A 115,343-nucleotide genomic window follows, 5' to 3' on the forward strand; every position below is an offset into this window, starting at 1 on the left:
GAAGAGCGAGAACGCGAGCATGCCGGCGAGGCCATTGGCGCGCGCGACCCAGTGCGGCAGCCAGCGCGCGGGCTTGAGCACGCCGCTGGCGAACAGCGGCTCGAAGCGCTGCACGTCGGCCAGCGTCATCTTGCCGGCGAACAGCCAGCGGCACAGTTGCAGCTTGCGTTCGCGCAGCGCCCAGCGGAAGAACGTGTGCACGCCCAGCAGGCCGCGCAGGTAGACGACGTCCTTCGTGAACGCGGTGCCCCCGGTGGTCGGCACGCCGCGGAACACGCGCTGCGCCGAGGCGAAGCTGTCCTCCGGCTTCTGCCCCGAATCGAGGAAGAAGCGGAAGACCTCGATGAAATCGGCGCCATTGAGCGCCATCGCCACCGCCTCGATGCGCAGGCTGATGCGCTTCATGCGGCCGATGTCGATGCTGCCGGTGATCTGTTCGGCGAACGTCGCCAGCCCTTCCTGCGTGGCGGTGACCCGCGGCGAGGACAGCGCCAGGCTCGGAATCAGCGGCTGCTCGCGGCCGTTGAGCGCCGTGAGCGAATGCACGAACGCCTCGTGCTGCAGCAGCTGGTGCCGGTCGTAATCGCTGAAGGCGGCGCCAAAACGCAGGCGGATGCGGGTGGCGCCGGCGGCGGCCTTGGCGATCAGGTCCGGATCGAGCACCACGTCGATCACGCGGCCGTCGAAGTAGTCGTCCAGCTCGCGCTGCAGCTGCAACTGCAGCGCGGTGGCGGAGATGGTGACGTGCTCGGCCGGCGCCATCAGCTCGTGGTCGAGTTCGTCGGCGATGGAGATGAAATGCCGCGCCGCATCGCGCGTGGTCGGGCCGTCGCCGGGCAGGCACTGGTCGGGACGGCCGAACAGCTGGATCGAGAGATCGCCGACCGTCGTCGTGCCCACGTTCTCGCATAGCGAGGCGGCGATCGACCAGCTGCGCGCCGACTCCATCAGGTAGATGCCGAGCGGATGCGAGGGATCGGCGGCACTGGCGATCGCGTCCAGTTCGGCGCGCGCGTGGCTGAAGTCGAGCTTCGGGTATTCGGGCTGCGGCAGTCTGACGACGCCGCGGGCGTAATCGGCGAGGAAGTTCACTTCCTGCCCGGCGGGCCAGCTCACCAGGGCGAGCAGGCGGATGTCCCTCACGGCGTCGACCATGCGCGCGTCGAGCGCGGCGTGGTGGGCGATGTCGGGGGAGACGTTGTCCATTGCTTCCTACTCCTCCCCCTGCATGCAGGGGGAGGGAGCAAATCTGCAGCAGAGCGCGCGCTCAATGCCGCCCATACTTCTCGTCCAGCCGCTTGTTCAGCGCCTTGCCCTGCACTTTCTCGTCGGCCTTCTGCGCGCGGCGGTTCGCGAGCTTGTTCGCCGCGCCGGCCACTTCATCGCTGAGCTTGAGGTAGTTGGCGAAGCGCTGGGGATCGAGCTTTCCCGCTTCGATCGCCGCGCGCACCGCGCAACCGGGCTCCTTGGCATGCTTGCAGTCGCGGAAGCGGCACTGCTCGGCGAGCGCTTCGATGTCGCTGAAATTCTCGGCGACGTCTTCCTCGCCGGTCGGCTTGAGCTCGCGCATGCCGGGCGTGTCGATCAGGCAGGCGCCCGACGGCAACGGGATCAGCGCGCGGTGCGTGGTGGTGTGGCGACCGCGCGAATCGTGTTCGCGAACCTCGCCGGTCTTCATCTTCTCGATGCCCAGCAGCGTGTTGGTCAGCGTGGACTTGCCGGCGCCGGAGCTGCCGACCAGCACCGCCGTGCGGCCCGGGCCGAGCCATTCGTTGAGCGTCGCAACGCTGGCCGGATCCTTCGCGTTGACCGCGCGCACGGCGACGCCCTGCGCGGCCAGTTCGACGAGGGTGGACATCGCCTCGTCCGCGTCGGCCGCCTCCGCCTGGTCGGCCTTGGTCAGCACGACCACCGGCTCCACGCCGCCGCCGCGGACCAGCAGCAGGTAGCGCTCGATGCGGCGCGGGTTGAAGTCCGCGTCCAGCCCGCACACGACGAAAACGGTGTCGACGTTCGCCGCGATGAGCTGCTGCTGGTAGTGCTCGCCCGCCGCGCCGCGCTTGATCGTGGTCCGCCGCGGCAGCAATGCCACGGCCTTTTTGCCTTCGATCAGGAGCCAGTCGCCCACGCCCGGGCGCTGGTCGATGGTGACCGTGCCCTTGCGGTAGCCCGGCGGCCGCTGCCATTCGGGCAGCGATTCGACAGGGAAACCGGTGTCGGGGCCGTCGGCGACGATGTAACCGCTGCGGTGCTGCTCGACCACGCGCGCCGGTCGGGCCTGGGGATGGGCGGCCATCAGCTCGCGCCACTGGGCCTCGGGGCCTGATGCGCCCTCTGGCGCCGGCGCGTCCGCGGACAGCGGCCAGCCGATCGCCTGGAGGGCGTCGAAAGAGGACATCAAGCGCGTCGGAAGGTTGGGGCCATGGCCCGGGATTCTAGTGCGCCGCGCGCGACGGTGGGCGCGCGGACGCATGCTTGTGCGAATCGCGTTGGAAGTTTCGAAGGAGATCGCCTCCGAAATGGCGCGTTTCGCTGTTCTCGCGCCCGGTTTGGGCTAGTCTGGCCCTCCGAATCCCATTCCTGCCGCTGCAATGTCCCTGCCCCCCGTGAAGACCCGCGAACGCCTGTCCGAAGTCCGTTACGAGATCCGCGGTGAACTGGCACGGCGAGCCCGCGAGCTGGAGGGCCAGGGGCGCAAGCTGATCAAGCTCAACATCGGCAACCCGGGCGCGTTCGGTTTCCGCGCGCCGGAGCACCTGCAGCGCGCGATCGCCGACCGCATCAGCGATACCGACCCCTACACGCACCAGCAGGGCCTGCCACAGGCGCGCGAGGCCATCGCCGCGTTCCACAAGCAGCGCGGCACGCCGAACGCGAGCCCGGAGCGCGTGTTCGTCGGCAACGGCGTGAGCGAGCTGATCGACCTGTCGCTGCGCGCACTGCTCAATCCCGGCGACGAAGTGCTGCTGCCCTCGCCCGACTACCCGCTGTGGTCGGCCGCGACCATCCTCAACGACGGGCGCCCGGTCTATTACCGCTGCCTGCCGGAAAACGGCTTCCTGCCCGATCCGGACGAAATCGCGTCGCTGGTATCCAGCCGCACGCGCGCCATCGTGCTGATCAACCCGAACAATCCGACCGGTGCCGCGTATCCGCGCGAGCTGCTGGAGCAGATCGTCGCCATCGCGCAGCGCCACAAGTTGCTGCTGATGTGCGACGAGATCTACGACTCGATCCTTTACGGCGATGCGAAGTTCGAGCCGATCGCGCCGATCGCCGGCGACCTGCCGTGCCTGTCCTTCGGCGGCCTGAGCAAGGTGCATCGCGCCTGCGGCTGGCGAGTGGGCTGGGCAGTGCTGTCGGGCGACCCGGTCGCCAGCGGCAACCTGCATCACGCGATGGACCTGCTCGGTGCGCTGCGCCTGTGCGCCAACGTGCCGGGCCAGTTCGCCATCGAAGCGGCGCTGCACGGCGAAGACACCATCGCGCCGCTGTGCGCGCCGGGTGGTCGCCTGTTCGAGGCGCGCCGCGCGGTGATCGAGAGCATCGAGCAGAGCCGCCACCTCGAACTCGTCGCGCCGGCCGGCGCGCTGTATGCGTTCCCGGCGGTGACGGGCGCGGCGGCGCAGGGCTTCGACGATCACCGTTTCGCGCTGGAACTGCTGGAAACCGAAGACGTCCTCGTCGTGCCGGGTTCGAGCTTCAACGTGCCGTACCGCAACCATTTCCGCGTGACGTTGCTGCCGCAGCCCGACGACCTGCGCGAAGTGTTCCGCCGCGTCGAACGCCTGCTCGACCGCTACGCGCAGGCCGATGCCGACGCGCAGGTCGCGGTGGCCTGATGGCGAACGCGCCCGCCACCGCGCTGTCCTTCCTCGCCCTGGGCGACAGTTACACCATCGGCGAAGGCGTGCCCGAAAGCGGCCGCTGGCCGGTGCAGCTGGCCAAGGCGCTGCGCGAAGAGGGCATCGCGCTGGCCGATCCGCGCATCATCGCGACCACCGGCTGGACCACCGACGAGCTCGCGTGGGGCATCGATGGCGCCGAACCGCTGGGCGAATGGGATTTCGTCACGCTGCTGATCGGCGTGAACAACCAGTACCGCGGGCGCAGCGCGATCGACTTCCGCGGCGAGTTCGAAACGCTGCTGCAGCGCGCGATCCGCTACGCGCGCGGTCGCGCCGACCGCGTTCTCGTGCTGTCGATTCCCGACTGGGGCGTGACGCCGTTCGTGAAGACGACCCAGGCGACACCGGAACAGGTCGCCACCGAACTCGACGCCTACAACGCCGCCGCGCAGGTCGTGTGCGAGGCGCACGAGGTCGCGTACGTCGACATCACGCCGATCTCGCGCGAACGCGGCGCCGAGCCGGAGATGCTCGCCGACGACGGGCTGCATCCGTCTGCCGCGATGTACACGCTGTGGACCGCGCTGGCGCTGCCGGCCGCGCGTTCGCTGCTGCAACGCTGAAGGAGCCCACGTGAACGCAGACGGCCTGATGGTCCGCCCGCTTCCGCCGCAGCGCGCGGACGACATCGCGCGTGCATTCCTGCCGCGCTGGTACATCCGCTACGACTACTACTACGCGCGCACCAAGCTCGGCACCGATCCACTGTACCCCGGCGTGTGCGACGTGCTGCGCGGCACGCGCGCGCCGCTGCTGGACATCGGCTGCGGACTCGGCCTGCTCGCGCATGCGCTGCGTGCCGACGGTCAAACCATGTCGTATCGCGGGTTCGACAACGATGCGAGCAAGGTCGAACGCGGCCGTCGCGCCGCGGCGCGTTGCGGGCTCGACGGCGTGGAATTCGGCACGGCGGACCTCGGCGCGCAACTGCCCGCGCATCGCGGAAGCGTGGCGCTGCTCGACGTGATGCAGTTCGTGCCCGAAGACGCGCAGATGCGCGCCATCGACACCTGCATCGGCATGCTCGAACCCGGCGCGAAGCTCGTGATCCGCACGGGCTTGGCCGACGGGAGCCATCGCGCGCAGGTCACCCGCGCGGTGGACGTGTTCGCCAAGGTCGTCGGCTGGATGAACGCCGCGCCGATCCACTATCCCGACGCGGACATGCTGCGCGCGCGCTTCGATGCCGCCGGCCTGCGTTCGGAGTTCGTGTCGCTGCGCGGCAACACGCCGTTCAACAATTTCCGGATCGTGGCATCGCGCGATTAAGCGGTTCGCCGCCTCGGGTTGCAGGAGCCGGTTCGAGTTCCTCCGGCAACACCGTCCCGAAACCGAGCGCCTTCAATCGCACAAGCAGCGTCGCCAGCGTTTCGACGTTGCGGCCGTGCGCGGCGCCTTCGTGCAGCAGCACGATCGCACCGGGCGCAAGGTCGCGTTCGATGCGCGCCACCACGCCGGCCGGATCGCGCAGCACGGCGTCGTAACCCCGCGCCGACCACGCCACGCGCGCGAGGTCGTGGCGCTTCAGCGAGGCGGCGACGAACGGATTCGACATGCCCACCACCGCGCGGAACCAGCGCGGTCGCGCGCCCGTGAGGAAGGTGAGCGCCGCCTGCGCCTGGTCGATCTGTTGGCGCATTGCCCGCGGCGGCAGCGCCCAGAACCACGCCTGCGGATGCGTGTGGCTGTGCTGCCCGATGCCGTGGCCGCGACGGACGATCTCGGCGACCAGCTCCGGCCGCGCCTGCGCGCGCTCGCCGACCAGGAAGAATGTCGCCTTGGCGTCGTGCTGGTCGAGCAGGTCGAGCACCGCGCGCGTGTCGTCGGACGGTCCGTCGTCGATGGTCAGCCAGACGACGCGCTCGTTCGTCGGCAACCGGCTTAACACCGGGCTGAGCAGGCGGGATTGCGGGCGCAATGTGGCCCAGACGAGCGCGCCATGGGTGATCAGCAGCGCGGGCAGGCCGGCCTTCCAGCCCCAGAGCCACCAGATCGCCACGACGGCGACTTGCGAGAGTCCGAAGATCCAGGCCCAGGCGTGCGGGTGGCGGGGCGGCTGGTGGAGGGGCGTGGGCATGGGGGGATGGTACGCAACTCGCGGGGCGCACTTCGTTTTAGCCCCTCTCCCAGCGGGAGAGGGGTTGGGGTGAGGGGCGGGTAGAGCATCAACGTTGACGTTCGCGGCGCCCGCGGCCCGCTGATGCCCGAGTGCCCGAAGGCTGCGGGCCTGGATCCCGGCTTTCGCCGGGATGACGATCCTGGCGCCCTGATCTCGGCCGGTGCCATGTCGTCGCATCACAATGATCAACATGGATTCCAGCTCTCGCTGGAATGACGAGCATGGTGGTTCGCCGAGCCGGCAGTGCAGGGACGCTGCAGGCCCGGGTCCCGGCTTTCGCCGGGATGACGGTCAAAGGCGACGCCGGGTTGCCAAACCCCTTTCCCGCCCCCACATGCACCCCATTCCCACCCGGTAGTCCGCCCATGTCGCTCGACCCCGCGCTGCGTTCGCGCATCGAAACCCTGCTGCAGTCCAACCGCGTCGTCCTGTTCATGAAGGGCGCGCCCGAAGCGCCGCAGTGCGGGTTCTCGGCCAAAGCCGTCGGCGTGCTCAACGCGCTGCTGCCGGACGGCTACGCGCACGTGAACGTGCTGGCCGACGCCGACATCCGCGAAGGCATCAAGCAGTACGGCAACTGGCCGACGATCCCGCAGCTGTACATCGACGGCGAGCTCGTCGGCGGCAGCGACATCGTCGAGCAGATGGCCGGCAGCGGCGAGCTGCACACCGCGCTCGGCCTGCCGCCGCCGGACCGCCGTCCGCCGGAGTTCACCATCACGCCCGAAGCGCTCGACATGCTGCGCAGCGCGATCGACAACGCCGGCGGCGGTTACGCCGTGCAGATCGACATCGACGCGCGCCACAACGTGCGCCTGCAGCTGGCGCCGATCGACGCGAACGCGGTGGCGATCGAGATCGAAGGCGTGCGCCTGCAGACCGACGCGCTGCAGGTGCGTCGCGCCGACGGCATCAGCATCGACTGGGTCGACGACGAACGCGGCCGCGGCCTGGCCGTGACGCATCCGCTCGCCGCGCCGCCGGTGCGGACGCTGTCGCCGCACGAGGCCGACGCCCGTGTGCGTGCCGGCGCGCTGCGCCTGGTGGACGTGCGTCCGGCCGACGAGCGCTCGCTGGCCGCCGCGCCGGTCGCCTTCGACACGCTCGACGGCGGCATCGAGGCTCTGCAGGGGCTGCCGAAGGACACGCCGCTCGCGTTCCTCTGCCACCACGGCGGCCGCAGCCAGCAGGCGGCGGAACACTTCCGCGGCCTGGGTTTCCGCGAGGTCTACAACGTCGTCGGCGGCATCGACGCATGGGCGGACTTCGACGCGGCGATCCCGAAGTACTGATTCGGGATTCGGGATTCGGGATTCGGGATTCGCAGGAGCGTGTCCGAAGCCGTCATCCCGGCGAAAGCCGGGACCCAGGCCCGTAACCCGCGGGCACTCCCGCGCCGGTGAACACCATCACCGTCGTTCCCGCGAAAGCAGAACTCCAGTGTCGTCAACGCCTCGCAAGTCGCTGGATCCCCGCGTTCGCGGGGATGACGGAGGCGAACGCAGCAGGGGTCACTCCGCACGCCAACAGGCAGCGATCGCCTGCACGGAACCTCGCCTCACCGCATCCCCGCCACGCTTCACCGCGCGGAACCGCAACGTGCCGGCCGCAACGCTTAGCCTCAGGCGTGCGGCGCTTGCCGCGCACGTTTCCCGAACGCCGTAGCCGCTCCCCGGACCTCGCGTCCCCGGCTACGGCGTTTTTCTTTGCCTCAGAAGCCGCCACCGGCGTCGAGATAGGCCTGTTCCTCGGCGGTCGTTTCGCGACCCAGGATCGCGTTGCGATGCGGGAAGCGGCCGAAGCGCGCGATCACGTCGCGATGCTTGATCGCGTATTCCAGATAGCCCCTGCCGGCGTCGCCGCCGAGCGTCGAGGCCAGCGCGATCGAGCGCTCCTGGTCTTCCATCGACTCGGAATGTTCGAACGGCATGTAGAAGAACGGACGCAGCGCCGCATCGACCGCGAGGTCGTCGCCGTGATCGATCGCGCGTGCCGCGTAATGGCGCGCGAGCGGGTCGGTCGCGAACGCGTGGCCGCTGCCGCGGAAGGCGTTGCGCGGGATCTGGTCGAGCAGCAGGCACAGCGCTAGCGCACCGTCGGCGGTCTCCAACCAGTGTTCGAGCTCGCGTCGCGCCGCGGCGAAGTGCGCATCGAGGAAATCGCCGCAGCGCGCGTCGAAGGCGTCATCGCGCGCGAACCAGCGTTCGTAGCCGGCCTGGTGCCAGAAGGTGAGGAGGTCCTGGGGAGTGGTGTGCATGGGGCGCGGGATAAATGGCGAAAGCCAAAGGCTAATGCATGCGTCCTGCTGATCGGGTGTTCGCGCGTCGCGCCCTCACCCCATCCCTCCCGCATGCGGGAACTGGATCAGTCGATACCGCATTCACAACGACTCGTCGCCCAGCTGCGTCTCCAGTTCCTCCGTCCACAGCTGCGTGATGCTTTCCAGCGTCACGGCGTGGATCAGCGGGCGGATCGCGCCGCCGGCGTAGGACTGCGATACGAAGCGCGCGTAGCGCTCGCGGAACTGCAGCCAGCTGCGGTGCGCGTCGTCGAAGACGGCGAGCGTTTCCTCGTCGAGCTGGCGACGCAGGTGCGCGACCACGGTCGTCAGCCGCGCGTCGGCGCTGTGGAATTCCTCGAGGGCCTGCTGGTTCATGTCGCGCTGCGAGACGGCCGAATCGTCGCTCTGTCGCGCGACTTCCTCGGCCCGGGTGAAGTAGTTGTCGGCGATGCGCGCCGCCGTTTCGGCCTTGCCGATCAGCCGATGTTCGAGGCGACGCAGGTCGTCGAGATTGGTGTTGGATTCGTCGAGCCCCTGCTTGAGGTCGAGCAGTTTCTGGTTGCGTTCGATCGCCTCCACCGCGCTGCGTCGTTCGACGCGGCGCTGGAGGAAATAGAACCCCCAGGTCAGAACGGCGCCCAGCGCCAGATACAGCAACTTCTCCATTTTGGGCCTCCCCGGCACGCTCCTTTCCACGGAGGACAGTGTGCCTGCGGGAGGTCGCATGCACTGCGACCTGTGGCGAGCCTTGAAGCGGCGTGCGCGCGGCCCTCTTTGAGGCCTCCACGGCGCCTTGACACGATCTCCACAAAACTGAACGGACGGTCTTCGTGCCGAGCGAACGGGCCCTTGGTTACGCTCGGATGGACCGTCCCCCCTGGTCCGATTCCCGCAAGCACACCGCCCCGCTCCCGTTTCCCTGAGGGAAATCCCATGAAACAGATGCTCCTCGCCGCCATCCTGCTGGCGGGCCTGTTCGTTCCCGGTTTCGCCTTCGCACAGTACGACTGCTTCCTGATCTGCACGCCGGCGCGTGTCTACTGCCAGCCTTCGGGCGCACCCGCGCCGCCCATCGCGAAACTCTGCGGCGCCAATTCGCTGGCGACGCAATCGTTCGCCACGGCGCTGGACACGTCGGATGCGTCGCAGGCCCCACCGCCGGCGTGCACGGCGCAACAGGTGTTCGATGAAGACACGCAGACCTACGAGTGGCAGATGGTCTGCGACTGACGCGATCGTTCGCACATCCACGAAAACACGAAGGCCGGCAATTGCCGGCCTTCGTTCGTTGCGGTGCCCGTATCGGGTTCGTCACTCGTCGAAGCGGAGGTGGCGCACCGACTTTCCGTTGCGACGGATGAGCTTCAGCGCCTCGATGCCGACGTTGATGTGGTTGTCGACGTAGTCCGCCGATACGCGCGCATCCGACGCTTCGGTCTTCACGCCTTCGGGGATCATCGGCTGGTCTGATACCAGCAGCAGCGCGCCGCAGGGAATGCGGTTGGCGAAGCCGGCGGCGAAGATCGTCGCGGTTTCCATGTCGATGGCCATGCAGCGCATCGCACGCAGGCGTTCCTTGAAGGCTTCGTCGTGTTCCCAGACGCGGCGATTGGTCGTGTAGACGGTGCCGGTCCAGTAGTCGAGCGCGAGGTCGCGGATCATCGTCGACACCGCGCGCTGCAGCGCGAAGGCCGGCAGCGCGGGCACCTGCGGGGGCAGGTAGTCGTCGCTGGTGCCTTCGCCGCGGATCGCCGCGATCGGCAGGATGAGGTCGCCGAGCTGGTTCTTCCGCTTCAGGCCGCCGCACTTGCCCAGGAACAGCACGGCCTTGGGCGAGATGGCGCTGAGCAGATCCATGATCGTCGCCGCATTCGGGCTGCCCATGCCGAAGTTGAGCATGGTGATGCCGTCATGCGTGCAGCTGGGCATCGGGCGGTCCATGCCGACCACCGGCGCGCCGGTCATGCGCGAGAAGATGTTCACGTAACCGCCGAAGTTGGTCAGCAGCACGTGTTCGCCGAACTGATCCAGCGGCACGCCGGTGTAGCGCGGCAGCCAGTTGTCGACGATCTGTTCCTTGTCTTTCATGGGGGATGGCTCCTCTTGTAGTTGTGTGTGCCGCAGTACGCATCGAGTCCGATGCGCCTAATCGGGCATTGTGTCACGCCGTCCATGACCATCGTCAGGGTTGGCATCGCCGCGCCGGCGCGGCTACGGTGGGACGTTGTGAGCCGTACTCACCCGGGGACCTCCATGCATCGACCTCTCGCCGCCGCGTTGATCGCGGCGCTGGCGATCGGCGCCGCGCACGCCGCGCCGCCGGATTCGCCAGGCAACCCGCAGGCCGGCTCGTCGGCCAAATCCCGCTCCCGCTTCACCGAAGACCCCTATCCCAGCACCTACCAGCGCATCGCCGCCGCGCCGGTGCTGATCTCCGGCGCGACCGTGCTCACCGGCACCGGCCAGCGGCTGGACGGCGCCGATGTCCTGCTGCAGGACGGCAAAGTCGTCGCGGTGGGCAACGGCCTGCAGGCGCCGGCCGGCGCGACCCGCGTGGACGGCACCGGCAAGTGGGTGACGCCGGGCCTGATCGACGTGCACTCGCACCTGGGCGTCTACCCGAGCCCCGGCGTCAGCGCGCACAGCGACGGCAACGAGATGACCGCGCCGGTGACCCCGAACGTGTGGGCCGAGCATTCGGTGTGGCCGCAGGATCCGGGCTTCGCCACCGCGCTGGCCGGCGGCATCACGTCGCTGCAGGTGCTGCCCGGCAGCGCGAACCTGATCGGCGGCCGCGGCGTGACGCTCAAGAACGTCGCCGCCACGACCTACCAGGGCATGAAATTCCCGGGCGCGCCTTGGGGCCTGAAGATGGCCTGCGGCGAGAACCCCAAGCGCGTCTACGGCGGCAAGAGCGGCCCGGCCACGCGCATGGGCAACGTCGCCGGCTATCGCGCGGCGTTCATCGACGCCAGCGAATACCTCACCAAGAACGGCGGCAAGAAGAAGGACGAGCCGGAGAAGAAGCGTCGCTGGTGGCAGTCGGCCAACGACGCCGGCGAGAGCGACAAGGACACCGGCGGCAAGCGCGACCTGAAGCTCGACACGCTCGCCGGTGCGATCAACGGCGACATTCGCGTGCACATCCATTGCTACCGCGCCGACGAGATGGCGGTGATGCTCGACCTGGCGAAGGAATTCGGCTTCAAGGTTGCCGCGTTCCACCACGGCGTGGAGGCCTACAAGCTGGCCGACCGCCTCGCCGCCGAGAACGTCTGCGGCGCGCTGTGGGCCGACTGGTGGGGCTTCAAGATGGAAGCCTTCGACGGCATCCAGGAAAACATCGCGCTGGTCGATCGCCCGCCCAACAGCTGCGCGATCGTGCATTCGGATTCGGAGGAAGGCATCCAGCGCCTTAACCAGGAAGCGGCCAAGGTGATGGCGCACGCGCAGCTCGCCGGCATGGACATCCCGCCCGAGCGCGCGATCCGCTGGATGACGCAGAACGCCGCCAAGGCGCTGGGCATCGACGCGGAAACCGGCACGCTGGAGCCCGGCAAGATGGGCGATGTCGTGGTGTGGAACGGCAGCCCCTTCAGCGTCTACGCGCACGCCGAGCAGGTGTACATCGACGGTGCGCGCGTGTTCGATCGCAACGACCGCTCGCGCCAGCCGGTCTCGGATTTCATGCTCGGGCAGGGCGCGGCCGCCGGCACGAGCGCAGGAGGTGTGGAATGAGGCGCTTCATCGAGTTCCGTCGGTCGCGGCACAACCGCCCGGTCGACACCTTCGAACTGGCGTGCTGCGAACGCGACGCGGGCTGGTCGCGGTGGTATTCGCCCACGCGCAGTTTCCTCTTCATCGGCCTGCTGCTGGCCTCGATGGGCGCCGGCGCGCAGGAGCTGCTGATCCGCAACGCCACCGTGCACACGGCCGGCGCGCAGGGCACGCTGAAGAACGCCGACGTGCTCGTCTCCGGCGGCACGGTCCGCGCCGTCGGCACCGGGCTGTCCGCACCGGCGGGCGCGCAGGTGGTCGACGCACAGGGCCGCTCGGTGACGCCGACGCTGTTCGGCGGCATCACCGAGATCGGCCTGGAGGAAGTCTCCGGCGAGAAGGACACCGTCGACAACACGCTCGCGCTGGGCGCCGACACCAAGCAGATGACGGTGCGGCCGGAGTTCGACGTGACGCTGGCCTACAACCCGGATTCGATCCTGGTGCCGGTGACGCGCATCGAGGGCATCGGCTGGACGCTGCTCGGCGCCGGCACCGCGACGGGCGGTTCGATCGTTGCCGGCCAGGGCGGCATCGTTCGCCTGGACGGCAGCGCCGATCCGATCGGCCCGCGCGAGCTGTTCCTGCGCATCGGCGGCGACGCGGCCGGGCTGTCGGGCAACTCGCGCGCGGCGCAGTGGATGATCCTGGACCAGCTGATCGACGAAGTGCGCGGCCGCATTTCGCCCGACGCGAACGCGGCGCTGCTGACGCCGGCCGGCCGCGCCGCGCTGGCGAAGTACATCGGCGGCGGCGGTCGCGTGGTGGTCGAGGTCGATCGCGCCGCCGACATCCGCCAGCTGCTGCGCTGGTCGCAACGCCACAACGTGCGCGTGGCCATCGCCGGCGGCGCCGAAGCGTGGCGCGTGGCGCCGATGCTCGCGTCGGCGAAGGTGCCGGTGTTCGTCAATCCGCTGGGCAACCTGCCGTCGGATTTCGACAAGCTCGGCTCGACGATGGAAAACGCGGCGCGCCTGCGCGCGGCGGGCGTGCAGGTCGGTTTCACGCAGGCCGGCGATGCGTCGCACAACGCGCGCAAGATCCGCCAGCTCGCCGGCAACGCGGTGGCCAATGGCCTGGCGTGGGAGGACGGCCTCGCCGGCCTGACGCGCGTGCCCGCCGAAACCTTCGGCGTCGCCGACCGGCTCGGCACCATCGCGCCGGGCAAGCGCGCCGACCTGGTGCTGTGGAGCGGCGATCCGCTCGAAGTGAACGCCGCCGCCCTGCAGGTGTGGATGGACGGCCGCGCGATCCCGATGCGCAGCCGCCAGACCGAACTGCGCGACCGCTACCTGAAGACCGCCGCCCCGGCCGCCGACGGCGGACTGCCGCGGGCGTATCCGGCGTCGGGGCGGTGAGGTAGCGGCCCCTTACGCGCGGCGTCGTTTTTGGCCCCTCTCCTCCCGGGCGAGGGGTTGGGGTGAGGGCGACGCGCGCGATACATCCGGCGTCAGCCATCTGCTGTCATTCCCGCGAAGGCGGGAATCCATCTTTCCGTACATCACACGTGACGGAAGAGGTGACATAGCCGGACTTGGATCCCCGCCTTTGCGGGGATGACGGTGAGGTGGGTGCGCACTACGGGAGTGCCCACACGCACTCGGCCTGGATCCCGGCCTTCGCCGGGATGACGGAAATTCGAGGCTTCCGACTTCTCGGAAAGCGGCCGCCTTCGCCGCCATACCGACGCCGGCTTATCCTGACCGCCTCGCGCCACACACCCGCGCGCCACGCACAGGACGCCCGCCATGCCTCCGCTTCCGCACGTCGACTTCAACTGGGTCGCGGCGATCGCCGCCGCCGTGTCTTCCTTCGTCCTGGGCGGCCTCTGGTACGGGCCGCTGTTCAAGCGCGCCTGGTGCCGCGAGGCCGGCATCGATCCGGACACCGCGCCGCGTCATCCCGCGCGCATCTTCGCCACCGCGTTCGTGTGCAGCCTGCTGGCGGCGGTGATGTTCGCCAACTTCCTGCCGCCCACCGCGACGGCCGCCGACGGCTTCGGCGCGGGCTTCGTGGTCGGCCTGTTCTTCGTGGCGATGAGCTTCGGCATCAACTACGCCTTCGCCCAGCGCAGCCTGAAGCTGTGGATGATCGACGCCGGCTACCACATCGCCCAGTTCTGCCTGTACGGGCTGATCCTCGGCGCGTGGCATTGAGGACGCCTGCATGGACGCCTCGCTGACCTGGTACTTCGACTTCATCTCGCCATTTTCGTATCTGCAGTGGCAGCGCCTGAAACCGCTGCTGCGCGAGCGCGAGGCCGCCGGCACGCCGGTGCGGCTGGTGCCGATCGTGTTCGCCGCGGTGCTCGACGCCCGCGGGCAGAAGGGCCCGGCGGAAATCCCCGGCAAGCGCGAATTCACCTACCGCCACGTCCTGTGGCTGGCGCGGCAGGCAGGCGTGACGCTGCGCTTCCCGCCGGCGCATCCGTTCAATCCGCTGGCGTCGCTGCGGCTGAGCATCGCCGCCGGCGACACGCCCGAGGCGGTGGACTCGATCTTCGACTGGATATGGACCCACGGCCGCCCGGGCGACAGCGTCGAGGCACTGGTGCCGCTGATGGCCGCGCTGGACGTCCCCGCCGACGCGCTCGACGCCGACCAGACCAAGGCCGCCCTGCGCGCGAACACCGATGCGGCCATCGCCGCCGGCGTCTACGGCGTGCCCACGCTGTCGGTCGGCGACGAGCTGTTCTGGGGGTACGACGCCACCGACTTCGCCCTCGCCGCGATGCACGATGCGTCGCTGCTGCAGGAGGAGGAAATGCGCCGCGTGAGCGGGCTGCCGGTGGGTCTGCAGCGCCGACGCTGACGCGCAGCGTCATGCGGCGGCGCCGCACGGACATCCGTCTCGGACAAGGTATGCTGGCCGTCACACTTCGAAAGCCAGCGCTCTTTCCGGGAGGGGAACCATGCGCATCGGTCTCGTCGTCGATTCCGCCTGCGACCTGCCTTTGCAATACCTCGAGCAGCACGAGGTCTCCGTGCTGCCCATCACCGTCCGCATCGGCGAGGCGGTGCTCGCCGATCATCGCGACGAGCAAGCCACGCTCGAGTTCCTGCACGCGCACGTCGCCGAACGCGGCCACGAGGCGCAGACCATGCCGTACACGGTCCAGCAGATCCAGGACCTGTTCCTGCAGCGGCTGGTGATCGATTACGACTACGTCTTCTGCATGACGATCACGAAGACGCGCAGTCCGATCTTCGACAACGCGCAGCAGGCGAGCTTCGCGATCCTCAACGACTACAAGCCCGTGCGCGCCGCGGCGGGCAACGCGACGCCGTTCGCGCTGCGCGTGGTCGACACGCAGAACCTGTTCGCCGCGCAGGGCGTGACGGCGGTGGAAGCCATCCGCCTGCGCGCCGCGGGCGAAGGCGCGCCGAAGATCCGCGCACGCCTGGAGCACCTCGCGCTGCACACGCAGGGCTACATGGTGCCGCCGGATCTCTATTACCTGCGCAACCGCGCGCGCGCCAAGGGCGATCGCAGCGTCGGCTTCCTGAGCGCGGCGCTCGGCAGCGCGCTCGACATCAAGCCGATCCTGCACGCCAACCGCGGCGAAACCGGCCCGGTGGCGAAGATCAAGGGCTTCGAGCCGGCGGTGCAGAAACTGTTCGAGCACGTCTCCCAGCGCGTGGAACGCGGCGAACTGCTGACGCCGACGATGTGCCTGAGCTACGGCGGCGAACTAGAAGGCCTGCGCGCGCTGCCCGGCTACGAACGCCTGCGTGATGCCTGCGCGTCGAACAATGTCGAGCTGTTCGAAAGCGTCATGAGCCTGACCGGCATGGTCAACGTCGGCAAGGGCGCGGTGGTGGTGGGCTTCGCGGCGGAAGGGCAGAAGTTCACTGCCTGACGCGCGCGGCGGGCGGCTTCGGCGCCCGCCGTATCCATCACGGCGCGGGGATATTCACGTCCATAAACTGGACGCTCCTATCAGGAGACCCACGATGGCCACGCGCTATTACATCCGCCTTCCCGACGCGCAGCGCGCGCGCGGCGGCGATTCGTCGCTGTCTTTCACCGCGGTCAGCCCCGACGGTTTCGCCGAGCAGTTGCAGGCCGCGCTGCGCGAGCCGTCGCTCTTCGAACGCTGGAAGATGAAGCAGGACGATCCGGACGCGGTCGATCCCGCGCTGGGCGAAACCGATCCGGATGCCGTCGTGCAGGGTGCGCAGCACGACCTGCACATCGACCTGGTCGCGACCACGCGCATCGGCGGCGAGATCCTCCGCCAGCGCCTGCGCTGGCTGGCCGGCAGCGCATGGGAACTGAGGGACGTCACGGCGGCATGAGCCCGCGGTTGCTGTCGTGGAGCGGCGGCAAGGATGCGGCGTGGACGCTCCACGCCATGCGCCAGCGCGGCGATGAGGTCGTCGCGCTGCTCACCACGATTACCGACGAGTACGACCGCGTGTCGATGCAAGGCATTCGGCGCGACATCCTGCACGCGCAGGCCGACGCCGCCGGGCTCGTGCTGATCGAAGCGCGCATTCCGCGCGAGTGCGACAACGCGACCTACGAGGCCTCGTTCGCCGATGCGCTTGCGCGTGCACGCGAGCGCTGGCCCGACATGGACACCATCGCGTTCGGCGACCTGTTCCTCGCCGACGTGCGCGCGTGGCGCGAGTCGCTGTGCGCGCGGCTGGGCTGGCGCATCGACACGCCGCTGTTCGGGCGCGACACCGCGCAGCTCGCGCGCGACATGCACGACGGCGGCCTGCGCGCCCGGCTTTGCTGCGTCGATACGGAACAACTCGACGCGCGCTTCGCCGGCCTCGCGTTCGACGCTGCGTTGATCGCGCAATTTCCCGAGGGCTGCGATCCCTGCGGCGAGAACGGCGAGTTCCACACGCTGGTGCACGACGGCCCGATGTTCCGCGCACCGTTGCAGGTGCGCGAAGGCGAAACGGTGCTGCGCGACGGACGCTTCGCCTACACCGATTTCGCCCTGGCCTGAGCGCCGCTTACGCCTTCAGCGCGGCGGCGTGGTGCGCGATGTGGTCGCCGATGAAGCTGGCGATGAAGTAATAGCTGTGGTCGTAGCCCGGCTGCATGCGCAGTTCGAGTGGATGCCCGACCGCTTCGCAGGCTTCGCGCAGGCGCTGCGGCTGCAGCTGCGTCGCGAGGAACTCGTCGGCCTCGCCCTGGTCGACGAGCAGCGGCAGCCGCTCGGGCGCCGTCGCGATCAGCGCCGTTGCATCCCACGCCTTCCATGCCTCGCGATCCTCACCCAAGTACGCGGCGAATGCCTTCTGACCCCACGGCACCTGCGTCGGCGCCACGATCGGCGAGAACGCCGAGACGCTGCGATACCGCCCCGGATTCTTCAGCGCGACGACGAGCGCGCCGTGTCCGCCCATCGAATGGCCGCTGATCGCACGCGCCTTCGTCGCCGGGAACTGCGCTTCGATCAGGTCGGGCAACTCGCGCGAGACGTAGTCGAACATGCGGTAGTGCTTCGACCACGGCGCCTGCGTCGCATCGACGTAGAAGCCCGCGCCGATGCCGAGGTCGTAGCCTTCGGCATCCGCGACACCCGGGCCGCGCGGGCTGGTGTCGGGCGCGACCAGGATCACGCCGTGCTCGGCTGCATAGCGCTGCGCGCCGGCCTTGGTGATGAAGTTCTGCTCGGTGCAGGTCAGCCCGCTCAGCCAGTACAGCACCGGGCAGGAACGCTGCTCCGCCTGCGGCGGCAGGTAGACGCCAAACGTCGTCTCGCAATCGAGCGACTTCGCGTGATGCCGGTAAACGTGCTGCCAGCCGCCGAAGCAGGCGCGGTGTTCGATGCGTTCCATGGTCGTTCCGTGCTTACTGATGTGTGACCCCGCGTTTCGCTCCTATTGCGGTCATTCCCGCGAAGGCGGGAATCCATGCGTGCGGACGTCACTGCTGACGAAGAGCGGAATTGCGGCGGAGAAATGGATTCCCGCCTTCGCGGGAATGACAGCTTCCAGCGTGACGCCTCTCAGTAATGAATCACCGAGCGAATCGACTTGCCCTCATGCATCAGGTCGAAGGCGTCGTTGATGTCGTCCAGCGGCATGGTGTGCGTCACGAACGGCGCCAGCTCGATGTCGCCGCGCATGGCGTCCTCGACCATGCCCGGCAGCTGAGAGCGGCCCTTCACGCCGCCGAATGCCGTACCCATCCACTTGCGCCCGGTGACGAGCTGGAACGGACGCGTGCTGATCTCCTGGCCCGCGCCGGCGACGCCGATGATCACCGACTGGCCCCAGCCGCGATGCGCGCATTCCAGCGCCGCGCGCATCACGTTGACGTTGCCGATGCATTCGAAGGAATGGTCCACGCCCCAGCCGGTCATCTCGACGATCACCTGCTGGATGGGCTTGTCGTGATCCTTGGGATTCACGCAGTCGGTCGCGCCCATGCTGCGCGCGAGGTCGAACTTCGATGGATTGGTGTCGATGGCGATGATGCGGCCGGCCTTCGCCTGGCGCGCGCCCTGGATCACCGCAAGACCGATGCCGCCAAGGCCGAACACTGCGACCGAATCGCCTTCGGCGACCTTCGCCGTGTTGTGGACCGCACCGATGCCGGTGGTGACGCCGCAGCCGAGCAGGCAGACCTGCTCGTGGTTCGCCTCGGGGTTGATCTTCGCCAGCGAGACTTCGGCCACGACCGTGTATTCGCTGAAGGTCGAGCAGCCCATGTAGTGGTACAGCGGCTGGCCGTTGTACGAAAACCGCGTGGTGCCGTCGGGCATCACGCCCTTGCCCTGCGTCGCGCGCACGGCCACGCACAGGTTGGTCTTGCCGGACTTGCAGAACAGGCACTGCCCGCATTCGGCGGTGTACAGCGGAATCACGTGGTCGCCCGGCTTCACGCTGGTGACGCCCTCGCCCACTTCGACCACCACGCCCGCGCCTTCGTGGCCGAGCACGCACGGGAACAGGCCTTCCGGATCGTCGCCGCTGAGCGTGAACGCATCGGTGTGGCACACGCCGGTGTGGGTGATCTTCACCAGCACCTCGCCGGCCTTGGGTGGCGCGACGTCGATCTCGACGATCTGCAAGGGCTGCCCTGCGGCGAAGGCGACGGCGGCACGGGATTTCATGGCGACTCCTGGAAATGGGGAAGGACGATTACTTGAGGTACGAGCGGACGAGCCCGGCGAGTTCGGCGACGCGTTCGGCGCGCTCTTCCTGCGACGACGCGGCCTGGCCGAATTCCTCGCGGATGTGCGCTTCGAGCACTTCGGACATCAGCCCGTTCACCGCGCCGCGGATCGCCGCGATCTGCTGCAGCACGGCACCGCATTCGGCGCCGGCGTCCAGCGCGCGTTCGAGCGCGTCGGCCTGCCCCTTGATGCGGCGGATGCGGGCCTGGACGCGCTTCTTTTCTTCGGGGGAATGGGGCACGACGGCCACCCGCTCGGGTACTGGGGTGGAGTATACGTCAGTCAGCCGCCCGCGCCGCAAAAAACGAAACGGGAGCGCGAGGCTCCCGTTCGTGGATGCGAGGTTTGCGGCGTTGCGTCAGGGCATCTGCGCGGCGGCCGAGGTCGGCGGGAACTGCGCGAAGATGCGGTCCACGCTGGACTGCATGGCGTTGGTCTGGGCGATCGGCGAGTCCGGGACGGTGCCCATCGCGATACCGCGCCACAGCGGACGCTGCGTCTGCGCGTCGAACATGTCGAGCACGAGCGTGCCGTAGGTGTAATCGCGCACGGTGGTGGAGGTGTTCCAGCCGCCCCACGCGCCCCAGCCCGGGCCCCAGCAGCAACCGCCCCAGCCCCAGCCGCCCCACATCGGGCCGTTGTTCCAGGTATCCACGCGCACGCGGCGCTCGGTGACGATGCTGCCGGCGAGCGTGACCTGCGCGTTGGTCGACTGCGTCCAGCCGCGTTCGCGCAGCTTGGCGTCGATCGCGGCGACCAGGCGCTGCGTCTGCAACGGAGAGAAACCTTCAGGACGCTTTTCCCAGCGATACGTCTGGTACTGGCCGAAGTTCACGCCAGGGTCGTAATCGGTGAACACGGCGGGCGTGGTGGCGCAGCCGGCCAGCAGCGAGAAGGCGAGGAAGATGGCGAATCGTTTCATGGCCGGCTCCCACGGTGACGGCGTTTGCAGAATACGCCCGGCGCGGCGCGCCAGGCGTGAAGCGTTGCGGGTTTTGCTGAACCGTTCAGGAGGGCGTTCGGAACCTGATCGCGCATCGCGTCACGACCCGATCACCCGACCTCGTGCGGCAGGGTCACCGTGACGCGCAGGCCGCCTTCGTCGCGGTTGTCCAGCCGGATGTCGCCGCCGTGCGCGAGCACCACGCCGCGCGCGGTCGCCAGCCCCAGCCCGATGCCGCCGGTTTCGCGATTGCGTGAACTTTCGCCGCGCACGAAAGGCATGAACAGCTGTTCGCTGCGCGTCATGTCCACGCCCGGGCCGTCGTCGTCGATGCGCAGGCAGTAGCCGTCGGCATCGTCGTGCAGCGACACCCGCGCGCTGCGGCCGTACTTGATCGCGTTGTCGACCAGGTTGCCAACCATGCGCCGCAGCGCGAGCGGATCGCCGCGCAGCGGCGCCGGCGCGCCCGGCGCGAGCGCCACCGCGTGGCCGACGTCGGCTTCCTCGTCCACCACGCTTTCCACCAGCAGGCGCAGGTCCAGGCGCTCGCGCACGCGTTCGCGATGCTGTTCGCGGATGAATTCAAGCGCCGCTTCGATCATCTGCGACATCTCCGCGATGTCGGCCGTGGCCTTCTCGCGCGCGTCGGCAGGCAGCCCGTCCAGGCGGAACGACAATCGCGCCAGCGGCGTACGCAGGTCGTGCGCGATGGCCGCCACCATCTGCGTGCGCTCGCGCACGAGTCGGTTGATGCGTTCCTGCATCGCGTTGAACGACGCCGCCGCGCGCTGGATTTCCGCCGGCCCTTCCAGCGGCACCGCCGGCGCGTGCGCGTCCTGGCCCATGCGATCGGCCGACGCGGCGAAGCGGCGGATCGGCGTCGCGAGCGCGCTGGAGAACCACCACGCCAGCGGCAGCAGCGCGATCAGGCCCATCGCGAACATCAGCGCGAACGTTCGGCCGATGCCGACGCCGTGGTCCATGCGTTCGACGCGGCGCCAGCGCCCGTCCGGCTGGCGCAGCGCGGCGACGAAGGCGAACGGAAGGTGCGAATCGGCGCGCCAGTCGCGGTCGTGCGCGAAGGGCGGGCCGCCCACGCGCTGCGGCTCACCCACGCGTACGGCCTGCCGCTGGCGGGCCGGTTCGGTGCGCGCCGCGTCCGGCGGCGGTGGCGGCGACAGGGGCGGCGGGACGACGTACTCGCCCAGGCGGCCGGGATCGGCCCCGTCCATCCGCGCCATCGGCGTGCCCGGCATGACGACGATGCGCCGGAACGGCGGCAGCATGTTCGCGCCGGCCACAAAGAAGCGCACGCGGTCCTCGGGCACGTCCAGCCAGCGCGCCAGCAGCGTGCGCAGCGGCGGCGGGCTGATGAAACCGTGCTCCGGCTGCGGCGCTTCGTCGGATTCGCTCACCGCCAGCAGCGGATTGCCCGACGGCATGCGCGTGGACAACAGCGCGACCACTTCCGACAACCGCACCGCCGGCGGCGGCTCGCGCAGGGCGAGCAGCGCGATGCCGATGCCGTACGCCACCGCCAGCGCCGCCAGCAGCACCAGGAAGGTGCGGGCGAAGATCGGAAGGCCGCGGGTGTTCACCGATGCGTGCTCACAGGCGGGTGACGGTCGGCAACAGCATGTAGCCCTCGTTGCGGACGGTGCGGATCAGTTCGGTGTGGCCGCGCTCGTTGATCTTGCGACGAAGGCGGCTGATCTGGCTGTCGATCGCGCGATCGAACACCTCGCTGTCGCGGCCGCGCGCACAATCGAGCAGTTGGTCGCGGCTGAGCACACGCTGCGGATGTTCGACGAAGGTGCGCAGCAGCGAGAACTCGCCATCGGACAGGTTGATGTAGGTGCCGTGCGGATCGCGCAGCGCGCGACGGATCACGTCGAGGTGCCAGCCGGCGAATTCGTACAGGTGACCGCTCGCCGCATCGGCCGCGAGCTGCCGTCGCCGCAGCACCGCGCGAACGCGAGCGAGCAGTTCGCGCGGATTGCACGGCTTGGCGAGGTAATCGTCGGCGCCGATTTCCAGCCCGATGATGCGATCGGTATCGGTGCCTAGCGCACTGAGCATGATCAGCGCCGGCCCGCGTTCGGAGGTCAGCCGTCGCGCGGCGCTCAGGCCGTCCTCGCCGGGCATCATCACGTCCAGGATCACCAGGTCCGGGCGTTGTTCGTCGAGCACGCGCCGCATCTGCACGGCGTCTTCGGCCGTCTCCACGCGGTAGCCGTGTTCGGTCAGGAAGCCGGAGATGAGCCGGCGAAGGTCGGGGTCGTCGTCGACGACGAGCAGGAGCGACTGCAGATCCATGCCACCACGGACAGAAGGACGTAACGGAGTGTAGGCAGACCGCGAACCGGATGTCTTGGTTCTCGCCGGACCGCGAATCGGACAGAAAAATGCCGCCATCGGGGGATCTCCGATGGCGGCAACGGGACACATGGGTCCACGACTCGCCCTCGATCCTGCCGACGCGATGTTGTTCGCCGATGCCGCTTTATGTCAGCGCTGACACATCGAGCCCCGCAGCGCTGGATGAACGCGGGGCGGCACGGCGGATCCGGTGACTCATCGCATGCCGCAGCCGTGCGCGCGGCGAAACGACCGATGAACGCTTGCGCCGACATGGCGCCATCGACACGCCCCGGCAATCGCGGGCAACACCGCCATCGCACCGTGCGGCACCCGGTCGCTGGCCATGCATGCCCTCCATGCGCGGCGTCCGGGCCGAGGGTGGCGTCCGCCGGTTTCCACTTCCCGGCCGGCGGGCGCCCTCCTCCCCTCGCCGCCCTACGTTCGAAGGAGACCGTCCGATGCAACAGGATTTCCCCAGCCAACTGCGACTGCGTCTGGCACAGGCCGTCGCCTCGCTCGGCGTGGCCGCGCTGGCGCACGCGGGCGAACGCCCGCCCGCCGACCGCGACGCCTTCCGCGAGGCGATCACCGCCTGCGCCGCGGAGCAGGGCCTGCCCCCGCCGCCTCCGCCGGGCGTACGCCGCGAGCCGAAGGACGGCCAGCGTCCGGACCACGCGAAGCTCGACAAATGCATGAGCGCCAAGGGCTTCAAGCCGCCGGCAGGCGGCGGACGTCCGCGCCCGCACGAGGACGACATCGACGAGGAGGAGGAGTGGTGAGAACGGTCGCGCGCCTTTAGAACCGCGACGCCACCAGCTTCACGTCGGCCCACTGCCACGCGGCGGCCTGGCGGCGTTCGGTCTCTGCGGCGTCGTCCTTCTGCTTGAGCTTGCGCTGCGCCTGCGCCAGGCCGTACAGCGACCACCCGTTGTGCGGGAAGCGCTCGAGGTCTTCCTCGTACACCGCGACCGCTTCCTTCGCGCGGCCGGCGTCGAGCAGCGCCGCGCCGAGGAAGGGCCGCACCGGCAGCGGCCAGTCCGGCGGCTCGTTGTAGTTGAGCAGGTCCTCGGCCGCGACGGCCTTCTGCAGCGAGGCGATGCCCGCCTTCGTCTGCTTCGTCCCCAGCGCGATCTCGCCGGCGAGCATGTGCTGCGCGACGTCGAGCACGCGGTCGGCGCGGTTGATGTCGAACAGCAAGACCTTCTCCAGCGCCGGGTCCGAAGCAATGGCCTGCAGGGCCTTCAGTTCCTTCCTGGCGTCGCTGGGTTTGTCGGTGCGCACGAATGCCATGCCGCGCGCGAAATGCCAGATCGCCTTGGGGAACGGCACCTCCGACGGCGGCGCGTCGTCGGCGAGGATCTGCTGCCATTCGCCGAAGCGCACGCGCGCGAACAGCGGTGCGACGAGGAACTGCTGCATGAAAGGCATCGCCTCCAGCTGCTGCGCATCCACGCGCTGCGCGGTCTGGTCGGCCGCTTCGATCGCCAGCGTGCGCGAGCCGTGCAGCGCCGCGGTCATCGCCGCGAAGTGCCAGTTGTGCGGTACGTAACCCAGCGGATACGCGCCGTTGCTGCCGCGACACACGGCCAGGAAGGCCTTGTCGGCGGTGCTCGCGGCGAGGTTGCTCAGCGTGGCGTCGTGGTAGCGGCCGACGCGGATGTAGACGTGCGCCGGCATGTGCACCAGGTGCCCCGACCCCGGCGCGAGCGACGCAAGGCGATCGGCGTACGGCTCGGCGCGTTCGGGCTGGTGCGAGGCTTCCACCGCGTGGATGTAGTAATGCACCGCGCCGATGTGGCGCGGGTTGCGCTTGAGCACGCCTTCCAGCGTGGCCAGCAGCGTGTCGGTGTATTCGGTCGGCTCGCCCTGCGCGTTCCAGTACGCCCACGGCGTCAGGTCCATCAGCGACTCGGCGTAGAGCGCGGCGATGTCGTCGTCCTCCGGAAACTGTTTGTGCGCCTCGCCCATCGCCTGCGCATAGGCCTTGTCGAGCGGCGCGCGATCCGCCGGTGCGGGCGTTTCGTAGCGTTTGACCAGCGCGGCGATCAACGCCTGATCGGCGGGCGTGGCGTTCTTCGACAACTTCTGCGCGCGCAGCGCGAGCGTGGTCGCATCGGCGGCCAGATCCGGCGACATCGGCAGGTTGATGTTCGGCCCCAGCACCAGCGCCTGTCCCCATGCGCACATCGCGCAGGTGGGATCGAGCCGTTCGGCCTCGGCGAACGCGCGACCGGCGGCCTCGTGGTTGAAGCCGTACGCCAGCCGCAGGCCCTGGTCGAAATAGCGCTGCGCCTCGGGCACCTTCGATGCGATGTCGCGATGCTCCTCGCCGAACGTGTCGAACAGCGGCGGCGCGTTCGCCTGCGCGGCGTCTTCCTTCGGGGCCTTGGGGCAGCCGGCCAGGGCCAGGCAGGCGACGGCGAGGCCGAACAGGCGGATCCGCAGCGTCATGGCGCACTCCAGCGCGAGGGTCATCAGGAAAAGACAACGCGACCGGCGAAGCCGGGCGGTCACTGTCGGACCGTTGCAGCCGCAACCGTCGCGCCGCCTCATGTTGCAGTGCGGTAGGCTCGGCGGATGACCCGACAAAACCCACCCGCCGAGTCCGCCAACGACCCCCTCCGCGTCGTCGATTTCGCCCCGCACGACGCCCTGCTGCGCGAAGACGTCAAAACGGTCGGCGCCCTCGTCGGCGACATCCTCGCCGAGCAGCGCGGGCCGCAGTTCCTGGCCGAAGTGGAGAACCTGCGCCGTGCCGCGATCCGTCGCCGCGAGTCGAACGCGCCGGTGGCCGAATTGGCCGACGCGCTCGCCGGGGTCGAACTCGAACACGCGGGCGATCTGGTGCGCGCCTTCGCCACCTATTTCCAGGCGGTGAATGTCGCCGAGCGCGTGCACCGCATCCGCCGACGCCGCGATTACGAGCGACAGGGCGCGAGCCGGCAGCCCGGCGGATTGCGCGACGTGCTCGCGACGCTGGCCGCGCAGGGCGTGAGCCTGGAGGAAGTCGTCGCGCTGCTGCAGCGGCTGCGCATCGAACCGGTGTTCACCGCGCATCCGACCGAAGCCGTGCGCCGCGCGCTGCTGGAGAAGGAGCGCCAGATCGTCACCTGCCTGATCGACGATATCGACCGCACGCGCACGCCGTACGAACACCGCGCCGACCTGGAACGCATGCGGCTGGCGCTCACCGCGAGCTGGCAGACGGCCGAAACGCCGCCGGTGAAGCCCAGCGTCGCCGACGAGTTCGAGCACGTCGGCTTCTACCTGTCCGACGTGCTGTATCGCGTGCTGCCGGTGTTCTACGAACTGTTCGAGGACGCGCTGCGCGAGACCTACGGCGAGCATGTCGCGATGCCGACCGTCATCGGCTTCGGCACATGGGTGGGCGGCGACATGGACGGCAACCCGAACGTCGGTGCCGACACCATCGCCGCCACACTCGCCGGCCAGCGTTCGCTCGTGCTGCGCGCGTACCGGCAGGAAGTCGCCGCGCTCGGCGAAATGCTGAGCCAGTCACTGGAGCGCATCGGCGTGGCCGACGCGGTGCTCGCGCGCATCGAGGAATACCGCTACCTGCTGCCGAAGGCCGCCGCCGCGCTGAAGCCGCGCCACGCCGACATGCCGTATCGCAATCTGCTCGCGCTGATCGCCGCGCGACTGCGCGCGACGGCCGACGACCATGTGCACGGATACCAGGACGCCGCCGCGTTCCTCGCCGACATCCGCATGATCGAGGACAGCCTGCGCGCGCATCAGGGCGAACACGCCGGCGGCCACGCGGTGCGGCGCCTGCGCCGTCGCGTGCAGTGTTTCGGCTTCCACCTGGCGAGCCTGGATCTTCGCCAGGATTCGGCCACGCACGATGCGGCGCTCGCCGAAGTGCTGGGCGATTCGCAGTGGGAATCGCATTCGCGCGAGGAACGCGCCGAGCGCCTGCATGGCCTGCTCGACGGCAGCGAGCCGGTGCGCGGCGTCGGCAACGGCACCGCGCGTCCGACGCTCGACGTGTTCCGCGCCGTCGCGCGACTGCGCCCACGTTACGGCGCGCAGGCGTTCGGCCCGTACATCGTCAGCATGAGCCGCAGCGCGGCCGACGCGCTGGCGGTGCTCGCACTCGCGCGCGTGGCCGGCTGCGTCGATGGCGACGGCCGCGTGCCGCTCGACGTCGCGCCGCTGTTCGAAACCGTCGACGACCTCGACGCGGCGAGCGACACGTTGCGCGCGCTGTTCGCCGACCCGGTATATCGCGCGCACCTGGCCGCGCGTGGCGATCGTCAGGTCGTGATGCTTGGCTATTCGGACAGCGCGAAGGACGGCGGCATGCTCGCCTCGCGCTGGGCGCTGCAACGCACGCAGATCGCGCTCACCGAACTCGCGCGCGACAGCGGTGTGCGCATCGCCTTCTTCCACGGCCGCGGCGGTTCGATCAGCCGTGGCGGCGGCAAGACAGAGCGCGCGGTGATCGCCGCGCCACGCGGTTCGGTCGACGGCTATCTACGTCTGACCGAGCAGGGCGAGGTGATCCACCGCAAGTACGGCATCCGCGCCATCGCGCTGCGCAACCTCGAACAGGCGACCGGCGCCGTGCTGCGCGCGACGTTGCGCCCGCGCGCGCCGGAACCGCGCGAGGAGCAATGGCGTGCGATCGCGAGCGAACTCGCCCGCGACGCACGCGCGCACTACCGCGCGCTGGTGCACGAGAACCCGGACTTCCCCGCGTATTTCCGCGCGGCAACGCCCATCGACGTGATCGAACGCCTGCGCATCGGTTCGCGTCCCAGCAAGCGTGCGGGCACGGGGGATGTCGGTTCGCTGCGCGCGATCCCGTGGGTGTTCGCGTGGTCGCAGAATCGTGCCGGACTCACCGCGTGGTACGGCGTCGGCACGGCGTTGCAACGCGCGCTCGAAACGCACGGCCGCGACACGCTCGCCGAAATGGCGCAGGACTGGCCGTTCTTCGGCACGCTGATCGACGACCTGGAAATGATGCTGGCCAAGTCGGAGCCGGGCATCTTCGAGCGCTACTCGCTGCTCGCCGGCGAATTGCACGAGCGCTTCCATCCCGGCATCGCGGCGGAATTCGAGCGCACGCGCGCGGCCGTGCTGGCGATCAAGGGCAGCGATGAACTGCTGGCGGGCGACTACCGCCTGCGCCAGTCGATCCGCCTGCGCAATCCCTACGTCGATCCGATCAGCCTGCTGCAGGTGGACTTGCTCGCACGCTGGCGCGCGGCGGACCGCCCCGACGATGCGCTTTATGAGGCGCTTGTGGCGACGGTGAACGGGATTTCGGCGGGGATACAAAATACCGGGTGAGGCAGGCCGCATAGCGGCCCGACTCGCGCACTTATTCGCGTTAAAGGGGCAGCGGGCGCTGGAGCGGTGCGCCCGCCCGCTTTCTTGCTGTCATTCCCGCGTAGGCGGGAATCCATCGGGCCGTCCATCATTCCGGCCTTCGGAGGCGTTGAGGTCCGCGAGCATGGATTCCCGCCTTCGCGGGAATGACAGCCAAGGGCTTCAGTACGCGAACTCCCGGAACACCCGATCGATGTCGCCCTGCCACGGACCGTGGTACAGGTCGAGCTTGCGTTCGGCGGGCGTGATGCCGGCTTCGGCGAATTCCATCATCGGCTCCAGGAACACCGACTCGTCCGCACCGTTCCCGTTGCGACGTGCACGACGACGCAGGCCTTCGGCCGAGATCTCCAGCGCACGGCGCGCCAGGTCGAGCACCGTCCCGTTGCGGAACGGCAGCTTCAGCGCATGCTTCGGCACGCCGTCGCGCAAGGCGTGGCGTTCTTCGATCGAGAAATCCTTGACCAGATCCCAGGCGGCATCGAGCGCGGTGTCGTCGTACAGCAGGCCGACCCAGAACGCCGGCAGCGCGCAGATGCGGTTCCACGGACCCGAATCGGCGCCGCGCATTTCCAGGTACTTCTTCAGCCGGACCTCGGGGAACGCGGTGGTGCTGTGGTCGGCCCAGTCGCGCAGCACCGGGCGGTGGCCGGGATACGCCGGCAGCTTGCCATCGAGGTAATCGCGGAACGACTGCCCCGACGCGTCGATGTACTTCCCGTCCCGGTAGACGAAGTACATCGGCACGTCGAGCAGGTAATCGACGTAGCGCTCGTAGCCGAAACCGTCGTCGAAGACGAAGTCGAGCAGCCCGGTGCGGCCGGCGTCGGTATCGGTCCAGATGTGCGAGCGGTAGCTGAGGTAGCCGTTCGGCTTGCCTTCCTTGAACGGCGAATCGGCGAACATCGCCGTCGCGACCGGCTGCAGCGCGAGCGACACACGGAACTTCTTGACCATGTCGGCTTCCGAACCGACGTCGAGGTTCACCTGCACCGTGCAGGTGCGCGTCATCATGTCCAGGCCGAGCGAGCCGACCTTCGGCATGTACTCGCGCATGATCTTGTAGCGGCCCTTGGGCATCCACGGCATTTCGTCGCGACGCCACTTCGGCTGGAAACCGACACCCAGGAAGCCCAGCCCCATCGGCTCGGCGACGGTGCGCACTTCGCGCAGGTGGCTGTTGGTTTCCGAACAGGTCTGGTGCAGGTTCTCCAGCGGCGCGCCGGATAGTTCAAGCTGGCCCGCCGGTTCCAGCGAGACCGAGGCCTGGTCGCGGGTAAGCGCGATGACGCGGTCGTGCTCGGTGACCGGCGTCCAGCCGAAGCGGGTCAGGCCTTTCAGCAACGCCTCGATGCCGCGGTCACCGTCGAAGGTCGGCGGACGCAGGTCGTCGTCGCGGAACCCGAACTTCTCGTGCTCGGTGCCGATGCGCCAGTCCTCGCGGGCCCGGATGCCGGAGCTGAGGTATTCGACGAGCTGGGCCCGACCCTCGATTGGAACATCCTTGACCTGGCTGGGACCGGACACACACACCTCGTTTGAATGGAGACTGGCTGCAGCGGGACGACGTCCCAGACTGTGGCGGCGATCACGCCAGTGTAGCGAGGCGGCGTGAATGACCCCATCCACGGCCATGCAACGCAGTAATCCGGAATGGCCACCCCACGCGGCGTCGACACAGCCGGGTGTCTGCCGACCTCGCCCACCCAATCGCGCTTCGACTGCCGTTCGCTTGATGTGGCGCATGCCGATGCCGCACTGCGGCAAGCCTTTGCGTACAAGGGCTTACATACTGCCGGCATGTCGCAAGTGCATTACCTCGGCCGCAGCAAGAAGACCAAGATCACCTCGCTGGATATCGCCCATCGCGCGGGCGTGTCGCAGGCGACCGTGTCGCGCGTGCTGCGCGGCAGCCCGCTGGTCAACGCCGAAACGCGACGCCGCGTCGAGGACGCCGTCCGCGAGCTCAACTACAAGGTCGATCGCCACGCGTCGAGCCTGCGCACGCAGCGCTCGGGCACGCTGGCACTGCTGCTGTTCGAGGATCCGACGCCGGACGAGTCGCACATCAACCCGTTCTTCCTGTCGATGGTCGGTTCGATCACCCGCGCCTGCGCGCGCGAGGGGCAGGACCTGCTGATCTCGTTCCAGCAGCTCTCCGACGACTGGCATGCCGACTACGAGGACAGCATGAAGGCCGACGGCCTGATCCTGCTGGGCTACGGCGATTACCTCGCCTACACCGGCAAGCTGGAGAAGCTCGTCGCGCAGGGCACGCGCTTCGTGCGCTGGGGTGCGGTGCTGCACGACCAGCCGGGGCTGTCGATCGGCTGCGACAACTTCAACGGCGGCCGCATCGCGGGCGAACACCTCGTCGGCCTGGGCCGTCGCCGCATCGCGTTCCTTGGCGGCGCTTCGAGCCATTGCCCGGAATTCTTCGACCGCTTCCGCGGCTGCGATGCCGCGTTGCGCGAAGTCGGCGGCGCGATGGAGGCCATTCTCCAGGTCGACGCCGAAAGCTCCGAGGAAGACGGGTACGCCGCGGCGCGCGAACTGCTCGCGCGCGGCGGGGCATTCGATGCGGTGTTTGCCGCGAGCGACCTGATCGCCGTGGGCGCGATGCGCGCGCTCGCCGACGCCGGCCTGCGCGTGCCCGAAGACATCGCCGTGGTCGGCTTCGACGACCTGCCGATGGCCCGCTTCACCAGCCCGCCGCTGACCACCGTCTTCCAGGACACCAAACGCGCCGGCGAGTTGCTTGTGGAAACGCTGCTGCGCCAGATCGGCGGCGAGCAGACGCAGAGCATCACGCTGCCGGCCTCCCTGGTGGTGCGGAAGTCCAGCGGCGCGTAGGCCCGGCGTTACTCCGGCCGCTTCACCTTCATCAAGCGGTCCAGTTCGGCGCGCAGTTGCGGCTGCGTCACCGGGGCGTCGAGCAGGAACACTTCGACGCCATGCGCCGGCACCGTCGCCTTCAGCGAACCGCCGGCGCGCACCTTCCTGTCCTTGCCGGCGATCGCCGCGCGCCACGCGCCGGGTTGCACGTACTGCTTCACGTCGAACGCGGCTGGCGCATCGCCCTTGTTGAGCAGCACCAGCGCGATCTGCGACACGCCTTCGTGCTGGTACACGCGGTAGAACGCGGCGCGGTCGCCCTTCAGTTCGACGTTGGCCTGCAGGCCGCGTTGCAATGCCGGCGAGGCCGCACGCACGTGCGCGATGCGCGACAGGTTGCGATGGATCGGGTGCGATGCGGCCGACGCGATGCGCTCGGCGCCGAAGTAGTTGCGGTTGCCGTCGTGCTCCGGCTTGCCGCGCATGAAGCCGATTTCCGATCCGTAATAGACGACCGGAATGCCGCGCGCGGTGAACAGCCAGTTGTGCGCGTCGATGAAACCTTCGTCGGTCGCGTCCAGCCGCGCCATGTCGTGGTTGTCGTAGAACGTCGCCAGTTCGTACGGGTTCGCGTACGGGCCGCCGTCGAGATAGAGCCGGTCGGCCAGCACTTCGAAGCTGGCGCGCTCGTGCCCGAAGGCCTTCTCCAGGCCCTGCTTCAGCGGGAAATCCAGAACGCTCACGTTCGCGTTCTGCGCCCAGGTGTGCTCGGCGATCTTCTTCGCGTCGTACTCGAACGCCTCGCCGAACATGAACATGCCCGGCTTCTCGCGGCGCATGCGCGCGACGAACTCGTGCCAGAACGGATGCGGCAGCCAGCCGATGGTGTCGATGCGGAACGCGTCGGCGCCCTGCCCGATCCACTGCGCGTACGCGCCGGCGAGGTAATCCATCACCGCCGGTTCGTTCTCGTTGAAGTCCGACAGCTCCGCCAGCCCCGGGGTCGTGTTGTAGAAGCGATGCAGCGGTTTGTGCTTCGGATCGAGCTTGGCCGGCGGCAGGTTCTGGTGATCGGCGACGAGCTTTCCGTCGCGATCGAAGACCTGCCCGAACTGCGGCTGCGCCTTCGGCATCGAATACGCGGGCGAGCCATGGTTGCCGACGATGTCGAGCACCAGCTTCATGTCCTGCCCGTGCACCGCATCGGCCAGACCCTTGAAATCCAGGCCCTTGCTCGGCAGGTGTTCGTCGAGCTTGTAGAAGTTCACGCCCCAGTAGCCGTGGTAGCCGGTCTTGCCGCCGTCGGTGAGGAAGCCGCCCTTCTGCGCGGGCTTGCCGCCGGTGAAGGCTTCGTCCGGGTTGTCGACGATGGGCGTGATCCACAGCGCGCTGAAGCCCATGCCGCGGATGTAGTCCAGGTGATCGACGATGCCCTTGAAGTCGCCGCCGAGGTAACCGACGTTGTCGCCCGCATCGCTGCCCGCGGTGGGACGATCGAACGTGCGCGTCGCGGGATCCGGGCCGCCCTGGTCGCGATGATCGTTCGACGGATCGCCGTTGACGAAGCGGTCGGTCACGACGAAATACACCGCTTCCTTCGCGAACGGCTCCAGCGTGCCGTAGTAGTCCGGCGCGTCGGCGGCATGCGCGGCCGGGATGGAGGCGGCGAGCGCGAACGCCAGCGCGCGACGACGGAAGCGGACGCGGAACGGCACCTTCAAACGCATTCGAAAACTCCTCAATGACCGGTGGCGGCTACAGCCGCCACGCGTGGCTCCTGCACGCGCAGCACGCACAGGCCGGCGACGATCAGGCTGATGCCGCCGATGGTGAAGGCGTGGATGGGCGCGCCGCCGAAGAAATGCTTGAGCAGGAAGCCCAGCAGGCTCGCCGCCACCAGCTGCGGGATGACGATGAAGAAATTGAAGATGCCCATGAACACGCCCATCTTCGCGGCGGGCACGCTGTCGGACAGCAACGCGTACGGCAGCGAGAGGATCGACGCCCACGCAAAGCCGACGCCGACCATCGACAGCAGCAACCACTGCGGATCGCGGATCACCAGGAACGACAGCAGCCCGAGCCCGCCGAGCGTCACGTTGATGAGGTGGCTCACGCGCAGGCCGAGGCGCCGCACCATCAGCGGAATCGCGATCGCGGCGAGCGCGGCAAAGCCGTTGTACGCGGCGAACAGCACGCCGACCCAGTTCGCACCTTCGTTGTATGCGGCCGACGCGGTATCGGTGCTGCCGAAATGCACCTGCGTCACCGCGCCGGTGGTGTAGATCCACATCGCGAACAACGCGAACCACGAGAAGAACTGCACGACCGCAAGCTTGCGCATTTCGGCCGGCATGTCGTGCAGGTCGCCGACGATCTGCGCCAGTGCGCGATCGCGCCGCATGACGCTGGCGCCGATGAGCGCGAGACCGTAGCCGGCGAGCAGTCCGGCGAGGATGTACAGCTGCTTGTCGAGCGCGAACCGCCACACGGCCAACGCGCCGATCACGCCCGCGAGCAGCCACGCCACGCCACTGAGCCGCGCGCGTGCGCCGTCGAACTCGCTCGCGGGCATGCGCACGGTCGTGTCATGCGCGCGCAGTTCCTCCGGCGCGTACTCGCGCGTGCGAAGCACCGTCCAGCCGACCGACAGCAGCAGCACCGCGCCGCCGAAGTAGAACGCGTAGCGCACGGTATCCGGCACTTCGCCGGGGCCGGCGGTGTTGCCGACGCCGGCTTTCGCGAGGATCCACGGCAGCAGGCTCGCAATCACCGAACCCACGCCGATGAAGAAGCTCTGCATCGCATAGCCGCTTGCGCGCTGCGACGTCGGCAACTGGTCGCCCACGAACGCGCGGAACGGTTCCATCGAGATGTTGATCGAGGCGTCGAGCACCCACAGCAGGCCGGCGGCGATCCACAGCGTCGGCGAGTTCGGCATGAAGAACAGCGCCAGCGTCGCCAGCACGGCACCGACCAGGAAGTACGGCCGGCGACGACCCAGGGGCGTCCACGTGCGGTCGGACAGGTAGCCGACGATCGGCTGCACGATCAGCCCCGTCAACGGGGCGGCAATCCACAGCATGGGGATATCGTCCATGCTCGCGCCCAGCGTCTGGAAGATGCGGCTGACGTTGGCGTTCTGCAGGGCGAATCCGAACTGAATGCCGAGGAAGCCGAAGCACATGTTCCAGATCTGCCAGAACGACAGCTGCGGTTTCGTGCTCATCGCGCTGACTTCTCCTGTTGGGCGGCACGCAGCGGAACGGCGTGCAGCGCGCCGAGGGTGGCGTCGTTGAGCGGACCGTCGATGCCGCCGGCGCCGCCGGTGTAGCGGGCGTTGTGGGTGAGATAGGACATGTTGACGCCGTCGCGCAACGTGAAGCGGCACGTTGCGCCCGCGGGCACATCGATGACGACCGCGCTGGAGCGCTGACGCGCCGCGCCGTGCGGCATCACCAGCGTGCCGCGCTGTTCTTCGACGGCGTCGCACGCTACGACCAGCGTCTTCACCGCGGCAGTGATGCCGGTGTTGATCGGGCCGTGCGTGTTGGTGAAATCGACGCTGATGGCATAACGCCCGGCCTTCGGTGCGCGCCAGCTGCGCGGCCATGCGCCGTCTATGGCGATGTCCACACCGATGCAACGCGTGGGCGAGTGCAGCGATTCGATGCCGTGTTCGACGCGCGCGAGGCTCGCGCATTGCTGCGCGTCCTGCTGCGGCAGCTGCACCGTACGGACCTGCGACGATGCGTCGGAACGCAGCGCGCCATCGACGTAGAGGCGGTGGTTCACAGGCACGTTGATGTCCCAGCGGCTTCCGGACTGGACGATCGATGGCGCGTCAGGCGAAGCCGGCGCGAACGCGGCGGCGTCGAGCGGCGACGCCGCCGCCTTCGTGGCGCTGCGTTGCGCCACGAGCTGCACCGTTTCGCGCGAACCATCGCGTTCGCGCTTCCCCGCGACGAGCAGATCGCCATCGATCTTCGCCGGCCGGACCAGCACGATGTCGCGAACGGGCAACCGCAGCGAAATCCGGTCGCGCTGGCCGAACAGCATTGGCACCAAAGTCGCCGGGATCTTTGGGGTGATGCTGCCGTCCGGCTCCAGGCCGAACACGCCCTCCATCACCATCGCCAGATATCCCCCCACCGACCACAGCTGACGTGGCGAATTGACGACCGGCCCGCTCAGCGCGCCCTCATCCATGTGCACGGCCTGCGTGACGAGCTCGTAGTTCTCCATGTTCGAGCCGGCGAGCGCGGCTCCACGCAGGATCGAACGGACTTCATGCTCGATGCGCGCGATGTCGTTCACCTTGCGCGCCGCGCGCAGCGAATACGCGCTGACGAACGGCCAGATCGCGCGGTTGTGGTAGATCGCGACGCCCGGCTGCTGCGGCCAGATCACCGGGCTGCCGGAATCGAGCATCGGATAGGTCGCCAGTGCACGACGCGCACGCGCTTCGGGTGCGATGCCGCTGTCGATCAGCAGCGAGAGGCCGAGCAGGTCGTAGGCTTCGAACGGCACCGGATGCGCCGCCGTGCCGATGTAGCTCATGTAGAGGCCGCGATCCTCCCGCCAGAAGCGACGTTCGATCTGCGTGGCGAGCGCCTGCGCCTGCTTCGCATAGTCTTCCGCGCGCGCATCGCCGCGCTCGCGCGCCATGCGTTCGCCCAAGCGCAACGCTTCGTAATGCAGCACGTTGTTCGACAGTGCGAACGATTGCGCGATGAACGCGACGTCGTCGGCCGTCCAGCGCGGGTACGACTGCTCGCGCCAGTCCAGGAACGAGGTTTCGCCGCGATACAGGCCCGTTTCCCCGTCGAAGACGAACGCGCGATCCTGCGCGAGCGTGTCGGTCAACGCGTGCCAGACCTCATCGTTGAAACGCTTCGCATCGGCATCGGCCGACGGCGCATCGACCAGCCCGCGCGCGGCGAGGAACCACACCACGCGATCGCTGCTGATCGGCCAGCTGCCGCCGGAGCCGGTGTCCTGCACGACGTACGTGCCCTGCGGCGCACCGGCGCGCAGGTCGGACAACTTGAATCGCAGTGCGTTGCGCGTGCGTTCGGGGCGGAGATTCGCCAGCGACAGGTCCGCCGCGAACGACAGGTCGCGCGTCCACACGTAGCGCCATTTCTCGCCGGTCTCGAAACACGAACACGGGATCGGCCGGCCGTTGTCGTACGCGTTGTCGGAGATGGCCTCGACCTGCGCCTTCGACAGTTCCGCCTGCGCGAGTGCGAAAAGGCCGTCGAACATCGGACTCGCGGTGTCGGTCTTCATCGGCTGCGCGGCGATGTCGATGGCATCGCCGGCCTTCGGCTGCAATCGCCATCCATCGCCGTCGGCCTGCATGCGCGCCGTGGCGCCCTGCCACGCGATCGAATCGCGCCAGGCCGCATCGCCGGCTAACGCACTTCCGGCCGAGACCAGACCGGCGATCGCGAGCGCGATGGCGGGCGCAAGGCTTGGCGAGCGGCGCATCGACGGCGCCGGGCGGGCTTGTTTCATGCAGCGTCCCCAACTCGGTGGCCCATGGTAGTCGGCGGGGGCGATGGGGGTTCGGGCTGCATACGTATTCATGGCCAACGGCGGTCCGGGGCAATGCGCGGCGATGGCGCACCGTGGAATAGTGCACCCCATCGCGCGCCCGGGGCGCGCGTCCGGTTCGGCATGGACGACACGGCAGACACACGCAGGACGGCGTCGGGGACGGAAGGCAGATGGCGGCAGGCAGCAACGCAGGACAGACGAACTGGTGGCGCGGCGCGGTGATCTACCAGATCTACCCGCGCAGCTTCCTGGACACGAACGGCGACGGCGTGGGCGACCTGCCCGGCATCGAGGCGCGGCTGGATTACGTCGCCAGCCTCGGCGTGGACGCGATCTGGATCTCGCCCTTCTTCAAGTCGCCGATGGCCGATTTCGGCTACGACATCGCCGATTACCGCGACGTCGATCCGCTGTTCGGCACGCTGGACGACTTCGATCGCCTGCTCGCGAAGGCGCACTCGCTCGGCATCCGCGTGATGATCGACCAGGTGCTCAGCCACACCTCGATCGAGCACGCATGGTTCAAGGAAAGCCGCGAGAGCCGCGACAATCCGAAGGCCGACTGGTACGTGTGGGCCGACGCGAAGCCCGACGGCACGCCGCCCAACAACTGGATGTCGCTGTTCGGCGGCGTCGCGTGGCAGTGGGAACCGCGCCGGCAGCAGTACTTCCTGCACAACTTCCTGGCCTCGCAGCCGGACCTGAATTTCCATAATCCCGCGGTGCAGCAAGCGACGCTGGACAACGTGAAGTTCTGGCTCGACCGCGGCGTCGACGGCCTGCGTTTGGATGCGATCAACTTCTGCTTCCACGATGCGCAGCTGCGCGACAACCCGGCAAAACCCCTGGAACTGCGCACCGGTCGCGGCTTCAGCCCGGACAACCCGTATGCGTTCCAGTACCACTGGTACAACAACACGCAGCCGGAGAACATCCCGTTCCTCGAACAGCTGCGCGAGTTGCTCGACCGTTATCCGGGCGCCACGACACTCGGCGAGATCTCGTCGGAAGACTCGCTGGCGACGATGGCCGAGTACGTCAACGATCGTCGCCTGCACATGGGCTACAGCTTCGAACTGCTGACCGACGATTCCAGCGCGGCGTACATCCGCGGCACCGTCGAGAACCTCGAAGCGAAGATGCGCGACGGCTGGCCGTGCTGGGCCATTTCGAACCACGACGTGCAGCGCGCGGTGACGCGCTGGAATCCCGGCGCTGCGTACGATGCGGACCTCGCGCGGCAGCTCGTCGCGCTGGTGTGTTCGCTGCGCGGTTCGGTGTGCTTGTACCAGGGCGAGGAACTCGGCCTGACCGAAGCCGACGTACCGTTCGAGGCGCTGCAGGATCCCTACGGCATCACGTTCTGGCCGACCTTCAAGGGTCGCGACGGGTGCCGCACGCCGATGCCGTGGAACGACCAGCCGCACGGTGGATTCAGCATGACGCGCCCGTGGTTGCCGGTGCCGGCCGAACACGGCGAGTTGACGGTCGCCGCGCAGGATGCGAGCGAGGACTCCGTGCTCAACGGCGTTCGCCATCTGCTGCGCTGGCGCAAGTCGCATCCGGCGCTGGTAACGGGCGAGATCGCGTTCCTCGATGCGGACGAGCCGGTGCTCGCGTTCACGCGTCGCGGCGCGGAAGAATCGCTGCTGGTCGTGTTCAATCTTTCCGCGAGCGCGCAGACGTGGGCCGTACCCGCGTCGATCGGCACGCCGACCCCGCTGACCGATCACGGCCTGCGCGCCGGTGAACTGCAGGGCGGAACGCTGCACCTTCCGCCGCGCGGCGTGTTCTACGCGCGGGTGGACTGACAGACCATGCGCCTTCGCCTCGCCTGCGCCGCGTTCGCATTGCTGATCGCGCAAACGGCGACGGCGGTGGAACCGCTTTCGCCATTGCCCGTGCAGGGCGACGTCGTCGTCGAACCGTTTACGCTGGACGCCACGTCGTTCGCGCCGCAGGGCATGAAGACGACCGTCTACCTGCCGCCGGATTACGCGACGGGCACACGACGCTATCCCGTGCTGTACGTCAACGACGGGCAGGATCGCGAGGCGGTGGAGCTGCGCGAAACGCTGCAGCAACTCATCGTCTCGGGCGACATCCGCGCACCGATCGTCGTCGCCATCGACATGCCGCCCGACCGCATGGGCGCGTACGGATTGTCCGATCGCAAGGCCGGCGCGAACCTCGTCGCGAAGACGCGCTACGGCGGCATCGGCACGAACGCGCACGCGTATTCGGAATGGCTGGCGCATACGCTGGTTCCGGCGATCGACGCGCGCTACCGCACGCGCACCACGCCCGATGCGCGCGCGATCCTGGGCTGGTCGCTCGGCGGGCTGAACGCCTTCAACGTCGGCTGGCAGTATCCGGAAATCTTCGGCCGCGTCGGCGCGTTCTCGCCGTCGTTCTGGCCGGCGTCGGATACCACGGACAACGCCAGCATGCAGCGCACGCGCATGGCGCAGCACATGGTGGACGCGAGCGAGCCCCGCAACGGCGCGCGCTGGTTCTTCGCCGTGGGCACGGCCGAGGAAGCCGCCGATCGCGACGGCGACGGCATCGACGACGCCGTGGACGACACGCGCGACATGCTCGACGGCTGGAACGCCGATAGCGGCGGCATGAAGGGCCTGAAACAGCTCGGCTACAGCACCAACGACGACTACGCGGCCAGGCCGACGCGTGCGGACGCGTCGCTTTACCTGCTGCCCGGCGGCAAGCATGAACAGGCGGCGTGGGCGCGGATGCTGCCGGTGTTCCTGCGCTGGGCGTACGCGGTGAATGCGCCGGCGCTACAGGCCACCGGTCGCGTCGACAGCTACCAGGACGTGCCTTCGGCGCACGTTCCCTCGCGCAATGTCGACGTCTGGCTCCCGCCGTCGTACGCGACGCATCCCAGGCGCCGTTACCCCGTGCTGTACATGCACGACGGCCAGAACCTGTTCGACCCATCGCTGTCGTTCACCGGCATCGACTGGGACGTCGACGGCACGATGACGAAGCTCATCGACGCCCATCGCGTGCGCGAGGCCATCGTCGTGGCGATCTGGAACACGCCGCTTCGCTCGAACGAATACTGGCCCGCGAAAGCCATTCCCGCCGACGTGATTTCGCCTGAACAGCGCGCGCAGCTGCTGTCGGACGGCTACCTGCGTTTCATCGTCGACGAACTCAAGCCGGCGATCGACGCGACGTATCGCACGAAGCCCTCGCGCGAGGACACGCTGGTGATGGGCTCCAGCCTGGGCGGCCTGATTTCCGCCTATGCGATGAGCGAGTACCCGGATGTGTTCGGCGCGGCCGGCGGATTGTCGACGCACTGGCCGGCCAATGACGGCGCAGTGATCGATTACCTCGCCGCGCACCTGCCCGCGCGTCGCACGCACCGGTTCTATTTCGACCACGGCACGGCGACGCTCGACGCGAGCTACGCGCCCTACCAGCAGCGCATGGACGCCGTCCTGCGCGAGGCGGGATGGCGCGAAGGCCGCGACTTCATGAGCCGCGAATTCCCCGACGCAGAGCACAACGAGCGCGCCTGGCGCGACCGGCTCGACGTACCGCTGCAGTTCCTGCTCGGCCGCTGACGGACCAGCGCCCAACACCCGCTCCCGCCACGCAGGGCGGGCGGAGTTCCGTGCGCCGGGAAAACGCTTGCATGCGGTTTTCCCCGCGCATACAGCCGATGAATACGTATGCAAAGGAATTTGTGCAGCGATGGGCCGAACTACCATCGCCGCTACGTCCTGAGCGGTTTTTTCTTGCCGACTCTGGCGCGGGCTCCCGGCGAGCGCGGCATCCGTCGCGACGTACGCGGGCCGACACACAACGATTAGAAACCGGATTCGAGAGGGAGGGGAGATGCAACTCAAGCGCAATCTGCTGAGCGTGGCGCTCGCGTCGGCAACGATGCTGGTCGCCGCCGGCGCGCAGGCCCAGGTGGCCACGCAATCGCCGCAAGGCGAGCCGTCGCGTACGGATGAAACCAAGACGCTCGATTCGGTCGTCGTCACCGGCATCCGCGCCGGCATCGAGACCTCGATCGACACCAAGAAGGAATCGACCTCGATCGTCGAAGCCGTATCGGCCGAAGACATCGGCAAGCTGCCGGACGTGAGCATCGCCGAATCCATCGCCCGCCTGCCCGGCCTGTCCGCGCAGCGCGTGGGCGGTCGCGCCCAGGTGATCAGCGTGCGCGGCCTGTCGCCCGACTTCGCCACCACGCTGCTCAACGGCCGCGAGATGGTGTCCACCGGCGACAACCGCAGCGTCGAGTTCGACCAGTACCCCGCCGAACTGATGAGCGGCGTGACCGTGTACAAGACGCCCGATGCCGGCCTCGTCGGCCAGGGCCTGTCGGGCACGATCGACATGCGCACCGTGCGTCCGCTCGACTACGACAAGCCGGTCATCGCCGTGAGCGGCCGCTACCAGCGCAATTCGCTGGGCGATGCCGCCAACGCCGACGGCGACGGCAACCGCATCAACGCCAGCTACATCGGCCAGTTCATGGACCGTACGCTGGGCTTCTCGATCGGTTACTCGCATACCGAACTGCCGATCCAGGAAAACCAGGTCGGCCTGTACGAGCCGTGGAGCCAGACCAACACCACCGATCGCGTGCGTAATGGCGTGCCGTCGGGCGTGTACTTCTCCGACGGCATCAAGGCGCTGCGCCGCACCGGCGAGATCGAGCGCGACGCGGTGATGGCGACGGTGCAGTACCGTCCGTCCAACGACTGGACCAGCACGCTCGACCTGTTCCACACGAAGGCCGACCAGGAAGACACCGCGAACCAGTTCGAAGTGAACCTGGGCGGCTACAACGGCGGCTTCGATCCGGTGCCGGTGATGGTCAATCCGCAGGTCAACAGCGACGGCACGTTCACCGGCGGCACGATCCTGAACGTCTATCCGCTGGTGCGCGGTATGTACCGCAAGCGCGAGGACAAGATCGACGCGTTCGGCTGGGCGAACGACTTCAACGTCGGCCTGGCCCGCGTGAAGGCCGACATCGGCTGGTCGCGCGCCGAGCGCGAGGAACTGCTGCTGGAGAACAACACGCAGCAGATCCCGCGTCCGCAGCTGGACAACCTCGGCCTTGCGTACAACAGCGACGGTTTCTCGTGGCTGGTGCCGGGTCGCGATTACTCCAATCCGGAAACGCTGTTCCTCACCAACACGATCTACGGCTCCGGTTACGGCAAGGTGCCGCGCGTCGAAGACGAGTTGAAGACCTACACGCTCGCCGCCGCGATCCCGGCGCCGCAGTTCGCCAGCGGTTTCCTGTCGGACATCGACGTCGGCATCAACTACGCCGATCGCGAGAAGCAGAAGACCCAGCCGGAAGGCAACATCAACCTGGGCGCGCAGGGCGATACCGCCATCGCGCGCGACCTGCAGTACGGGCTGGTGAACCTGGGCTTCGCGGGCATGGGCTACATCCCGGCGTGGAACGTGCCGGCCGCGGTTTCGCGCTACATGAGCTTCGAGCCGGTGGACAACCTGTCCTACCTGATCCCGAAGGCATGGACGGTCGACGAGAAGCTCACCACCGGCTACATCAAGGGCAACATCGACACCGAGTGGGGTTCGGTCGGCGTGCGCGGCAACGTCGGCGTGCAGATCCAGCATGCGGACCAGTCCTCTCGCGCGAACTTCTGGGATTCCACGCAGCCCCCGGGCAGCGAGGTCCAGCCGTACGAGAACGGCAAGACCTACACCGACTACCTGCCGAGCATGAACCTCGCGTTCCTGTTCCCGCACGACCAGACGCTGCGCATGGCGCTCGCGCGCCAGGTGGCGCGTCCGCGCGTGGACCAGCTGCGTGCATCGCTGGAGTTCGGCGTCGACACCAGCACCGGTCGTCCGGGCGCGAGCGGCGGCAACCCGGAACTGGATCCGTGGCGCGCCAACGCGTTCGACATCTCGTACGAGAAGTACTTCGGTACCAAGGCCTACGTGGCCGCGGCGTACTTCTACAAGGACCTGCGCAGCTACATCTACACGCAGACCAACGACAGCTACGACTTCTCGGCGTTCGTTGCCGACTACGTGCCGGGCCCGAACGAGCCGCCGACGCAGACCATCGGCAACTTCACCGCGCCGTACAACGGCAAGGGCGGCAAGCTGCAGGGCATCGAGCTGAGCGCGTCGCTGCCGCTGGACATGCTGTGGGCGCCGCTGGAAGGCTTCGGCATCGTCGCCAGCGCGAGCTTCAACGACAGCGACATCGAGATCCTGGATCCGGAAAGCGCCAGCAGCGTGGGTAGCGATCCGATCAGCCTGCCGGGCCTGTCGGACGAGGTGTACAACTTCACCGCGTACTACGAGCGCGCCGGCTTCGAAGCCCGCGTGAGCCAGCGCAAGCGTTCGGACTTCATCGGCGAGATCGGCAACTTCGACGGCAATCGCACGCTGCGCTACGTCGTCGGCGAGAACCAGCTGGACGCGCAGATCAGCTACAGCTTCGGCGAGGCGAGCAGCCTGGCCGGCCTGACGCTGCTGTTCGAAGCCAGCAACCTCACTAACTCGCCGTACCAGACCTACGCCGGCACGAAGGATCGCCCGCTGGAGTACATCGAGTGGGGCCGCACCTACCTGATCGGCGCCAACTACAAGTTCTAAGCCGCCCTCCCGCGGTGCTTCGCAAACCCCGCCAGTGCATCGGCGGGGTTTTGTTTTTTGGGAGTTGGATTCGGGATTCGGGATTCGGGATTCGGGATTCGGGATTCGGGATTCGGGATTCGCAGGAGCGTTTCCGAGGTCGTCATCCCGGCGAAGGCCGGGATCCAGGCCCGCGGCGTTCGGGCACTCCCTTCTTGTCGAACCACGTCACCGTCATTCCAGCGAAAGCTGGAATCCATCTCGCTTCTGCGCCTGAAGCCCGTCACGCAACAACGCGCAGCACTGTGCGGGAAGGTTCGTTCACCGATACGACTCCGTTGCCCCTCACCCCAACCCCTCTCCCGGTGGGAGAGGGGCCAACAGCCGTCTTCCATCTGCTGTTGCTGTTGAACAGCCTGGCAAGTCGCTAGCCCCGAAGGGCGCCGCACAGGAAGTGCGGCGGTGAGCGCTGAGCCATGGATGGCGAATCGCGAACGCGCCTACTCGCTTTCCGGTCGTGGGATTGATTTGGGCAAATGGAAGGCCCTTTCTTTTGGTTACTTTTCTTTGGGCAAGCAAAGAAAAGTGACCCGAGCGCCGCAGGCGATCGGAAGCTTGGCTGGTGATTCTTCTTTGCTCTGTAAGACTTCCGACGAAGCGTGGAAAGTCCTTGGATGGTGCCGCCATTCGGCGGCCCAGAAGCGGCCCGCCTTCGCGGGAATGACGAGCAACAGCAGCAACAGCGACAGCAGCGGCTAGATCAAGATGGATTCCAGCTTTCGCTGGAATGACGGTGAGGTGGCCCACCGTGATCGAAGCGCCGAAAGTTACGGGCCTGGGTCCCGGCCTGCGCCGGGACGACGGAGTGAGCGCTTCTTGGCGAACGAGCGGACCACCCGCGCTCGCGCCAGATCGCTAGACCGACAGCCCCAGCCACCCCGCCACTACCGCCCGCGCCTCGTCCACGCCCTGCTTGGACTCGCCCGAGAACGCCTGCACGCTGACCGTATCGCCGAACGCGCTGAACAGCTCGCGCTTCACCGTATGCAGCGCCTGCGACTGCTGCCCGCGACCGAGCTTGTCGGCCTTGGTCAGCAGCGCGTGCGCCGGCAGGCCACGTTCGACCGCGTAGCCGAGCATCTGGCGGTCGTAGTCCTTGAGGGGATGGCGGATGTCCATTACCACCACCAGGCCCTTGAGCGCTTCGCGCGTGCGGAAATACTGATCGATGAAGGCCTGCCAATGCGCCTGCAGGTCCTGCGGGACCTTCGCGTAGCCGTAGCCGGGCAAATCGACGAGGTATCGCGGCGGCTCCACTTCCGGCGGCGTCATGTCGAAGAACACCAGCTGCTGGGTGCGGCCGGGCGTTTTCGAGACACGGGCCAGCGCGTTCTGCTGGCACAGCGCATTGAGCGCGCTCGACTTGCCGGCGTTGGAGCGGCCGGCGAACGCGACCTCGAAGGCGCCGTCGGGCGGAAGCTGCTTGTGGTTGTGCGCCGACAGCAGATAGCGGGCGCGGACGAAGGGATTGGCCATCGCATTAGGATCGCACGGCGCGCGCGAAACCCCGCCGCGGATGTGCGCAGGCACGGCGAATCCGTGCTGCGATCGCGCCAAACCGACGACTGCGGCCGCTTTCGGCACGCATCGCGCGTTGACCGCCCCTGAACGCCCGACGATAATTCCGCGGTTCCGGCGTCCGCCCGGCGGTCGCCTCATCTGTGTTCCGGAGCCCAGCTACATGAGCCAAGCCCGCATCCTCGGCATTGTCGGCGTCGTCGCACTCGCGGCCGCTGCCGTTGCCTATGCCCAGACCACCGTCACCCCGGTCCCGAACAACGCGCCCGTCCAGCAGGCGCCGCTGAATACCGCGCCGGAAAAGACCGTGTGGGGCGATGCGAAGGCCGGCGCGACGAAGGCGGGCACCTGCGCCGCGTGCCACGGCCTGGATGGCAATCCGACCGATCCGCAGTACCCGCGCCTGGCCGGCCAGAGCGAGCGCTACATCGCCAACCAGATCCACCTGTTCAAGACCGGCGAGCGCAACACCGGCATGGCGGCGGTGATGAAGCCGTTCGCCGACGCGCTGTCGGCCCAGGACGCGCGCGACATCGGCGCCTACTTCGCCACGCAGAAGGCCGGCGCCGGCGTCGCCGACGACACGGCCGTCGCCACCGGCCCGAATACCGGCAAGAAGTACTTCGAGATCGGCCAGCAGCTTTTCCGCTCGGGCGACGCGGCGCGCGGCATCCCGGCGTGCATGGCGTGCCACGGTCCGGACGGCGCCGGCAACCCCGGCCCGGCCTACCCGCACATCGCCGGTCAGCAGGCGCCGTACACGCAGCGCCGCCTGGAGGAATACCGCGCCGGCACGACCGTCCAGCGCGACGCGCACCTGTTCAACATCATGGTCGCCGTCGCCAAGCAGCTGACCGACGAGGAAATCGGTTCGCTGTCGAGCTACCTGCAGGGCCTGCACCCGAGCCGCGACGACGTCGCCGTCGCCAACGCTCCGGCCGCGCCGGCTCCGGCCGCTGCCCCGGCCGCCCCGGCGCCCGCCCCGGCACCGGCCGCACCGACGACGCCGGCCGAGCCGACCACCGGCTCCTGATCGGTGAACTTCCGCCGGTGACCGCGGTCCGAGGCGGAACCTTCCATATCCCTGCTGCGCCGGCCGTGCTCCCACGGCCGGCGCTTTAGTTTCCGGCCCACCCTTTCGAGAACGCCGATGACCCGCCGCCCGCTGCTCCGTTCGCTGTTCCCGTCGCTCCTGGTATTCGTCGCGCTGCTTCCCTTCGCCGCCGCCGCGGCCACGCCGCAGCCGGCGCTGGTGGAGGGCACGGATTACGAGGTGATCGAAGGCGGCACGCCGCTCGCGCCGGTGAAGGGGAAGGTCGAGGTCGTCGAGGTGTTCGGCTACACCTGCCCGCACTGCGCGCACTTCCAGCCCACGGTGTCGGCCTGGGCGAAGAAGAACGCGAAGGTCGTGAACTTCATCCCGATGGCGGCGCCGTTCGGCGGCTCGTGGCAGCCCTACGCGCAGGCCTATTACGCCGCGCAGGTCCTGGGCGTGGCCGAAAAGAGCCACGACGCGATGTTCCTGGCGCTGCACACGGACGGCTCGCTGCCGCTGCGCAACGCCACGCCGGGCGAGATCGCGCCCTTCTATGCACGTTACGGCGTCGACCAGGCGAAGTTCCTGGCGACCTACGACGGCGCGGACGTCGCCGCCCGCGTCGCCAAGGCCGAACAGTTCATCAAGCGCAGCGGCGTGGAAGGCACGCCGACGCTGGTGATCAACGGCCGCTATCGCGTGATCGGCCACGACTTCACCGACGTGCTGCGCATCGCCGACCAGCTCGTCGCGCGTGAACGCGACGGCAAAACGCGCTGAGTCGAGTGTCGCCGGCCGTGCGCGGCCGGTATTCTTGGCTGTGCCCCGCCGCCCGGCCCGACGCCGCGCGGCCCCCCGCTTCCCGACCTTTGCGGAGATCGTCTGCATGAATTCGCGTCTGCCCCGTCTCGCCGTAGTCCTGACCGGACTACTGGTCCTGTCCGCCTGCTCCAAGCAGGCTCCGGCCCCGGCCGAGACCGCCGCTCCGGCGGCCCCGACGGCACCCGCCGCCCCGGCTGAAACCGCGCCAGCCCCGGCTGCGCCCGCCACGCCGGCCGAGACCGCCGCCGCTCCGGCGCCGGCGCCCGCCGCCGAAGCCGCCCCGCCGCAGGGTCCGGCCCCCGTCGCCGGCACCGATTACGTTGAAATCGCCGGCGGCCAGCCCTCCGAGCCCACCGGCGGCAAGATCGAGGTGGTCGAGGTGTTCGGCTACACCTGCCCGCATTGCGCGCACTTCGAACCGCTGGTCGAAGCCTGGAAGGCCAAGCAGCCGGCCGACGTGAAGTTCGTCGCCCTGGCCGCTCCGTTCGGCGGCTACTGGGAGCCGTATGCCCGCGCGTTCTACACCGCGCAGACCATGGGCGTGCTCGACAAAACGCATGAGGCGGTCTTCAACGCGATCCACGTCGACAAGGTCCTGCCGGTCCAGCCGCTGCCGACCAACGAGCAGATCGGCGCGTTCTACGCCAAGTACGGCGTCGACGGAAAGCAGTTCGCCAGCACGATGTCGAGCTTCGCGATCGAAGGAAAGATGAAGCGCGCCGGCCAGTTCATCGCCCGCAGCGGCGTGGATTCGACCCCGACGATGGTGATCAACGGCAAGTACAAGGTCACCGGCAAGGGCTTCGAGGACACGCTGCGCATCGCCGATCACCTGATCGCGCAGGAGCGTGCCGCGAAGGGCGGTGCGACCAACGCCGGCGGCGCCCAGTAAGCCTCCGCACGATCGAATGGATACCCGCCGGCTCCGCCTGCTCAGCGCGAACATCCAGGCGGGGTCCAGCACGCGCGGCTACCACGATTACGTCGCGCGCAGCTGGTCCCACGTGCTGCCCGCGGGCAACAAGCGCGGCAGCCTGGACGCGATCGCGCAGCTGGCCGGCGAGCACGACATCGTCGGCCTCAACGAGAGCGATCCGGGCAGCCTGCGGTCGGGTTTCACCAACCAGACGCATTACCTCGCCCAGCGCGCCGGCTTCGATTACTGGAGCCACCAGCCGAACCGTCGCGTCGGCGGCGTCGCCTCCAGCGCGAACGGCCTGCTGAGCCGGCTGGAACCGAAGGAAGTCATCGACCACGCCCTGCCCGGCCGCATCGCCGGGCGCGGCGTGCTGCTCGCGCGCTATGGCGAGGGCGACAAGGGCCTGCTGATCGCGGTCGCGCACCTCTCGCTCGGCGCGAACTCGCGAGCCGCGCAGCTGGGTTTCATCGCCGAACTCCTGCACGACCATCCCAACGCCGTGCTGATGGGCGACTTCAACTGCTCCATCGACGTGCCCGAGATGCGCGCGCTGTTCCGCAACACGCGCCTGCAGCCACCGGACGGCGAAGTCCACACGTTCCCGAGCTGGCGACCGCAGCGGGCGATCGACCACATCCTGGTCGGCGATGGGCTCAAGACGTCGAACGCACGGGCGCGCCCGGCGGCGGCGTCGGACCATCTGGCGCTGTCGCTCGACCTGCACGTGCCGGACGCCGCGTTGCGCTGAAGGCTCGCGCTTCGATTCAAGACCAGCGACAGACCCTGGTACGGCTGTAGCGCTCGTCGGCACAAACGGTTGCCACGACACCACAAACAGAAACGGCCGATGGAGAACCATCGGCCGTTTCGTTTTTCGAACTGCGGAACGATCAGGCGATCAGAAGCGGTAGTCCGCGCTGACGTACCAGAACGCGCCCGGCAGGTCGTACGTACCGGCGTCGTAGCCGTTGAGCGAGCAGGTCAGGCACACCGGCGGCTCCTTGCCGAAGACGTTGTTCACGCCGACGGTGAGCTTGAGCTTGTCGACCATCGCGTTGTCCCAGTTGAACTGGAGGTCGTGATAGGTCGTGGAGCCGAGCTTGTTGGTTTCCACGCCGCCCATGCAGCCCGGGGCCTCGGACACCGGCACGTTCGAGCACAGCTCGTCGACCGACGAGATGTAGCGCACCGTCCAGCCGACATTGAACTGGCCCATCGTCCAGTTGGTCTGCAGGTTGGTCTGCCACTCGGGGATCGCGCTGTCGTTCACCTCGATGCCCACCTCGCGCTGCGACTTGTTGCCGTCGACGTCGACGGCCTCGTAGTCGTTGACGTAGGTGGACTGCAGCGACGCGCTCAGGCGGCCCCAGCTGAAGTCGGTGGACGACCAGTTGACCTTGAAGTCGACGCCGTCGGTTTCGATGCGGCCCAGGTTGTCGAGGAAGTTCTCCGGCGGATTGAGGTTGCCACCGGCGCCGCGGGTGAACGGCGTGCAGTTGACCGAGCCGACGCCGCCTTCGCGCAGGCAGGTTTCCAGCAGCGCCTGGATGTCGCGGGCCTGGATCGCGTCGTCGATCTTGTGGTGGTAGTAGCTCACCTCGAAGTCCAGGCGCTGCGACCAGTCCAGCCCGCTCGCCCAGCTCGGCGCGTACACCACGCCGAAGGTGTAGCTGTCGGACTCTTCCGGCTGCAGGTCCGGATTACCACCGGTGAAGGTGGTGATCTGCGTGTTGGCCTGCTCGAAGTTCGGCGGCGCGCCCTGCGCCGCGCAGCCCGCCGCGAAGGACGGATCCGCCGGGCCCGGGCTGCCGGTCGAACCGCAGGGGTCGACCAGCGTGGCGCCGAACTGCGTCAGGCCGTACAGCTCGCCCAGGTTCGGCGCGCGGAAGCCCTGCGAGTAGGTACCGCGGACCACGATGTCCTCGATCGGCTGCCAGCGGAAGCCGGCCTTGCCGGTCGTCGTGCTGCCGAAGGTGGAGTAGTCGGAGTAGCGGATCGCCGCCTGCAGGTCCAGGGTCGACAGCACCGGGAACTGGAATTCGGCGTACACCTCGTCCACGTCGTACGAGGCCGACACCGGCGCGGCGAAGGAGTCCTGCGACTCGCCGCTCTGGCGCAGCGGATCGGGATTGAAATCGCCGCGGTAACGGCGGTGTTCAACGCCCGTCGCGAAGCCGGCGGTGCGATCGCCGATGTTGAACATGTCGCCGGTGACGTTCGCCGAGTACAGGTCGAGCACCTGTTCGGAGGAGTCGATCTGGCGCGTGCGGATGTAGTCGATCATCGCCTGCGTCATCGGACGGCCCTGGCCGCCGAAGATGTCGAGCGGCACGCAACCCGCGACCTGTGCACACACCGCCGGATCACCCAGCGCCAGCTTCATCTTGGCGACGTTGTAGCCGTTGAGGAATTCCTGCGTCGCCTTGTTGTCGGCGTGCGCGTAGTTGAAATCCCATCCGAAGCTGCTCGTGCCCAGCGTGAAGGTGCCATCCAGGCCGACGTTGAAGTACAGCGTGTCGACGTCCTGGTTGAAGATGCGCGGACCGACTTCGACCGGACGACGCGTCGCGACGAGGAAGTTCGAGTTCGCATCGAGCGTGTAGCCGAACGGGTTGTACGGGTTGTCGGCGTGGATGCTGATGGTGTCGGCGATGCCGCCCGTACCCGCGCCCGGGCCGACGAAGATCGGTTCCGGCGCCGCCTGGTTGGTCGAGGTGCGGTTGTTGTACAGGCCCTTGACGTGCAGGCGGGTGTTCTCGGTGACGTCGTAATAGACGCTGGCGAAGATCGCCTTGCGCTTCTGCGGCGTCAGCAGCAGGTTGTACGGCGCAAAGTTGAAGCGGTCGCTGCCGTCGAACGAGTTGTACGTACCACCGTTCGGGTTGTTCGGATCGAACACCGGCGTGGTGGTGCCGTTGTTGAGGGTGATGTCGTACCAATTCTCGGTGTCGTCATCGCAGCCGCCCACGCCGGTGGTCGGGCGCGTCGGATCGCAGAAGAAGAAGCGACCCTGCGGGATGCCCGAGCTGCCGCCGCGCACGCCGGTGCCCGGCGTCGGATAACGCGACTGTTCCCACGAACCGGAGCTGATTTCCTGCTGCTCGAAGTAGCTGGCGGTGAACACCGCCGACCAGCGATCGCCGCTGCCGCCGAGCGTCAGGCTGGCTTCGGTGGTGTCGCCGCCGTCCTCGTACTCGCCGTAGTAGGCGTGCACTTCGGCGCCGTCGAAATTGCGGCGGGTGATGATGTTGATCACGCCCGCGATGGCGTCGGAGCCGTAGATCGCCGAGGCGCCGTCTTCCAGCACTTCGACGCGTTCGACGATGGCCAGCGGGATGGTGTTGAGGTCGGCGCTGCCGCTCACGCCCGAGGCGGAGGATTCATTGACCCAGCGGACGCCATCGACCAGCACGAGCGTGCGCTGCGAGCCGAGGTTGCGCAGGTCGACCTGCGCCGAACCCGCGCCGATGCCGCCGCCATCCGGCGGATAGCCGAAGTTGCCGGAGGAGTTGAACTTGGCGTTCAGCGCCTTGCCGCTGGAGGTCATCTGCTGGAGCAGATCGCCCACGGTCTGCAGGCCGGTCTGGTCAATCTTGGCCTTGTCGAGCACGAACACGGGCTGGGCCGTGACGGCGTTGGTCTGCTTGATGCGCGAACCCGTCACCGTGACGGTGTCGAGCGTGGTGGCCGAACCCTGCGGGGCCGGCGTGGCGTCCTGCGCGGCCGCGAGGCCCGGCAGGGTCAACAACAAGGACAGCTGGATCGCTCGCGTGAGCGATTGACGGCGCATGGCTCTCATTACTCTCTCCCTCGAATGAATGAACAGCAGCAACGGCCGCCTCCCCTGCCCGGGCGGCACCCCAGAGTTGTAAACAATTCGTGAATCGGCCACAAGCGGCAAAGCGTTGGCCAACGATCGGCACAGTCTGGCGGGAGTGTTGCCCCAGGCAGCGCTCCAGGCAGCCCGATTCCGGCCCGGCGCGGGCTCGGGAGGTCGCGAAAGGCGTCCTCGCGTGGCCAGTCGGCCGGCGGCGGGTGCCCCGATACGTCTGGGTCAGTAGTAGGAGGCGGTGATGGTGACCGCGCTGGAAACCGTCCCGCCGGTCAAGCCCCCGGTGCGGAAGTAGCGGGCCTGGAACGGGACGTCCAAGGTCGAACCGCTCCCCGAGCTGCCCGCTTCGAACGTGGTGTTGAGCTCCAGCGGATTGCCATGGAAGAGCAGCTGCACACCCACGCCCGCGGCGCTGCCCGTGTTGGCCAGGACGGTGGGTGTGGCCGGCGCCCCGTCCATGCGCATCCGGACCGCGGTGGCGATGGCGCAGTTTTCGAACGAAACCTTGAAGTCCGTGGGGCGCGCAGTGGACCCGATCGAAGGAAGCTCCGTCGCACGCGCCTCGTCCAGCGCCACGGTCTGGTTGGCGGTGCCGGTCGTGATTGCGCAGGTCGGGTCGATGAACTGGAAAGTCACCGGCGTGGTGGTCTGATTGCCGAACTGCCGCGTGCACTCCTTGCCTTCGGGACAGTCGTTGCCGGCGAACTGATAACCGAAACGCACGAGCGAATCGCTGAAAGTGCCGGCCTTCAGCGAGGTGTCGGTGCGCACCAGGTCAAGCTTGAAGGTGTAGGTGTTGGTGGAGTTCAACGGCGCCAGTCCGCCGGGGCCCCAACCTCCCGGATAGAAGTTGTCGCCGCCGTTGGTGCCGTACCACGTCGGTGCGATCAGCCCGCCCACATTCGTGTACATCCGGAAGCCGAGTCCGCCCATGCCGGTCGCAAACGTCTTCTGGTCCAGCGATGTGGCGACAAGCGGCGCCTGTGGGGTGTAGTTCATCTTCCAGCCGCTGGATGCCCCCGCATCCTTGGCGGTGCAGACCACGGTCAGCGTGACCGTCGCGGAGGCGACCACCTGTCCGATGGGAGTGTTCTTGTTGATCGACACCACGGCCGGGGAAAACGGCGTGGTCGACACCGTGCCGGTGCACCTCGCGGACGCCGTGCCGGGCAACAACAGGATGGCGCACGCCCACAACACGCTTCCCAGCAGATACCTGTACGTCTTCATCTTTCGTCCCGTGATGGATCCCGCCGATGGAGCCGCCGCAACATGGCCCGTGGCCTCGCCTTGCGTCGGCCGTTGGTCTTCGCAGTGGATTCGGTTCATCTGGTTTCCTCCCGCGAACCCATCAGTTGCGCGATGGGCGCGGGCATCGACGGATGGCATACCGCGTCGACGACCGACAGGCCCGCGGGTTCGTGCTGGGCGGCAGGGGGTGGTGAAACATCGAGGGTGCATTGGCTGTCGCGCGCCCAGCTGACAGTAAGCAGGCGCCCTTCCTCCCCGGAGAGCCGCACGAAGACCTGACCGCCCTGACCGACAATGCCGGCGTCCTTGCCAGCGCCGTCGACGACCTGTGCGCCGAACGGCAGCGTGCGACCGTCTTCCGTACGCGCCCGGATCAGGATCGACCGTCCGATCGTCGTTTCGAACTTCAGCGCCACCACCGCACCCGCGCGCGGGATCGCCTGCAGCCGGGACGTATCGAGCTGGACATCCGCCGACAGGCCGTTGGGATCGAGCGTGACGTCGTTGATGCGGTAGGGGATCAGGCTCGAGGCGATCGCGTAACCACGCCGGTCGACGCGGATCGCCGGATCGCTCTGCAGCCGCGCGCCTGCCGCATTTCGGGCTTCCACCACACCGATGGTGTCGCCCAGCTGCGGCGCCAGCGTGATGCCACCTGCGTGGACCACCACGCCGCCGCTCGCAGACAGCGAGGCCTGCCGGCTTTGTGCATTGCGCGAGTACGACATGCCCAATGTGGAGAGCGCGGCGTGCCAGCCGGCATTGATGCCGACCGAATCGGTGTCGCGATCGTTGAAGTTGCCGCTCACGCCGTAGTTGAACTGCCGACGACCACCTGCATTACCGGTCACGCCCGCCTGGACGGAGTTGCCGTCGTGGTCGTGGCCCGCGGCGAGCGTGACCTGCGACGGCGTGCTGCGGAAGCCGGAACTTCCGAGCGGCATCGACAGGCTCAGGTTGGCCTGGTTGTCGTACCCGCGGCCCGCCAGTCGGGTGCGGCTGGCATTCACGCCAAGCGACACGTTGCGGAACTGCCGGTTCCAGCCAACCTGAGAGCTCGAATCCACCGGCAGCGAGCCGCCCCAATAGTCGTTGCGCGAACCGCTCAGGAACAACGATCCGCCGCGCTCGCCCAGGCTCTGGCTCACCGTCAATTGAAAGCGGCTTCGCTGGTTTCCCGCACCGTCGCCCACGCCGCCGCGCAGCTCGCCATTGCGCACCTCGTCGTCAAGGCGGACCGCATCGTCCAGCGACAGGTAGCCACGACTGGAATACCGGTACGCGGCGAGCGCGAAGTCGGTGTTCGTCTGCGGGATGCTCTTGCTGTAGGTCAGGCGCGCGCTGTAGCCGGAGGCGTCCTCGTCGGGAAGGGCGAACTTCGTCTTCGCCCCGGTCACGTCGAGCGACACGGCGCCCACCGGCGTGTTGAACGCGGCACCGACGAGCAGGCTGCGATAGAGGTGGCCGTCGGTGGCCTGCACGCCGGCGTACGTCGTGAGCAGGTTGATCAGTCCGCGTTGGAACGTGCCCTCGATGAAGTTCGGTGCCGCGCCGTGGAGCGCGCCATTGCGGACCTGCCCAGCCGCGGCTGAATAGCGCCACACGCCAGGGCGCAGCAACTGCGGCACGGCGGCGTACGGCACCGAGAACGACCGCTCGCGGCCGTCGGCCTCGATCACGGTGACCTCCAGGTCGCCGCCGTAGCCGGTCGCGTACAGATCATCGATCTCGAATGCGCCGGGTGCGACGTTGGTTTCGAGGATCACGAAGCCCGCCTGGCGAATCACCACCCGGGCATTGGTCTCGGCGATGCCTCGTACGACAGGTGCGTAGCCACGCATCGAATCCGGCCGCATGCGATCGTCGGTGGCCAGCTTGATGCCGCGCAGGGCGGTCGAATCGAACAGCTCGCCCGAGGTGAACGTATCGCCGAGGGTGAACTGCGATTGCAGTGCGGTGACGTCGTGCTCCGCATAGCTGCGGATGTTCTGGAAATCGTCGCCTGCCCCGCTTTCCCGGCGCCATGACGACTGGTTGCGCAGGCGCCAGCCACCCAGGTTCAACCCCATCGTGAGCCCGGCATAGGCGCCCGTCGTGTGGCCTCCGCCGTCGTAGTCGAGCTGGTTGGCGCTGACGTTGTAGCCCAGCGTCAACGCATCGACGCCGCGTTCCCACAGCGCCGGGTCGACTTGGCCGCGCGCGCTGCGGCGGAGCGCGACTTGCGGAATCGACAGGTCCAGGCGCAACTGATTCATGTCGAAGCTTGCACGCGCGTCTGCGATCGCCCGCTCGACGTCGATGCACGTCTGCGAGACATCCACGCCCTCGGACTTGAGGCGGGCGGTGTCGACACCGAGCGCATCCAGCGCCTCGCCTGACAGGCATGGCCGCACAGCGCCATCCGCCAAAGCGCGCAGTTCGATCGTGCGGCGCGCGAGCCGATAGCCGTTGAGGTAGACGTCGACCGGATACTCACCGGGCGCCACCGCGTTGGCGTGTTCGAATCGCGTCAGGTCGGTCGACGTCGCGCTTTCGCCGAGGAACAGCGGACTGAACTCGACGGCATCCGGCGCGGGTTCGGGCGCGGGCGATGGCGAGGGACCCGGTGATGCACTTGCGGCGAACGGCACCTGCCCCAGCACGGCCAGCCCGACAACCACGATGCGCCTTCGCCTGTAGCCTCGCGCGGCTGGCGCGAGGAGGCATGAATCAAATGAATGCATGTTTCGATCTCGCGTTGCTGACAGCCCGCGGCCGGCGTGCGCTCGCGGCGGCACCCCGTGCGCGCGTCATGCGCCCGTTGCGGGTGGAAGGGTCGATTCGAACGCTGGCCTTAGCGGCCTCAGTCCGCGTAGGACGCGCGGCTTTCGACGAAGCCGCCGTAGTCGTTGATGGCGGTGAGCAGCACGGTTCCGCTGCCTTTCCCGGGCTCGCCGTCCACGGGGAACATCGCGCTGCCCAGCGCCGGACACATGCCACCTTTTGGCATCGCTTCCCTTGTTCCGCGCTCGACGCGGACCTCGGCGAAGGAAACGTTGTAGGCGGTGGGATTGGTGCACTCCAGCGACGGGGCGCCGCCCGAACGCACGAGCCGCCACTGCAATTGCGCGATCGAATCCAGCGGCGCACCGCGCAGGCCTTGCGGGCGGTAGAAGATCTTGATGCGCGTACGCACCGCAAACTGCAGGAAGTTGTCACCGCCGTCCTGTCCCTTCGGACGCGGCGGTATTTCCAGCACGTTGAGCCAATAGACCGACTCGCGATCCTCCGGTACATCCGCGCCGTTGAACATCAGGCGCAGCGCCTGACCCTTTCCGGGTTCCAGGCGCGACATCGGTGGCGTCACGAGGAATGGCGCCGTGCTGTTCGCGGCGGTTTCATTCGCATCGCCCGCATCCGTCCAGACCTGGAGCAGGCGCGGACTCCGCCCGTTGTTGTCAACCTGGACCGTGACCTGCGATTCGCCGGCCGGATAGATCACGCGGGTGCCGGCGATCTGGACGTCGGCATGCGCTGGCGTGAGGCCAGCGGCCATCCACGCGAACGCGCAGCCCACTCGTGCGAGCAGTTTCATGAGCAGTTCCTGGAGTTTCCCCGAAGCGGCGGGGTCGCGCGGACCCCGCCCAGATGCGTCACGCGCGACTCAGTTGTAGACGACCGAGTAGTTCACGTAGGTGTTGACGTCGCCGGCGCCCGCAGCGCCGATCGCGTAGTACTGCGCGGTGTACTTGAGCGTGGCGGTGTTGCTGGCGATCGTTTCGGCCGAGCCGTCGCCGCCTGCGTTGTTGGAAAGGTCGATCGTCGCGCCGGCCTTGTTCAGCAGGCCGACGAGCACGTTGGATGCACCGCCGGTGGCGGTGTTCTTCAAGCGGCCGCCGTGCGCGGCATCGACGGTCGGCGTGCTGGTCTCGAACCACATTTTCGCGATCTTGCCGTTGGTGCAGCCCGTCTGGCCGCTGCCACCGACGACCACGCTGAACGGCGTGTCGCCCGCGCTCTGGCCAGACGTCGCGAGCGCAGTGGTCGAGACGCTCGGAAGCGTGACGGTGAAGTTCGACGTGCCGCCGTCGGTGTTGTCGCCGCCCTTGATGGTGCAGGTGACGTCCGAGATCTTTCCGGTGAAGGTGATCTTGCCGTCCGCGGCGGCGGCCGACAGCGACGTGATGCCGACGGCCGCGAAGAGTGCGGCGGAAATCAGGGTCTTGCTCATGCGTCCATATGTCCTGTTGTTTGGAGGTATCGCCGTTCGGAGGGCAGTTGTTCGGTTGCTGCCCACTTCGCCACTCCCCAGCGACGGCACGCATGCTGGCCCGCAGGGGCGGAACTGGAAATCAGAGAAATCTGGCGAAACGCAACCGCGGCGAGCCGATACGCCCACCAGCAGTTGGATGTTCCCGTAGACGCTGGATCGGCTTCACTGCGCCACGCAGGTGTTTTTGGATGGCAGCTCCACTTGCCGGAGAGGTGCGTGCGCGCGGCTCGCCAGCGACTGTTTCTTACTGCGCTGGCAGCATTGCGAGGCAAAGCCCGATCTCGGTCGTCCGGCGTGCCCAACGGAAGCACTTCACGCAGCCTTGACATGCTGCGTCGTCATAGCAGGCAGATTCAGACCAGTCTGATGGTTGCCCTTCCGGGGGCCACCTAGTCTGCGGTGGAAGCACGACCTTTCACGACGAGACCCCCATGAGCCTGGGCACCTCCTGGCATCGCCACCGGCTCGCGTGGCCTTGTCTGCTCCTGATCAGCCTGTTCCTGTCCGCATGGGCGCATGCGCAGCCCGTGCCGGGACGCTCGCAGGCGACTGCCGCGCCGCGCATTTCGCTCACGCCGTCCGAGCAGGCGTGGCGACGCGCGCACCCGGTCGTACAGGTGGGCGTGTTCGCAGGCGATTTCGTGCCGTTCGAGGCGTGGCGCGGCGGCCGTCCGGAAGGCCTTGGCGTCGATTACATGCGCATGCTCGCCGCGCGCGCCGGCATGCAACTCGAATTCCATCCGTACACCGATTGGGAAGGCATCGCGGTCGGCCAGTCGAAGCAGGCGCCCCCGTACGACGTGCTGCTCGCGCAGCCGGTGATCGGCCAGCGCATGGAGCGCTTCCACATGCTGCGGCCGTTCGTGTCGTCGCAGCAGATCATGCTGGTGGCGCGAAAGGGAGACGTGCAGATCCGCAGTGCGCGCGACCTGGACTCGGCCCGCGTCACGATCGAACGCCGCTTCCTGCTGTCGGCCAAGGTATTCGCCGAGCGCCATCCGCGCGCGACGATCGTCTACGCCGCCGACGGCCACGAAGCGCTGGACATGCTCGCGCGCGGACAGGCCGACGCGTACCTCGGCGTCACCTTGCCGCGCACGACCGCACTGGTGCGACAGCGGCGCGCGGACGACGTGGCGATCCTCGGGCCGCTGGATCTTCCGACGTTCGAACTCGCGCCCGCGGTGCGTCGTGACCGTAGCGAGCTCGCCAGCATCCTGCGCAAGGCCGAAGCGGCGATTCCCGAGCGCGAAGTCGAACAGATGCGCCTGCGCTGGGGTGCGAGCGACGTGCCTTCGCTGGCAACGTCGCACGCCGTCGGCCTCACGCGCGCGGAGCGGGAATGGATCGCCTCGCTGCCAGTACTGCGCGTGGGCTACGAGGTCGATCGCTTCCCCTACAGCTTTCTCGCGCGCGAAGGCGGCTTCGACGGAATAGCGGCGAACTACCTGGAACTGATCCAGCGCAAGCTGGGCCTGCGCGTCGAACTGGTACCCGCGGCGGACTGGAACAGCCTGCAGCGCATGGCGCTGGCGAACGAGATCGACCTCATCGCCGCGGGCAGCACCGGCGACATCGACGGCGACGAAATGGTGTTCAGCCGCTCGTACGAAGACTTTCCGCAGGTCATCGTCGCGCGGCTGCATGGGCCGGCGATCGCGAGTCCGTCCGATCTGGCTGGCCTCACGGTCGCCGTCCGCGACGAACCCGGCGTGCTGGCGTCGCTGCACGCGCTGCTTCCGCAGACGAAGCTGCGCACCGTCGGCGGCAACGAAGCCGGCCTCGCGCTCGTCGCCAACGGCGGGGCCGACGCCTACATCGGCACGCTGCCGGCCATCGACGCGCTGATCCGCAACCGCTACGCCGGCGAGTTGCGCGTCGTCGGGCCGGCCGGTTTCGATACGGAGCTCTCGTTCGGTGTGCAGCGCCAGTATGAACCGCTGATCCCACTTATCGACCGCGTGCTGGACAGCACGGCGGAAGACCAGCGCCAGGCCATCCGCGCGCGCTGGCTCACGACCGACTACGTCTACGGCCTGCCGTGGCGCTGGGTGCTGCTGGCGACGGTCGCGGCGCTGCTCGTGCTCGGGGCGATCGGCCTGGCGTATGCGCGACTGCGGCGCGCATCGCGCCTGCAGGCGCGCGCGGAAGCCGCGCTCGCCGCGCAGCTGCACTTCCAGCAGGCGCTGCTGGAGAACATTCCCTACGCGGTGTTCGTAAAGGATCGCGAGGGCCGCTACATCACGGTGAACCGCGCGTACGAGGCGATGTTCGGCGTCGCGCGGGAACAGCTCGTCGGGCGTACCGCGCGGCAGAGCGCACACGCCAGCGGCATCGACGACGACGTCCTCACCGGCGAGGACATGCACGTACTGGCGACCGGACAGGGGACGCGGCGCGAACTCACCGTGCCCGCGCAGGCAGGCCGCGACGGCCTCCGCCACCTGATCGTGTGGCGCCACCCGCTCGCCGCGGCGGAGGACGGTCCGCTACGCCTGATCGGCACGATCGTGGAGGTCACCGACATCCGCGAGGCCGAAGCCCGCGCACGCGCGTCCGAACAGCAACTGCACGACATCACGCAGGCGATGCCGGGCACGGTGTTCCAGGCTCGCGTGTCGCCCGACGGACAGCGTCGTTTCACGTATGTCGCCGGCGACACGGCGGGCATGCTCGGGCTTCCGCCGGACGAGGTGCTGCATCGCGAGTCGCTCGTGTTCGCGCGCCTTCATCCCGGTGACCAGCCGCGCGTCGAGCAGGCGATCGACACCGCGGTGCGCACGCTCAGGCCCATCCCGGCCTTCGATGTCCGCATCCGCATCGGCGACGACTGGCGCTGGTTGCGAACCGAAGGCGGCACGCCGCGGCGCCTCGACGACGGCGCCGTTGAATGGAGCGGCTACTGGGTCGACACGACCGAACTTCACGCGCAGGCGCATGCGCTGGGCGAAGCCAAGGCGCAGGCGGAATCGGCCGTCGCCGCGAAGAGCATTTTCCTGGCCGCGATGAGCCACGAGATCCGCACGCCCATGACCGGCGTGCTCGGCCTGATGGAACTGCTCGCGCACACGCAACTGGACCACGAGCAGTCCGGCATGGCGATGATGGCGCGCGATTCGGCGCGCGCGTTGCTGCAGATCCTCGACGACATCCTCGACTACTCGCGCATCGAATCCGGGCGGCTGGCCATCAGCGACACCGACTTCGACCTGCGCGAACTCGTCGACAGCGTCGCCGGCCTGTTCGGCGTACGCGCGAAGGAAGGCGGCGTGCGTCTGTATTCCATCGTCGACTGGCGATTGGCGACGCGCTTCCGCGGTGATGCGATGCGCATTCGCCAGATCATCGCGAACCTGCTCAGCAACGCGCTCAAGTTCACCGCGCAGGGCCACGTCGCGTTGCAGGTCCGGCTGCTCGCCGAATCCGACCGCGGACAGCAGTTGCGCATCGAAGTCGTCGATACCGGCATCGGTATCGCGCGCGAGAACCTCGCGCGACTCTTCCAGCCGTTCACGCAGGCAGAGGAATCCACCACGCGCCGTTACGGCGGCACCGGGCTGGGGCTGTCGATCAGCCGCCGCCTCGCCGAAATGATGGGCGGCAGCCTGCACCTGGAAAGCGAGCCGGGCGACGGCACGCGTGCCGTGCTTGAACTGCCGCTGGCGGTCGTCCAGCCGCTGCAGGGGCGGCCAGAGTTCGAGGGCCGCACGGCGGTGGTGTGCATCGCCGACGAGTTGCGCTCGCAGGAAATCGGCAACGGCCTGAGCTCGTTCGGCTTCAGCCTGATCGAAGCCGAAGCGTCGGACCTGGTCGAATTCGAGGCGGGCGACATGGACCTGCTGTTCGCCGACGCCGCCATGGCCATCCCCGCCGCACTTGTGGACCGCCCGCTGGTTCTCGTCACGTCCGACGATACCCCGAACACGTCGGACGACGACCGCGTGCGAATGGCCGGCGATCCCCAGACCACGCGCGCACTCGCTCGCGCATGCCACGAAGCCTTGGGCCTGGCCGTGCCGGACGCAGGCGCCACGGACTCGACGCTGGCGAGCGTGACGCACACCGCGCACATCCTCGTCGCCGAAGACCACCCGATCAATCGCGCGGTGATCGGGCGGCAGCTCGACAGCCTGGGCTACGCCTTCGCGATGGCGACGAATGGCGAGGAGGCGCTCGCGGAGTTGCAGCGCGCGCACTACGACCTGCTGCTCACCGACTGCCACATGCCGGTGATGGACGGTTACGCGCTGACGCGCGCCGTACGCGCGTCGGAGACCGGCGGCACGCATCTGCCTATCGTCGGGCTGTCCGCGAGCGTCCTTCCGGAACAGATCCAGCGTTGCCGCGACGCCGGCATGGACGATTTCCTCGGCAAGCCCATCCAGATGGATGCGCTCGCGGCCAAGCTTTCCTCGCTGCTGCTGTCGCCGGGCGCGGCGCACGCGTTGTTCGTCGGGGGCGAACCCGAGGGGCTGGATCGCCTGCGGACGATGTACGAGGACGAATCGGACTACCGGCGCGTCCTCGGCGAACTGCTCGCGATCAGTCGCAGTGAGCTGGCCGAACTCGACGAGGCCATCGACGCGGGCGATCCCGCGCGGCAGCGCGAACTCCTGCACCGCATCGAAGGCGCGCTGGTGCTGGTCGGCGCGCACATGGCCCCGCCGGACGACTCACCGCGCGACGTGGCGCTGCGCCGCGCGGCGATCGTCGCGACACTCGACAGCATCGCCTCGTCGCTCCGTGATGCGCGCAGCGACGCGATCGGGTGATGCGGCCATCAGCCGCTGAACAGCAGACTGGTGCCCACGAGCACGAGGAATCCGGCGAACACGCGCTTGAGCGTATCGCCGCGCAGGTAATGCGCCAGACGCGTGCCATAAGGCGCGGCGAACACCGACGCGGCCGCCACGCCGATCGCCGCGGGCAGGTAGACGTAACCGACCGCATGCTGCGGCAGCGCGCCGGGCGGCGCGTGCATCGCGTAGCCGATGGCGGCCGCCAGTCCGATCGCGACGCCGCATGCGGACGAGGTGCCGACGGCCCGCACCGGTATCACGCCGCGCCATACCAGCAAGGGCACCGTCATGCTCCCGCCGCCGATGCCGACCACCGCCGACAGCGCGCCGATGCCCACGCCGGCCGCGGTCATCGGAACGCCGCGCGGTGCTGGCACTTCCGTGCCGCGCGCCTCGCGCGAACCACCGAAGATCAGCTGCGCCGCGGCGAGGAAGCAGTAACCCGCGACGATCCAGCGCAGCACGTCGTCGTCGATGTGCACGGCGATGCCGCTTCCAACCCAGCCGCCAACGAGCAGTCCCGGCACCATCCACGCCACCGTCGGCCACAGCACGCTGCCGCGCCGGGCGTGCGCGCGTGCCGAAGCGGCGGCCGTCAGCACGATGCTTGCCAGCGAACTGGCCAGCGCGGCGTGCATCGCGGCCTCCTTCGGCACGCCCATGCCGGGCAGCAGCCACGCAAGCGCCGCCACCAGTACCAGCCCACCGCCCACGCCCAGCAGTCCGGCGAGGATGCCGGCGATCGCGCCGAGCCCGAGGAACACGAAGAGTGACAACAACATGGAAGCTCCCGATTGAAACCCTGCGCTGCGGGACGCCGCGCATCGACACGGCACGCGATGCGACAGATGCAGACATCACGCGCGTCCGGCCAGAAGGTCCCGTCACACACGATGCGTCATACCCGAAACGACGCCTGACCGCAGTGCGGATCATGGAGACGGCCGCTTCACGATGCTGGGCTATAGTCCCGCCAATGGTCCCCCGCCCATTCATCATCGTACTCGCTGCGTGCAGCGTGGCCCTTGCGGCATCTGCCTGCGCGCAGACGCCCGCGGCCGCGCGCGCCGTGTCCATCCCACCGTTGCCGAAGCCGCTCGCCGATCCGAAGCTCGATCGCGTGCGCACCGCGTTGCAGGCCGCCGAAACCGGCCCGATCGACGCGGCGCAGTTCTCCGACCTCGCGCAGCATCCGCTGTACGGATGGATCGAGTACGCATCGCTGCGGCGCGATATCGACAACCTGTCGCCCGCCGTCGCGCAAGCCTTCCTGTCGCGCAACCAGGGAAAGGCGGTCGCCGACGCTTTCCGCGAGACGTGGATCACCGCCGCCGCACGACGCCAGGACTGGTCGTCCGTGCTCGCCGCGTGGAGTCCGTCGATCAAGAGCACCGCGCTGCGCTGCAACGAGCTCGACGCGCGGCAGGCGCTCGGCCGCGCCGACGCGCAATGGACACGCGATGCGCAGGCGATCTGGCGGACCGGCAAGTCGCTGCCCGATGCCTGCGACGCGCCGATGACGGCGCTCGCGGCGCAGGGCGGACTCACGCCGGAGCTGCGCTGGGAACGCATCGAACTCGCCGCCGCCGAATGGCAGCCCGGCGTGATGCGCGCCGCGGCGCGCGGTTTGCCCGCCGATCAGGCGACGCTCGCCAACGATTACGCCGCCTTCCTCGACACGCCTCACGAGCGCGCGCTCAACTGGCCGAAAACCGAGCGCAGCCGCGAGATCGCATCGCAGGGCCTGGCGAAGTACGGCAAGACCTCGCCGGCGGGCGCCGAGGCGATCCTGCCGAAGTACGCCGACGCGCTCGGCCTGAGCGAAGCGCAGCGCGGCCGCATGCTGTACCAGATCGCGCTGTGGACCGTGGCGTCGTACGAGCCGGAATCGGCGCGTCGCCTCAACGCCGTGCCCGCCTCGGCGTACGACGAACGCCTCCACGAGTGGCGCGTGCGCGAAGCGCTGTCGCGTTCGGACTGGCCGGCGGCGCTGGCGGGGATCCAGAAGATGGGTGCCAAGCAGCGCAGCGATTCGCGCTGGATGTATTTCGAAGCGCGCTTGAACGAGATCGCCGGCCGCAAGCCCGAGGCCGAGCGGTTGTTCCGCGACGCCGCGAACAAGCCCGACTTCCACGGTTTCCTGGCCGCCGACCGCCTCGATCTGCCCTACGCGCTGTGCCCGTGGCTGCCGGAAACCACCTCCGCCGCGCAGCAGGCGATCGCGCGCGATCCGGCGATGGTGCGGGCGATGGGCCTGTTCCAGCTCGACCGCATCGGCTGGGCCGTGCGCGAATGGGACGACGCGCTGTCGCGCTTCAACGACGAGCAGCGCCGCATCGCGGTGGAGGTCGCGCAGGGCAACGGCTGGTTCGATCGCGCGGTGTTCTCGCTCGGGAAGAATCCCGACGAGTCGCGCCTGTACGGCCTGCGCTTCCCGCTGCACCATGAGGCGACGATCCGGCGCGAGGCGGCGAAGAACAACCTCGATCCGGCATGGGTCGCGGCGGAGATCCGCGCGGAGAGCATCTTCTACCCGCGCGCGCGCTCGTCGGCCAACGCGATGGGGCTGATGCAGATCCTGCCCGGTACCGGCTCCGGCGTCGCCAGCCGCATCGGCCTGTCCTGGGGCGGCGCGGAGAGCCTGTACGACCCGGACACCAACATCATCCTGGGCACGGCCTACCTGGGTCAGCTGATGGACAAGTACGGCGGCCAGCCGTACCAGGTCATCGCCGGCTACAACGCGGGCCCGGCGCCGCTCGCGCGCTGGCAGTCGCAGCGGCCCGGCATGGAGCCGCCGTTCTGGATCGAGACCATCAGCTACAAGGAAACGCGCGAGTACGTCGCGCGCGTGCTGGCCTTCAGCGTGCTGTACGACTGGCGCCTCAACGGCGATGCGCTGCGGCTCAGCAATCGCCTGATCGGCCGCACCGATGGTGCGCGCACACGCTTCACGTGCCCGACGCCGGCCGCGGCACCGCCGGCCGCACCGGCGACACAATCCAGTTCCCGATCACAGCGTTGAAGTCCGGCCTCGCCTAGACTTTCGCCATGACACAACGTCACGTGGTGATCCTCGGCGGCACCGGCTTCGTCGGCCGGCATCTGGTCGCGCGCCTGTTGCAGGGCGGCGACCGCGTGACCGTGCTCAGTCGCGGCGTGGACGCCGCCAAGCGCCGCCTCAAACCGCAGGGCGCGAGCCTGATCGAAGGCGATGTCGCCGACGCGGACTTCCTCGCCGCCGTGCTCGACGATGCCGACGCGGTGGTGAACCTCATCGGCATCCTCAACGAGAAGGGCGATCGCGGCGACGGCTTCGAACGCGTGTTCGTCGGCATCACCGATGCGTTGATCGACGCGATGCAGCGCATGGGCGTGCGCCGGCTGCTGCAGATGAGCGCGCTCAATGCGGGGCGCGGGGAAAGCCACTACCTGCAGGCGCGCGGCCGTGCCGAACAACACGTTCGCGCATCCGGGCTCGACTGGACGCTGCTGCGTCCGTCGGTGATCGCCGGCCCCGGCGATGGCCTGTTCTGCCGTTTCGACGGGCTGCTGAAGTTCGCGCCGGTGCTGCCGATCGGTCGTGCCGATGCGCGCTTCCAGCCCGTCTGGGTGGGCGACGTCGTCCAGGCCTTTGCCAGGGCGCTCGAGGAGCCGCGCAGCATCGGCCAGTCCTACGACCTGGTCGGCCCCGACGTGATGACGCTGAAGCAGATCGTGAAGCTCGCCGCGCGCGGTCGCGGGCGGCATCGCGTGGTGCTCGGACTTCCGACGTCGCTCGGCAAGCTGCAGGCCGAAGTCGGCGAATGGCTGCCCGGCAAGCCGATCAGCCGCGACAACTGGCGTTCGCTGCAGCTGGACTCGGTGAGCATGGAAGACGGCCTGCGCCGCCTGAACCTCACGCCCACGCCGGTGGAACCGAAGCTGGCGGAGATCCTCGCCGGTTGCTGAAGCGCCCGAACACGGAGCGCATCGCGCCGGTGCGCTAGCATCGCGCCTGCACCGTTCCGGAGACACGCAGATGGGCCTGATCGACACCCTGCTCGGCCATGCGGGCGAGAAGCCCGTGGAGAAGATCGCCGAGGAATTCGCGCCGCTGCTCGCGCCCGGCGAAACGCTGGAGCGCGCGTTCGGGCTCATCCGCGACCTGATCGTGTTCACCGACCGCCGCATGATCCTGGTCGACAAGCAGGGCGTCACCGGCAGCAAGGTGCAGTACCTGAGCATCCCGTATCGCAGCGTGGTGATGTTCTCGGTCGAAACGGCCGGGCATTTCGACATGGATTCCGAACTGCGCATCTGGCTGTCCGGGCAATCGGCGCCGATCTCCCGCACGCTCGGCCGCGACAGCGGCGTGCGCGAGATCCTTGCCCTGCTCGCCCAGCACGCGCCGCGCTGACAGGCAGCGCTGGATGAAGCGATACCTCGTCGGCGGCGCCGTGCGCGACCGCCTGCTCGGCCTGCCGCACGGCGACAACGACTGGGTCGTCGTCGGCGAGACGCAGGCGTCGATGGAAGCGGCGGGATTCCGCGCCGTCGGGCGCGACTTCCCGGTGTTCCTCGATCCCGAGAGCGGCGAGGAACACGCACTCGCGCGCACCGAGCGCAAGAGCGGCCGCGGCTATCGCGGGTTCGTGGTGGATGCCGATCCCTCGGTCACGCTGGAAGACGACCTGCAGCGTCGCGATTTCACCATCAACGCCATCGCGCAGGACGAAGACGGCGCGCTGGTCGACCCCTACGGCGGCGCGCGCGACATCGAGGCGCGCGTGTTGCGTCATGTCGGCCCTGCCTTCGCCGAGGATCCGCTGCGCGTGCTGCGCGCGGCGCGGTTCATGGCGCGCTTCGCTTCGCTCGGTTTCACCGTCGCGCCGGAAACCATGGCGCTGATGCGCGAGATGGCCGCGTCCGGCGAACTGGCCGAACTCACCGCCGAGCGCGTGTGGCAGGAAACGCGGCGCGCGCTTGCGTGCCAGACGCCGTCGGCGTTCCTGCGGACGCTGCACGACGCAGGGGCGCTCGCCGTCGTGCTGCCGGAAGTGGATGCGCTGTACGGCGTGCCGCAGCGCGCGGAGTACCACCCTGAAGTCGATACCGGCGTGCACGTCGAACTGGTCTGCGACATGGCCGCGCGCTTGGCGCCCGGCGACGACCTGATCGGCTTCGCCGCGATGACGCACGACCTCGGCAAGGCGCTGACGCCTTCGCACGTGCTGCCCAAGCACCTCGGCCACGAGCACGCCGGCCTTGCTCCATTGCGCGGGCTCTGCGGCCGGTTGAAGGTGCCGACCGAACATCGCCAGCTGGCCGAAGCGGTGTGCCGCGAACACCTCAACGTGCACCGATTTGACGAACTGCGCGCGAGCACGGTGTACGAACTGTTCGCGCGCTGCGACGGGTTCCGCAAGCCGGCGCGCATCGCGCAGATGGCGATCGTGTGCGAAGCCGACAAGCGCGGCCGCGCCGGCCTCCAGGACGTGCCCTATCCGCAGGGCGAAGCGCTGAAGGCCGCGCTGGCGTCGGCGATGACGGTGCGCGCGGAGGACGTCGCGCGCGGCCTGAGCGGGCCGGAGGTCGGCGAGGCGATGAAGAAGGCGCGGATCCGGGCGATCGCGGAGGCTACGGGGAAGAAGCCTTAGATCGCCACGGTGGGCGCCAGCTTTCGCTGCAATGACGGCGGAGACTGGGTTCGCCGTGGTTGGAGTGCCCATGCGGTACGGGCCTGGGTCCCGGCTTTCCCGGGATGACGGTGGTCCTGATGCTGTTCGTTCCGGACTGAGAGTCCCGAGCCACCCAAAGAAAAACGCCGGCCGACTCCCCAGTCGCCCGGCGTTTCCTGATCCTCTGACCGCGGCTCCCTCGCCCCCTGGCACCGGGAGTCCGCGTTTCGCGTCGCCGTTTAGCGGCATCGCGACGCCACGATACGTGAAGCTTCCGTTAGGAACCGTGCGGCGATCACAGGATTCCACACGCCCCTGCGCCCCGCCGCCGCACCGCGCGGGCAACCGTGAACACGGTCGCACCGCGCGGCCGGTCGATCAGAACTGGTAGCTCGCCTTCACGTACCACTCGCCGCCGTTGAAGCCGAAGGGCGAGGACAGCGGGTACTTCGCGCCCAGGAACGTCAGCGTGGTGTTCGTCTCGCGGTCGGGGTAGTTGTCGAAGACGTTGTTGCCGCCGACGGTCACGTGCAGCTTGTCGTCCATGAAGGCGAAGGTCGCCGACAGGTCGAACAGCCATTCGGAGCCGAACTCGCCCTGCTCGCCGAAGGTGAAGTCCTCCCAGCTGTCGTAGTAGTTCGCGCGGGCGGTGAAGTTCACGTTCCACGGCGAGCGCCAGTCGAAGGTGATGACGCTGCGGTTGTTCGGAAGCTGGTTCTCCAGGTCCGCCACGCGTTCGGCGTCGATGACCGGCGTCGTCGTGCCCGGGATTACCGCCACCGAGTCCACTTCCTGCTTGTTGTAGCTGTGGCGGAAGTCGAACACGCCGGTGCCCCAGCCGCCGAAGTCGGCGCGATAGACCGCGACGAGGTCGACGCCCTGCACCGTGCTGTCGAAGCCGTTGACGAAGTACGACACCTGGCGCAGCAGTTCCGCGCCCGGCACGCCGGCGTCGATCAGCGCCTGCTGCTGCGGCGAGCCGTCGGCGACGTTGATCGTCTGCAATGCGATGCGGTCTTCGACCTCGATGTTGTAGTAGTCCAGCGTGAGGCTGAAGACGTCGTTGGGCGACCACACGAAGCCGGCCGAGTACGACAGCGATTCCTCCGCCGTCACCGGCGTGGCGCCGAGCGCGATTGCCGCCTCGCTCGCCACCGGGAACGTGCCCAGCGGCACGAGGTTGCCCGACGAGTCGGCCGTGGTGGTCACGTCCAGCGTGTTGAGCTGGCCGGGCGTCGGCGTGCGGAAACCGGTGTTGACGGTGGCACGGACGGCGAAGGCGTCGGTGAAGGCGAAGCGCGTGGAGACCTTCCAGTCGAAGGTGCTGTCGAAGTTCGACGTGTCCTCGTAGCGGCCCGCGACGCCGACGGTCCAGTCTTCGACCACGTCGGTTTCCAGGTCGAGGTACGCGGCGCGGCTGTACTGGCTGAAATCGCCCGCCGCTTCCGGCGAGTCGCCCTGGAAGCCGTCCGAGCCCACGCCGAACAACGCGCCGGTCGGGCCGTTCTCCCACGAGGCGGTGTCGCCCGCCCGGATCTTGTAGGTCTCCTCGCGCCACTCGGCGCCGAAGGCGACGTTGACGGGCGTGGCGAACACGTCGTTCTGCCACGGCCAGACGAAGTCGGCGTTGGCGCCGCGCTCGAGCTGGGTAAGATCGCCCGGCTCGAAGCTGGTCGGGCTCAGGCGGCCCAGGCTCGGATTGATCGAGCTGGTCATCTTGTAAATCATGTGGTTCTCGCCCTGGCGCAGGCTGACGTCCCAGCGCAGGCTCCCGGCGGTTCCGCCCTTCGCACCGAACACGCCTTCGTAGTCGGTGATTTCCGCGCCGAAGGTCGGCGTGTAGCCGCCCGGGAACAGCGGGTAGATCGGGTTGAGCGCGATCCAGCCCGACGGGCTCGACGCATCGGCGGTGAGGTAGTCGGCGGGATTGAGCCCGCGCGCGACGATGTCGTTCACCAGCGACTGCTCGACCGGATCGGCGACGCCGTTGCCGTCGCTGTCGACCATCAGCGTGCCGCGCGGCGTCACGCCGGGCACGCCGACAGGCGTGCGGTAGAAGAAGCTGGATTCGTACTCGGTGTCGGCGTAGCTGCCGAAGCCGTAGAGGCTGACGTTCTCGTTGATCGGGTATTCGGCGTTGAAGAACGAGCGCAGGCCTTCGCCGTCCGGATCGCCCCAGCGCTGGCCCAAACCTTCGAACGGCACCAGGTTCGTGCCGACGGCCGCGCCGACGTCCGCCGCGTCCGCACGCGGGACGCCGCGCGAGGTGTGGTCGGAATCGAAATACTCCACCGTCATGTTGAAGAAGCCGCCATCGCCGAGTTCGGCGCCGGCGTTGAACGAGGTGCGCCAGCGGTCGCCGTCGCCCTCGTAGGTCGAACCGTACTGGCCGTCGATGCGGACGCCGTCGGAGTAGTCGTTGAGCAGCACGTTGATCACGCCGGCGATGGCGTCGGAGCCGTACTGCGCGGACGAGCCGTCGCGCAGCACTTCCACGCGCTGGATCGCGGCGGAGGGAATCAGGCTGTAGTCGACGGCCTGCGAGCCCTGGTTCACGGTGCCGAACGGTTCGACCTGCAGGTTCACCAGCGCCGAGCGATGCCGGCGCTTGCCGTTGATCAGCACCAGCGTCTGGTCCGGCGGCAGGTTGCGCAGGTTGGCCGGGCGCACGAACGCGGTGCCGTCGGCGATCGGGAAGCGCTGCGTGTTGAAGGACGGCGCGATGTTGGCCAGCTGGTCGGTGAAGTCGGCCGAGGCCTGCTTCTCCAGGTCCGCCGGCCGGAAGACATCGACCGGGGACATCGATTCGGTGGGCGAGCGGCCCTGCACGCGCGTGCCGGTGACCACGAGCTTGTCGAGGTCCACGGCTTCCTGGCGGTCGGCGGGTGCCGCGGCGGGGGCCGGAGGCGTCTGCGCGGTGTCCTGTGCGAAGGCGGGCGATACGACGGTCGAGAACAGCGCGGCGAGGACGGCCGTGGTCAGGCGATGTCGGTTGGCAACGAGCATTGGCGGTTTCCTTACTCAGGGTGGGCGGACTCCCCCTGTCGAGCCCAGCCCCGAGCTTTAACCGGCCTTTAACCTTTGCGCAATACCTACCGTCGTTTTGCCTAATCTGCTTTTATGGCGATCTTTTGTACTGCGACCGCCATCTCACCTCAGGCGGACGCTGTTCACCGGGCGCACGTCCCGGTCGCGAACATCGCGCATCGGCTTCGAAGCACCTGCGAACGGGATCGAATGCCGCCAAACGCCACTAGCGACCTCGGATCTTCTCTTCGATCCGGACCAGCAACCCGCCGATCGCCGTCGGCCCGAGCATCAGCCCGGCGAGCACGCCGAGCGAATTGGCCAGCGCGTCGGCCGAATCGGCCATGCGGCTGACCGTCCACGCGCCCTGGGCGAATTCCAGCGCGACCCCGAGCGCGATCAGTCCCACCGCCGCGATCGCCTGCGCCCGCCGGTGCGCGAACAGCATCACCGCCCAGGCGCTGAGGATCAGGTAGCCGACGAAGTGCTCGACCTTGTCGAATCCGTCCGGCACCTCGGGCAGGTCGTGCGCCGGCAGCAGCGAGGACGTCACCACGGCGGCGATCATCGCGATCCAGATCGCCACCCACAGCGCGGGCCAGCGGAATTCGCGCAGCCAGGAGCGCCGGCTCGCCGTCGCGCTCACAGGCGGAAACTCAGGTCGCCAACGAGGAAGGCCGCGCCGAACTCGACACCCTTCTCGAAGCCCATCACCTGGAAGCGCTCGCCCATCTCGCTGGGGAGCGTGAGGCGCTTCACTTCCTGCGTGCGCTTCATGCGCTCGCCTTCGTCGGCGATCCGCTCGATGCGTTCGAGCACGCCGGCCAGCCCGTTGCCGAGCAGGAAGCTCGCCTGCGAACAGTAGCCGGCGAAGTCGAAGCCTGCCGCCACGCCGGCTTCGGCGAGCGCGGTGAAGTCGACCGACGCGGTCAGGTCCTGCAGGCCCGGCCACAGCAGGGGCTCGGCGTGCATGCGGTGGCGATAGAACGCGCGCAGCGTGCCGTCGCTGCGTTCGGGCAGGTAGAACTCGCCGCGCGAATAGCCGTAGTCGACGAACAGCATCGCGCCGTTGCGCATGCCGCCGGACACCGCCTGCACCCAGTACGGCAGCTGCGGCAACGCTTCGGAGCGGTAGCCGTGCTCGAACTCGCGGCCGAGCTGGCGTTCCAGATGACGCACTGCGTTGCCGAGGAACGCGTCGGCCGGACGCAGCACGCGCTTCAGCTCGCCGCCTTCGACGGCGACGTGTTCCTCGTACACCTCGCCCGCCTCGATGGCGAAGCGCGGCGTCGGCAGCGCGTCGATCACTTCGTTGGCGAACAGCACGCCATCCCACTCGTCGTCGAACGGCCCATCGAGCCACTCGACCAGCTCGAACAGCGGCGGCACGAGGCGCTCCTGCAGGCGCTCGCGCTGGCGATGCCGCAGCTGCGCGCTGGGTTCGAGGATGCAATAGCGATCGGGCAGCGCGTCCAGTTCCATCAACCGCTTCAGCGCGACTTCGGCGAACGCGCCGGTTCCGCCGCCGAGTTCGAAGAACCGCGCCTGCGGCCCGAGTTGCTGGAACACCGGCGCGACGCTCTCGGCCACGCACGCGGCGAAGATCGGGCCGAGTTCGGGCGCGGTGACGAAATCGCCGCTTTCGCCGAACTTGCTCGCGCCGGCGCTGTAATAGCCGAGGCCCGGCGCGTACAGCGCCAGCTCCATGAAGCGCGAGAACGGAATCGCGCCGCCGTTCCCGGCGATCTGCGCGCGGATCAGCTCGTCCACGCGCGCGCTGTGCGCGAGCGCATCGGCGTCGGGCGTCGGCAGGGCGTTGGCCTCGCGCTGGCGCTGTTGCGCGTCAGGACGATGCGAGGGGGAATCGGTGGACATGCGGCATCGCCGTGGGAACACTGGCCGCTCAGGATACGCCACGCCCCGGAGAGACCCGTCATGGACGCATCTTCATGAGCACGCCCCGCTCCGCCGCGCCCGTGGCGCTGGTGACCGGCGCCGCGAGACGGATCGGCGCCGCGATCGTGCGTCGCCTGCACGGCGCGGGCTACGACATCGCGCTGCATTACCGTGGCTCGTCGGACGAGGCGAACGCGCTGGCGGCGGAACTGGAACGCGCGCGCGCTGGCAGCACGTTGCTGCTTCAGGCCGACCTGGCCGAGTTCGACCGCCTCCCCGAGCTGATCGCGCAATGCGTGGGCCGCTTCGGCCGGCTGGATGCGCTGGTGAACAACGCGTCGACCTTCACGCCGACGCCGATCGGCTCCGCGACGCCGGCGCAATGGGACACGCTGTTCGCCAGCAACGCGCGCGCGCCGTTCTTCCTCGCGCAGGCCGCCGCGCCGCATCTGCGTGCCTCGCGTGGCGCGATCGTGAATCTCGCCGACCTCTACGCCGAGCGTCCGCTGCGCGAACACACGCTGTACTGCATGGCGAAGGCCGCCCTGCTGATGATGACGCGCTCGCTCGCGCTGGAACTCGGCCCCGACGTGCGCGTCAACGCGGTCTCGCCGGGCGCGATCCTCTGGCCGCAAGACCGCAACGACATCGCCGCGCAGCAGGCGATGCTTGCGCGCACGCCGCTGGCCCGAACCGGAACACCGGAGGAAGTCGCCGAGGCCGTGCGCTGGCTGCTGCAGGACGCGCACTACAGCACGGGACAGGTGCTGCATCTGGATGGCGGACGACTGCTGGCGGTGTGACGGTTTAGGAACCGCTGGCTCGAACAGCCCCTTCGTCACCAGCCGGAAAGAACTGACGGCGCCGGTCGTGACACCGGCGCCGCCCGGACATCACTTCGCCGCGAACGCCGTCTCCAGCTGCAGCGCGCGAAACGCCGGCGGCGCCTCGCCTTCCATCGCGTAGCGGTACAGCGCCGCCGCATAAATGCCGCTCAGCGCCGCCTGGTACACGCCGAGCAGCAGCAGGCCGATCACGAACAACACCACGATCGACACCGCCAGCGCCACCGACAGCTGCGCGGCCACGAACGCCAGCAGCGCGCCAATGACGATGATGGCGAACGAGATCAGGCCGAACGCCATGCCGATGCCGACATTGCCGATCGCGTTCTCGCCCCACGTGCGCTTGAGCAGGTTCGCGCTGCGCTTGAGCGCTTCGAACGGGCCGACTTCCTGGTGCACCAGCACCGGCACCACGAGGAACGTCGCCAGCGTCCATGCCGCGCCGAGGCCGCCGCCGACCAGCCGCATCAGCAGGTTGTCGTCGTCCTTCATGCGCTTGAGGAGCACGCCGACGGTCGCCGTGATAGCCGCGTAACCGAGGATCGACGGCAGGCGTGCCTTCGCCGCGTTGAAGCCGTCGGCCAGCGTCGGATCGCCGCCGTCCAGGCGGATCATCGCGGCGGCTACCAGCGCGCTGTTGCAGAACACGATCACCGTGTACTGGCAGAAATAGAACAGGAACACCCAGATCACGCTCGATGCCACGCCCTGGCTGAAAACGCGCCAGCCGATCATCGGCACCAGGAACGTCGCCAGCACCACGAGCGTGGCGACGGCGGAGACGACCGGGAACACCATCAGCTCCTTGTCCGAGCGCAGCACGGCCGCACTCGCCTTCACCAGCTCCCAACTGCGCGAGAACTTATCGAACATCGCAATTTCCCCAGTCCCCCATGGACCAGCGCGCATCCTCGGGCCGGTGCGGGCGCGGTGGCAAGGGGAAGACGCGCGAATTCGGACGGCCGGCGCGGTCCGCGTCGCTCAGAGCGGCGCCGTTTCCAGCGTCGCTCCGTGTTCGGGATGGGCGGCCCACAGCTGCGCGAGCGTGCGACCGGTGCCGGGCACGACGACGTCGGGCGCGATCTCCGCCAGCGGCCGCAGCACGAACGCGTGTTTCAGCTCCGGGCGCGGAATGCGCAGATTGCCCGCGCCTTCGAGCGTGAGTCCGTCGAACAGCACGATATCGATGTCGAGCGTGCGGTCGCCGTAACGCGGCCCGCTTCTGTCCCGGCCGTGCGCGTCTTCCAGCGCGTGCAGCCATGCGTTCAGTGCGTGCGGATCGAGGTCGGACTCGATGATCGCCGCGGCGTTGTGGAAATCGGGCCCGTCGAAACCCACAGCGCGCGTGCGATACACCGGCGACATGACGACCTCGCCGAAACGCTCGCGCAATGCGCGCACGGCCGCACGCAGGTGCGTCACGGCATCGACGTTGCTGCCCAGGCTCAGGTAGGCGCGGCTCATGCGGAACGCGGTGCCGATGTCAGGACGCGGAACGTTCGATCATCACGCCGACCGCGCGCGCGCCGCGCACTGCGCCGGGCTTGCTCAGCTTCAGTCGCACGCGCTGGACGCCGAACTCGGTGATCACGATCTGCGCGACGCGTTCGGCCAGCGTTTCGACGAGTTCGAAACTGGACTGCGACACGTACTCGACGATGCGGTTGCTCACCGCCTTGTAGTTGAGCGTGTCGGCGATCGCGTCGGTCGCCGCCGGAATGCGGTTGTCGAAGGCCATCTCGATGTCGAACACGAGCGGCTGACGGATGCGGCGCTCCCAGTCGTAGATGCCGATCAGCGCCTCGATTTCGAGGCCTTCGATGAAGACGTGGTCCATGGGAGCCGTGATTCGTGATTCGTGATTGGGGATTCGCAGAAGCGAAAGCTTACAGCGCGCACCGGCTGCGCCCGCGAATCACGCCTCACGATTCACGAATTCACCGCCTCCAGCGTCGCCATGTCCCAGCGCGGCGTGACGCGCACCGCGAGGTCGCCATGTTGCCCGGCGGCGAGCCGCAGCGCGCCGGCGTAGGCGATCATCGCGCCGTTGTCGGTGCAGAACTGCGGGCGCGGGAAGCTCACGCGGCCGCCGCGCTTGCGCGTCATCTCGTCGAGCTTCGCGCGCAGCCGCTTGTTCGCGCCGACGCCACCGGCGACGACGAGCGTGTCGCAACCGGCCGCTTCCAGCGCGCGTTCGCACTTGATCGACAGCGTGTCGACCACCGCGTCCTCGAAGCCACGCGCGATGTCGGCGCGGACCGCGTCGCCCTGGTCGCTGTCCTTCCACGCCAGCAGCACCTGCGTCTTCAGGCCGCTGAAGCTGAAATCGAGGCCGGGACGATCGGTCATCGGCCGGGCGAACCTGAACACGCCGGGGCGTCCCTGCTCGGCCAGCGCCGCGAGCTGCGGGCCGCCCGGGTACGGAAGGCCCATCAGCTTGGCGGTCTTGTCGAAGGCCTCACCGGCCGCGTCATCCAGCGTTTCGCCGAGCAGCCGGTAGCGGCCGATCGCCTCCACGTGCACCAGCTGCGTGTGGCCGCCGGAGACCAGCAGCGCCACGAACGGCGGCTCGGGACGGCCGCGCTCGGGGTCGTCCTCCAGCAGCGGCGCCAGCAGGTGGCCTTCCATGTGATGGACGCCGATGGCCGGGACGTCCAGCGCCCAGGCCATCGAGCGGGCCACGCCCGCGCCGACCAGCAGCGCCCCGACGAGCCCGGGGCCGGCCGTGTAGGCCACGCCGTCGAGGTCGGACGTGGTCAGGCCGGCTTCGCGCAGGGTCTCGCGGACCAGCGGCAGCAGCTTGCGGACGTGGTCGCGGCTGGCCAGTTCGGGCACCACGCCGCCGTATTCGGCGTGCAGGGCGATCTGGCTGTAGAGGGTGTGCGCGCGCAGACCGGATTCGGTGTCGTAGACGGCCACACCGGTCTCGTCGCAGCTGGTTTCGATGCCGAGGACTTTCAAGATGGACTTCCGCGAGGGGGCGCAGGGCGGCTTCCGGGCGGCCGGAAGCGTGTGGATTCAAGGACCTGCATCCAAAGTAGGGCCCTATGTTGCACCTTCAAGAAGGCCGCCGCTATAATGCGCGGCTCTTCCCCGGCCTGCCCGGGCCGGTTACCGAAACGAGATTACGTATGCCCAGCGTCAAAGTCCGCGAAAACGAGCCTTTTGAGTTTGCTCTGCGTCGCTTCAAGCGCACCTGCGAGAAGGCCGGTGTCCTGGCCGAGACCCGCAAGCGCGAGTTCTACGAGAAGCCGACCCAGGAACGCAAGCGCAAGGCCGCAGCCGCGGTGAAGCGCCAGGCGCGCCGCGCCTCGCGCGACGTGACCAAGCGTCAGCGCCTGTACTGATCGCCCTGGCGGGTCCGCGCACCGCGCGACCTGCTCCCGGACGCATCACACAAGCCGGCCGCGCCCTGCGCTGCCGGCTTTTTGTGTTTCCGGATTTCGGATTCCGGCGATGACCGCCCCGTACCCGGGCCGTCGCCGGATGCCCGGACTGGCCCCCATCACCCCGATTCCGCGCGCCCGCCGCGCGATCCCCAGCCAAGGAGCAGCCCGATGAGCCTCAAGCAGCGACTCACCGACGACATGAAGGCCGCGATGAAGGGCGGCGACAAGCACAGCCTCGCCGTGATCCGCCTGATCAACGCCGCCATCAAGCAGAAGGAAGTGGACGAGCGCATCGAACTGGACGACGCCGCGGTCATCGCCGTGCTTGACAAGATGGTCAAGCAGCGCCGCGACTCGGTCACCCAGTACGAAGCCGCCAGCCGCGAGGACTTGGCGCAGGTCGAGCGCGACGAGATCGTCGTGATCGAGCGCTACATCCCCGCGAAGATGGGCGAGGCCGAGATCCTGGCCGCGATCGACGCCGCCATCGCCGAAACCGGCGCCACCGGCCCGGCCGACATGGGCAAGCTCATGGGCCCGCTGAAGGCCAAGCTCGCCGGCCAGGCCGACATGGGCCAGGTGTCGGCGCTGGTGAAGAAGCGTCTGGCGAACTGATTCCGCTGTCCCGCTCCCGCGTGCGGGAGCCGGTTGGGGTGGGGGCAACCGCCGCCTTCATCCGCCCTTCGGGCACCTTCTCCCGCAAGCGGGAGAAGGGTGAGCGCATGGCATCCTTACCGTCCAATGGCCCGCATCCCCGACGCTTTCATCGATGACCTGCTCGCGCGCACCGACCTCGTCGAGGTGATCGGCTCGCGCGTGCAGCTCAAGCGCCAGGGCAAGGAATACTCGGCGCGCTGTCCGTTCCACGACGAGCGGTCGCCGAGCTTCACCGTCTCGCCGGTGAAGGGCTTCTACCACTGCTTCGGCTGCGGCGCGCACGGCACCGCGATCAGCTTCCTGATGAACTACGACCGCCTCGAGTTCCTCGACGCGGTGGAAGAACTCGCCAAGCGCCTTGGCATGGAAGTGCCTCGCGACACGCACCAGCGCAATGCGAATCCCGACAGCCAGGATCTGTACGGCGCGCTCGATGCGGCGTCGAAGTTCTTCCAGAAACAGTTGGCAAGCAACGGCCGCGCACTGGGCTATTTCGACAGCCGCGGCGTCGATGCCGAGACGCGCGCGCGTTTCTCGCTGGGCTACGCACCCGATGGTTTCAACGCGTTGCGCGATGCGCTGGGCACCGATCCGCGACGCATGAAGCTGCTCGAACGCGGCGGGTTGTTCTCGAAGAACGATCGCGGCCACGTCTACGACAAGTTCCGCGATCGCGTGATGTTCCCGATCCACGATCGCCGCGGTCGCACCATCGCGTTCGGCGGCCGCGTGCTCGAAAAGGAAAACGGTCCGAAGTACCTCAATTCGCCGGAAACCGAGCTCTTCCACAAGGGCCGCGAACTCTACGGCCTGTGGCAGGTACGTCAGGCGAACAGCAGGATCGAGCGCCTGATCGTCGTCGAAGGCTACATGGACGTGATCGCGCTGTTCCAGAACGGCTTCGAGACCGCGGTGGCGACGCTCGGCACCGCGACGACGCCCGACCACGCCGAACTGCTGTTCCGCAACGCACCCGACGTCTACTTCTGTTTCGACGGCGACCGCGCCGGTCGCGGCGCCGCATGGAAGGCGGTCGAATCGGTGCTGCCGCGCATGAAGGACGGCCGCCAGGCGTTCTTCCTGTTCCTGCCCGACGGCGAGGATCCGGATTCGCTGGTGCGCAACGAAGGCCGCGAGGGTTTCGAAGCGCACCTGAAACAGGCGACGCCGCTGTCGCAGTTCTTCTTCGATTCGCTGTCCAGCGACGTCAACCTGCACACGCTCGAAGGCAAGGGCCGTCTGGCCGAACGTGCCAAACCGCTGTTGGCGCAGATTCCCGACGGCGCATTCGGCGATCTGATGAAGCAGCGGCTCACCGAACTCACCGGCGTCGGCGCACGCGCGAGCGCGCCGGAAACGCATGTGCCCGCGCAGCGCGCGCGCGCGGCCGGCAACGCGCCGCACGGATCGAAACCGTCGCTCGTGCGCAGCGCGATCACGATGCTGATGCAGCAGCCGCAGGTGGCGCTCGCGTTGCCGGCGTCGCTGCATTTCGCCTCGCTCGACCAGCCCGGCATCGGCCTGCTGGTGGAGATCATCGAACTCGTGCACCAGCGCCCCGACATCTCCACCGGCATGGTGCTGGAGCATTTCGCCGATCGCAGCGAAGCGCCGGCGCTGACCAAACTCGCCACCGCCGGTGCAGTGGAAACCACCGCGTCGACGCCCCTGGATGCGCGCGTGCTCGACGACGCCGACCGCCGGCAGCAGGCGTTCCTGGACGCCATCGCGCGCCTGGATGCGCAGGCGCTGCAGGCGCGCATCGAATCGCTGCAGGCGCGCATGACGTCGCTCGTCGACGCGGAAAAGCAGGAACTGCGCGAGCTGCTGTCGCTGCGGATGTTGAGTCGCCACTGACGGCGCGCCGGTGGGCGGAAGGTCATCCGCACTTCCTGCATGGGCGATCACGATCGCGGACGGTGACAGTGGCGTCATCCTGATGCGAGCGTGTCCGATGCCGTCTTCGTCCCGCCTGCTGTTCATACCCGCGCTGGTCGGGCTGCTCTACGCCTGCGTGCAGCTGGCGCTTGAATGGTCCGGCGGCGGCGTGCAGAGCCACCACCTGCTCAACCGCGCGGACATGCCCGCCATCTCGAACTGGCTCGGTCTGCTGACGTTGCCCGCGGTTGGCCTTGCGTTCGGCTGGCGCGCGCGCCGACTCGGCGGCGTCACGCGTGCGATGTGGGCCGGGCTGATCGTGTCGTTCCTCTACGGCACGGCGATGGCGACGGGCTTCAAGCTCGGCGCCGGAGGCGTCACGCAGGCGCTCTTCCTCGGGCTGTTCGGCGTGCGATCCTGGCGCCGGTGTATCGCGCCGAATGCATCGCCGGCTTCGTCGCCGGCATGGCCTTCACTTTCGGCGGCGTGCTGCCGCTGATCGTCGCGCTGGTGTTCGCCGGGCTCTCGGCAGCAGTGCGGTTCGGCGCCCGCGCGCTCTGGCGGCGTTCACGCCGCGCGGCCTGACGCCGGCCGCATTCGCGACAGCGGCCCGGCGCGGCAAAGGCGGCGCGGGCTAAGCTCGGGCTTTCCATCCGGGGAACGCCCATGTCGCCACGTGGTTCCATGCTCCTGTCCGCCCTGCTCCTCGCCTGCGCCACGCCGGCCATCGCGCAGAAGAAGACGGCCCCGCCGACCGTGGCACGTGAACAGGTCGGCAATCGCACCAGCGAGAACATCCCCGCGATTCCGCCCGAACTGACCGAACGCCTCAGCCGGTACCAGAACACGCGCGGCGCGACGTTCGCCGGCTGGAGCGACGACTGCCTGCTGATCAGCACGCGCTTTGCCGAGACCGCGCAGGCGCATCGCGTGTGCGCGCCGATGGGCATGCGCGAGCAGCTGACGTTCTATCCCGAACCGCTCGCGGCGATCGAGGCGGCGCCGTCGCGTTCGAACCTCGACGGCTTCGTGTTCGGCAAGGACGTCGGCGGAAACGAGTTCTGGCAGCTGCACTGGTTCGATCTGAAATCCCGCGAGACCACGCTGCTCACCGACGGCAAGGCGCGCAACCAGGGACCGCTGTTCTCGCACGACGGCAGGCAGTTCGCGTGGAGCAGCACCGCGCGCAACGGGAAGGACACCGACGTGTGGGTGATGGATTTCGCCACGCGCAAGCCGCGCGTGCTCGTCACCGAAGGCGGGCAGTGGAACGCGATGGACTTCTCACCCGATGGCCGCGAGCTGCTGGTGATGAAGTACGTCTCCGCCGCCGAGTCGTACCCCGGCGTGGTCGACGTCGCCAGCGGCAAGCTGACGATGTTCCCGGTTGATGGGGGCAAGGCGTCGCTGAAGGACTTCAAGTACGCGCCCGACGGGCGCGGCGTGTATTACATCTCCGACGAGCCGGTGGACGGCAAGCCGCAGGAGTTCCTGACGCTGCGCCATCACGATCCGAAGACCGGGAAGTTCGAGGTGCTTACCGCGTCGACGCAGTGGGACGTCGCGGATCTGGCGATCGCAGACGACGGAAAGCACCTTGCGTACACGACGAACGAGGACGGCATCTACAAGTTGCACGTGCTGTCGCTGCCCTCGCATCGCGAGGTGAAGCTGCCGCAGTTGCCGGTCGGCGTCGTGGTGAACCTCGGCTTCTCGCCTGACGGCAAACGCCTTGCGGTGACGCTCAACTCGGCGACGTCGCCGAGCGACGTCTACGTGATCGACCTGGCCAGCGCGAAGCTCGCGCGCTGGACGCAGAGCGAAGTCGGCGGACTGGACGCATCGAAGTTCGTCGCGCCGACGCTGGTGCACTACCCGACGTTCGACGCCGTCGATGGAAAGCCGCGCGAGATTCCCGCGTTCTACTACCGCCCGGCGAACGTGCCGGCAGGCAAGAAGATTCCCGTCGTGATCAACATCCATGGCGGACCGGAAGGCCAGTCGCTGCCGCTGTTCAATCCGACCGCGCAGTTCCTGGCGAATGAACTCGGCGTCGCGATGCTGCTGCCGAACGTGCGCGGTTCGGAGGGCTACGGCAAGACGTACCTGAGCCTCGACAATGCGGCGAAACGCGAGGATTCGGTCAAGGACATCGGCGCGCTGCTGGACTGGATCGCGACGCAGCCCGACCTCGACGCCTCGCGCGTCGGCGTGTATGGCGGCAGCTACGGCGGCTACATGGTGCTCGCCTCGCTGATGCACTACAGCGATCGCATCAAGGCCGGCGTCGACATCGTGGGCATCTCGCACTTCGGCACGTTCCTGAAGAACACCGAAAGCTATCGCCGCGACCTGCGCCGCGCGGAGTACGGCGACGAACGCGATCCCGCGATGACGAAGGTGTTCGACGAGATCTCGCCGCTCAACCACGCTGATCGCATCGCATCGAGGTTGTTCGTCGCGCAGGGCAAGAACGACCCGCGCGTGCCGTACACGGAAGCCGAGCAGATCGTGAAGGCGGTGCGCGCGAACGGCCAGCCGGTCTGGTACCTGCTGTACGACGACGAAGGCCACGGCTTCAAGAAGAAGACCAACGTGGACTACTTCAACGCGGCGACGATGCTGTTCTGGGAGCAGGCGTTGCTGGGGAAGTGAGGTTGGCTCCGTGATTCGTGATTCGTGATTCGTGATTCGGCGGAAGCGTCCGGTACACCGTCATCCCGGCGAAAGCCGGGACCCAGGCCCGGCGCTTCCGCCGATGTTCCGGCGTCATCCTGAAAGGTCGACTGCCTGGGTCCCGGCCTTCGCCGGGATGACGGTTTCCGCGGAGCGCGGGTATCGGCGGTACGCCTTTTGTAGTCCGATACAGCCGCAAGAAAACGCTCACTCCGCCACCACGCAAGCGGGCGCAAGCTCTGCTCAGCTTCGGTGGAGAGCTGATCATGCGTACCCCATTCACGTTGGCCACGGCGCTTGCCCTGGTCGCGCTGTCGTGTGCCGGCTGCAGCACGAACGCGCGCAGCGATGCGCAGGCGAGCGCGCCGCTTCCGGCGCCGGTGAACGAAAAGGCCCTGGCCGACAAGGCGCTGGAGACCTTCCTCGCGTCGCGCAGCATCCGCGAGGTCCCGGCCCGCACCGACGCGATGGCCGACCTCGACGGCGACGGCAAGAAGGACCTGCTGATGCTGCTCGACGACCAGAACTGGTGCCAGGCCGACGGCTGCACGCTGCTGGTCTTCCACGGTGGGAAGGACGGGTACAAGCTCGTCGGCCAGTCGGTATCGGTGCGCGCCCCGATCGCCATCGGCGCGCGGACGAGCCGCGGCTGGCACGACCTGCTGGTGAATGTCGGCAGCGGCGACGAAGCCGGCACGGTCGCGCTGGAGTTCGACGGAACCGCCTATCCGGCCGATCCGACGATGGCGGCGCTGCTGGACCCGACGCGCCTGCCGTCGGCCACGCCGCTGATCGATGCGGAGCTGTCGCCGAGGATTGCGGCGCAGTAAGCAGCGCCTTTCGCTGCCGCGCAGCGCTTCACCACATTGCGAGTTCCGGAGCAGCCACTTCGTTGCCCCTCACCCCAACCCCTCTCCCGATGGGAGAGGGGCTTCGGGTTTCAAGCGACTCAGCGCGCCATCGCGTCCTGCTTCACCACCACGCCGCCCTTCATCACGAACGGCACGCGCTCCAGCAGCGTCACGTCCTGCGTCGGGTCGCCGGCGACGGCAATGAGGTCGGCCCAGCGGTTGGCCTCGACCACGCCGACATCCTCTCGGCCGAGCGCCTGCGAAGCGCTCACCGTCGCGGACTGGATCGCCTGCAGCGGCGTCATGCCATAGCGCACCATCACCGCGAACTGCTTCGCGTTGTCGCCGTGCGGATAGATACCGGCGTCGGTGCCGAAGACCATCTTCGCGCCGGCCGCATGCGCGCGCTTGAAGTTCTCGCGCTGGATGTCGGCGACCTCGCGATCCTTGCGCAGGTTGTCCTCGAGCACACCGTTCTTCTTGCCTTCGGCCTGCGTGTAGTCGGTGTTGTAGATGTCCATCGACAGCCAGGCGCCGTGCTGCTTCGCCAGGCGGATGCCTTCGTCGTCGATCAGGCTCGCGTGCTCGATCGTGTCCACGCCGGCGCGGATCGCGTCCTTGATGCCCGCCGTGCCGTGCGCATGCGCGGCGACCTTCAGGCCCCACTGGTGCGCTTCGTCGGCGACGGCCTTCATCTCGGCGTAGCTCATCTGCTGCTGGCCGGGCTCGGTGTTGCGCGAGAACACGCCGCCGGTCGCGCAGATCTTGATCACCTGCGCGCCGTACTTGCGCAGCTCGCGCACGCGCTGGCGCGCCTCTTCCGGCGAGTCGGCGTTGTACGGGCTCTTCTGGTTCATCGACGGCGGGAAGAAGGTCGAATCGCAATGCCCGCCGGTGGCGCCGAACGAGTACGCCGCCGTGACGATGCGCGGCCCGGTGATCTTCCCTTCGTCGATCGCCTGGCGCAGGCCGACGTCGTTCCAGGCGTCCGAGCCGACGTTGCGAATCGTCGTGAACCCGGCGAGCAAGGTGCGCTGCGCGTTGCCGACGGAAATCATCGACCAGAAGCGGTCGTTGAACTGCAGGCCCGTGTAGCCGCCGTAGGTGGGATCGGCGTCCAGGTGCGTGTGCATGTCGATCAGGCCGGGCATGAGCGTCATGCCCGGCAGGTCGATCACGCGCGCGTTCGGCGGCAATGCGGCGCCGGCGCGCGCGACTTCGACGATGCGGCCGTCGCGAACACGCACCTGCGGATGGTCGATCATGCGGCCGGTGCGCACGTCGAGCAGGCGATCGGCGGTGACGACGACCTCGCCCGCCTGGGCGCCCGGCTCGATGAGTTGCGGTGCCTGCGCGAATGCGCCGGAGGTGGCGGCGACGAGGCCGGCGGACAACGACATCAGTGCGGAGCGGAAGCGGTTGCGCGTCATTCGGCGGTCTCGTGTTTCGAAGTTCGAATCAGGGTTGCGGCCGGAACTCCATCACCGGCGCCGGCTGCAGCAGCGGCATCAGCCAGTGGTCCAGCAGCAGGAAGGCGAACAGCGCCATCAGGTACACGATGGAATAGTTGAAGACCTTCATCGCGTACATCTCGTCCGGCGGGTTCATCAGGCGCCATGCATAGCCCAGGAACACCACGCCCAGCACGAGCGCGCCGCCGAGGTAGAACAGCCCGCTCATGCCCGCGGCCCACGGCAGGATCGTCACCACGACCAGCAGCACCGTGTAGAACAGGATCTGCCAGCGCGTGTATTCCACGCCGTGCGTGACCGGCAGCATCGGCACCATCGCGCGCGCGTAGTCGGCGCGGCGGAAGATCGCCAGCGCCCAGAAATGCGGCGGCGTCCAGACGAAGATGATCAACACCAGCAGCAGCGCGTGCGGCCAGTCCCATTCGCCGGTCATGCCGGTGATCGCGGCCCAGCCCAGCAGCGGCGGCGCGGCGCCGGCGATGCCGCCGATGACGATGTTCTGCGGCGTCGCGCGCTTGAGATACACGGTGTAGATCACCGCGTAGCCGATGAGCGAGGCGAAGGTGAGGATCGCGGTGATGGTGTTCACCCACACCACCAGAATGACCATCGACAGCGCGGCGAGGATCAGCGCGAACACCAGCGCCTGCGTCGGCGTGATCTGTCCGGCGACGATCGGGCGCCACGATGTGCGTGCCATCTTCGCGTCGATGCGCGAGTCCAGCAGCTGGTTGATCGCCGCCGCACTCGACGCCGCGAGCCAGATGCCGAGGAAGCCCAGCACCGATTCGCGCAGCGGCGGCAGGCCGGGCACCGCGAGGAACATGCCCACCAGCGCGGTGAACACGATCAGCGCGACCACGCGCGGCTTGGTGAGGTCCCAGTACTGCTTGGCGGTGGCCTTCGGCATGGCGGCGGACATCACGGCTCCGGCTGGCGCAGGCGCGCCAGCAGCGACACCAGCACGAACAGCAGCAGCACCGCGCCGGCGTTGTGCATCACCGCGACCGACAGCGGCAGGCCGAGCTTCACGTTCGCGATGCCGAGGCCGACCTGCGCGAACAGCAGCAAGCCCAGCAGCGTCGCCCAGCCGCGCATGCCCGGCGTGCGGATCAGGCGCACCGCCAGCCACAGCAGGTAGACGAACACGACCATCGCCATCATGCGGTGCGCGAGCTGGATCGCGATGCGCGCCTCGCCGTCGAGGATGCCGCCCTCGTAATCCACGCCGATGCCGCGCCACAGGACGAACGCTTCTCGGAAATCGTGTCGCGGCCACCACTGGCCGACGCAGGTCGGGAAATCGTTGCCGCACGCGAGCGCGGCGTAGTTCGCGCTGGTCCAGCCGCCGAGCGCGATCTGCACGCCGAGCAGCACGATGCCGGCGATCACCAGACGGCGCACGAGCTGCGCTTCGGCCAGGCGCATCGGGATGTGCGTCGCGCGCCAGGCCATCCACAGGATCAGCGAGAACGTCAGCAGGCCGCCGAGCAGATGGCCCATCACGACGATGGGCTTGAGCAGCCACGTCACGGTCCACATGCCCAGCAGCGCCTGGAAGATGATCACCGCGAGCGTGATCGACGCCACGCGCGCGAGGTCGACGTTGCTCCAGCGCAGCGCGGCGAACAGCAGGATCGCTTCGCCCGCGATGGCGAGCACGGAGGCGGCGACGTGCTCGCCGTGCATGTACAGCGGAATGCCGATGCCGACCAGCACCGATGCGGCGATCACCTGCAGCACGCCGTACTTGCGACGGCGCGCGGCGAGCAGCGCCAGGCCGAGCACGAGCACGCCGAGAGTGCCGGCGATCATGCGGTGGAACTGCTCGCGCCAGGCCTTGTGCACTTCGACCGGACGGATGGCGGTGGCGGCGTGGTCGACGACCTGATGCGCCGTGGTCGGCCACGCGGCGCGGCCGTAGCAGGTCGGCCAGTCGGGGCAGCTGAGGCCGGCGTTGGACAGGCGCACGAACGCGCCGAACACGATCACGCCGAACGCGAGCGCGACGGCCAGCCAGGCGAGGCGATGGAAATGTCGGTAAACCGCGGGGCGCGAGCCGGCCCGGGCTTCGGTGGGCATGGTCATGCTGCTCATCAGAACCTGTCGTTGTTCCTTCGTCGCGTGCCGGTCACTTCAGCTTGACCAGCCGGGCGACGTCCGTGCGCAGGCCGGACGGATCGAAGCCGGGAGCGTAGCGCAGAATCACGAAGCCGTAGGGATCGATCACGTAGGCCGGAACGCCGCGGCCGCTGGAGCTCGCGCTTGCGTTGGTGGCCGCGACGGTCGTGTCGTCCACGCGCGGCAGGCCGGCGCGCAGCTGGGCATCGGGTGCGAGCAGCTTCAGCGTGGCCGGCTGCGGCACGCCGGCAGGCCAGGCGCAGGCGTCGGTCGGGCACAGCCACAGCACGTGCACGTCGTCCGCGTCCTTGCCGAACAGCTGCCAGACGGTCTCGATCTCGCGCGCGAGCGTGGCGCATTCGGTGCCGCAATCGACCGGCGGCGCGACCACGATGCGCCACGTGCGTTCGCCCGCCTTCCACGCGTAATCGCCGCCCGACAGCAGGCGCGGCGTCAGCGCGCGCACGTCGCCGGGAGGATCGAGCAGTTCGCCGACGTTCTTCGTTCCGGACGGACGCCAGCCGGAGAAGCGCAGCGCACCGGCGATCAGCATGCTGCCGAAGAACATCGCGAACAGCAGCAGCAACAGCGTGCGGTTGCGGTTGCGACTGCGGATGTCGTTCGGGGTCGTGTCGTCGCTCATGCGAACTCCTTATGGCCGACGGCGCTTGCGGAAAGTGAGGATCAGCGCCGTCGCGAGCACCGCGGCGGCGAGCGCGAACCACTGCAGCGCGTAGCCGCGATGCTGGTCCGGCGGAAGCGTGTTGGGCAGCAGCTCCAGGTCGCGCTCGTAGCCGATGCGCAGCGCGGGATCCAGGCGCAGCACGCGGGGCGCGAGCGGCACGGAGAGGCCGGTCTCGCTGGCGATGGCGGCGAGGTCGACGCGCGTCATCAGCCACGCGTCGCCCTGCTTCACCAGCGCCGGGCCGAGCGCGAGGCCGGTCGACGGCGGCGGCACGAGCAGCCCGCGAAGTTCGATCGTCCCGTCGAGGTTCGGCACCTGCGGCAACTTGCGATCGCCCGACAGCGGCAGCCAACCGAGGTCGACCAGCATCGGCATGCCCTGCGCCGGCACGAAGATGCGGTACACGCGGACGCCGGCGCGGCCGTTGCGCTGCTGGTTGTCGAGCAGCAGGGCATCGCGCGCATCGAACGTGCCGCTTCCGACGGCCCAGTCGTAGTCGCGTGCACGGATGGGGTCGCTGGCGAGCGACAGTGGGCGCGGCGTGCGATCGGCCATCACCGTGGCGGCGGCATCGAGCATCGCCTGCTTCTCGACGGCGCGGCGCGACTGCCACAGGCCGAGGTTGGCGAACAGCGCGATCGCCACCAGCGCCGCGCTCCAGCCGACGACGAGCGTACGCGTGCGGCTCACGACTTCCCCGCCGCGCGGCGCCATAATGGCCGGCACGCCCCGAACGGGGGCGCGTCCGAGGCCGCCATGAACGATTCGCTCAAGACACTGCTGATCATCGCCTTCCTGATCGTCATCCTGTGGAACCTGGGCGCGGGCCTCTACTACATGCTCGTGGACAAGGGCGAGAGCAAGCGCACGGTGAACGCGCTCACCCGTCGCATCGCGCTGTCCGTCGCGCTGATCCTGCTGGTCGTGCTCGCCAACTACATGGGCTGGATCAAGTTCCACGGCGGGCCGTGAAAGCCGTAGTGGTGTGATTCGTGATTCGTAAAAGCAAAAAGGGCGACGGTTGTCCCGTCGCCTTTTTGCTGGACCGGTGATTGTGGTTTTGCTTCAGCCAATCACGAATCACCAATCACGAATCACATGCCTTACAGCACGTAGACGAACAGGAACAGGCCGAGCCAGACCACGTCGACGAAGTGCCAGTACCAGGCGACCGCTTCGAACGCGAAGTGGTTGTCCTTGGTGAAGTGGCCCTTCAGGCAGCGGAACCAGATCACCGCCAGCATGATCGTGCCGAGCGTGACGTGCGCGCCGTGGAAACCGGTGAGCATGAAGAAGGTCGAGCCGTAGATGCCCGAACCCAGCGTCAGGTTCAGCTCGGTGTAGGCGTGGATGTACTCCTCCGCCTGGAAGTACAGGAACAGCGCGCCCAGCAGCACGGTCAGGCCGAGGAAGACCAGCAGCTGCTTGCGGTGACCGGCCTTCAGCGCGTGGTGCGCGACGGTGACGGTGATGCCCGAGGTGAGCAGGATCATCGTGTTGAGCAGCGGCAGGCCCCACGCCGGGATCGTCTGGTACACGCCGCCGACGTCGCCCGGGCCGTTGCTCGGCCACGCGGCCGAGAAGCCCGGCCACAGCAGCGAGTTGGTCATCACGCCATCGCCTTCGCCGCCGAGCCACGGCATCGCGTACTGGCGGGCGTAGAACAGGGCGCCGAAGAAGGCGCCGAAGAACATCACTTCCGAGAAGATGAACCAGATCATCCCCATGCGGAACGAGGTGTCGACCTGCTTGTTGTAGTTGCCCCGCACCGACTCGCGCACGACGTCGCTGAACCAGCCGAACAGCACGCCGATCATCAGCGCGATGCCGACGAAGAACATCGTCTTGCCCCAGCTGACCTCGTTGAACCAGCTGGCGATGCCGAGCATGGTGGCGAACAGCGCGATCGATCCGAGGAACGGCCAACGGCTGCTATGCGGCACGAAGTAGGTGTTGGCGTCCGGCGAGTGGGATTGGGCCATGTCGGCGTTCCAGTCAGTGATGCGATTGCAAGGAAAGGGTCACGGTGCCGACAGCGGGACGGGCGCGGCCTGTGCCGTTCCCTGCGCCTGCGCGGTGAGCGTGTCGTTCTTGAAGAAGGTATACGACAGGGTGATGGTCTTCACGTCGGCCGGGAGGTTCGGATCGACGATGAAGCGCACCGGCATGTCCCGCACTTCACCGGCCTTGAGCGTCTGGGCGGTGAAGCAGAAGCATTCGGTCTTGCTGAAGTAGCCCGACGCGCGCGCCGGCGCCACCGACGGAACGGCGCTGCCGACGACGGTGCGCTCGGAGGTGTTGCGCGCGTGGTACGTGGTTTCGTACAGCTCGCCCGGCACGACCTGCATCGTGACCTGATTGGGCGAGAAGTCCCACGGCAGCTTCGAGTTGACGCCGCCGTCGAACTGCACGGTGATCACGCGCTTCGCGGCGGCGGTCGCGTCCTGTACGCCGGAGCCTGCCCCGGACTCCGATCCGGGGGACGCGGTGCGTTCCAGACGGATGCCGAACACCTTCTCGCACGCGATGCGGTACAGCGGCACCAGCGCGAAGGTCAGTGCGAACGTGCCGATCGCGACGACGACCATCTTCGCCAGGCCTGCGCTCTTGCGCGCCGGCGCCGCCGGTGCGGATTCGTGCTGGCCCTGCGCGCCGTTCACTTGCCCACCGTGTTCATCGCGATGAACACCACGTACACCGCCACCGCAATCGCCGCCACCCACAACGCCGTGCGACGCGCGGCCTTGCGGCGCGCTGCGATCTCGTCGGGATTGTGGGCGGGCTGGTTCATGGTCGGTGCCTGTACGTGTCGGAGCGGAGGATCCGGCGTTCGGCCGAACACCTCCGCGCCTTCAACGCATCAATGCGTAATGTCGCCGTGTGCGAGATCGCCATCCTTGATGACCGGCGGCGTCGAGAACGTGTGGTGCGGCGCCGGACTCGGCACGGTCCACTCCAGGCCACGCGCGGTCGGCCAGGCGCGGGCTTCTGCCTTGACGCCCACGGCCTTCGAGCGCCACAGGATGAAGGCCATCATGAACGGCGTGACGAACATGCCGAACGCGCCGATCGAGCTGACCAGGTTCCAGTCCGCGAACACGACGTTGTAGTCCGGGATGCGGCGCGGCATGCCGGCCAGGCCCAGGAAGTGCTGCGGGAAGAACAGCAGGTTGACGAAGATCATCGTCCACCAGAAATGGAACTTCGCGGCGCCCTCGCTGTACATGCGGCCGGTCCACTTCGGCCACCAGTAGTACGTGGCGGCGATGATGGAGAACAGCGCGCCGGTCACCAGCACGTAGTGGAAGTGCGCCACCACGAAGTAGGTGTCGTGGTACTGGAAGTCCGCCGGGACGATGGCGAGCATCAGGCCCGAGAAACCGCCGATGGTGAACAGGATCACGAACGCGATCGCCCACAGCATCGGCGCCTCGAACGAGATCGAGCCGCGCCACATGGTGGTCACCCAGTTGAACACCTTCACGCCCGTCGGCACGGCGATCAGCATCGTGGCGAACATGAAGTAGATCTCGCCACCGAGCGGCATGCCGACGGTGAACATGTGGTGCGCCCACACGATGAACGAGAGGAACGCGATCGACGCGGTCGCGTACACCATGGCCTGGTAGCCGAACAGCGGCTTGCGGCTGAAGGTCGGGATGATCTCCGACACGACGCCGAACGCCGGCAGGATCATGATGTAGACCTCGGGGTGGCCGAAGAACCAGAAGATGTGCTGGAACATCACCGGGTCGCCGCCGCCGGCCGCGTTGAAGAACGAGGTGGCGAAGAACTTGTCGGTCAGCAGCATCGTCACGGCGCCGGCGAGCACCGGCATCACGGCGATCAGCAGGAACGCGGTGATGAGCCACGTCCAGCAGAAGATCGGCATCTTCAGCAGGTCGATGCCTGGCGCGCGCATGTTCAGCACGGTGGCGATCACGTTGATCGCGCCCATGATCGAGCTGATGCCCATCATGTGGATGGCGAAGATCGCGAAGGCCACGTTGCTGCCGCCCTGCAGCGAGAGCGGCGGATAGAGCGTCCAGCCGCCGGCCGGAGCGCCGCCCGGCAGGAACAGCGTGAGCAGCAGCATCGTGAAAGCGAACGGCAGGATCCAGAAGGACCAGTTGTTCATGCGCGGCAGCGCCATGTCCGGCGCGCCGATCTGCAGCGGGATCATCCAGTTCGCCAGGCCCACGAAGGCCGGCATGACGCCACCGAAGATCATGACCAGCGCGTGCACGGTGGTCATCTGGTTGAAGAACATCGGTTCGACGAACTGCAGGCCCGGCTTCATCAGCTCCGCACGGATCACCACCGACATGCCTGCGCCGATGATGAACATGATGAAGCTGAAGATCAGGTACAGCGTCCCGATGTCCTTGTGGTTGGTCGAGAAGAACCAACGCTCGATGAAGCCCTGCTTGTGGGCGTGGTCATCGTGGTGATGGGTGTCAGCGTGCGTGACGGCCATGGCTACCTCAGGATTCGGGACGATCAGCCGGCGACCGGCGCCTGCTTTTCAGCAGTCGCGGCCGTGGCGTCGGTATTCGGGGCGGTCGCTTCCGGCTGGGCCGGAGCGGCGGGCGTGGCGGCCGGAGCCGGAGCCGGCGCGGGGGCGTTCTTCGCCTTCTGCGCTGCGAGCCACTGCTGGTACTCGGCCTTCGGCACGGCCTTGACCACGATGGGCATGAAGCCGTGGTCCTTGCCGCACAGTTCCGCGCACTGGCCGCGGTAGATGCCCGGCTCCTTGATGTCGGTCCAGGCCTCGTTGACGATGCCCGGGATCGCGTCCTGCTTCCAGCCCAGCGCCGGCACCCACCACGCGTGGATGACGTCGTCGGCGGTGATCACGAAGCGGATCTTGGTCTCGGTCGGCAGCACCAGGACGTTGTCGACGTCGAGCAGGTAATGCGGATGGTCGGCGTCGCGCGCGTCCTTGCCGGACTGGCGGATCTGGTCGCTCTTGCGGTCCAGGCGGCTGGTGAAGCCGACGTTCTCGCCGAGGTAGTCGTACTTCCACATCCACTGGTAGCCGGTGATCTTGACGGTCATCTCGGCGTTGCGGGTGTCGTACATCTTGATCAGCTTGCTGGTGGCGGGGAACGCCATCAGGACCAGAAGCACGACCGGGACCACGGTCCAGATCACTTCCAGCTTGGTGCTGTGGGTGAAGTCCTTGTCCGGCACCGCGCCCTTGGAGTGGCGGAACTTGAACATGGCGTAGGCCATGGCGCCGAACACCAGGATGCCGATGATCACGCACACCCACAGGGCGAACATGTGCGCGCTGTAGGCGTTGGCCGACTGGACGGTCACGCCCTGGCCCATGTTGAGCTGCCACCGCTTGGGATCGGCCGCCTGCGCACTGGCAAGGACCGGCAGCGCCATCGCGGCGATGCCCGCGCCCCACTGCTTGAAACGACCGGCTTTCATCTGTTCGAGCCCCAGAAAGACGCTGAGTTGGATGTACTGGACTGGCTGAGCCGTTCGGCTTGGCTTGCGGGCTCATCCGCGACCGCAGGCAGCGGGCATCACAGCCCTGGAGGGACCCAAAAAGGGAACCAAAAAACCGCCCCGCGGAACCGCTTAGTTTACCGACCGTGAACGCCACCAACAACCGCAGCTGTCAAAGCTTGCGGAATAGTAGGCAAATTTCGCAATCCCGCCTCATCCGGTACGACTCTTCCCCCTTGCATCCGGAACCTAGCAGCCCGGGCGCGCAACGTCCGTGGCGACCGGAACGCTCTAGACTATCCGGCTTCCCAAGGCTGTCCCCTGGCCCCCGATGACCTCCGATTCCGCCCCTGCCGTCGCTAGCGACGGCCCGCCGGCGCCGCACGCGCTGATCACCCCCGAACTCCCGCCGACACCCGCCGCGCCCCGCGCCGCGATCACCGCCGGCTGGGTTCGCGACGAAGCCAGCCACGTGCGCGCCCTGCTCGACCGCGCCCGCCTGCCCGAAGCCGACCGCGTCGCTGCGCAGGCGACCGCCGCGGATCTCGTCCGCCGCGTCCGCGCGCGCGCCAAGGACCAGGGCGCGATCGAAGCCTTCATGCGCCAGTACGACCTGGGCAGCGAGGAAGGCGTGCTGCTGATGTGCGTGGCCGAGGCGCTGCTGCGCATTCCGGACCAGGAGACCGCCGACAAGCTGATCCGCGACAAGCTCGGCGATGCGGACTGGAAGAAGCACATGGGCCAGTCGGACTCGGTGCTGGTCAACGCCTCGACCTGGGGCCTGATGCTGACCGGCCACCTGGTCGACCTGGCCGACGAGACCAAGCGCGACGTGCACGGCGCCTTCAAGCGCCTGCTCGGGCGCGTCGGCGAGCCGGTGATCCGCCTGGCCGTGCGCCAGGCGATGAAGATCATGGGCCACCAGTTCGTGATGGGCCGCACGATCGGCGAGGCGCTCGCCCGATCGCAGAAAAACGGCAACGCCGCCTACCGCTACTCCTTCGACATGCTCGGCGAAGGCGCGCTCACCACGAAGGACGCGCTGCGTTACCTGCAGGCCTATCGCGATGCGATCCACGCGATCGGCAAGAGCGGCGACTTCAAGGGCAAGGACGTCTTCGCCGCGCCGTCGATCTCGGTGAAGCTCTCGGCGCTGCATCCGCGCTACGAGCACGCCAAGCGCGCGCGCGTGATGTCCGAGCTGGTGCCGCGCGTGCTTGAGCTTGCGCAGATGGCCAGGTCCTACGGCATCGGCTTCACGGTCGATGCGGAGGAAGCCGACCGCCTGGAGCTGTCGCTCGACGTCATCGCCGCCGCGTATTCCGACGCCTCGCTCGAAGGCTGGGAAGGCTACGGCCTGGCGATCCAGGCGTACCAAAAGCGCGCGCCGGAGGCGATCGACTTCATCGCCGACCTCGCCCGCCGCACCGGCCGCCGTATCCCGGTCCGACTGGTGAAGGGCGCCTACTGGGACAGCGAGGTCAAGCGCGCGCAGGTCGAAGGCCAGCCTGGCTACCCGGTGTTCACGCGCAAGCCGAACACCGACGTGAGCTACCTCGCCAACGCGCGCCGCATGCTCGAAGCGTCCGATGCGATCTATCCGATGTTCGCCACGCACAACGCGCAGACGATCGCGACGATCCATCAGCGCGCGAAGTCGATGGGGCGCGCGAAGCACTTCGAATTCCAGAAGCTGCACGGCATGGGCGACGACCTCTACGCCGAGGTGATCCCGGCCGATCGCCTGGACGTGCCGTGCCGCGTGTACGCGCCGGTCGGTTCGCACGAGGACCTGCTGCCGTACCTGGTGCGCCGCCTGCTCGAGAACGGCGCCAACTCCAGCTTCGTCAACCGCATCACCGACGAGGACATCGCCATCGATGACCTCGTGCAGGATCCGGTCGCCACCGTCTCCGCATTCGAATCCATCGCGCATCCGCGCATCCCGCAGCCGCTCGATCTGTACCGCAGCTTCGGCATCGACAGGACCAACTCCATGGGCATCAACCTCGCCAACGACGACCAGCTGCGCACGCTCGCCGAGCAGGTCAACGCCGCCGCTCGCAGCGAGTGGCGCGCCACGCCGCTCGTGCCGGGCGCGAACGCCGCCGGCCCCGACATCGCCGTGACCAACCCGGCCGACCGCCGCCAGGTCGTCGGGCAGTGGAAGGCCGCCGACAGCGCCACGGTCGAGAAGGCCGTGCAGAACGCCGTCGCCGCGCACGATGCGTGGAACATGACGCCGGCCGCGAGCCGCGCCGCCATCCTGGAACACGCCGCCGACCTGCTCGAACAGCGCATGCCGCAGTACATCGCGCTGTGCACGCGCGAGGCCGGCAAGTCGATCCCCGATGGCGTGGCCGAAGTGCGCGAAGCCGTCGACTTCCTGCGCTACTACGCCGCGCAGGCGCGCAAGCAGTTCGCGATCGAGCCGCTGCCGGGCCCGACCGGCGAATCCAACACGCTGCAGCTGTCCGGCCGCGGCGTGTTCGTCTGCATCAGTCCGTGGAACTTCCCGCTGGCGATCTTCCTGGGCCAGGTCGCCGCCGCGCTCGCCGCCGGCAACAGCGTGCTCGCCAAGCCCGCCGAGCAGACCAACCTGATCGGCTACTACGCGGTGAAGCTGCTGCACGAAGCCGGCGTTCCGGAAGCGGTCGTGCAGTTCCTGCCGGGCGACGGCGCCACCGTCGGCGCCGCGCTGACGAAGGATCCGCGCATCGCCGGCGTCGCGTTCACCGGTTCGACCGACACCGCGCGCGCGATCAACCGCGCGCTCGCCGCCCGCGACGCGGCCATTGGCGTGCTCATCGCCGAAACCGGCGGCCAGAACGCGCTGATCGCCGACTCGTCGTCGCTGCCGGAACAGGTGGTGAAGGACGCGATCGCCTCGGCGTTCACCTCCGCCGGCCAGCGCTGCTCGGCCGCGCGCGTGCTGTTCGTGCAGGACGACATCGCCGACAAGGTCACCACGATGCTCGCCGGCGCGATGGCCGAGCTGAAGGTCGGCGATCCGGGCCTGCTGTCGACCGACGTCGGCCCGGTGATCGACGAGGACGCGCTGAAGATGCTGCGCGACCACGCCGAACGCATGGATCGCGAAGCGACCAAGGTCGCCGAAGTCGCGCTCGATGCCGACGCCGCCAACGGAAGCTTCTTCGCCCCGCGCGCGTACACGCTCAAGTCGCTGGACCAGCTGCACAAGGAGATCTTCGGGCCGGTGCTGCACGTGATCCGCTGGAAGGCCGACCAGCTCGACGCGGTGATCGACCAGATCAACGCGACCGGCTACGGCCTGACGCTGGGCATCCATTCGCGCATCGACGAGACCATCGAGAAGATCGCCTCGCGCATCAAGGTCGGCAACTGCTACGTCAACCGCAACCAGATCGGCGCGGTCGTCGGCGTGCAGCCCTTCGGCGGCCAGAACCTGTCCGGCACCGGCCCGAAGGCCGGCGGCCCGCACTACCTGCCGCGCTTCGCGACCGAGAAAACGATCACCGTCAACACGACCGCCGCGGGCGGCAACGCCTCGCTGCTGACGCTGGGCGATTGAGCCTCGCGGGCGCGCCTCTGGCCGCCCGCGTCGAAATGCGAAACGGCTCCGGCACACGCCGGGGCCGTTTTCGTTTGTGGGGGATTTGCCCCCGCGGTTCGGAAAGCTCCGTGTGGCGCTTCCGGCATTCCTACAGGATTTGATGGGCCTGTCGCGGTCTTTTGAACGGTCTGTGATCCGGCGAGGCCGCTTGTGATGGCGCTTTCAAGCCGACCACGGGGGCGGAAGCAACGGTTGGGGTTCGCCCGGACGAGTCGTCCGGGTGTCCTTCCCACCAGCGAGTACCGCCATGCCCCCGATGCCGACGTGCACCCGACCGCAACGCCGCCTCCTGACCTTCGCGCTCCTGTCCGCGCTCGCCACGCCCGCTTTCGCCGGCGGCAACTGCCAGCTGTACGACGACGCGAACAACCCGCTGCCCATCGACAGCTCCGCAACAGGCGCAGACGCCTTCGCCTGTGGTCCCGACGCCAAGGCGTCCGGCTCCGGTTCGGTCGCCCTGGGCGACGAGACCACCGCCTCGGGCACGAACGCCACGGCCATCGGCTCGTGGATCGACCTCGACGGCGACGGCCAGGTCGATCCGGACGAGATCACGTGGACGAAGGGCGACAACGCGACGGCCATCGGCGCGGCGGCGCAGGCCCTTGGGAACGGCGCCGTCGCCATCGGCGTGCGATCGGTCGCCAAACCCGACAACAGCATCGCCATCGGCAACCAGTCGCAGACCCAGGCGCAGCGCACCACGACCACGACGACCACCACACAAGGTTCGCCGACCACCTCCACCACCACCGCACCGACACCGGCCAGCGGTAACCAGACCGGCAGCCTCGCCATCGGCAACCAGGCCCGCACGAACGGCGCGAACAACATCGCCCTCGGCACCGGCGCGACCACGGAAGTGGTGATCGCCGGCAGCACGACCTCGACCACCAACGGCATCACCACGCGCGTACAGACGTCGCTTGCGGCCCCGGTGCAGAACGCCATCGCCATCGGCAACGGCGCACGCGCGAACGGCAACGGCACCATCGTGATGGGCGCAAACGCACGCGCGGAGGCGAAGGTCGCCAGCCTGGTCATCGGCTGGGGCGGCCGCGGCGTGGTGTTCGATCCGGGTCCGGCGACCAACTCCACCGTGATCGGTACCGGCGCCGCGTCGCAGGGCACCAGCAACGTCGTGATCGGCAACGGCGCGCAGACAATGGGCGACACGATCATGCCCATCACGGACGACGACGGCCGTTACGTCCTCGAGCCCGGCACCGGCTATCGCACCTACGAGGCACCGGTGCGGGACCAGTACAACACCGTCATCGGCTCCGGCGCGGCGGCCGTCTACAACTACGGCACCGCCATCGGCGCCAGCGCCATCGCGTACGGCAAGACGTCCACGGCCGTCGGCACATCGGCGTATGCCATCGCGTCCGGCTCGACCGCGCTCGGCGGATACCTCGACTGGAACACGGCCTTCGGCGCCGCCCCGAAGCCGACGGCCGGTACGAGTTCCTACGGACGCGCCGTCGCCTCGGGACTGGGTTCGCAGGCGTTGGGGTCGGCTTCATACACGACCGCAAACTACGACACGGCGATCGGCCCGGCCGCGCTGACTAACGACCGCGATAGCGATCATCCACCCGCGCCGGGCAGCGCGATTGGCGGTTATCGCAGCCCGGATCCGACCAACATCAACGGCGCGGTGGCCGTTGGCTTCCTGTCGCATGGCGAAGGCCATGCCAGCGTCGCGATGGGCCTGCGCAGCTTGGCGCGCGACGCCGGCACCGTGGCGATCGGCGCCGACAGCGTCGCGTGGGGCGTCGACAGTCTTGCGCTCGGCTACGGCGCGCTGAGCACCTGGCGCAACGACATCGCGATCGGTGCAGGCGCGGAAGTCTGGGGCGGCAGCGGCACGAGCAGTTCGGCGATCGGCATGGGCGCGCACGTCGGCAACAGCGGCGGCGGCGACATCTCCAACGCGATGGCTTTCGGCAGCAACGCCGAGGCTATGTCCGACGACGCGGTCGCCTTCGGTCACGATGCGTCCGCGGCCGGCATCGGCACGCTGGCCGTCGGCAGCGCGACACAGGCCGATGGCACCAACGCTGCCGCCGTCGGCAACGGTGCGCAGGCCTTCGGCGACTACGCCACCGCAACGGGCGCCTACGCCTACGCCGGAGCCGACAACGCCGTGGCCGTCGGCGCGAACGCGTTCGCGACCGACATCGCAAGCAGCGCGCTGGGCTTCAACGCGTTCGCCGGCGGCATCGATAGCACCGCGGTCGGCAGCTACGCCGTCGCCGATTCCGCGCGATCCACCGCACTCGGCAGCGGCGCGTTGGCGCTGGCCGACGACAGCGTCGCGATCGGCGCGGGCGCCATCGCCGATCGCGCCGGCACCGTGTCCGTCGGCTCGGCCGGCCACGAGCGCCAGATCGCCAACGTCGCCGCCGGTACGGAAGACACCGACGCGGTCAACGTCGCACAACTCAACACGGCGATCGCGCAGTTCGACGACACCATCGGCACGCTCGACGACGCGGCGGTGAAGTACGACGACCCGACCACGCGCGACAAGGTCACGCTCGGCGGCACCACCGGTACGACGATCGCCAACCTGCGCGCGGGCATCGCCGGAACCGACGCGGTCAACGTCGACCAGCTCGGCTCCGTGCTCGCAGGCTTCGGCGGCGGTGCGGCGTTCGACGCCAACGGGCTGATGACCGCGCCGACGTTCCACCTCTTCGGCGCGCGGTACCACACGGTTGCGCAGGCGTTCGATGCGATCGACGCGGGAATCGCCGGGCTCGGGGATCGCCTCACGGTCGTCGAGAACCACTTCGGCGGCGCACACAGCGACGTGCCCGTGGGCGTCGGCGCAGGCTTGCCAGTGGGCGAAAGCAGCGTCGCGATGAGCGCCGACGACACCGCCATCGGCAGCGGCGCATCGGTGCTGGCCGACGGCAGCACCGCGGTGGGCAGCAACGCGACAGTGGCCCTGCGCGCGGCGAATGCGGTGGCCGTCGGGGCCGATGCGAGCGTCACCGCCGAATCGGGCACGGCCATCGGACAGGGCGCTTCAGCCACGGCCGACAATGCCGTCGCATTGGGCCACGGCTCGGTCGCGAACGAGGCCGACACCGTATCGGTCGGCAACGCGCAGTCGCAGCGTCGCGTCACGCAGGTCGCCGATGGCGTCAACGCACACGATGCCGCCAACGTGCAGCAGGTGCAGGCCGGCGACGCGCAGACGCTCTCGCGCGCCAACGCGTACACCGACAGCCGCTACCAGGCGATGAGCGACGAGTTCACGCAGCTGCGCGACGACGTCGGCTATCGCCTCGGCAAACAGGACGAACGCATCGACCGCCAAGGCGCGATGAGCGCGGCGATGATGAACATGTCGATCAACGCGGCGAATTCGCGCAGCCCACGCGGCCGCATCGGCGTCGGCGCCGGCTGGCAGAACGGCGAAAGCGCGCTGTCGATCGGCTACTCGAAGGCCATCGGCGACCGCGCTTCGTTCTCCATCGGCGGCGCCTTCAGCAGCGACGACAACGCCGCCGGCGTCGGCTTCGGTTTCGACCTGTAACCCGCTCCGCATCGAAACGGCGCCCGTCGCGGGCGCCGTCCTTCCGCACGTCCATTCGAGGAATAGCGCATGACGTTCCGCCGCACCTTGTTGAGCCTCCTGATCGCCGCCGCCTGCGTTCCCGCATTCGCTGGCACGGTCGATTTGGCGTCGATCGACGACGCCACCGTCTCTCCCCGCTTCATCGTGAAGTACCGCGATGGCAGCGCCGAACGCACGCAGCCGGCCGCGAGCCAGCGCGCGATGAACGCCGCCGCCGAGCGCGCGCGCCCGCAGATGGGCGCGCGCATCGCGGGCCTGCGCGGCGCCGCCGCGTTGCGCATCGATTCGCTGCGTACCACCGCGACAGGCCGCCGGGTCGTGCGCGCATCGCAACGCCTGGACCGCACGCAGGCCGAAGCGCTGATGCGCGCCATCGCCAGCGATCCGAACGTCGAATCGGTGAGCGTCGATCGCCTGATGCGCCCGACCGCGATGCCGAACGATCCGATGCTCGCCACGCACCAGATGTGGCACTACGGCACCGGCGCCGGCGGCGCGCGCGTCACCAGTGCGTGGAATGCCGGCGCGAGCGGCGCGGGCGTCGTGGTCGCGGTGCTCGATACCGGCGCGACGAATCACGCCGACCTCGTCGCAAACCTGCTGCCTGGCTACGACTTCATCACCGACCACGAAGTCTCGGGGCGCGCTACCGACGATCGCGTGCCGGGCGGATGGGACCTGGGCGATTTCACCGTCGCCGACCAGTGCGGCGCGGGCTCGACCGCGAGCAGCAGCAGCTGGCACGGCACGCATGTGTCGGGAACCATCGCCGAAGTCACCAACAACGGCATCGGTGGCGCGGGCGTGGCCTACGACGCGAAGGTCGTGCCGGTGCGCGTGCTTGGCCGCTGCGGCGGCTACACGTCCGACATCAACGACGCGATCGTGTGGGCGGCCGGCGGCCACATCGACGGCGTGCCGGACAACCCGAATCCCGCCGAGGTCATCAACATGAGCCTGGGCGGCTCGCACGCGTGCGATAGCGATACGCAGGCGGCGATCGACAAGGCGGTGTCGCTTGGCGCCACGGTCGTGGTCGCGGCGGGCAACGACAACGCGGATGTCGCCGGTCACTCGCCCGCGAGTTGCGCTCGCGTGGTGGCCGTCGGCGCCACGGGTTACAGCGGACAGCGCGCGGGTTACTCGAACTACGGCAGCGGCGTCGACGTTGCCGCGCCGGGCGGCGCGGGCGTCGAAGGCTCGCCGAACGGCTACATCTGGTCGACACACAACACCGGCGCGACCGTGCCCGAAGGCGACCGCTACGTCGGCATGACCGGTACATCGATGGCAACGCCGCACGTCTCGGGCATCGTCGCGCTGATGCAGAGCGTGGCCGCAAGGCCGCTGACACCGGCGCAGGTCGAAGGCGTGCTGGTGTCGTCGGCGCGTCCGTTCCCGACGAAGCCGGATCGCGCGATCGGCGCGGGCATCGTCGACGCGGCGGCCGCAGTGGATCGTGCCAAGCGATTCGGCCAGCCGATCCAGTCGGTGCCGTTGACCGGCAACCTCGTCGAGTCGATGCCGCCGCTGGCCGCGGGTCAAGGCGTGATCTACGCGATCGACGTTCCGGAGGGCCGGACCCGTCTGGAGTTCACCAGCTACAGCGGCCGCGGCACGCTCGCGGCGTACCTCAACTACGAATCCCAACCGATGCCGGCGTCGAACATCGGCGCGTCGGTACGCCCCGGCACGAACCAGGTCCTCAACGTGACGTCGCCGGCGAAGGGGCGCTACTACATCAAGGTCGAGGCCACGGCCGACGCGGCGGGCGTGCTCGTGCGGGCAAGAACGTATTGATGGAACGGCATGGGCGCGATGCGGCCTGCATTGCGCCCATCGCCGTTGAGTGAGACTTTTTCTTGGCGATTTGCCTCGTGCAGGCGGCGTTCAACTCGCCTTGCGGACGAAAGCCTCGCATAGCATCGGGAACGGGCCCGAGGCATCGCGCATCGGTGCATGTACAGGACACCGGCGCATGCGACGCACGAGGTATCGCTTCCAGGAGTTCGAGATCGATCCGCCGTCGCGCGACCTCCTCCGCGATGGCGAGCGCGTGGCGCTGCCGCCGAAATCTTTCGATTGCCTCGCCTACCTCGTCATGCATCGCGACCGCGCGGTGGGTCGCGACGAACTGATCGCGGCCGTGTGGGGGCGCGTCGAAGTCACCGACATGGTCGTCGCGCAAACGATGCTGCGCGCCCGCAAGGCGTTGGGCGATTCGGGAGCATTGCAGCGCGCGATCCGGACCGTGCCGCGCTTCGGTTACCAGTGGATCGCGCCCGTACTGGAATTGGGTTCGGCGAGCGCATCTCCCACGCCCGCCCAGGTGCATGCGACGCCGGCTTCGGGAGGGACTCGTCAGCGTCGACGCAGATGGCTCGGATGGTCGGGCGCACTGATGCTGGCGGGTGCGGCGGCGTTTTCGGGATGGCTGTTCGCGCGCGCTGCACCGCGGCCACCACAGGGTGCGTCCGCGCAACGCGACACGAACCCGCTGCAAAGCCGCGCGGGTGTGCAGTGCTCCGCCGTCGCGCGGGACGCACCGCGTTGCGATGAAGACGCATACATGCGCACCGCATCGCAGGAGCGCAAGCCGGCGTCCTGCTCGATAGCGACGTCGCGCTCCGAGCCGATCGGCTGCCTGGCCTCGCCGGCGAAGGTGGCACCCACGGCGCTGCGCACGAACCGCTTCGAATGAAGCACAAAAGAAAAGCCCCGCCGAAGCGGGGCCTTTCGATGCAGCATGACGCGTTGGATCAGAACTTGTACTGCGCCGAGACGCCGTACAGGTTGGCCGCGCCGTCGAACGGACCGACCAGCGTCGAACCACCCGAGGTGATGTCGATCTTCGGCGAGTTCGGCTCGATGCGGGTGTAGCCGAAGTTCACTTCCAGCGCCTGCGTGGCGGCCCAGCTGGCGCCCAGCGAGTACCACATTCGGTTCGCGTCCGGCAGGCGCGGCGTGCGGGTTTCGATGTGCGTCGGGGTTTCGTCGTACGCGACACCGCCGCGCAGCGTCCACGATTCGTTGAGCTTGTACTCGGCGCCGAGCGAGGCGAACGTCGTGTCCTTCCAGTTGAACGGCTCGACCGAATCCGGATCCGGGTTCGCGAACTCGATGCGCACTTCGCGCAGCGATTCCCAGCCGGTCTCGGCGTACGAGGCCATCATCGAGAAGCTGTCGGTGAAGTCGTAACGCAGGTCGACGTTCAGCACCGACGGCGTGGTCAGCTTGGCCAGCGCGGCGCCGTCCTGGAACAGCGGACGCGTGGTCGGGCTGGCGGCGAACACCGCGGCGACGTTGCCCGGCACGGTCCAGTCGGCGGTGCCTTCCAGTTCGTAGTCGATCTCGGAGCGGTAGCTCACGCCGATGGCCAGCTTGTCGGTCGGCTTGAGGTTGGCGCCCACGGTCCAGCCGAAGCCGGTGTCGTCGCCCTGGATCTCGGCGAAGCCGTCAGCGGCCTGCGGACGCGCGAACGGCAGCGGGCGGGTGGCCGTGTTGGCGAACAGCAGCGAGCCGAAGTCGACCGACTTCGACAGCGTCACGTCGGCGCGCGAGTAGATGATGCCCGCGCCGACCGAGAAGCGGTCCGGCACGATGTCCAGCGCGGCGGCCAGGGTCAGGTCGATGATCTCGACGTCCGAGGTGTGCGCGAAGTAGCGGCCCTGCCAGTTGTCGTCGTATTCGGTCTTCAGGCCGAACGGCGCGCTGACCATGGCGCCGAACGCCAGGCCGTTGTCGAGCTTGTGAATGACCGACAGGGCCGGCACGGCCGCGATGTCGCCGGCGTCGCCGCCGTTACCGCCGGTCAGCGGACGACCGAGCGCGTCGGTGCCGGTGCCCTTGAATTCGTAGCTGAGGTCGATCGCGGTGACGTCGACCTGCATCGTGGTGCCGCTGAAACGCGCCATCGTGGCCGGGTTGTTGGCGACGACCGAGGAGTCGGTCTCGTTGACGCCGGCACCAGCGAACGCCGCGCCCATGGACTTGACGCTGTTTTCCTTCAGCTGGAAACCCGAAGCCTGTGCCTGGCCAACGGCCAGCGCGCCGGCGATGCCGAAGGCGAGCGCCGACAGCTGGATGAAACGAGAAGCGTGTTGCATGCGTGTAGTCTCCAATGGAGTATTTTTTCGTCTTCTTCAGGCCGCGCCATCGACATGGCGACCCGGCCGGTCCGGTCGGTCGCCACAAATCGCCGGAAACCCCTCCCGACGTACGACGCCGTATGCACTATAACCCGGCTTTTAACCCGAGGCTAACAATAGCGGCATGCCCGTCCGCACTTGTAAAACAGGCTTTTTCTCGCGTCCCGGCGGTCTTCGGATGCTGAATGGGGGAGGCCCGTTCCGGTGTTCGTGACGATCCCCGGCCGGGAGCGCATCCCGCTGCGCTGGGCCACGCCCGTCCTCTTCAGCCTGCTGTGGCTGAGCTTCATCACCGTCGAGCTGATGCCCGGCGCGGAACAGCGCCGGCTGCTGATGGAATGGGGTGCGCTTTCGGGCGGCCTGGCCTCGCCGGAGGCCTGGTGGCAGTCGATCCGCACCGGCAGCCTGTGGCGGCTGGTCACCGCGCTGTTCCTGCACGCCGACTGGGCGCACCTGCTCGGCAACCTCGTGTTCCTGCTGATCTTCGGGCTGCCGGCAGAACGCGCGATGGGCCCGTGGCGGCTGCTGGTGCTGTTCCTGCTCGGCGGCGCGGTCGCGAACCTGGCCGCGGTGATCGCCATCGGCACGCCGGACCGGCTGATCATCGGCGCGAGCGGCGCGGTGTCGGCGCTGATCGGCGCGTATCTGGCGCTGTTTCCTGCCGCGAAGCTCGGCGTCGTGGTGCCGCTGGGATTGTTCCTGCAGTTCGTGAAGGTGCCCGCGCCGCTGCTGATCGGCGTGTGGGCGCTGCTGCAACTCGTCTTCACCTTCATCGGCCCGGCGTTCGGCGCGGTGGCCTGGTCGGCGCACCTCGCCGGCTTTGCCTTCGGTGGCGTCTTCGCGCTGATCGCCCGCGCCGGCATCGCGCGGCGCATGCGGCGTCGGCGCGGGCTCTGAGGCGGGACTGGAGCGGCTTGATTGACGCGGCGCGCGACCCCATCGTCAGCGTGCAACCCGCTCCGCCATCGCGAAATCCGACATGTCCAAGCCGCTCTACAAGGTGACCTTCCTCAACGCCGGCAAGGTGTACGAGGTCTATGCACGCAACGTCGCCTCGGGCGCGCTGTGGGGTTTCACCGAAGTGAGCGAACTGGTGTTCGACGTGCACGACGGCGTGGTGATCGATCCCACCGAAGAACGCCTGCGCGACGAGTTCGGCAACACGCGCGCGCTGCACCTGCCGATGCACAGCATCGTGCGCATCGAGGAAGTGGAGCGCAAAGGGCAGTCGGCAATCCGCGACGCGACCACGGGCGAGAAGGTCGTCACGCCGTTCCCGCTGCCGGGCAAGCCGCGCTGAGGCGAGCGATGCGGACGATCTTGCGCGCCTGTGTTCTCGCGGCATCGATCGCATCCATCGCGGCCTGCCAGCGCGCGCCCGAGTCGGCCAGGAGTGAGCCGGCGGTTGCTGCTTCGACGACGCCTGCGACGAATTCGACACACGCGACGAACGCGACATCCAATGCCTTCGACGTCGAGATCACGCTGACGCCCGCCGCGCGTGAACGCCTCGTATCGCAGCACGAATCGCTGATCGTCAGCGCCGATTACTTCGGTGACCCGAGCGCCCAGGCGCAGGCGGAGCACGTGCAGGGCAGCGAAAACCCCTGGCTGACGCTGCATCGCACGCAGGTCGAACTCGAAGGCGCACGACTGGACGGCACGCCCGTCGCGCATTTCCCGGCGGTCTCGCTCGATGCGAAACAGCTCGCGTGGACCGACGCGCCCGACGCTCCGCAGGTCAACATCAACGTCTATTCGGGCCGGCGTTCGTCGCCCGACAATCTGCTCGATTGCACGATGTTCCAGGACACGCTGGCGGTCGCCTCGCGTGCACCGATCCGGCTGGCGTGCGGGTTGATTGGCGAAGCGCCGCGCTGACGCGGCGCGCGCCTCAGTTCTTCTTCGGCGCGGGCGTAGCCGCGCTCGCCACCGGCTTCTTGAGTTCCACCAGCGCAGCAGCGATCGGCGCATCGCCGTCGAGCACGTCGCCGGCGTTCTGGCCGGGCTGGCCTTCCTCGCCGTCCTTCTCGCCGTCGCCGCGCAGGTGGCCCGGCAGGCTGGCTTCGCTGAAGTTGCGGATGCTCTTGTCGGCGTCCTTGCCCGGCTGCAGCACGACGTCGGGCGAAATGCCCAGCGCCTGGATCGACTTCCCGCTGGGCGTGTAATAGCGCGCGGTGGTGAGCTTCACCGAGTCGCCGTTGTCCAGCGGCAGCACGGTCTGCACCGAGCCCTTGCCGAAGGTGCGGCTGCCGACGATGCGCGCGCGGTTGTTGTCGCGCAGCGCGCCGGCGAGGACTTCCGCCGCGCTCGCAGAACCCGCGTCGACCAGCACCACGACCGGCGCGCCGTCGAGGCGATCGCCTGGCGTCGCGCCGAACTCGGCGTCGCTGATCGCGATGCGGCCGCGCGTGGAAACGATCTTGCCTTCGTTGAGCAGGTCGTCCGCGATCTGCACCGCCGAGGTCAACAGGCCGCCCGGATTGCTGCGCAGGTCGATGACCAGGCCGCGCAGCTTGCCGCCGCCCTGCGCCTTGAGCTTCTCGAGCTGGCTTTCGAAATCCGCCGCGGTGTCGGCCTGGAACGCGCTGATGCGCACGTAGCCATAGCCCGGTTCGAGCATGCGGCTCTTCACGCTCGCCACGCGGATGGTTTCGCGCGTCAGGGTGACATCGAAAGGCTTGTCCTTGCCTTCGCGCACGATCGTCAGCGTGACCTTGCTGCCCGGCGCGCCGCGCAGCGGGCCGGACTGGTCGCCTTCGTCGGGCTTGAAGGGTTTGCCGTCGATGGCGGTGATGACATCGCCCGCCTTGACGCCTGCGCGCGCGGCCGGTGTGTCGTCGATCGGCGCGATCACGCGCAGCGAGCCGTCGGGCTGGCGCATCAGTTCCACGCCGACGCCGTCGTAGGCGCCGCGCGATTGTTCGTCGAAGCTCTCGGCGTCTTCCTTGTCGAGGTAGACGCTGTGCGGGTCCAGGTCGAACAGCAGGCCGCGGATCGCCGAATGCATCAGCTTCTGATCCGCCACCGGTTCGACGTAGGCCTGCTTGACCGCGTTGTAGACCGAGACGTAGCGGCGGATTTCGTCCAGCGGCACCTTGGCCTCGGCCGTTTCCCCGTCGGGCGACTCGATCGGCGCGTCGGCAGGCGGCGCGTCGGCCTCCTGCGCGGCGGCCGGCAGGGCGACGAAGGCGGCCAGGGCGAACGGGGCGAGGCGACGCAGGGACATTCGGCAACTCCGGGGTGGTGCGTGAGGCGAAGCGGGCGGCCTTCCGCCCGGCGTGCCGTGATTATGGGCACGGCGGGGGAGCGCAATGGAAGGCTTTCGTTAATCGTTCCCGCAACCGGATCGACCGTTCAGCGTCAACGCCGCAGCCACGTTCCGGGATTGACCGGAGCCCCATTTCGACGCAGCTCGAAGTACAGCGCCGCGCGGCCGTGGCCGCCAGAGGTGCCCACGGTGGCGACGGAATCGCCACGCTTCACCGCGTCGCCGACGTCCTTCAGCAGCGCGTCGTTGTGCGCATACAGGCTCATGTAGCCGTTGCCGTGGTCGACGATCAGCAGCAGTCCGTAGCCGGTCATCCATTCGGCGTAGACGACCGTCCCGTCGGCGACCGCCTTGACTGGCGTGCCGGCGGCGGCGGCGATCAGCAGGCCGTCGCTGTCGCGGCCGTCTGGCATGGTCGCGCCGAAGCCGGCGAGCAACGCACCGGACACCGGCCAGCCCAGGCCACCGACCTGCGGCGCCGGGGCGCTGGCGACGACGGCGGGCTTGCGGCGCGGCGGCGCATCCTTGCCGGCCGTGGCGGCTTCGCGTGCTTCGCGCGCGGCGCGTTCGGCGGCGGCGCGGCGTTGCGCTTCGGCCTTCGCGGCGGCGGCGCGCAGCTTCTTCAGCAGCTGCTCCAGGCCGGCCGCGTCGCGCCCGAGTTCGCGCTCGCGCGTGCTGCGGTCCTCGTAACGCTTGTCGAGCTGCGCGACCAGGCTCGCGCGTTCCTTGCGGGCGCTCTGCAGCTTGCCCAGCTGCGAACGCTGTTGTTCGCGCGTGCGATCCAGCTCGCTGCGACGCTGCACGATCGCCTGCTCCACCTCATCGAGTTCACGCAGCTGCGCGTCGAGTTCGGCGATGCGGCGCGTGCGATCGCGCTGCAGGTAACCGTAGTAGGCGAGCATGCGATTGCCGTCGGCGACGCGATCCTGCGCGAGCAGCAGCTTCAACGGGGCATCCTGACCCTGCAGGTACGCGGCGCGGAGCAGCTGCGCGAGCTCCTGCCGCTGCGTAGCCATGCGCTGCTGCAGTTGCGTGCGTTGCTCCTGCAGCGCGGCGAGCGAGGCCTGCTCCTTCGCCATGCGCGTTTCGATCTCGCGCAGACGGCGGTTCGATTCGCCGACCTTCTCGTCGGCCTCGCGCAACTGGCGCGACGCGCTGCCGCGCTGGCCTTCGATCTTGCGGCGTTCGGCGGCGACCGACTTCAGCTCGCGCTGGATCTTCTCCAGCTTGCGTTCGGCCTCGCGACTGTTCTGCGCGAACGCGGGCGTCGCCAGCACCAGGCTGGCGACGATGAGCATCGCGCACTTCACCGCAACGACGGCGCGCCGCATGCGGTCAGCCTGCGAGCAGGCTCGTTCCGCTCATCTCCGCCGGCTTCGGCAAACCGAGCAGGTCGAGGATGGTCGGCGCCACGTCGCGCAGCGCGCCGCCGGAGCGCAGCGTCGCCGCACGCGGGCCGAGGTACACGAACGGCACCGGGCCGACCGTGTGCGCGGTATGCGGCTGGCCCGTCGACGGGTCGCGCATCATTTCGAGGTTGCCGTGGTCGGCCGTGACCAGCAGCGCGCCGCCAGTGTCGCGCACGGCCTGCGCGATGGCGCCGATCGCGACGTCCACCGCTTCGGCCGCCTTCACAGCCGCGGCGATATTGCCCGTGTGGCCGACCATGTCGGGGTTGGCGATGTTGCAGATGGCGACGTCGATCTCGCCGGAGCGGATCGCGGCGGTGAGCTTCTCGGTGAGTTCGGGGCAGCTCATTTCCGGCTGCAGGTCGTAGGTCGCGACCTTCGGGCTCGGCACGAGGATGCGCGTTTCGCTGGCGTAGGGATCCTCGCGGCCGCCGCTGAAGAAGAACGTGACGTGCGCGTACTTCTCGGTTTCGGCGATGCGCAGCTGCGTCAGGCCGTTGTCGGCGAGCACCTCACCGAGCGTGTGGCGAAGATCGTCGGGGCCAAAGGCGACCGGCGCCGGCAGCTTCGCGTCGTATTCGGTCAGGCACACGAAACGCGACAGCTTCGGCCTGCGCGCGTCGAATCCGGCGAACGTCGGCGAGACGAACGCGGCGGTGATCTGCCGCGCGCGATCGGCGCGGAAGTTCATGAACACCACGGCATCGCCATCGGCCATCGGCAGCGAGCCTTCGATCACCGTCGGCGCGACGAACTCGTCGGTCTCGCCGCGCTCGTACGCCTGCAGCAGCGCTTCGATCGGACCGGTCGTGACGTGCTCGCTCTTCGCTTCGACGATCGCATCCCATGCGCGGCGCAGGCGATCCCAGCGCTGGTCGCGGTCCATTGCGTAGTACCGACCGCTGACGCTGGCCACGCGCGCGTTGCCGAGCTTGCGGCAGACGTCCTGCAGCTTGGCCAGGCTCGGTTCGGCGGACTTGGGCGGCATGTCGCGGCCGTCGAGGAACGCGTGCACGGCGACCTTCGACACGCCCGCCTCGCGCGCGAGTTCGAGCATCGCGAAGATGTGGTTCTCGTGGCTGTGCACGCCGCCGGGCGACAGCAGCCCCATGACGTGCAGCGTGCCGCCGTTGGACTGCGCGGCGGCGCACGCGGCGCGCAGTTCGTCGTTGCCGAAGAACGTGCCGTCCTCGATGGCGGCGTCGATGCGCGTGAGGTCCTGGTAGACGATGCGGCCGGCGCCGAGGTTCATGTGGCCGACCTCGGAATTGCCCATCTGCCCGTCCGGCAGGCCGACGTGGCGGCCTTCGGTGTGGATCAGCGTGTGCGGCGCCGAGGCGACCAGCGCGTCCCAGTTCGGAAGCCGGGCCTGGGCCAGCGCGTTGTCGGTCGGGTCGTCGCGATGCCCCCAGCCGTCGAGGATCAGCAGGACCACGGGTTTGGGGCGCATCGGGGAGGCTGGCACGTCGGGGGATTCCAGAGTGAAGGGCCAATGGTGACTTCGGGCACGGGTCCGCGCCGGCGATGGCTGCGATTGTAGCGAAGCGGTGTAAACCGATTCCGCCTTCAGCGCATCCGATGCATTGAAGCCCGTCCCAACACGGAAACCGAAACGATGCGAATCCGCTCCCTCTGCGTCCTGCCGCTCGCCCTGGCGCTGTCCGCGCCGGCGTTCGCCGCCCAGGACATCGATAAAGTCAACGGCAGCATCACCGTCGAAGCCGGCCAGACGGTCGGCGACCTGGAGACCGTCAACGGCTCCATCAAGATCGGCGCCGGCGCGCGCGCGGGCAAGGCCGAAACCGTCAACGGCAGCATCACCGTCGCCGAGAACGTCGAGGCCGAAGGACTGGAGACGGTAAACGGCTCCATCCGCGTGGCGGGCAACGGCAAGCTGTCCAGCAAGCTGGAAACCGTCAACGGCGGCATCTTCGTGGACCGCGGTGGCGACGTGCGCGGCGACATCGAAACGGTGAACGGCGCGATCGGCCTGGTCGACACCGACCTGTCCGGCGGCATCACCACGGTGAACGGCGACGTGACCGTCGGCGTGAATTCGCACGTGAAGGGCGGCATCCACTACACCAAGCCGAGCGGCTCGTGGTTCTCGTTCAACAAGCGCGACCCGAAGGTCATCATCGGGCCGAACGCGGTCGTCGAAGGCCCGCTGAACTTCGAGCGCAAGGTCGAGCTGTACGTACACAGCACGGCGAAGGTCGGCCAGATCAGCGGAGCGACGGCAGTGCGGTTCGACGGTGCGACCCCGCCGGGGCAGTAAGCAGCGCAGACCTCGTAAAGAACCCTCGTCGAGTTCCGAAGACTGGCGCGTCAGGCTCCGAGCCTGGCGCGCCAGTTTTTTTGCGTGGCGCGCGAGTGCCCCGGGCTGGCGCGCCAGTCCCGGAGGCCGGCGTTCTGGGCTTTTTCACTCGCGCGCCAGTTCCTGAGCCTCGCGTTCGAGCCGCAAAGACTGGAGCGTCAGCCGAAATTGCTGGCGATCGAGGCGGAATGACTCGCGCGCCAGCAGAAAAGACTGGCGATCCGCGCTCCGGGACTGGATCCGCGGCCCGGGGCGAGACGGTCCCGGCAAACTGCCGGACCATGCACGGTGACGGCGCGGCCGGCATGCCTAGAATGGGGTTCGCCTTCACGGCGGCCCCGCGCGGCGCGGGCTGCCGTGGGGCCTGGTCCATTCCGGAGGTCCCATGTCCCGAGTTTCCCTGCTCAGCACGGCGGTAGCCGGCATCGTCGGCGCGATCGCGCTTACGGCCTGCTCCAAGCCCGCCGACGCGCCCAGCACCGCCACCCCGCAGACGCCCGCGGCAGCGCCGGCGACGGCCGACAACCATTCCTTCAACGACGCGATCAACGCCGCCGATTTCGCCCAGCACGTGAAGGTGCTGGCGTCGGACGAGTTCGAGGGTCGCGCGCCCGGCAGCGCCGGCGAAGAGAAGACCGTCCAGTACCTGGAAGCGCAGTTCAAGCGCATGGGCCTGAAGCCCGGCAACGGCGACAGCTACTTCCAGACGGTGCCGATGGTGGAAACCACGGCGGACGAGTCGACCACGCTGACCATCGACGCCAAGGGCAAGCCGCGCACGCTGAAGTTCGGCGACGACATGGTCGTGGGAACGCGCACCGGCCGCGAGGACGTGAAGGTCGACGGCAGCCAACTCGTGTTCGTCGGCTACGGCGTCAACGCGCCCGAGCAGAACTGGAACGACTACGCCGGCGTCGACGTGAAGGGCAAGACGGTCGTCATGTTCGTCAACGATCCGGGCTTCCACAGCCAGGATCCGAAGCTCTTCGAAGGCAAGCGGATGACGTACTACGGCCGCTGGACGTACAAGTTCGAGGAAGCCGCCCGCCAGGGCGCCGCGGCGGCGATCATCATCCACGACACCGAGGGCGCGTCCTACGGCTGGGATGTGGTGAAGAACTCCTGGTCGGGCGCGCAGTTCGACCTGCCGGCGAAGGACGATCCGGAACCGCGCCTGCCGGTGCAGGGCTGGATCACCGGCGATGCCGCGCGCTCGCTGCTGGCCGACCTGGGCCAGAACCTCGACGAGCTCTACAAGGCCGCGAACAAGCCGGGCTTCAAGGCGATTCCGCTGGACGGAAAGCTGTCGGTCGACCTGAAGAGCAAGACCAGCGAGAAGTCGTCGCGCAACGTCGTCGCGCTGCTGCCGGGCGCCAAGCGTCCCGACGAAGCGATCGTCTACATGGCGCACTGGGATCACCTGGGCAACCACGCCCATGAAGCCGACGAGCACGGCGGTGCGAGCGCCGGCGAGCCGCACGCCGACACGATCTACAACGGCGCCATCGACAACGCGAGCGGCGTGGCGGGCATCCTCGAGATCGCCGAGGCCTTCAGCAAGCAGACGCCGCCGCCGGATCGCTCGCTGCTGTTCCTTGCCGTGACGCTGGAGGAATCGGGCCTGCTGGGCTCGAAGTACTACGTCGCGCATCCGACCATTCCGCTCAACAAGACCGTCGCCGTGATCAACCTCGATGCGATGCCGGTGATCGGCAAGGCGAAGGACATGACGGTCGTGGGCTTCGGCAGCTCGGAGCTGGAAGACCTGCTCAAGACGCAGGCCGAAAGCCAGCAGCGCGTGCTACACGCCGAGGCGACGCCGGAAGACGGCTTCTACTTCCGCTCCGATCACTTCAACTTCGCCAAGGCCGGCGTGCCGGCGCTGTACGCCAAGGGCGGCAGCGAGCTGCTCGAAGGTGGCGTCGATGCCGGTCGCAAGGCTGAATCCGACTATCGCGACAACCGCTACCATAAGCCGGGCGACCAGTTCGATCCGTCGTGGAAGATGGACGGCGTGGTGCAGGACCTGGAAGCGTTGTACGGCGTCGGCCGCACGCTGGCCGGCGACGAGCAGTGGCCGAACTGGTACGAAGGCAACGCCTTCCGCGGCGCGCACGACAAGCTGATGAAGTCGGCGAAGTAACGCTTCGATCGGTTCGACCGGCAACGGCGCCCATGCGGCGCCGTTGTCGTTTTCGGCTACGCTGGCGGCTCTCCTGGCCGCATGGAACTGCCATGACGCTCACCACCGCGTACGTCTGTGTCCTGATCGCCGCGTTGCTGCCGTACCTGTGGGTTGCCATTTCGAAGGCGAGCGGCGAGCGCTACGACAATCGCGATCCGCGACGCTGGCAGGAAAAGCAGCAGAGCCCGCGCGCGCAACGCGCGTACGCGGCGCAGCTCAACAGTTACGAGGCGTTCGCGCCATTTGCGGCCGGCGTGGTGCTGGCGCAGCTGGCCGGCGTCGCGCACTCGCAGATCGCGGCGCTGTCGCTGGCATTCGTCACGCTGCGCATCCTGCACGGCCTGGTGTACATCGCCGGCCGGCATTACCTGCGTTCGCTGATCTGGGCGCTGGGCCTGGCGTGCGTGGTCTGGCTGCTCGTGCAGGCAGCGCTGCACGTCGCGCCCTGATGGTTTCGGGAATGCCGGGTTGAACGCGATGCCTCACACGCTGCCGCCATCGGCCGTCCTGCAGGACGAACTTCGCAAGGGCGGCTTCCGTTTCGTCGGAGGCGACACGATGCGCGGCCTGCTGGAAACCTTCGGCCCGCTGTCAGACTGGAGCGAGTTTGCGGGCAGTTGGGACTCGCTGGAGCCGGATGCGTATCTCGCCAATGTAGGATTGCATCGACGTCGACGGCATGCGGTCTTTTCGGCGACCGGTGAAACGATCGCGCGCGAGCCGCATCAACCGCACTACCAAAGCCGCGACTACAACACGCTGCAAGGCGGCATTGAGCGCTGGTTCGCGCCGGTACTGCCCGAAGTCGCCGACAGCGCCAGCCTCCGCAGCATCCTGCACTTCTGCCGTTCATTCTTCGGCGGGCTCGCACCGGACGTCGCGAACTGGCACATCGAACTGCACCAGTTCCGTATCGAAGCACGCGCAGGCGAACCGGGGCAGCCGACGCCGGAGGGCGTCCATCGCGATGGCGTCGATTACGTCCTCGTGCTGCTGATCGATCGGATGAACATCGGCAGCGGAACCACCACGATCCACGCCTCCGACGGCACGCTACTGGGGAGCTTCACGCTCACCCACGCGCTCGATGCAGCGCTCGTCGACGACTCGCGCGTTTTCCACGGCGTTACGCCCGTGGAACCGGAAGATCCGGCGCAGGCGTCGCATCGGGATGTGCTGGTGGTGACGTTTCGGCGGCCCGTTTAGTCAGAAACGGGCGTACGCGGAATGCGAGGCGCTGGGTCGAACAAGCTTCTTTACTGACGGCGAAGCTGCGTGTGTCGAAGCGACGTATGTGCGCGGGATCGTGGGCTAATCCAATTCGCACCGGCGGCTGGCGATTACTGACCTCGCCAGGTTGTGGTTGCCTCACTCCACAAACGGCTCGCCTGTCCTGGAAGACCGGGCAATGCGGGTGTTCGCTTTCTTTATCGCGCAAAAGAAGAAGGCCGGTCCTGATGGACCGGCCTTCTGGGGTAAAGCCCCTGGCGATGACCTACTCTTGCATGGCTTGAGCCACACTACCATCGGCGCATGTGCGTTTCACTTCCGAGTTCGGAATGGGATCGGGTGGGACCACACAGCTATTGTCACCAGGGAGAGGGTGGAGGGTCGCAATGCTCGGTGTACTGAGTTGCGCGCACGCTCTCGTTGGTTTGCTTAGGACGGCAAGCCGTCTTCAGCGGATAGGTTGGGATAAGTAGCGAGTGAGCCGAACGTCACGACGTTGTCGTAAGTCCAAGGCCACTTGAGGTTATATGGTCAAGCCACACGGATCATTAGTACTGGTTAGCTCAATGCATTGCTGCACTTACACACCCAGCCTATCAACCACCTGGTCTTGATGGTTCCTTCAGGGGAGTCAAGCTCCCGGGAGATCTCATCTTGAGGCGCGCTTCCCGCTTAGATGCTTTCAGCGGTTATCGCTTCCGAACATAGCTACCCGGCAGTGCCACTGGCGTGACAACCGGAACACCAGAGGTTCGTCCACTCCGGTCCTCTCGTACTAGGAGCAGCCCCTCTCAAATCTCCAACGCCCACGACAGATAGGGACCGAACTGTCTCACGACGTTCTGAACCCAGCTCGCGTACCACTTTAAATGGCGAACAGCCATACCCTTGGGACCGACTACAGCCCCAGGATGTGATGAGCCGACATCGAGGTGCCAAACACCGCCGTCGATATGAACTCTTGGGCGGTATCAGCCTGTTATCCCCGGAGTACCTTTTATCCGTTGAGCGATGGCCCTTCCATACAGAACCACCGGATCACTAAGACCTACTTTCGTACCTGCTTGATCCGTCGATCTTGCAGTCAAGCACGCTTATGCCTTTGCACACAGTGCGCGATGTCCGACCGCGCTGAGCGTACCTTCGTGCTCCTCCGTTACACTTTGGGAGGAGACCGCCCCAGTCAAACTACCCACCATACACGGTCCCCGATCCGGATTACGGACCTAGGTTAGAACGTCAAGCACATCAGGGTGGTATTTCAAGGATGGCTCCACCGAAGCTAGCGCCTCGGTTTCATAGCCTCCCACCTATCCTACACAGACGAACTCAACGTTCAGTGTAAAGCTATAGTAAAGGTTCACGGGGTCTTTCCGTCTTGCCGCGGGAACGCTGCATCTTCACAGCGATTTCAATTTCACTGAGTCTCGGGTGGAGACAGCGCCGCTGTCGTTACGCCATTCGTGCAGGTCGGAACTTACCCGACAAGGAATTTCGCTACCTTAGGACCGTTATAGTTACGGCCGCCGTTTACCGGGGCTTCGATCAAGAGCTTCGCCTTGCGGCTGACCCCATCAATTAACCTTCCGG

Annotated in this window: 92 protein-coding genes and 2 rRNA genes (2 of these 94 only partly in view); 47 read left to right on the forward strand and 47 right to left on the reverse strand. The window is 68.2% G+C overall.

What is annotated here, in order from left to right:
• Positions 1 to 1,206: the 5' portion of a flavohemoglobin expression-modulating QEGLA motif protein gene (locus GOY17_RS17350; protein WP_157031310.1), read on the reverse strand. The gene continues 57 nt to the left of window position 1, outside the view; 1,206 of the gene's 1,263 nt are visible here — the first part of the coding sequence; the start codon lies at positions 1,204 to 1,206; its stop codon lies off the left edge, out of view.
• A gap of 61 nt (positions 1,207 to 1,267) precedes the next feature.
• The gene (gene rsgA / locus GOY17_RS17355; protein ID WP_115841986.1) at positions 1,268 to 2,398 is read right to left on the reverse strand and encodes a ribosome small subunit-dependent GTPase A; all 1,131 of its coding nucleotides are present in this window, start codon (positions 2,396 to 2,398) and stop codon (positions 1,268 to 1,270) included.
• Positions 2,399 to 2,591: 193 nt separating this feature from the next.
• Between rsgA and GOY17_RS17360 the strand changes: the two genes are divergently transcribed.
• The 3 genes from GOY17_RS17360 to GOY17_RS17370 are packed head-to-tail and all read left to right on the forward strand — an operon-like array spanning position 2,592 to position 5,177.
• Positions 2,592 to 3,842, forward strand: a complete 1,251-nt coding sequence (locus GOY17_RS17360; protein WP_115841987.1) for an aminotransferase class I/II-fold pyridoxal phosphate-dependent enzyme — start codon at positions 2,592 to 2,594, stop codon at positions 3,840 to 3,842.
• Positions 3,842 to 4,471: an SGNH/GDSL hydrolase family protein gene (locus tag GOY17_RS17365; protein WP_115841988.1), complete on the forward strand. Its 630-nt coding sequence runs from the start codon at positions 3,842 to 3,844 to the stop codon at positions 4,469 to 4,471. The genes GOY17_RS17360 and GOY17_RS17365 overlap by 1 nt, the downstream gene beginning before the upstream one ends.
• Positions 4,472 to 4,499: 28 nt before the next feature.
• Complete coding sequence (locus GOY17_RS17370) at positions 4,500 to 5,177, forward strand: class I SAM-dependent methyltransferase (protein ID WP_157031788.1); 678 nt, start codon at positions 4,500 to 4,502, stop codon at positions 5,175 to 5,177.
• On the opposite strand, the gene GOY17_RS17375 is transcribed toward GOY17_RS17370, so the two are convergent.
• A complete protein-coding gene (locus GOY17_RS17375; RefSeq protein ID WP_157031311.1) occupies positions 5,143 to 5,985 on the reverse strand; it encodes a polysaccharide deacetylase family protein in 843 nt (280 codons plus the stop codon). The genes GOY17_RS17370 and GOY17_RS17375 overlap by 35 nt on opposite strands.
• Positions 5,986 to 6,392: 407 nt before the next feature.
• Between GOY17_RS17375 and grxD the strand changes: the two genes are divergently transcribed.
• Positions 6,393 to 7,319: a Grx4 family monothiol glutaredoxin gene (grxD, locus tag GOY17_RS17380; protein WP_157031312.1), complete on the forward strand. Its 927-nt coding sequence runs from the start codon at positions 6,393 to 6,395 to the stop codon at positions 7,317 to 7,319.
• A 419-nt stretch (positions 7,320 to 7,738) separates the two neighbouring features.
• On the opposite strand, the gene GOY17_RS17385 is transcribed toward grxD, so the two are convergent.
• Entirely contained in the window at positions 7,739 to 8,284 is a 546-nt protein-coding gene (locus GOY17_RS17385) for a DUF924 family protein (protein ID WP_157031313.1), read from the reverse strand.
• 123 nt (positions 8,285 to 8,407) lie between these two features.
• Entirely contained in the window at positions 8,408 to 8,974 is a 567-nt protein-coding gene (locus tag GOY17_RS17390; RefSeq protein WP_198173735.1) for a lysozyme inhibitor LprI family protein, read from the reverse strand.
• 267 nt (positions 8,975 to 9,241) lie between these two features.
• On the opposite strand from GOY17_RS17390, the gene GOY17_RS17395 reads away from it, so the two are divergent.
• Complete coding sequence (locus tag GOY17_RS17395) at positions 9,242 to 9,538, forward strand: hypothetical protein (protein ID WP_157031315.1); 297 nt, start codon at positions 9,242 to 9,244, stop codon at positions 9,536 to 9,538.
• An 81-nt stretch (positions 9,539 to 9,619) separates the two neighbouring features.
• Here the strand turns inward: GOY17_RS17395 and GOY17_RS17400 are convergent, their stop codons facing one another.
• On the reverse strand, positions 9,620 to 10,396 hold the full coding sequence (locus GOY17_RS17400) for an AMP nucleosidase (RefSeq protein WP_157031316.1): 777 nt from the start codon (positions 10,394 to 10,396) through the stop codon (positions 9,620 to 9,622).
• 165 nt (positions 10,397 to 10,561) lie between these two features.
• Between GOY17_RS17400 and GOY17_RS17405 the strand changes: the two genes are divergently transcribed.
• The 7 genes from GOY17_RS17405 (at position 10,562) to GOY17_RS17435 (ending at position 17,048) form a co-directional block, all read left to right on the forward strand.
• On the forward strand, positions 10,562 to 12,046 hold the full coding sequence (locus GOY17_RS17405; protein WP_157031317.1) for an amidohydrolase: 1,485 nt from the start codon (positions 10,562 to 10,564) through the stop codon (positions 12,044 to 12,046).
• Positions 12,043 to 13,443 (forward strand): amidohydrolase family protein, encoded by a 1,401-nt coding sequence (locus GOY17_RS17410; protein WP_232338474.1) that lies wholly within the window; start codon positions 12,043 to 12,045, stop codon positions 13,441 to 13,443. The genes GOY17_RS17405 and GOY17_RS17410 overlap by 4 nt, the downstream gene beginning before the upstream one ends.
• Before the next feature lie 390 nt (positions 13,444 to 13,833).
• Positions 13,834 to 14,241, forward strand: a complete 408-nt coding sequence (locus GOY17_RS17415; protein ID WP_115841996.1) for a DUF1761 domain-containing protein — start codon at positions 13,834 to 13,836, stop codon at positions 14,239 to 14,241.
• Between the two features lie 10 nt (positions 14,242 to 14,251).
• A complete protein-coding gene (locus GOY17_RS17420) occupies positions 14,252 to 14,896 on the forward strand; it encodes a 2-hydroxychromene-2-carboxylate isomerase (RefSeq protein ID WP_157031318.1) in 645 nt (214 codons plus the stop codon).
• A gap of 100 nt (positions 14,897 to 14,996) precedes the next feature.
• Positions 14,997 to 15,944, forward strand: a complete 948-nt coding sequence (locus tag GOY17_RS17425; RefSeq protein WP_157031319.1) for a DegV family protein — start codon at positions 14,997 to 14,999, stop codon at positions 15,942 to 15,944.
• A 94-nt stretch (positions 15,945 to 16,038) separates the two neighbouring features.
• On the forward strand, positions 16,039 to 16,383 hold the full coding sequence (locus GOY17_RS17430) for a hypothetical protein (protein WP_115841999.1): 345 nt from the start codon (positions 16,039 to 16,041) through the stop codon (positions 16,381 to 16,383).
• Positions 16,380 to 17,048, forward strand: coding sequence for a Dph6-related ATP pyrophosphatase (locus GOY17_RS17435; RefSeq protein ID WP_157031320.1), 669 nt, complete (start codon positions 16,380 to 16,382; stop codon positions 17,046 to 17,048). Before GOY17_RS17430 ends, GOY17_RS17435 begins: the two co-directional genes overlap by 4 nt.
• A 7-nt stretch (positions 17,049 to 17,055) precedes the next feature.
• Here GOY17_RS17435 and fghA read toward each other — a convergent pair whose 3' ends face one another.
• From fghA to GOY17_RS17465, 6 genes are all read right to left on the reverse strand, one after another.
• The gene (fghA, locus tag GOY17_RS17440; RefSeq protein WP_157031321.1) at positions 17,056 to 17,886 is read right to left on the reverse strand and encodes an S-formylglutathione hydrolase; all 831 of its coding nucleotides are present in this window, start codon (positions 17,884 to 17,886) and stop codon (positions 17,056 to 17,058) included.
• 170 nt (positions 17,887 to 18,056) lie between these two features.
• Positions 18,057 to 19,166, reverse strand: coding sequence for an S-(hydroxymethyl)glutathione dehydrogenase/class III alcohol dehydrogenase (locus tag GOY17_RS17445; RefSeq protein ID WP_157031322.1), 1,110 nt, complete (start codon positions 19,164 to 19,166; stop codon positions 18,057 to 18,059).
• Between the two features lie 28 nt (positions 19,167 to 19,194).
• Positions 19,195 to 19,470 carry a formaldehyde-responsive transcriptional repressor FrmR gene (gene frmR / locus GOY17_RS17450; protein ID WP_115842089.1) on the reverse strand — a complete coding sequence of 92 codons (276 nt, stop codon included), beginning with the start codon at positions 19,468 to 19,470 and terminating at the stop codon, positions 19,195 to 19,197.
• Positions 19,471 to 19,587: 117 nt separating this feature from the next.
• Positions 19,588 to 20,151: a DUF4136 domain-containing protein gene (locus GOY17_RS17455; RefSeq protein ID WP_157031323.1), complete on the reverse strand. Its 564-nt coding sequence runs from the start codon at positions 20,149 to 20,151 to the stop codon at positions 19,588 to 19,590.
• Positions 20,152 to 20,282: 131 nt separating this feature from the next.
• Positions 20,283 to 21,770 (reverse strand): ATP-binding protein, encoded by a 1,488-nt coding sequence (locus GOY17_RS17460; RefSeq protein WP_115842004.1) that lies wholly within the window; start codon positions 21,768 to 21,770, stop codon positions 20,283 to 20,285.
• Between the two features lie 10 nt (positions 21,771 to 21,780).
• On the reverse strand, positions 21,781 to 22,488 hold the full coding sequence (locus GOY17_RS17465; RefSeq protein WP_115842005.1) for a response regulator: 708 nt from the start codon (positions 22,486 to 22,488) through the stop codon (positions 21,781 to 21,783).
• A 503-nt stretch (positions 22,489 to 22,991) separates the two neighbouring features.
• On the opposite strand from GOY17_RS17465, the gene GOY17_RS17470 reads away from it, so the two are divergent.
• Positions 22,992 to 23,312 (forward strand): hypothetical protein, encoded by a 321-nt coding sequence (locus tag GOY17_RS17470; protein ID WP_157031324.1) that lies wholly within the window; start codon positions 22,992 to 22,994, stop codon positions 23,310 to 23,312.
• 16 nt (positions 23,313 to 23,328) lie between these two features.
• On the opposite strand, the gene GOY17_RS17475 is transcribed toward GOY17_RS17470, so the two are convergent.
• A complete protein-coding gene (locus tag GOY17_RS17475; RefSeq protein WP_157031325.1) occupies positions 23,329 to 24,984 on the reverse strand; it encodes a tetratricopeptide repeat protein in 1,656 nt (551 codons plus the stop codon).
• A 126-nt stretch (positions 24,985 to 25,110) separates the two neighbouring features.
• On the opposite strand from GOY17_RS17475, the gene ppc reads away from it, so the two are divergent.
• The gene (ppc, locus tag GOY17_RS17480) at positions 25,111 to 27,852 is read left to right on the forward strand and encodes a phosphoenolpyruvate carboxylase (protein WP_157031326.1); all 2,742 of its coding nucleotides are present in this window, start codon (positions 25,111 to 25,113) and stop codon (positions 27,850 to 27,852) included.
• Between the two features lie 201 nt (positions 27,853 to 28,053).
• Here ppc and GOY17_RS17485 read toward each other — a convergent pair whose 3' ends face one another.
• Positions 28,054 to 29,418 (reverse strand): glutamate--cysteine ligase, encoded by a 1,365-nt coding sequence (locus GOY17_RS17485; protein ID WP_157031327.1) that lies wholly within the window; start codon positions 29,416 to 29,418, stop codon positions 28,054 to 28,056.
• Between the two features lie 273 nt (positions 29,419 to 29,691).
• Between GOY17_RS17485 and GOY17_RS17490 the strand changes: the two genes are divergently transcribed.
• Positions 29,692 to 30,744: a LacI family DNA-binding transcriptional regulator gene (locus GOY17_RS17490; protein WP_157031328.1), complete on the forward strand. Its 1,053-nt coding sequence runs from the start codon at positions 29,692 to 29,694 to the stop codon at positions 30,742 to 30,744.
• A gap of 8 nt (positions 30,745 to 30,752) precedes the next feature.
• Here the strand turns inward: GOY17_RS17490 and GOY17_RS17495 are convergent, their stop codons facing one another.
• The 3 genes from GOY17_RS17495 to GOY17_RS17505 are packed head-to-tail and all read right to left on the reverse strand — an operon-like array spanning position 30,753 to position 36,219.
• Positions 30,753 to 32,453, reverse strand: coding sequence for an alpha-amylase family glycosyl hydrolase (locus tag GOY17_RS17495; protein ID WP_157031329.1), 1,701 nt, complete (start codon positions 32,451 to 32,453; stop codon positions 30,753 to 30,755).
• Positions 32,454 to 32,464: 11 nt separating this feature from the next.
• On the reverse strand, positions 32,465 to 33,955 hold the full coding sequence (locus tag GOY17_RS17500) for an MFS transporter (protein ID WP_157031330.1): 1,491 nt from the start codon (positions 33,953 to 33,955) through the stop codon (positions 32,465 to 32,467).
• Positions 33,952 to 36,219 (reverse strand): glucosidase family protein, encoded by a 2,268-nt coding sequence (locus GOY17_RS17505; protein ID WP_157031790.1) that lies wholly within the window; start codon positions 36,217 to 36,219, stop codon positions 33,952 to 33,954. Before GOY17_RS17505 ends, GOY17_RS17500 begins: the two co-directional genes overlap by 4 nt.
• 239 nt (positions 36,220 to 36,458) lie before the next feature.
• Here GOY17_RS17505 and GOY17_RS17510 point away from each other — a divergent pair, with 239 nt between their 5' ends.
• From GOY17_RS17510 to GOY17_RS17525, 4 genes are all read left to right on the forward strand, one after another.
• Positions 36,459 to 38,099, forward strand: a complete 1,641-nt coding sequence (locus GOY17_RS17510) for an alpha-glucosidase family protein (protein WP_157031331.1) — start codon at positions 36,459 to 36,461, stop codon at positions 38,097 to 38,099.
• 6 nt (positions 38,100 to 38,105) lie between these two features.
• Positions 38,106 to 39,881, forward strand: coding sequence for an alpha/beta hydrolase-fold protein (locus GOY17_RS18865; RefSeq protein WP_198173736.1), 1,776 nt, complete (start codon positions 38,106 to 38,108; stop codon positions 39,879 to 39,881).
• Between the two features lie 274 nt (positions 39,882 to 40,155).
• Entirely contained in the window at positions 40,156 to 42,921 is a 2,766-nt protein-coding gene (locus GOY17_RS17520; RefSeq protein ID WP_157031332.1) for a TonB-dependent receptor, read from the forward strand.
• A gap of 459 nt (positions 42,922 to 43,380) precedes the next feature.
• Entirely contained in the window at positions 43,381 to 43,659 is a 279-nt protein-coding gene (locus tag GOY17_RS17525) for a hypothetical protein (protein WP_157031333.1), read from the forward strand.
• 156 nt (positions 43,660 to 43,815) lie between these two features.
• Here GOY17_RS17525 and yihA read toward each other — a convergent pair whose 3' ends face one another.
• Positions 43,816 to 44,436, reverse strand: a complete 621-nt coding sequence (gene yihA / locus GOY17_RS17530) for a ribosome biogenesis GTP-binding protein YihA/YsxC (RefSeq protein WP_115842091.1) — start codon at positions 44,434 to 44,436, stop codon at positions 43,816 to 43,818.
• A gap of 205 nt (positions 44,437 to 44,641) precedes the next feature.
• On the opposite strand from yihA, the gene GOY17_RS17535 reads away from it, so the two are divergent.
• From GOY17_RS17535 to GOY17_RS17550, 4 genes are all read left to right on the forward strand, one after another.
• On the forward strand, positions 44,642 to 45,511 hold the full coding sequence (locus tag GOY17_RS17535) for a c-type cytochrome (RefSeq protein ID WP_157031334.1): 870 nt from the start codon (positions 44,642 to 44,644) through the stop codon (positions 45,509 to 45,511).
• Between the two features lie 117 nt (positions 45,512 to 45,628).
• Positions 45,629 to 46,294, forward strand: coding sequence for a thiol:disulfide interchange protein DsbA/DsbL (locus tag GOY17_RS17540; protein ID WP_157031335.1), 666 nt, complete (start codon positions 45,629 to 45,631; stop codon positions 46,292 to 46,294).
• Between the two features lie 106 nt (positions 46,295 to 46,400).
• A complete protein-coding gene (locus GOY17_RS17545) occupies positions 46,401 to 47,228 on the forward strand; it encodes a thiol:disulfide interchange protein DsbA/DsbL (RefSeq protein WP_157031336.1) in 828 nt (275 codons plus the stop codon).
• A gap of 16 nt (positions 47,229 to 47,244) precedes the next feature.
• Positions 47,245 to 48,003 (forward strand): endonuclease/exonuclease/phosphatase family protein, encoded by a 759-nt coding sequence (locus GOY17_RS17550; RefSeq protein ID WP_115842020.1) that lies wholly within the window; start codon positions 47,245 to 47,247, stop codon positions 48,001 to 48,003.
• A 150-nt stretch (positions 48,004 to 48,153) separates the two neighbouring features.
• Here GOY17_RS17550 and GOY17_RS17555 read toward each other — a convergent pair whose 3' ends face one another.
• The 5 genes from GOY17_RS17555 to GOY17_RS17575 form a co-directional block, all read right to left on the reverse strand.
• Positions 48,154 to 51,054, reverse strand: coding sequence for a TonB-dependent receptor (locus GOY17_RS17555; protein ID WP_198173737.1), 2,901 nt, complete (start codon positions 51,052 to 51,054; stop codon positions 48,154 to 48,156).
• A 255-nt stretch (positions 51,055 to 51,309) separates the two neighbouring features.
• Positions 51,310 to 52,416, reverse strand: a complete 1,107-nt coding sequence (locus tag GOY17_RS17560; RefSeq protein ID WP_157031337.1) for a fimbrial protein — start codon at positions 52,414 to 52,416, stop codon at positions 51,310 to 51,312.
• Positions 52,413 to 55,115: a fimbria/pilus outer membrane usher protein gene (locus GOY17_RS17565; protein ID WP_198173738.1), complete on the reverse strand. Its 2,703-nt coding sequence runs from the start codon at positions 55,113 to 55,115 to the stop codon at positions 52,413 to 52,415. Before GOY17_RS17565 ends, GOY17_RS17560 begins: the two co-directional genes overlap by 4 nt.
• Before the next feature lie 65 nt (positions 55,116 to 55,180).
• The gene (locus GOY17_RS17570; RefSeq protein WP_157031339.1) at positions 55,181 to 55,912 is read right to left on the reverse strand and encodes a fimbrial biogenesis chaperone; all 732 of its coding nucleotides are present in this window, start codon (positions 55,910 to 55,912) and stop codon (positions 55,181 to 55,183) included.
• A 69-nt stretch (positions 55,913 to 55,981) separates the two neighbouring features.
• The gene (locus GOY17_RS17575; protein ID WP_157031340.1) at positions 55,982 to 56,548 is read right to left on the reverse strand and encodes a fimbrial protein; all 567 of its coding nucleotides are present in this window, start codon (positions 56,546 to 56,548) and stop codon (positions 55,982 to 55,984) included.
• Positions 56,549 to 57,021: 473 nt separating this feature from the next.
• Here GOY17_RS17575 and GOY17_RS17580 point away from each other — a divergent pair, with 473 nt between their 5' ends.
• The gene (locus GOY17_RS17580) at positions 57,022 to 61,362 is read left to right on the forward strand and encodes an ATP-binding protein (RefSeq protein ID WP_157031341.1); all 4,341 of its coding nucleotides are present in this window, start codon (positions 57,022 to 57,024) and stop codon (positions 61,360 to 61,362) included.
• An 8-nt stretch (positions 61,363 to 61,370) separates the two neighbouring features.
• Here GOY17_RS17580 and GOY17_RS17585 read toward each other — a convergent pair whose 3' ends face one another.
• Positions 61,371 to 62,171, reverse strand: coding sequence for a sulfite exporter TauE/SafE family protein (locus GOY17_RS17585; protein ID WP_232338476.1), 801 nt, complete (start codon positions 62,169 to 62,171; stop codon positions 61,371 to 61,373).
• 194 nt (positions 62,172 to 62,365) lie between these two features.
• On the opposite strand from GOY17_RS17585, the gene GOY17_RS17590 reads away from it, so the two are divergent.
• From GOY17_RS17590 to GOY17_RS17605, 4 genes are all read left to right on the forward strand, one after another.
• Positions 62,366 to 64,414 carry a transglycosylase SLT domain-containing protein gene (locus GOY17_RS17590; RefSeq protein WP_157031342.1) on the forward strand — a complete coding sequence of 683 codons (2,049 nt, stop codon included), beginning with the start codon at positions 62,366 to 62,368 and terminating at the stop codon, positions 64,412 to 64,414.
• A gap of 26 nt (positions 64,415 to 64,440) precedes the next feature.
• A complete protein-coding gene (locus GOY17_RS17595; RefSeq protein WP_157031343.1) occupies positions 64,441 to 65,340 on the forward strand; it encodes a complex I NDUFA9 subunit family protein in 900 nt (299 codons plus the stop codon).
• A 70-nt stretch (positions 65,341 to 65,410) separates the two neighbouring features.
• Positions 65,411 to 65,788 (forward strand): PH domain-containing protein, encoded by a 378-nt coding sequence (locus GOY17_RS17600; RefSeq protein ID WP_115842028.1) that lies wholly within the window; start codon positions 65,411 to 65,413, stop codon positions 65,786 to 65,788.
• A gap of 13 nt (positions 65,789 to 65,801) precedes the next feature.
• The gene (locus GOY17_RS17605) at positions 65,802 to 67,028 is read left to right on the forward strand and encodes a multifunctional CCA addition/repair protein (protein WP_157031344.1); all 1,227 of its coding nucleotides are present in this window, start codon (positions 65,802 to 65,804) and stop codon (positions 67,026 to 67,028) included.
• A 399-nt stretch (positions 67,029 to 67,427) separates the two neighbouring features.
• On the opposite strand, the gene GOY17_RS17610 is transcribed toward GOY17_RS17605, so the two are convergent.
• The 3 genes from GOY17_RS17610 to GOY17_RS17620 form a co-directional block, all read right to left on the reverse strand.
• A complete protein-coding gene (locus GOY17_RS17610) occupies positions 67,428 to 70,055 on the reverse strand; it encodes a TonB-dependent receptor plug domain-containing protein (RefSeq protein WP_157031345.1) in 2,628 nt (875 codons plus the stop codon).
• Positions 70,056 to 70,302: 247 nt separating this feature from the next.
• Positions 70,303 to 70,722, reverse strand: a complete 420-nt coding sequence (locus GOY17_RS17615) for a VanZ family protein (protein ID WP_232338477.1) — start codon at positions 70,720 to 70,722, stop codon at positions 70,303 to 70,305.
• Positions 70,719 to 71,951, reverse strand: a complete 1,233-nt coding sequence (locus tag GOY17_RS17620; RefSeq protein WP_157031346.1) for a class I SAM-dependent methyltransferase — start codon at positions 71,949 to 71,951, stop codon at positions 70,719 to 70,721. The genes GOY17_RS17615 and GOY17_RS17620 overlap by 4 nt, the downstream gene beginning before the upstream one ends.
• A 74-nt stretch (positions 71,952 to 72,025) precedes the next feature.
• On the opposite strand from GOY17_RS17620, the gene GOY17_RS17625 reads away from it, so the two are divergent.
• The gene (locus tag GOY17_RS17625) at positions 72,026 to 72,775 is read left to right on the forward strand and encodes a pteridine reductase (protein ID WP_157031347.1); all 750 of its coding nucleotides are present in this window, start codon (positions 72,026 to 72,028) and stop codon (positions 72,773 to 72,775) included.
• A 90-nt stretch (positions 72,776 to 72,865) separates the two neighbouring features.
• Here the strand turns inward: GOY17_RS17625 and GOY17_RS17630 are convergent, their stop codons facing one another.
• The 4 genes from GOY17_RS17630 to tsaD all read right to left on the reverse strand — a co-directional run bounded on the left by GOY17_RS17630 (position 72,866) and on the right by tsaD (position 75,778).
• The gene (locus tag GOY17_RS17630) at positions 72,866 to 73,690 is read right to left on the reverse strand and encodes a DUF6159 family protein (protein WP_157031348.1); all 825 of its coding nucleotides are present in this window, start codon (positions 73,688 to 73,690) and stop codon (positions 72,866 to 72,868) included.
• Between the two features lie 108 nt (positions 73,691 to 73,798).
• Entirely contained in the window at positions 73,799 to 74,281 is a 483-nt protein-coding gene (gene folK / locus GOY17_RS17635) for a 2-amino-4-hydroxy-6-hydroxymethyldihydropteridine diphosphokinase (protein WP_115842035.1), read from the reverse strand.
• Between the two features lie 19 nt (positions 74,282 to 74,300).
• Positions 74,301 to 74,654, reverse strand: coding sequence for a dihydroneopterin aldolase (gene folB, locus GOY17_RS17640; protein ID WP_115842036.1), 354 nt, complete (start codon positions 74,652 to 74,654; stop codon positions 74,301 to 74,303).
• 92 nt (positions 74,655 to 74,746) lie between these two features.
• Positions 74,747 to 75,778, reverse strand: a complete 1,032-nt coding sequence (gene tsaD, locus GOY17_RS17645) for a tRNA (adenosine(37)-N6)-threonylcarbamoyltransferase complex transferase subunit TsaD (RefSeq protein ID WP_157031349.1) — start codon at positions 75,776 to 75,778, stop codon at positions 74,747 to 74,749.
• A gap of 170 nt (positions 75,779 to 75,948) precedes the next feature.
• Between tsaD and rpsU the strand changes: the two genes are divergently transcribed.
• From rpsU to GOY17_RS17675, 6 genes are all read left to right on the forward strand, one after another.
• Positions 75,949 to 76,164 (forward strand): 30S ribosomal protein S21, encoded by a 216-nt coding sequence (rpsU, locus tag GOY17_RS17650; RefSeq protein ID WP_031371286.1) that lies wholly within the window; start codon positions 75,949 to 75,951, stop codon positions 76,162 to 76,164.
• 210 nt (positions 76,165 to 76,374) lie between these two features.
• Positions 76,375 to 76,821 (forward strand): GatB/YqeY domain-containing protein, encoded by a 447-nt coding sequence (locus GOY17_RS17655; RefSeq protein WP_115842038.1) that lies wholly within the window; start codon positions 76,375 to 76,377, stop codon positions 76,819 to 76,821.
• Between the two features lie 126 nt (positions 76,822 to 76,947).
• Complete coding sequence (dnaG, locus tag GOY17_RS17660; RefSeq protein WP_157031350.1) at positions 76,948 to 78,720, forward strand: DNA primase; 1,773 nt, start codon at positions 76,948 to 76,950, stop codon at positions 78,718 to 78,720.
• Positions 78,721 to 78,817: 97 nt separating this feature from the next.
• Positions 78,818 to 79,240 carry a hypothetical protein gene (locus GOY17_RS17665; RefSeq protein WP_157031351.1) on the forward strand — a complete coding sequence of 141 codons (423 nt, stop codon included), beginning with the start codon at positions 78,818 to 78,820 and terminating at the stop codon, positions 79,238 to 79,240.
• Positions 79,241 to 79,425: 185 nt separating this feature from the next.
• Positions 79,426 to 81,396: a S9 family peptidase gene (locus GOY17_RS17670; protein WP_157031352.1), complete on the forward strand. Its 1,971-nt coding sequence runs from the start codon at positions 79,426 to 79,428 to the stop codon at positions 81,394 to 81,396.
• Between the two features lie 287 nt (positions 81,397 to 81,683).
• Positions 81,684 to 82,247 (forward strand): COG3650 family protein, encoded by a 564-nt coding sequence (locus tag GOY17_RS17675; protein WP_157031353.1) that lies wholly within the window; start codon positions 81,684 to 81,686, stop codon positions 82,245 to 82,247.
• A 119-nt stretch (positions 82,248 to 82,366) separates the two neighbouring features.
• Here GOY17_RS17675 and GOY17_RS17680 read toward each other — a convergent pair whose 3' ends face one another.
• Genes GOY17_RS17680 through GOY17_RS17700 form a run of 5 tightly spaced genes read right to left on the reverse strand, consistent with a single transcriptional unit; the run spans position 82,367 to position 87,236 of the window.
• Complete coding sequence (locus tag GOY17_RS17680) at positions 82,367 to 83,698, reverse strand: Xaa-Pro dipeptidase (RefSeq protein WP_269750034.1); 1,332 nt, start codon at positions 83,696 to 83,698, stop codon at positions 82,367 to 82,369.
• Positions 83,699 to 83,726: 28 nt separating this feature from the next.
• Positions 83,727 to 84,650, reverse strand: coding sequence for a heme o synthase (locus tag GOY17_RS17685; protein WP_425477920.1), 924 nt, complete (start codon positions 84,648 to 84,650; stop codon positions 83,727 to 83,729).
• A gap of 11 nt (positions 84,651 to 84,661) precedes the next feature.
• Positions 84,662 to 85,828, reverse strand: a complete 1,167-nt coding sequence (locus tag GOY17_RS17690) for a COX15/CtaA family protein (protein ID WP_232338625.1) — start codon at positions 85,826 to 85,828, stop codon at positions 84,662 to 84,664.
• A gap of 43 nt (positions 85,829 to 85,871) precedes the next feature.
• A complete protein-coding gene (locus GOY17_RS17695; RefSeq protein ID WP_157031354.1) occupies positions 85,872 to 86,504 on the reverse strand; it encodes a redox-active disulfide-containing membrane protein in 633 nt (210 codons plus the stop codon).
• A gap of 9 nt (positions 86,505 to 86,513) precedes the next feature.
• Complete coding sequence (locus GOY17_RS17700) at positions 86,514 to 87,236, reverse strand: SURF1 family protein (protein WP_157031355.1); 723 nt, start codon at positions 87,234 to 87,236, stop codon at positions 86,514 to 86,516.
• 66 nt (positions 87,237 to 87,302) lie between these two features.
• Between GOY17_RS17700 and GOY17_RS17705 the strand changes: the two genes are divergently transcribed.
• Positions 87,303 to 87,518: a twin transmembrane helix small protein gene (locus tag GOY17_RS17705; protein WP_115842045.1), complete on the forward strand. Its 216-nt coding sequence runs from the start codon at positions 87,303 to 87,305 to the stop codon at positions 87,516 to 87,518.
• A gap of 131 nt (positions 87,519 to 87,649) precedes the next feature.
• On the opposite strand, the gene GOY17_RS17710 is transcribed toward GOY17_RS17705, so the two are convergent.
• The 5 genes from GOY17_RS17710 to coxB all read right to left on the reverse strand — a co-directional run bounded on the left by GOY17_RS17710 (position 87,650) and on the right by coxB (position 91,985).
• The gene (locus tag GOY17_RS17710; protein ID WP_115842046.1) at positions 87,650 to 88,528 is read right to left on the reverse strand and encodes a cytochrome c oxidase subunit 3; all 879 of its coding nucleotides are present in this window, start codon (positions 88,526 to 88,528) and stop codon (positions 87,650 to 87,652) included.
• A 39-nt stretch (positions 88,529 to 88,567) separates the two neighbouring features.
• Positions 88,568 to 89,134 carry a cytochrome c oxidase assembly protein gene (locus tag GOY17_RS17715; RefSeq protein WP_157031796.1) on the reverse strand — a complete coding sequence of 189 codons (567 nt, stop codon included), beginning with the start codon at positions 89,132 to 89,134 and terminating at the stop codon, positions 88,568 to 88,570.
• Positions 89,135 to 89,202: 68 nt separating this feature from the next.
• The gene (locus GOY17_RS19070) at positions 89,203 to 89,337 is read right to left on the reverse strand and encodes a hypothetical protein (RefSeq protein ID WP_267896508.1); all 135 of its coding nucleotides are present in this window, start codon (positions 89,335 to 89,337) and stop codon (positions 89,203 to 89,205) included.
• Positions 89,338 to 89,406: 69 nt separating this feature from the next.
• Positions 89,407 to 91,023 (reverse strand): cytochrome c oxidase subunit I, encoded by a 1,617-nt coding sequence (ctaD, locus tag GOY17_RS17720; protein WP_115842047.1) that lies wholly within the window; start codon positions 91,021 to 91,023, stop codon positions 89,407 to 89,409.
• Between the two features lie 23 nt (positions 91,024 to 91,046).
• The gene (gene coxB, locus GOY17_RS17725) at positions 91,047 to 91,985 is read right to left on the reverse strand and encodes a cytochrome c oxidase subunit II (RefSeq protein WP_115842048.1); all 939 of its coding nucleotides are present in this window, start codon (positions 91,983 to 91,985) and stop codon (positions 91,047 to 91,049) included.
• Positions 91,986 to 92,337: 352 nt separating this feature from the next.
• On the opposite strand from coxB, the gene putA reads away from it, so the two are divergent.
• The 4 genes from putA (at position 92,338) to GOY17_RS17745 (ending at position 101,894) form a co-directional block, all read left to right on the forward strand.
• Entirely contained in the window at positions 92,338 to 95,559 is a 3,222-nt protein-coding gene (putA, locus tag GOY17_RS17730; RefSeq protein WP_157031356.1) for a bifunctional proline dehydrogenase/L-glutamate gamma-semialdehyde dehydrogenase PutA, read from the forward strand.
• A 289-nt stretch (positions 95,560 to 95,848) separates the two neighbouring features.
• The gene (locus tag GOY17_RS17735) at positions 95,849 to 99,151 is read left to right on the forward strand and encodes a YadA-like family protein (protein ID WP_157031357.1); all 3,303 of its coding nucleotides are present in this window, start codon (positions 95,849 to 95,851) and stop codon (positions 99,149 to 99,151) included.
• Positions 99,152 to 99,220: 69 nt separating this feature from the next.
• Positions 99,221 to 100,993: a S8 family peptidase gene (locus GOY17_RS17740; protein WP_157031358.1), complete on the forward strand. Its 1,773-nt coding sequence runs from the start codon at positions 99,221 to 99,223 to the stop codon at positions 100,991 to 100,993.
• Positions 100,994 to 101,171: 178 nt separating this feature from the next.
• Positions 101,172 to 101,894 carry a winged helix-turn-helix domain-containing protein gene (locus GOY17_RS17745; RefSeq protein WP_157031359.1) on the forward strand — a complete coding sequence of 241 codons (723 nt, stop codon included), beginning with the start codon at positions 101,172 to 101,174 and terminating at the stop codon, positions 101,892 to 101,894.
• A gap of 58 nt (positions 101,895 to 101,952) precedes the next feature.
• On the opposite strand, the gene GOY17_RS17750 is transcribed toward GOY17_RS17745, so the two are convergent.
• Positions 101,953 to 103,299, reverse strand: coding sequence for an OmpP1/FadL family transporter (locus GOY17_RS17750; RefSeq protein WP_157031360.1), 1,347 nt, complete (start codon positions 103,297 to 103,299; stop codon positions 101,953 to 101,955).
• Positions 103,300 to 103,545: 246 nt separating this feature from the next.
• Here GOY17_RS17750 and GOY17_RS17755 point away from each other — a divergent pair, with 246 nt between their 5' ends.
• From GOY17_RS17755 to GOY17_RS17765, 3 genes are all read left to right on the forward strand, one after another.
• Positions 103,546 to 104,238, forward strand: coding sequence for a rhomboid family intramembrane serine protease (locus tag GOY17_RS17755; RefSeq protein ID WP_115842054.1), 693 nt, complete (start codon positions 103,546 to 103,548; stop codon positions 104,236 to 104,238).
• Positions 104,239 to 104,320: 82 nt separating this feature from the next.
• On the forward strand, positions 104,321 to 104,641 hold the full coding sequence (locus tag GOY17_RS17760; protein WP_157031361.1) for a DUF1820 family protein: 321 nt from the start codon (positions 104,321 to 104,323) through the stop codon (positions 104,639 to 104,641).
• An 8-nt stretch (positions 104,642 to 104,649) separates the two neighbouring features.
• Positions 104,650 to 105,222, forward strand: coding sequence for a hypothetical protein (locus GOY17_RS17765; protein ID WP_157031362.1), 573 nt, complete (start codon positions 104,650 to 104,652; stop codon positions 105,220 to 105,222).
• Between the two features lie 13 nt (positions 105,223 to 105,235).
• Here GOY17_RS17765 and GOY17_RS17770 read toward each other — a convergent pair whose 3' ends face one another.
• From GOY17_RS17770 to gpmI, 3 genes are all read right to left on the reverse strand, one after another.
• Positions 105,236 to 106,570: a S41 family peptidase gene (locus GOY17_RS17770; RefSeq protein WP_157031363.1), complete on the reverse strand. Its 1,335-nt coding sequence runs from the start codon at positions 106,568 to 106,570 to the stop codon at positions 105,236 to 105,238.
• Positions 106,571 to 106,704: 134 nt separating this feature from the next.
• Positions 106,705 to 107,943 (reverse strand): murein hydrolase activator EnvC family protein, encoded by a 1,239-nt coding sequence (locus tag GOY17_RS17775; protein WP_157031364.1) that lies wholly within the window; start codon positions 107,941 to 107,943, stop codon positions 106,705 to 106,707.
• Positions 107,944 to 107,947: 4 nt separating this feature from the next.
• Positions 107,948 to 109,471: a 2,3-bisphosphoglycerate-independent phosphoglycerate mutase gene (gpmI, locus tag GOY17_RS17780; protein ID WP_157031797.1), complete on the reverse strand. Its 1,524-nt coding sequence runs from the start codon at positions 109,469 to 109,471 to the stop codon at positions 107,948 to 107,950.
• A 165-nt stretch (positions 109,472 to 109,636) separates the two neighbouring features.
• On the opposite strand from gpmI, the gene GOY17_RS17785 reads away from it, so the two are divergent.
• The 4 genes from GOY17_RS17785 to GOY17_RS17800 all read left to right on the forward strand — a co-directional run bounded on the left by GOY17_RS17785 (position 109,637) and on the right by GOY17_RS17800 (position 113,729).
• Complete coding sequence (locus tag GOY17_RS17785; protein WP_157031365.1) at positions 109,637 to 110,299, forward strand: DUF4097 family beta strand repeat-containing protein; 663 nt, start codon at positions 109,637 to 109,639, stop codon at positions 110,297 to 110,299.
• Positions 110,300 to 110,723: 424 nt separating this feature from the next.
• Positions 110,724 to 112,481, forward strand: a complete 1,758-nt coding sequence (locus tag GOY17_RS17790) for a M28 family metallopeptidase (RefSeq protein WP_157031366.1) — start codon at positions 110,724 to 110,726, stop codon at positions 112,479 to 112,481.
• 92 nt (positions 112,482 to 112,573) lie between these two features.
• Positions 112,574 to 112,972 (forward strand): MAPEG family protein, encoded by a 399-nt coding sequence (locus GOY17_RS17795; RefSeq protein WP_115842062.1) that lies wholly within the window; start codon positions 112,574 to 112,576, stop codon positions 112,970 to 112,972.
• A 28-nt stretch (positions 112,973 to 113,000) separates the two neighbouring features.
• Entirely contained in the window at positions 113,001 to 113,729 is a 729-nt protein-coding gene (locus GOY17_RS17800) for a 2OG-Fe dioxygenase family protein (RefSeq protein WP_157031798.1), read from the forward strand.
• A 276-nt stretch (positions 113,730 to 114,005) separates the two neighbouring features.
• On the opposite strand, the gene rrf is transcribed toward GOY17_RS17800, so the two are convergent.
• Both rrf and GOY17_RS17810 read right to left on the reverse strand, forming a co-directional pair.
• A 5S ribosomal RNA gene (gene rrf / locus GOY17_RS17805) occupies positions 114,006 to 114,120 on the reverse strand.
• A 160-nt stretch (positions 114,121 to 114,280) separates the two neighbouring features.
• Positions 114,281 to 115,343: ribosomal RNA gene (locus GOY17_RS17810) — 23S ribosomal RNA — on the reverse strand (it continues 1,801 nt past the right edge of the window).

Source organism: Lysobacter soli (assembly GCF_009755585.1).
GTDB lineage: Bacteria > Pseudomonadota > Gammaproteobacteria > Xanthomonadales > Xanthomonadaceae > Lysobacter_J > Lysobacter_J soli.

Excerpts from the sequence above, each read along its gene's own strand:
- rsgA (WP_115841986.1), bottom strand. The coding sequence starts at position 2,398 with ATGTCCTCTTTCGACGCCCTCCAGGCGATCGGCTGGCCGCTGTCCGCG.
- GOY17_RS17360 (WP_115841987.1), top strand. The coding sequence starts at position 2,592 with ATGTCCCTGCCCCCCGTGAAGACCCGCGAACGCCTGTCCGAAGTCCGT.
- GOY17_RS17365 (WP_115841988.1), top strand. The coding sequence starts at position 3,842 with ATGGCGAACGCGCCCGCCACCGCGCTGTCCTTCCTCGCCCTGGGCGAC.
- GOY17_RS17370 (WP_157031788.1), top strand. The coding sequence starts at position 4,500 with ATGGTCCGCCCGCTTCCGCCGCAGCGCGCGGACGACATCGCGCGTGCA.
- GOY17_RS17375 (WP_157031311.1), bottom strand. The coding sequence starts at position 5,985 with ATGCCCACGCCCCTCCACCAGCCGCCCCGCCACCCGCACGCCTGGGCC.
- grxD (WP_157031312.1), top strand. The coding sequence starts at position 6,393 with ATGTCGCTCGACCCCGCGCTGCGTTCGCGCATCGAAACCCTGCTGCAG.
- GOY17_RS17385 (WP_157031313.1), bottom strand. The coding sequence starts at position 8,284 with ATGCACACCACTCCCCAGGACCTCCTCACCTTCTGGCACCAGGCCGGC.
- GOY17_RS17390 (WP_198173735.1), bottom strand. The coding sequence starts at position 8,974 with ATGGAGAAGTTGCTGTATCTGGCGCTGGGCGCCGTTCTGACCTGGGGG.
- GOY17_RS17395 (WP_157031315.1), top strand. The coding sequence starts at position 9,242 with ATGAAACAGATGCTCCTCGCCGCCATCCTGCTGGCGGGCCTGTTCGTT.
- GOY17_RS17400 (WP_157031316.1), bottom strand. The coding sequence starts at position 10,396 with ATGAAAGACAAGGAACAGATCGTCGACAACTGGCTGCCGCGCTACACC.
- GOY17_RS17405 (WP_157031317.1), top strand. The coding sequence starts at position 10,562 with ATGCATCGACCTCTCGCCGCCGCGTTGATCGCGGCGCTGGCGATCGGC.
- GOY17_RS17410 (WP_232338474.1), top strand. The coding sequence starts at position 12,043 with ATGAGGCGCTTCATCGAGTTCCGTCGGTCGCGGCACAACCGCCCGGTC.
- GOY17_RS17415 (WP_115841996.1), top strand. The coding sequence starts at position 13,834 with ATGCCTCCGCTTCCGCACGTCGACTTCAACTGGGTCGCGGCGATCGCC.
- GOY17_RS17420 (WP_157031318.1), top strand. The coding sequence starts at position 14,252 with ATGGACGCCTCGCTGACCTGGTACTTCGACTTCATCTCGCCATTTTCG.
- GOY17_RS17425 (WP_157031319.1), top strand. The coding sequence starts at position 14,997 with ATGCGCATCGGTCTCGTCGTCGATTCCGCCTGCGACCTGCCTTTGCAA.
- GOY17_RS17430 (WP_115841999.1), top strand. The coding sequence starts at position 16,039 with ATGGCCACGCGCTATTACATCCGCCTTCCCGACGCGCAGCGCGCGCGC.
- GOY17_RS17435 (WP_157031320.1), top strand. The coding sequence starts at position 16,380 with ATGAGCCCGCGGTTGCTGTCGTGGAGCGGCGGCAAGGATGCGGCGTGG.
- fghA (WP_157031321.1), bottom strand. The coding sequence starts at position 17,886 with ATGGAACGCATCGAACACCGCGCCTGCTTCGGCGGCTGGCAGCACGTT.
- GOY17_RS17445 (WP_157031322.1), bottom strand. The coding sequence starts at position 19,166 with ATGAAATCCCGTGCCGCCGTCGCCTTCGCCGCAGGGCAGCCCTTGCAG.
- GOY17_RS17455 (WP_157031323.1), bottom strand. The coding sequence starts at position 20,151 with ATGAAACGATTCGCCATCTTCCTCGCCTTCTCGCTGCTGGCCGGCTGC.
- GOY17_RS17465 (WP_115842005.1), bottom strand. The coding sequence starts at position 22,488 with ATGGATCTGCAGTCGCTCCTGCTCGTCGTCGACGACGACCCCGACCTT.
- GOY17_RS17470 (WP_157031324.1), top strand. The coding sequence starts at position 22,992 with ATGCAACAGGATTTCCCCAGCCAACTGCGACTGCGTCTGGCACAGGCC.
- GOY17_RS17475 (WP_157031325.1), bottom strand. The coding sequence starts at position 24,984 with ATGACGCTGCGGATCCGCCTGTTCGGCCTCGCCGTCGCCTGCCTGGCC.
- ppc (WP_157031326.1), top strand. The coding sequence starts at position 25,111 with ATGACCCGACAAAACCCACCCGCCGAGTCCGCCAACGACCCCCTCCGC.
- GOY17_RS17490 (WP_157031328.1), top strand. The coding sequence starts at position 29,692 with ATGTCGCAAGTGCATTACCTCGGCCGCAGCAAGAAGACCAAGATCACC.
- GOY17_RS17495 (WP_157031329.1), bottom strand. The coding sequence starts at position 32,453 with ATGCGTTTGAAGGTGCCGTTCCGCGTCCGCTTCCGTCGTCGCGCGCTG.
- GOY17_RS17500 (WP_157031330.1), bottom strand. The coding sequence starts at position 33,955 with ATGAGCACGAAACCGCAGCTGTCGTTCTGGCAGATCTGGAACATGTGC.
- GOY17_RS17505 (WP_157031790.1), bottom strand. The coding sequence starts at position 36,219 with ATGCGCCGCTCGCCAAGCCTTGCGCCCGCCATCGCGCTCGCGATCGCC.
- GOY17_RS17510 (WP_157031331.1), top strand. The coding sequence starts at position 36,459 with ATGGCGGCAGGCAGCAACGCAGGACAGACGAACTGGTGGCGCGGCGCG.
- GOY17_RS18865 (WP_198173736.1), top strand. The coding sequence starts at position 38,106 with ATGCGCCTTCGCCTCGCCTGCGCCGCGTTCGCATTGCTGATCGCGCAA.
- GOY17_RS17520 (WP_157031332.1), top strand. The coding sequence starts at position 40,156 with ATGCAACTCAAGCGCAATCTGCTGAGCGTGGCGCTCGCGTCGGCAACG.
- GOY17_RS17525 (WP_157031333.1), top strand. The coding sequence starts at position 43,381 with ATGGCGAATCGCGAACGCGCCTACTCGCTTTCCGGTCGTGGGATTGAT.
- yihA (WP_115842091.1), bottom strand. The coding sequence starts at position 44,436 with ATGGCCAATCCCTTCGTCCGCGCCCGCTATCTGCTGTCGGCGCACAAC.
- GOY17_RS17535 (WP_157031334.1), top strand. The coding sequence starts at position 44,642 with ATGAGCCAAGCCCGCATCCTCGGCATTGTCGGCGTCGTCGCACTCGCG.
- GOY17_RS17540 (WP_157031335.1), top strand. The coding sequence starts at position 45,629 with ATGACCCGCCGCCCGCTGCTCCGTTCGCTGTTCCCGTCGCTCCTGGTA.
- GOY17_RS17545 (WP_157031336.1), top strand. The coding sequence starts at position 46,401 with ATGAATTCGCGTCTGCCCCGTCTCGCCGTAGTCCTGACCGGACTACTG.
- GOY17_RS17550 (WP_115842020.1), top strand. The coding sequence starts at position 47,245 with ATGGATACCCGCCGGCTCCGCCTGCTCAGCGCGAACATCCAGGCGGGG.
- GOY17_RS17555 (WP_198173737.1), bottom strand. The coding sequence starts at position 51,054 with ATGAGAGCCATGCGCCGTCAATCGCTCACGCGAGCGATCCAGCTGTCC.
- GOY17_RS17560 (WP_157031337.1), bottom strand. The coding sequence starts at position 52,416 with ATGAACCGAATCCACTGCGAAGACCAACGGCCGACGCAAGGCGAGGCC.
- GOY17_RS17570 (WP_157031339.1), bottom strand. The coding sequence starts at position 55,912 with ATGAAACTGCTCGCACGAGTGGGCTGCGCGTTCGCGTGGATGGCCGCT.
- GOY17_RS17575 (WP_157031340.1), bottom strand. The coding sequence starts at position 56,548 with ATGAGCAAGACCCTGATTTCCGCCGCACTCTTCGCGGCCGTCGGCATC.
- GOY17_RS17580 (WP_157031341.1), top strand. The coding sequence starts at position 57,022 with ATGAGCCTGGGCACCTCCTGGCATCGCCACCGGCTCGCGTGGCCTTGT.
- GOY17_RS17585 (WP_232338476.1), bottom strand. The coding sequence starts at position 62,171 with ATGTTGTTGTCACTCTTCGTGTTCCTCGGGCTCGGCGCGATCGCCGGC.
- GOY17_RS17590 (WP_157031342.1), top strand. The coding sequence starts at position 62,366 with ATGGTCCCCCGCCCATTCATCATCGTACTCGCTGCGTGCAGCGTGGCC.
- GOY17_RS17595 (WP_157031343.1), top strand. The coding sequence starts at position 64,441 with ATGACACAACGTCACGTGGTGATCCTCGGCGGCACCGGCTTCGTCGGC.
- GOY17_RS17600 (WP_115842028.1), top strand. The coding sequence starts at position 65,411 with ATGGGCCTGATCGACACCCTGCTCGGCCATGCGGGCGAGAAGCCCGTG.
- GOY17_RS17605 (WP_157031344.1), top strand. The coding sequence starts at position 65,802 with ATGAAGCGATACCTCGTCGGCGGCGCCGTGCGCGACCGCCTGCTCGGC.
- GOY17_RS17610 (WP_157031345.1), bottom strand. The coding sequence starts at position 70,055 with ATGCTCGTTGCCAACCGACATCGCCTGACCACGGCCGTCCTCGCCGCG.
- GOY17_RS17620 (WP_157031346.1), bottom strand. The coding sequence starts at position 71,951 with ATGTCCACCGATTCCCCCTCGCATCGTCCTGACGCGCAACAGCGCCAG.
- GOY17_RS17625 (WP_157031347.1), top strand. The coding sequence starts at position 72,026 with ATGAGCACGCCCCGCTCCGCCGCGCCCGTGGCGCTGGTGACCGGCGCC.
- GOY17_RS17630 (WP_157031348.1), bottom strand. The coding sequence starts at position 73,690 with ATGTTCGATAAGTTCTCGCGCAGTTGGGAGCTGGTGAAGGCGAGTGCG.
- folK (WP_115842035.1), bottom strand. The coding sequence starts at position 74,281 with ATGAGCCGCGCCTACCTGAGCCTGGGCAGCAACGTCGATGCCGTGACG.
- folB (WP_115842036.1), bottom strand. The coding sequence starts at position 74,654 with ATGGACCACGTCTTCATCGAAGGCCTCGAAATCGAGGCGCTGATCGGC.
- rpsU (WP_031371286.1), top strand. The coding sequence starts at position 75,949 with ATGCCCAGCGTCAAAGTCCGCGAAAACGAGCCTTTTGAGTTTGCTCTG.
- GOY17_RS17655 (WP_115842038.1), top strand. The coding sequence starts at position 76,375 with ATGAGCCTCAAGCAGCGACTCACCGACGACATGAAGGCCGCGATGAAG.
- dnaG (WP_157031350.1), top strand. The coding sequence starts at position 76,948 with ATGGCCCGCATCCCCGACGCTTTCATCGATGACCTGCTCGCGCGCACC.
- GOY17_RS17665 (WP_157031351.1), top strand. The coding sequence starts at position 78,818 with ATGCCGTCTTCGTCCCGCCTGCTGTTCATACCCGCGCTGGTCGGGCTG.
- GOY17_RS17670 (WP_157031352.1), top strand. The coding sequence starts at position 79,426 with ATGCTCCTGTCCGCCCTGCTCCTCGCCTGCGCCACGCCGGCCATCGCG.
- GOY17_RS17675 (WP_157031353.1), top strand. The coding sequence starts at position 81,684 with ATGCGTACCCCATTCACGTTGGCCACGGCGCTTGCCCTGGTCGCGCTG.
- GOY17_RS17680 (WP_269750034.1), bottom strand. The coding sequence starts at position 83,698 with ATGACGCGCAACCGCTTCCGCTCCGCACTGATGTCGTTGTCCGCCGGC.
- GOY17_RS17685 (WP_425477920.1), bottom strand. The coding sequence starts at position 84,650 with ATGCCGAAGGCCACCGCCAAGCAGTACTGGGACCTCACCAAGCCGCGC.
- GOY17_RS17690 (WP_232338625.1), bottom strand. The coding sequence starts at position 85,828 with ATGACCATGCCCACCGAAGCCCGGGCCGGCTCGCGCCCCGCGGTTTAC.
- GOY17_RS17695 (WP_157031354.1), bottom strand. The coding sequence starts at position 86,504 with ATGAGCGACGACACGACCCCGAACGACATCCGCAGTCGCAACCGCAAC.
- GOY17_RS17705 (WP_115842045.1), top strand. The coding sequence starts at position 87,303 with ATGAACGATTCGCTCAAGACACTGCTGATCATCGCCTTCCTGATCGTC.
- GOY17_RS17710 (WP_115842046.1), bottom strand. The coding sequence starts at position 88,528 with ATGGCCCAATCCCACTCGCCGGACGCCAACACCTACTTCGTGCCGCAT.
- GOY17_RS17715 (WP_157031796.1), bottom strand. The coding sequence starts at position 89,134 with ATGGTCGTCGTCGCGATCGGCACGTTCGCACTGACCTTCGCGCTGGTG.
- GOY17_RS19070 (WP_267896508.1), bottom strand. The coding sequence starts at position 89,337 with ATGAACCAGCCCGCCCACAATCCCGACGAGATCGCAGCGCGCCGCAAG.
- ctaD (WP_115842047.1), bottom strand. The coding sequence starts at position 91,023 with ATGGCCGTCACGCACGCTGACACCCATCACCACGATGACCACGCCCAC.
- coxB (WP_115842048.1), bottom strand. The coding sequence starts at position 91,985 with ATGAAAGCCGGTCGTTTCAAGCAGTGGGGCGCGGGCATCGCCGCGATG.
- putA (WP_157031356.1), top strand. The coding sequence starts at position 92,338 with ATGACCTCCGATTCCGCCCCTGCCGTCGCTAGCGACGGCCCGCCGGCG.
- GOY17_RS17735 (WP_157031357.1), top strand. The coding sequence starts at position 95,849 with ATGCCCCCGATGCCGACGTGCACCCGACCGCAACGCCGCCTCCTGACC.
- GOY17_RS17740 (WP_157031358.1), top strand. The coding sequence starts at position 99,221 with ATGACGTTCCGCCGCACCTTGTTGAGCCTCCTGATCGCCGCCGCCTGC.
- GOY17_RS17745 (WP_157031359.1), top strand. The coding sequence starts at position 101,172 with ATGCGACGCACGAGGTATCGCTTCCAGGAGTTCGAGATCGATCCGCCG.
- GOY17_RS17750 (WP_157031360.1), bottom strand. The coding sequence starts at position 103,299 with ATGCAACACGCTTCTCGTTTCATCCAGCTGTCGGCGCTCGCCTTCGGC.
- GOY17_RS17760 (WP_157031361.1), top strand. The coding sequence starts at position 104,321 with ATGTCCAAGCCGCTCTACAAGGTGACCTTCCTCAACGCCGGCAAGGTG.
- GOY17_RS17765 (WP_157031362.1), top strand. The coding sequence starts at position 104,650 with ATGCGGACGATCTTGCGCGCCTGTGTTCTCGCGGCATCGATCGCATCC.
- GOY17_RS17770 (WP_157031363.1), bottom strand. The coding sequence starts at position 106,570 with ATGTCCCTGCGTCGCCTCGCCCCGTTCGCCCTGGCCGCCTTCGTCGCC.
- GOY17_RS17775 (WP_157031364.1), bottom strand. The coding sequence starts at position 107,943 with ATGCGGCGCGCCGTCGTTGCGGTGAAGTGCGCGATGCTCATCGTCGCC.
- gpmI (WP_157031797.1), bottom strand. The coding sequence starts at position 109,471 with ATGCGCCCCAAACCCGTGGTCCTGCTGATCCTCGACGGCTGGGGGCAT.
- GOY17_RS17785 (WP_157031365.1), top strand. The coding sequence starts at position 109,637 with ATGCGAATCCGCTCCCTCTGCGTCCTGCCGCTCGCCCTGGCGCTGTCC.
- GOY17_RS17790 (WP_157031366.1), top strand. The coding sequence starts at position 110,724 with ATGTCCCGAGTTTCCCTGCTCAGCACGGCGGTAGCCGGCATCGTCGGC.
- GOY17_RS17795 (WP_115842062.1), top strand. The coding sequence starts at position 112,574 with ATGACGCTCACCACCGCGTACGTCTGTGTCCTGATCGCCGCGTTGCTG.
- GOY17_RS17800 (WP_157031798.1), top strand. The coding sequence starts at position 113,001 with ATGCCTCACACGCTGCCGCCATCGGCCGTCCTGCAGGACGAACTTCGC.